Genomic DNA, 115343 nt, shown 5'->3' with positions numbered 1-115343 from the left:
GCGGGCGGCCCGGATGAACGCGAGCCGGCGGAGCACTCCCCGCTCGTAGCGCCGCTGACCGCCCGACGTCCGGGTGGCGCTCACGAGCCCCTCGCGCTCGTAGAACCGGAGCGCCGAGTGCGGGAAGCCGCTGCGGGCGACGACCTCCCCGATGGTCAGCAGGTCCTTCGCGTGCACGGCGCCTCCCGAGAGCTGAAGCTCGATTCACGTCCACCCTACGCGTCGGTAGCGTCCGGTCGCGCCCGGTGACCGTTCACCGCAGGAGACGCGGAACACCCTGCCGGTGGACGGCGCGACGAACGGCCGCGGAGCAGCGGCGACAGGCAGTCCCGGGGCTTGTGTCCGGGGGTTCACCATCCGTAGTGTCCCCGGCAGTCATCACGGTCCGATCACGAGCGGACGGTGGAGCCGGAGTCCCCGACCGGCTCCCCGGGACCCCCGACCCGGGTCCGCCCGAGACCGTCCGTGGACGTGAAGAGAACGCGAAAGGCTCAACACCTTGGCTGGCCACCGCTCCCCAGGCGGCCGGCGTGTCACCGGAGACCCGGCTCCCCACCGGGTCCCCACGAGGCACGCCGCCAGGCACGCGACCGCCCCCGGTCGCGTCGCCCCCCGACGCACCGTCGCGTCCACGACGGCTGCTGTCGGCGCCGCGTTCGGCGTCCTCTCGACGGGCACGTTCGCGGCCGTCACCTCCACCGGGGTCCCGGCGATCGCCGACGCCGCGGAGACCTCCACGGCCGCCACGCAGCTGGCCGCGAACTCCGAGGCCCTTCAGGTCGACCCGGCGGACGTCCCGCTCACCGGCGCGCACCTGAGCCCGGTCGCCTACTCGGTCGCCGGCATCGACGACCCCGGCCCCGCCGAGGCGGACCCCGAGGCGATCACGGACGTGGAGCTGGCCTCGCTGGACAAGGCCGGCCGGATCGCCGACCAGATCGCGGAGCAGCAGGCCAAGGAGGCCGCCGAGGCCGCGGCCCGGGCCGAGCTCGACGCGCTGATCTCCCGCGGCGGCGTCGACGGCTGGATCGCCCAGGCCCTCGAGATCTGCGACCTGCCGCAGGACCTCGCGCCGAGCGTCAAGAAGATCATCATGGCGGAGTCCGGCGGCAACCCGCGGGCGATCAACCTGTGGGACTCCAACGCCCGCGCCGGCCGCCCCTCGCAGGGCCTGATGCAGGTCATCCCCTCGACCTTCCGGGCCTACGTGCACCCCAGCCTGTCCGGCCGCGCGATCACCGACCCGGTCGCCAACATCACCGCGGGCGTGCGCTACATGATCGCCAACTACGGCCTCGACACCCTCGAGGCCGGCGGCCGCAGCAACGGCTCGGGCGGGTACGTGGGCTACTGAGCCCACCGACCGCGATCACCACCGATGCCGCCGGAACCGGGTCCCGTCGCGCGGGGCCCGATCTTCCGGCTTACAGTCAGAGCGAACCGGATCGTCACGAGGGGTGACGAGCCGGCCCTGCCTCCCCTCGCCCCGCCCCCGCCGCGGGGCCCGCCCGGAGCGCCCCCGGGACCGGACGGGCGTACGAGCTGGGCCGGAGGAGGCGACAGCGGAGGGACCGGATGACAGCGATGCGGCCCGACCCCGTCGATCCCGCCTCCGATCCCGTTCCGCACCTCACGCCCGCCCCGGCCGCCGCGGCCACGGAGCGTGCCCGGCGCTTCCGCCCCGAACTGCAGGGACTGCGCGCGCTCGCGGTGCTCCTCGTCGTCGCCTACCACGTCTGGTTCGGCCGGGTCTCCGGCGGCGTCGACGTCTTCTTCGTGATCTCCGGCTTCCTCATCACCGGACAGCTCTTCCGGGCCGCCGCCCGCGGCCGGCTCCGCTTCCGGCCGACGTGGGCGCGCCAGGCCGCGCGCCTGCTGCCGGCCGCGTTCACCGTGCTGGTCGTGAGCGCGGTCGCGGGAGCGCTGCTGCTCCCCGAGGCCCGCTGGCAGCAGACGCTGCACGAGCTGTTCGCGTCGGCAGTGTTCCTGGAGAACTGGCAGCTCGCGGCCGACTCCGTGGACTACGCGGCCCAGCACAACACCCAGAGCGTGGTCCAGCACTTCTGGTCGCTGTCGATCCAGGTGCAGTTCTACGTCGTGTGGCCGCTGCTGATCGCGGTGGTGGCCCTGGTCGCCGGCCAGGCCGGGGAGCGGCTGCGCGGGCACCTGCTGCTCACCCTGAGCGGCCTGTTCGCCGCCTCGCTGACCTTCTCGGTCGCGCTCACGATCACCAACCAGCCGCTCGCCTACTTCCACTCGCTCACCCGCGTGTGGGAGTTCGCGCTCGGCGGCCTGCTGGCGCTGACGATCGACGCGATCGCCCTGCCCCGCCGCTGGCGGGTCGTGCTCGGGTGGGTCGGCGTCGTCGGGCTCGTCGCCTGCGGCGCGCTGCTGCGGGTCGACGCCGTGTTCCCCGGCATCGCGGCGCTGTGGCCCACCGGCGCGGCGTGCCTGGTGCTGATCGCCGGCATGACCGGCAGCCGGATCGGGGCCGACCGGATCCTCGCCTCCCGGCCCGTCGGCTACCTCGGTGACCTGAGCTACTCGCTCTACCTCTGGCACTGGCCGGTGCTGATCTTCTTCCTGGTCGTCCGCGACCAGGAGACCGTCGGGCTGCGCGGCGGGCTGGCCATCGTCGGGCTGTCGATCGTGCTCGCGGTGCTCACGCACCACCTGATCGAGGAGCCGATCCGGCGGGCGCCGCTCACCGACCGGACGCGCTGGCGGGGCGCGGCCGCCGGGCTCGCGGTCGTCCTGCTCGCCGGCGGCGTCTGGCAGTTCGAGGCCGCCCAGCGGGCGAACGACACCGCCGCGGTGGGCGACACCGACCACCCCGGGGCGATGGCCATCCACTCCGGCTCGATCGACGACGTCGACCCGGCCGTCGAGCTGATCCCCCCGATGGTCACGGCGCCGGACGACTTCTACCAGTTCACGGGCTGGGCCTGCGCTCCGATGATCCGCTACCCGACCGCCGAGGCCTGCACGTCGCCCCGGCCGGATCCCGCGGTCCCGCCGGCCAAGCGGATCGTCGTGGTCGGGGACTCGCACTCCCAGCAGTACACCGCCGCGCTGGCCCCGGTCGCGCAGCGGAACAACTGGGAGCTGATCGACATGCTGAAGGGGGCCTGCCCCTTCTCCACCGCGTCCGAGGTGGACCCGGCCGACCTGGACTGCCTGAACTGGAACGCCGCGGTGGTCGACGAGATCGCCGACCTGCATCCCGACGCCGTGTTCACACTGGCCAGCCGGGACGTCCGGGCCGGGCTCACCGAGGTCACCCCGCCCGGCTTCGTCGCCGCCTGGCAGCGGATGAACGAGCTCGGAATCCCGGTGATCGCCGCGCGGGACAACCCGCGCTTCGACACGTCGTTCAGCCCGCCGGACTGCCTGCAGCAGCGCGGCCGCGGTGCCGCCGAGTGCGGCGTGCCCCGCGCGGACGTCTACGGCCCGATCCCGCCGTACCAGCTGGTCCCGGACGTCCCGCCGAACGTGACCTTCCTGGACTTCTCCGACCACCTGTGCGACGCCGCGCTCTGCCCGGCCGAGATCGGCAACGTGCTCGTCTACATGGACTTCAACCACGTCTCGGCCACGTACATGACCTCGCTCGCGCCGGTCATGGAGGAGCGGCTGCACCAGGCCCTGGGCTGGTAGCCCCGCTATCCGACGGGCCGCGCCCGCCGGCCGTGCACGGCCACGACCTGCCCGCGGCGCAGCTGGGCGCCGCGCCGGGTCTCCGCGCGGCCGTCGACCATGACCTCGCCCGCCTCGACCAGCTCCCGGGCGTGCACGCCGTCCTCGGCGAGGCCGGAGAGCTTGAGGAACTGTCCGAGCCGGATCGGCTCGGTCGCGATCGGGACGTCCTGGATCGGCGTGGCTGCCATGGCCCGATCCTCGCACCGGGGACGTTTCCCGTGGACCCTGGCCACTGAGTGAACGTTCGTTTAGCCTGCGGTGGTGACCTTCGCCAACCGCGTGACCCAACTGCTGGGCGTCGACGTCCCGATCCTGCAGGCCCCGATGGGCTACATCGCCAAACCCCGGCTCGTCGCCGCGGTGTCCGAGGCCGGCGCGATGGGCCTGGTCCCCGGCTCGCTCGGGGTCGACGAGGTGCGCGAGGACATCCGCCGCACCCGCGACCTCACCGACAAGCCGTTCGGCGTGAACCTGCCGCTCGCCTTCGTCAAGGACCCGGCGATCGTCGACATGATCGTCGAGGAGGGCGTCCGCTTCGTGACGACGTCTGCGGGCTCCCCCACCGCCCACACGCCGCGGCTGAAGGAGGCGGGCCTGACCGTCTTCCACGTCGTCCCGTCCCTGCGCGGCGCGCAGAAGGCGATCGAGGCCGGCGTCGACGGACTGGTGGTCGAGGGCAGCGAGGGCGCAGGGTTCAAGGCGCCGCGCGAGGTGTCGTCGATGGTGCTGCTGCCCCTGGTCGCGGCGCAGGTCGGCGTGCCGATCGTGGCCGCGGGCGGGATCGCCGACGGCCGGTCCATGGCCGCCGCGTTCGCCCTCGGCGCCGAGGGCGTCCAGATGGGCACGCGGATGGTTGCCACCGAGGAGTCCCCGGTGCACCGCACCATGAAGGACGCCGTGGTGGCGGCCGCCGAGACCGACACCATGCTGATCAACAAGCACAACGGCAAGCAGGTCCGGGTGCTGCGCACCGAGGCCACCGCGCCGTTCGAGATCGCGACCGAGGGCGACCCGATGGCCCTGCTCGGCAACATCCACGGGCTCTACCGGGACGGCGACCTCAACGCCAGCCTCGCCCAGCTGGGTCAGGTGGCCGGCCGGATCGGCGCGGTCGAGCCCGTCGCGGAGATCGTCCGGCGCACGGTGGCGGAGTTCGAGGAGACGCTCGGCGGCCTGGCCAAGCGGTACCTCGAGGGCGCCTGAGTCAGGTCGCTCCCCCGCGGACCAGTTCGTCGGCGTCGGCGGGCGGCTCCGGCTCGCGCCACCGCCCGTACTTCCCCACGAACACGGCCACCAGCAGCAGCCCGGTCAGCGGGATCACGATCTGCCGCCAGGGCCAGCCGTCCCCGGCGAGCTCGGCCCGCGCCGGGTCGCGGGGATCGACGACGACGTCGACCGTGTCGCCGACGTCGAGGTCCTTGCGCGGCGTGGTGACCCAGGCCGTGCCGCCGAACCGGGCCGTGTCGACCTCCACGCGGTCGGCCCGGCCCGGGGACGTGTGCCGGACGGCGACGACGGTTCCCCGGTCGGGCTCGCCGCGCATGCCGAGCACGTGGTCGTCCCAGGCGGCGGACCCGGCCGTCTGCAGCACCACGCCCGTCATCACCAGGGCGGCGACGCGCACGAGCAGCACGCCGTACCACCGCAGGCTCTCGACCCGCCGCGCCTCCACGGCCGGTCCTCGTCGGAACCGGGGGTCGGCGTTAACCGGACGCCGGAGAGCCCTCCGGGATCCGGCGCTCCACGAACCGCGGCAGCCGGTCGACGAAGAGCAGGTAGCCGCCGGTCGTGGTGGCCGCGAAGCACGTCAGCTCCACGACCGCGATCAGGCTGTCGCTGATCCAGCCGATCATGCACAGGTGCAGCAGGAGCCCGAGCGCGATCGCGACGGGCCGCGTCCGCCGGAACCACAGCGCCACCGAGACGAACAGCTCCGTGGCCACCGCGCCGACGGCCATCGCCACCAGCACGGGCAGGACCAGCAGCAACCGCGGCGCGAGGGCCGAGTCGATTCCCCACGACGCCAGTCCGTTGCCGGAGAGGAAGTCGAGGCTGAGCTTCCCGAGGGCGGCGTAGACGTAGACGATCGTGATCTGGGCGCGCATGAGGTGGACCGGCGGCGCCCACACGCCGTCGGCGTACCGGCGCGGGCGCAGCGCGAGGTCGGTGTCGCAGCGCGTGCAGGAGATCAGGAGCGACATCGTGGCCAGCAGGTAGGCGCCGTTGCCGTAGTAGCCCGCGCCCCACATCAGCAGCAGGACGCACACGCCGACGGTGGCGGCGGCCGGGCGGGCCCGCACACCCAGCACGACGAGCACCGCGGCGGCCAGCATCACCAGCCCGACGACCGTCCACACCGGCGTGGGCAACGCCGGCAGGAAGGAGTAGAGCGGGTGCGGGCGGTTGCCGAGGTACGGGTTGGCGGTGAGGGCCAGCGCGCGCACCACGGCGACCAGCCCCAGCACGATCCGGTACGCGGCGAGCGGCCGGCCCGGCACGGTCTCGGGGATCATCCGCACGGCTGCACGCTCTCGAGGTCGGTGTCGTAGAACCGGGTCACCGAGGTCAGCTCGGGGTGCCGCGCGCACAGCCGCTCCGGCGTCTGCGGCCCGTAGTGGATGCCGGACCACGGCCGCCCGACCTCGCCCGGGTCGAGGTCGACGTGCGTGCCGTCCATGGTCGCGCCGACGTAGCGGTAGTCGGTCGAGGACTCGACGAACATGCTCCAGGCGTAGTGCCGCGGGGTCGAGGTGGTCGCCAGCGAGGCGGCCGGGATCACGATCTCGAGGGCCAGCACCCCCACCAGCAGCCGGGAGGCCAGCGCTCGGTTCATCGGGCCGACCGTAGTGCGGTGAAACGCCGGCCGAGCGCGGTCGCGGGCCGGCTGCGGTCGGCGGTGGCCGAGCCGCGCTGATCCGTCCCGCTCGTCCGGTCGGCGTCGTGGTGCCCGGATCGGCGGGCGCGCCGGCGGCGATCGGCGGACGTCAGCGACGCAGGTGCCGCAGGGCCCGTGCGGCCGCGTGCGCCCCGCACATCCCGTGCGCGCCGGCGCCGGGCGGGGTGGCGGCGGAGCAGAGGTACACGCCGGGGACGCCGGTGTCGTACGGGGTGAGCGTGACGCGGGGCCCGACCAGCAGGCGCACCGCCCGCGTCGATCCGGTGACGATGTCGCCGCCCACGAAGTTCGGGTTGTACCGGGCCAGCTCCGTGGTGGTCCGCACCGCGGTCCCGACGACGCGGTCGCGGAAGCCGGGCGCGAACCGCTCGAGCTGCGCGGTGATCGCCTCGGTGGCGTCGCCCGCGTACCCGTGCGGGACGTGCGCGTAGGCCCAGACCGGGTGCACGTCCCCGACCGAGCGGCGCGGGTCGGCGAGGTACTGCTGCCCGACCAGCACGAACGGCCGCTCCGGCAGCCGGCCCGCGACGATCTCGTGCTCCCCGGCCGCGACCTCCTCCAGCGGGCCGCCCAGGTGCACGGTGCCGGCGCGGGCGGCGGCCGGGTTCCGCCAGGGCACCCCGCCCTCGACCGCGAAGTCGACCTTGAACGCCCCCGGCCCGTGCCGGAAGCGTCGGTAGGCCCGGGCCACCCGGCGGGGCAGCCGGTCGCCGAGGATTCCGGCGACCGCGCCCGGAGCCAGGTCGAACAGCACGACGTCGGCAGGGGCCAGCTGCGCCGCGGAGGTCACCCGGACGCCCGTCTCGATCCGCCCGCCGTGCTCGACCAGCACCGCCGCGAGCGCGTCGGAGATCGCGCGCGAGCCGCCGGCCGCGACCGCCCAGCCGTGCCGGTGCCCGGCGGTGAGGATGCCGAGGCCGATCGCCGAGGTCAGCGGCCGCTCCAGCGGGTGGAACGCGTGCGCCGCGACGCCGGCGAAGAGCGCCCGGGCCTGCGGGGTGGCGAACGCGCGGGCCAGGACGGTTGCCGGCAGCAGCGTCGGCAGGCCGAACCGGGCGAGGTCGAGCGGGTGCGACGGGATCCGCAGCAGCGGGCCCAGGACGTCCTCGGCCAGGGCGTCGTAGCGCGCGGCGGGCCCGCCGAACAGCGCGGACCAGCGCCGGCCGTCCCGGCCCAGTCCCCGGGCCGTCTCCCCGACGGAGCGGTGCAGCACGCCGGCCGTGCCGTCGTCGAGCGGGTGGACGCAGTCGATCTCCGGCCAGCGCCACTCGAGGCCGTACTTCTCCAGCTGCAGGTCCTGCAGCGCCGGCGAGCCGACGGCCATCGGGTGCACCGCCGAGCAGTGGTCGTGCAGCAGCCCGGGCACGATCGCCTCGCCCGTGCGGGTGCCGCCGCCGATCTCCGCCGCCGCCTCCAGGACGGTGACCTCGACGCCCGCACGCGCCAACAGCGCCGCCGCCGTGAGCCCGTTGGGGCCGCTGCCGACCACGACCGCAGTGCTCACGGCCGCGACCCTAACGCCAGGGCCGCCGGCACCCGCGCAGCAGGAGCCCGCGCACCCGTTGACGGGCCGGGGCGGCGAGGCGCACCGTCGGAGGATGGCTGCACCGACGACGTCCGCACCCACCTCCGCTCCCGACAACGGGGGTATGCCCTCCTTCGAGCCCACCCAGGAGGGCATCGCCCTGCCGCGCCCGCCCGAGTTCGCGACCGTCGAGGAGGAGCGGCTCCACCGCAAGCAGCAGCTCGCTGGCGCGTTCCGGATCTTCGGCAGGTTCGGCTTCGGGGAGGGCATCGCCGGGCACATCACCGTGCGCGACCCGGAGCACGAGGACATGTTCTGGGTGAACCCGTTCGGCATGTCCTTCCGGCACATCCGCGTCTCGGACCTGATCCTCGTCGACCACACCGGGCGGGTCCGGTACGGCAACAGGCCGGTGAACCGGGCCGGGTTCGTGATCCACTCGGCCGTCCACAAGGCCCGGCCGGACGTCGTCGCGGCGTGCCACGCGCACTCGGTGTACGGCAAGGCCTGGTCCTCGCTCGGCCGGCCGCTCGACCCGATCACGCAGGACGCGTGCGCGCTCTACGAGAACCACACGGTGGTCACCGAGGGGGCGGGCGCGGTCGTGGTCGACGAGGAGGCGGGCCGGTTGCTCGCCGAGGGCCTCGGCGACAACGCCATGTGCTTCCACCGCAACCACGGGATCTTCACCGTCGGCCACACGGTGGCCGAGGCGGCGTGGTGGTTCGTCAGCACCGAGCGCAACTGCCAGGCCCAGCTGCTCGCCGAGGCCGCCGGCACGCCGACGCTCGTCGACCCGGAGAACGCGCGCTTCACCCGCGAGCAGACCGGCGGGCACTACGCCGGCTGGTTCGCCTTCCAGCCGCTGTGGGACGAGGTCGTGCGGACCGACCCGGACCTGTTCGACTGACGACCGCCGGCGACGGGAACCTCGGCATGCGCGCCGGGGTTCCCGTTCCGGACGTGACCTTCCACGGGGTGACTCAAATCAAGCGGTTGATTTAGAGTGGGACCAGCCCGACCGCCCACCACCGGAAGGACCGCTGTGACCCTCTCGGAATCCGGCACCGACGAGCTGCACTACCCGCTGCCCGCGCCGGACCCGCTCGACCCGCCGAAGGAGTGGGCCGAGCTGCGCGACCGCTGCCCGGTCGCCACGGTGACCCTGCCCAGCGGCGACCACGCGCAGCTGCTCACCCGCTACGACGACGTCAAGCAGGTCCTCTCCGACCCCCGCTTCCCCCGCGTCGGCGGTGGGCAGGGCGCGCGGATCTCCGACTCCGGCGGCGTGTTCGACAGCGACATGGCGAGCGTGCTCCCGCAGAGCGGCCCGGCGCACCAGCAGTGGCGCCGCCTGGTCATGCGCTGGTTCACCGCGAAGCGGATGGCCGCGCTCCGGCCGCGGATCGGGGCGATGGCCGACTCGCTGATCGACGAGATGCTGGCGCACGGTCAGCCGGCGGACCTCAAGGCCGCGCTCGGCTTCCCGCTCCCGGTCTGGGTCATCTGCACGATGCTCGGCGTGCCGGACTCCGACCGCGACAAGTTCTCGTACTGGTCGGACACGCTGCTCAACCTCACCCGGTACCGCCGGGACGAGATCGTGGCGGCGCAGACCGAGTTCCTCGGCTACATGCAGGCCCACGTGCAGGCCAAGCGCGCGCAGCCCGGCGACGACCTGCTCAGCGAGCTGACCACCGAGCCCACCGCGGACGGCACCCTCCTCACCGACGCCCAGCTCGTCGGCACCGGCCAGGGCCTGCTCGTCGCCGGGCACGAGACCACCGCGAACATGATCAGCAAGATGGTCGCGATGCTGCTCGCCGACCGCCGCCGCTGGGAGCAGCTGCTGGCCGACCCGTCGCTGGTGCGCACCGCCGTCGAGGAGTCGCTGCGCTTCGACGCCAACCCGGGCATCGGCATGCCCCGCTACATCGCCGAGGACGTCGAGCTCGGGAGCGCGGCCCTGCCCGCCGGCACGACCGTCATGTGCAGCATGGGGGCCGCGAACCGCGACGCGCGGGCGTTCGACGGCGCCGAGGAGATGGACCTGACCCGCTCGCCCAACCCGCACCTGAGCTTCGGCTCCGGCCCGCACTCCTGCCTCGGCCAGGCGCTCGCCCGCACCGAGCTGCAGGTCACGCTCGAGGTACTGCTGCGTCGGCTGCCCGGGCTCGACCTCGCCGTCCCGGTCGAGGAGCTGCAGCGGGTCGAGGGCCTGGCCGTCGGCGGGCTCCGCGAGCTGCCGGTGCGCTGGTGAGACGGTGAACGGGGATGTCGTGGTGACGGGGCCGCGGGCGAGCCGCGCCGAGGCCACCCGGGCGCTGATCCTCGCCGCCGCCGAGCGGCTCTTCGCCGAGCGCGGCGTGGCGGCGGTGTCGAACCGGCAGATCGGCGAGGCGGCCGGGCAGGGCAACACCGCCGTGGTCGGCTACCACTTCGGGGCCAAGGAGGACCTGGTCCGGGCCGTGGTGCGGCGGCACACCACACGGATCGAGGGCCTGCGGGCCGAGGCGCTCGCGGCGACCGAGGGATCGTCGGACGTCCGGGACTGGGTCGACTGCCTGGTCCGGCCGATGACCGACTACCTCGACGGCCTCGGCACGCCCACCTGGTTCGCCCGCTTCCACGCCCAGCTCACCACCGAACCCGCCTACCGCGAGATCGTCACGCAGGAGTCGCTCGGCTCGCCGGCACTGCTCGCGACGGCCGAGGGGCTCGACCGCTGCCTGCCCGACCTGCCCGCCGAGGTCCGCCTCGAGCGCGGCGACATGACCCGCCTGCTGATGGTGCACGGGTGCGCCGCCCGCGAACGCGCCCTCGCCGAGGGCGCCCCCACCCCCAGGACCACCTGGGACGCGACCGCCACGGGCCTGGTCGACGCGCTCGTCGGCCTCTGGCTCGCCCCGGCCACCGCGCCCGCCGCCACCGAAGGAGACCGAGCATGAAGGTGACCGTCGACGAGGACCGCTGCTGCGGCGCCGGGCAGTGCGTGATGCTCGCGCCGGACGTGTTCGACCAGCGCGAGGACGACGGGATCGTGGTGCTGCTCGAGGCCGAGCCCGACGCCGGTCAGCACCCGGCGGTCCGCGAGGCCGCGGACGTCTGCCCCGCGGGGGCGATCACGGTCCACGAGGACTCCTGACCGCGGCCGGTTGACCGGCACCGACGCGCCGGACGAGCATTCGGCGTGGGCGGCGATCCCCGCCGCCCACGCGGGCGCGAGGAGGTCGGCGGATGGCCGTCTGGGACGTCGCCGCCCGGCCCGAGCGTGAACAGTTCGGGTACTGGCACGAGGTCATCTGCCGCGCCTTCGTACCCCTGACCCCGCGCCGGGCCGACCGCGCCGCACCCGGCTTCGCCGCCCGCGTCGAGACGCGGCCGCTGCAGCAGGTCGTGCGTGCCCACATCGCCTCGCAGCCGCAGGCGACCCTGCACGGGCCGGCCGAGGTCGCCCGCACGGTGGGGGCCTTCTACTTCCTGAACCTGCAGGTCGCGGGCCGGTGCCGGGTCCGGCAGGGCGACGCCGACGCGGTCGTGGGGCCGGGCGAGTTCACCGTCGTCGACACCACCGAGCCGTACCGGTTCGACTTCGACGCGCCCTGGCGGATGGTCTCCTACCGGCTCCCCCACGAGCTGCTCGACGGCCGCCGGCTGCGGCCCCGGCTCGGCGGGCGGTGGGACGGGCGCGGCGCCGGCGGGGTCGTCAGCGCGATGATCGGCGCGCTCTGGGAGGTCGACGACGCCGGCCCGGCCGGCGCCGAACTGGAGCACGCCCTCGCCGCGGCCGTCACGGCCGCGGCGGCATCGGAGCCGCAGGCCCCGCCCGCCGAGCTGCTGCGGGTCGCGGTCCTGCGGTACGTCCACGGCCGGCTGGGCGACCCGGCCCTGTCCGTGGCCGCGGTCTGCCGCCGGTTCGCGGTCTCCCCGCGGACCCTGCACGCCGCCTTCGCCGGCTCCGGCGACACGTTCGCCGCGACCGTCCGGCGGCTGCGCCTCGAGCGGGCCGCCGCGCTGCTCGCCGATCCCGCCGACACCCGGACCGTCACCGAGATCGGCGCCTCGGTCGGCTTCGTCGACCCGGCCTCGTTCAGCCGGGCCTTCCGCCGCACCCACGGCTGCGCGCCGACGGACGTGCGCGAAGCTGCACGAACTGCACAGGTCCCGCGCACGGACTGACGAGACCGCCGCCCTGCGCGCCGGGAGCCTGGGGGCTCCCGCCGGACGCCGTCCGGCACCGACGTCGGAGGCACCCGGTGTCCGTCTCCTTCTCCCTCTCCCCCGAGCAGATCGGGCTCAAGCACGCCGCGCGGGAGTTCGCCGAGGCGAACCTGCGCGATCTGGCCGACGCCGTCCGCGCCGAGCCCGACCCGGTCCGCCGCGCCGCCCTGGCCCGCCCGGCCTTCGAGAAGGCGGTCGCGGCCGGCTTCCTCAAGGGCCTGATCCCGGCGCCCTTCGGCGGCGCGGCGGGCGGCGGCGTCGACGCGGCGATCCTGATCGAGGAGTGGGCGGTGCACAGCCCGGACTTCGTGATCTCGATGGCCGGGCCGCTGATCGCGCTCGCGCCGGTCTACGAGGTCGGCAGCCCCGAGCAGATCGCGCGCTTCGTGGCGCCGTTCCTCGCCGACTCCGGTGCGCCGGTGGCCGCGATGGCCTACTCCGAGCCCGGCGGCAGCGCGAACTTCGACGCGCCGCCGCCCGCCGAGGGCACCCGCACCACCGCCGTGCCCGACGGCGACCGCTACGTGATCAACGGACGCAAGGCGTGGGCGTCGCACCTGCCGGGCTGGGACGGCGACGGCCCCGACCTCATGACGATCGTCTGCCGCGCGCCCGGCGGGGTCTCGCTGGTCGTCGCCGAGCGGGAGCACCTGGCCGGGCACGTCGAGGTGGAGGAGTACCACGACCTGCCGGCGCTGCGCGGCTGCCTCACCGCGACCGTCCGGCTCGACGACGTCCGGGTTCCCCGGGCGAACCTGCTCGGCCGCGAGGGCCAGGGGGTGGAGCTGTGCCGCAACGCGTTCGTCGGCAGCGGGGCCTCCATCGGCACCTTCGCCGTCGCGGCGATGCGCCGGGCCTTCGAGGTGGCCCTGCGGTTCGCCACCACCGAGAAGCGCGGCGGCGCGGTGCCGATCGTCGAGCACCAGTCCGTGGCCGACGTGCTGGCGGACGCCAAGGGCCGCATCGAGGCCGTCCGGCTGCTGTCCTGGCGGGCCCTCGACGCCGCGCTGGCCGGGGACCCGCATGGTCCGGAGTGGGCGCTGCACGCCAAGGTGTTCGGCTCGGAGACCGCCGTCGACGTGATCACCGACCTGGTCAAGATCGTGGGCGTGTCGGCCTACGACACCGCGTTCCCGCTGCTCCGGTACCTGAACGAGGCCCTCGCCTATCCGGTGATCGAGGGGTCCAACGTCGGGGTGCGCCGCCGCCAGCTGCAGGCCCTCCTCCGCACGCCCGGCTACGACCCGCTGGCCGCGTCGGGCATGGAGTGACGGCGGGCGGGGTCAGGCCGGGTCGACCCGCTTCCAGAAGTCGGTGAACTCGATCGTGTCGAAGAAGGCGATCGCCTCGACGATCCGCCTGTTCCCGCCCTCCCCCGCCAGCCGCATGTACCAGCTGTAGGTGTTGTCGTAGGGCGTGCCGTCGCGCGCGGTGGCGTGCGCGTCGAACAGGGCGATCACCCAGTCCCCGTCGGCGAACAGGCCGCGCACGCTCGGCACCAGCCGCTCGGACATCCGGGCGTTGAACGGGTCGATGACCACGTCCAGGAACTCCTGCCGGCTGCGGAACGTGCGCGACACCGGGCTGTTGCCGGTGATCGTCCAGGTCGCGTCCTCGGCGAGCAGGGCGAACGGGCCGCCGACGCCCGCCGCCCACTCGTCGAACGCCGCACCGATCAGCTCCTTGTCGGTCTGCCGCTCATCGCCCATGGCGAACACCACCTTCCTTCCAGGTCGGGGACGTCGGCAGCATGCCGGACGCGCGCCGCCGGAACCAGGGGCACGTCGGTGGTCTCAGACTGCGACATGTTCTTGAGGCATTCCAGAACGTGGGCCAGACTCCGCGCGTGTCCACGGGTCGGCGGACCACCACCACGCGGTCCGCCGATCACCCGCCCACCACCGAGCCGAACGCAGGAGGATCGCAGTGTCGTCGTCCGAGGACCACACCACGGTCGAGAAGCAGATGCAGACGGAAGGGGCGGGCGGCTGCCCCGTGCACGCCGGCCGTCTCGGGCACCCGACCGAGGGTGCGAGCAACACCGACTGGTGGCCCGACCAGCTGAACCTGAAGATCCTCCGCAAGCACCCGGCCGTCGCGAACCCGATGGACCCGGACTTCGACTACGCCGCGGAGTTCCTGACCGTCGACCTGGACGAGCTCGCCCGCGACGTCGACGCGGTCCTCACCGACTCCAAGGACTGGTGGCCGGCGGACTTCGGGAACTACGGCCCGTTCATGATCCGTATGGCGTGGCACAGCGCGGGCACCTACCGCGTGGACGACGGCCGCGGCGGGGCGGGCGCGGGCATGCAGCGCTTCGCGCCGCTCAACAGCTGGCCGGACAACGGCAACCTGGACAAGGCCCGGCGCCTGCTGTGGCCGGTCAAGAAGAAGTGGGGCAGGAAGGTCTCCTGGGCCGACCTCATGATCTTCACCGGCAACCGCGCCCTGGAGACCATGGGCCTGAGGACCTTCGGCTTCGCCGGCGGCCGCGCGGACGTCTGGGAGCCGGACGAGGACGTCTACTGGGGCCCGGAACGCACCTGGCTCGGCGACGAGCGCTACACCGGTGACCGCGAGCTGGAGAAGCCGCTCGGCGCGGTCCAGATGGGTCTGATCTACGTCAACCCGGAGGGCCCCAACGCCAACCCGGACCCGGTCGCCGCGGCCCGCGACATCCGCGAGACCTTCGGCCGGATGGCGATGAACGACGAGGAGACCGTCGCCCTCATCGCCGGCGGGCACACCTTCGGCAAGACCCACGGCGCGGCGAACCCGGACGTCGACGACAACGTCGGCCCCGAGCCCGAGGGCGCCCCGATCGAGCAGCAGGGCCTCGGCTGGAAGCAGGGCTTCGGCACGGGCAAGGGCCGCGACACCATCACCTCGGGCCTCGAGGTCACCTGGACCTCCACGCCCACGCAGTGGAGCAACGGCTTCTTCGACAACCTCTTCGGCTACGAGTACGAGCTGACCAAGAGCCCCGCCGGCGCCTGGCAGTGGGTGGCGAAGGACGGCTCCGGGGACGACAAGATCCCCGACCCGGAGACCGGTGAGCTCAACCGGCCGGTCACGATGCTGACCACGGACCTGGCCCTGCGGTTCGACCCGATCTACGAGCCGATCTCGCGGCGCTTCCACGAGAACCCGGACGAGTTCGCCGACGCGTTCGCCCGCGCCTGGTACAAGCTCACCCACCGCGACATGGGCCCGATCCAGCGCTACCTCGGCCCCCTGGTGCCGCAGGAGGAGCTGCTCTGGCAGGACCCGGTCCCGGCCCGAGGCGACTACACCCTCTCCGACGAGGACGTCACCGCCCTCAAGGAGAAGATCCTCGGGACGGGGCTCTCCGTCTCCCAGCTGGTCTCGGCCTCCTGGGCCGCGGCCTCGTCGTTCCGCAGCAGCGACAAGCGCGGCGGAGCGAACGGCGGGCGCATCCGCCTCGAGCCGCAGCGCGGCTGGGAGGTCAACGACCCGGACGAGCTCGCCCAGGTCATCCGGGCGCTGGAGGGCGTCCGGGCGTCGTCCGGCACGGAGGTCTCCTTCGCCGACCTGGTCGTGCTGGCCGGTGCGGCCGCGATCGAGAAGGCCGCGAAGGACGCCGGCACCCCGGTCGCGGTGCCGTTCACCCCGGGCCGGACCGACGCGACCCAGGAGCAGACGGACGTCGGCTCCTTCGCGTACCTCGAGCCCACCGCGGACGGCTTCCGCAACTACCGCGGCAAGGGCCACCGCCTGCCCGGCGAGTACCTGCTCGTCGACCGGGCGAACCTGCTCGGGCTGAGCGCGCCGGAGCTGACCGTGCTGGTCGGCGGCCTGCGGGTGCTGGGCGCGAACACCGGCGGCTCGAAGGCCGGCGTGTTCACCGACCGGCCGGGCACGCTGACCAACGACTTCTTCACGAACCTGCTCGACATGGACATCGAGTGGAAGTCGGTCGCCGGCGACGACGACCTGTTCGAGGCCCACGACCGCGCCACCGGCGAGGTCAGGTGGACCGGCACCCGCGTCGACCTGGTCTTCGGCTCGAACTCCGAGCTGCGGGCCCTCGCCGAGGTGTACGCGAGCGACGACGCGACGGAGAAGTTCGTGAAGGACTTCGTCGCGGCGTGGGTGAAGGTCGCGAACGCGGACCGGTACGACCTGGTCTGATCCCCGACCCGTCGGGGCGCCCGCCCCGGCCGTTGACCCGAAAGGGCCCCCTGGACTTCGTCCCGGGGGCCCTTTCGTCGGCTGACGCACGGGCGCGCCGATGCCTACAGTGGGACCTCCCTGGCTGCGCTCAACGACGAGTGGTCTCCACATGAACGACGTACACCGGCTCGGCCCCACGGCGGCGACCCCCTACCGGGACACCGTGCTCGCGGCGTGGGAGCGGTTCGTCGACGGCGAGGACAGCGTCCCCGGGGTCCGCCCCGAGGTCGTCGTCTCCTGGCACCGTTGCCGGGAGCAGTACCGCGTCGACCCGCTCCTGCGCGCCGCACCGGTCGCCGTCGAGCAGATCGACCACACCCTCGAGCACGACGTCGTGTTCACCGAGCTGGGCGGCCTGGCGGCCTCCGTGGCCCAGGACGTCGACAACCTCAGCGGCATCGTCACCGTCGCCGACGCCACCGGGCGCATCCTCGCCGCGTGGGGTAACAAACCGACGTTGGGCCGGGCGTCGGACTCCAACCTGGCGCCCTGGTACTGCTGGTCGGAGTGTGCGGCGGGCACGAACGGCATGGGCACGGCGCTGGAGGGCCACGGCCCGGTCCTGGTCCGCGGCGCCGAGCACTGGTGCCAGGCCTTCCACAACTGGGTGTGCGCCGGCATCGCGGTGCGCGACGTCGTGACCCGGGCCCCGATCGCGGTCCTCAACATCTCCTGCTGGCGCACCGCCCTCCCCGACGCGACGGGCGCGTGGCTCTCCCACGCGGTCGCCACGACCCGGCGCACGCTGCGCAGCCGGGCCCGGGACAGCGGGACGGCGCTGGTCGCGGCCTTCACGCAGGCCCGGGCCCGTCCCGGGATCGCACTCGCCGCGATGGACACGGCCGGCAAGGTGGTGATCGCCGACGAATCGGCGAGCGTGCTCATGGGCGTGCCGGCCGCCACCCCCGCGATCGACCCCACCGTGCGCTGGAACCCGGGGCTGCCGGACCTGATCGGCATCGCGCGCTACGCCGACCGGCAGGCGGCGCACAACCCGGACTGGGTGGGGGCGACCCAGGTCTTCACCCATCTCGCGGACGAGCCGACGCCGGTCGGCGTCCGCCCGGTCTTCGTCTCCGGGCGGATGGTGGGGAGCCTGCTCTCCTTCGGGGTGGTCGACGGGGACCTGGTCGGCGAGCTCGAGCCGCCGACCCGGCCGCGGGGGCCCCAGGGGGCGCGGCGGCGGATCGTCGCCCTCCGGGAGAACCGCCTGGTGCTGTTGCGGCCGTCGGAGGTCCACCTCGCCGAGGCCGACGGCAACGACGTGTGGCTCTCGACCGACGAGGGGCGCCTGCGCGCCGCCTCCGCCGGCCTCGACCGGCTCGACGACGACCTGACCGACGCCGGGTTCCTGCGGGTGCACCGCCGGTACGTGGTGAACCTCGACCGTGTCCGGGAGGTCGAGCGCGGGGACAAGGGAGAGCTGTCGCTCGTCCTCGACAGCCGGGCGGGCGACCGGGTGCCCGTGTCGCGACGCAACGCCCCCGGGGTGCGGCGCGCGCTCGGGATCTGAGGCCGACCGGCGATCTTCCGGCGGCACCGGATCGCGGGGGAACGGTAGCTCGGACCGAACGAACGGCTCCCGGCACCGCGAACCAGTACGTGACCTTGCCGCTGCTCCTGTGACGCGCGTAACGTTTTGCCCCTCCGGCGAACGAATTCGGGGCGGGGTCCGGCCGCGTACGGCGAACGCCGTTCCCGTCGATCGTCGTACACATTTCCGGACGGCATTCGAGACGACCGACAGCGACCGATGCCCGTGATCCCGGTTCGTCGTCGCGCACCGCACGACCGGGGCGCGACACCCGGACCGGGACCGGCGGGCGGCCGGACGCGCGAGGCGGACGACACGCGACAGGCGCGGACCAGGAGGCGGAGCCGATGACGACCAGTAGCGCCCAGGATCGGGCGGAACTGATGCACAAGCTGGGACTGGACCACCAGAACAAGGGCCCCATCGGTCGCGTCATCACGACCGGCAACGTCGAACAGGCCAAGGAGCGGGAAGACGGCACCATGTACATCCGGCTCCGGATCAACCCGGACGAGATCGCATGGGACCCCGCCGTGATCGTCATGCCGCACGGCGGCGATCTGGAGATCGAGATCTTCAACGACGACCTGAACACGCACTGTGCGCTGTTCCCCAGCAACGGCGACCGGAAGTTCATCTGGTTGGTGAACCATTCCCGCGGTCGGGCCAAGCTCAATCTCGACGGCCCCGGCTACTACTGGTTCAGCTCGCCCACCGGTAACGACGAGGGCCGTGGGCTGACCGGCGCCATCGTCGTCCTCGGCGACGTCCCGCCCGAGGCCCGCCTCGACCGACCCGAACAGCCGCGGCCGTAGGAAGGAGCAGACCATGACCGTCGAGTACGTCGACGCCGGCGAGGCCATCGACCAGGGCGATCTGAGCGGCAAGCACGGCGACGCACCGCCGGTCGTCGAGAACGTGACCTACGAGCGCATCCTCGACGCCCGTTCGGAGCCCCAGAACTGGCTCACCTACTACGGCGCCTACAACGGCCAGCGCTTCAGCCCGCTGGACCAGATCAACACCGAGAACGTCAAGGGCATCGGTCCCGCCTGGATCTTCCAGTCCGGGACGAGCGGCATGATCGCTGGTGCGTCGACATACGCCTTCGAGGCCAGCCCGATCATCGTCGACGGGATCATGTTCGTCTCCGGCTGGGACGGCTGGGTGTGGGCCCTCGACGCGAAGACGGGGACGGAGATCTGGCGGTACAAGCACGCCACCCCGTTCGACATCTCGCTGTGCTGCGGGAACGTCAACCGCGGGGTCGCCGTGGCCAAGGGGAAGGTCTTCTCGGTCACCCCGAACGCGCACCTGATCGCGCTCGACGCGGTCACCGGCAAGAAGGTCTGGGACAAGACCTACGGCGACGTCCGGGCCGGCGAGAGCGCGACGGTCGCTCCGCTGATCGTGAAGAACATGGTCGTCGTCGGCAGCTCGGGCGGCGAGTTCGGCGTGCGCGGCCACCTGGACGCCTTCGACCTCGACAGCGGCGAGCACCTGTGGCGCTGCTACATGGTCCCGAAGCCGGGTGAGCCCGGTTCCGAGACCTGGCCGGCCGACGGCCAGGCCTGGGCCCGGGGCGGGGCGAACTGCTGGCTGACCGGCACCTTCGACCCCGAGACGAACCTGCTGTACATCGGCACGGGCAACCCGGCACCGGACTTCGACGGCGAGGTCCGGGAGGGCGACAACCTCTTCACCGACAGCATCGTCGCCGTCGACGCGGACAGCGGGCAGATCCGCTGGCACTACCAGTGCACCCCGCACGACGTCTGGGACTACGACAGCATCTCCGAGTGCATCCTGTTCGAGTCGGAGGGGCGCAAGCTGCTCGGACACTTCGACAAGAACGGCTACTTCTTCGTCGTCGACCGGACGAACGGCCAGCTGGTCCAGATCACGCCGTTCGTCGACCGGATCGACTGGGGCAACATCACCCGCGACGGCAAGGTGACCCCCGCGCGGTACCCCGACAAGGAGGGTGACCCGGTCCACTTCTACCCCGGTCCGGCGGGCGCGAAGGAGTGGACGCACGCGGCCTACAGCCCGGAGACCGAGCTGTTCTACGTCCCGATCCAGGACGTCGGCGCCACGGCGACCCGACGGCGCCGCGAGTTCAAGGAGAGCATCCCCTACTGGGGCGCGGGCGTTCAGGTCGACATCGAGGACATGACGGGCTACGTCAGCGCGTTCGACGTCAACGGCGAGGAGAAGTGGCGCTGGCGCAACAACCTGCCGATGTGCGCGTCGGTGCTGGTCACCGCCGGTGGTCTGGTGTTCGCCGGCACGCCCTCGGGCGAGTTCAACGCGCTCGACGCCCGCACCGGTGAGCTGCTCTGGCAGTTCCAGTGCGGCAGCGGCCACCACAGCAGCCCGACCACCTACTCGGTCGACGGCCGGCAGTACGTCGTCGTGCCGGTCGGCTGGGGCGGCTGGGCCGAGGGGTTCCTGCCCGGCATGCTCGGCGCCGGTCACGGCAGCGCGCTGATCGCCTTCGCCCTGCCGGAGGGGGCCCCGAGCCGGTAGGTCACGTGCCGTTCCTGTGCCGCACATCGGGCGCAGAGGGGAGGTGAATCCATGGAGTCCCAGCTCACCGAGTGGGAGCCACCGGAGTTCGACGAGATCGGCGTCGCCCCCGAGGTGACGATGTACGTCGCCCGGAGGGAGGACTGACGGGATCGAGAGGTGCGCCGGGTCGGCCCGGCGCACCTCTCCGGTTCGTGGAGGTGCCGGATGTGGCTGCAGGTGCTCGGGTCCGCCGCCGGCGGGGGTTTCCCGCAGTGGAACTGCGGCTGCCCGGGGTGCCGGGCGGTGCGCGACGGCTCGCGGCCGTGTGTGCCCCGCTCGCAGTCGTCGGTCGCCGTGAGCGCGGACCGGCGATCCTGGTACCTGCTGAACGCCTCGCCCGACGTCCGGGCGCAGATCGAGGCGTTCCCCGCCCTGCACCCGGACGCGGGCCGGGCGACGCCGCTGCGGGCCGTGCTGCTCACGGACGCCGAGCTCGACCACACGCTCGGTCTCCTGCTCCTGCGCGAGGCGCGCGCGCTGGAGCTGCACGCCACGGCTGCGGTGCGCCAGACGTTGTGCGAGGGGTCCGCGCTGCTCAGGACCCTCGAACGCTACTGCGCGGTCGACTGGCACCCGGTCGTCCCGGGCGCCGACGTCGCCCTCGGCGAGGGGCTCTCCTACCGCGCCTTCGACGTCCCCACGAGGAAGGCGGCGCGTTTCGGTCCCGGGCGGGCCGAGGGACGCGTCGTCGGGTACCGGCTGACCGACACCCGCACCGGCCGGGCCGCGGTGTACCTGCCCGGGGTGCAGGAGCTCGGCGCCGGCGTGCTCGCGCAGCTGCAGGACTGTGCCTGCCTGCTGCTCGACGGCACGTGCTGGAGCGACGACGAGATGGTCCGGCTGGGCCTCGCGTCGAAGACCGCGCGCGACATGGGGCACGTCCCGATGGACGGTCCCGGCGGCAGCCTCGCGCAGGTCGCGGAACTGCCCGTCGCACGGACGATCTACGTCCACCTGAACAACACCAACCCCGTTCTGCTGGACGACTCCCCGGAACGCCGGGCCGTCGAGCGGCACGGGGCGGAGATCGCCACGGACGGCCTCGAGGTGGAGGTCTAGGGGGTGCCATGACGGCCACGACCGACAGGACCGGGACGACCGCAGGCTTCGTGGACGCGCTGCGGGCGCGGTCGCGGCGCTACCACGACCAGCACCCCTTCCACGTGCGGATGAACGCCGGCCTGCTGAGCCCCGCGCAGATCCGGGGCTGGGTGGCGAACCGCTTCTACTACCAGGAGAACATCCCCCGCAAGGACGCCGCGATCCTCGCCAACTGCCCGGATCTCGAGGTCCGCCGGCGGTGGATCCGGCGCATCGTCGACCACGACGGCACGGCCGGCACCGAGGGCGGCATCGAGGCCTGGCTGCGCCTGGCCGAGGCCGCGGGACTGACCCGCGAGGAGGTCCTCGACCACCGGCACCTGGCCCCCGGGGTCCGGTTCGCCGTCGACGCCTACGTGACCTTCGCCCGCACCCGGCCGTGGGTGGAGGCGGTGGCGTCGTCCCTCACCGAGCTCTTCGCGCCGGACCTGATGGCCGAGCGGCTCGCGGCGTTCGAGCGGTACTACCCGTGGATCGAGCGGGACGGCCTGACCTACTTCCGGAACCGGCTGCACCAGGCGCCCCGGGACTCCGAGCACGCCCTGCAGGTGGTGACCACGCACTGCCGCACCCCCGAGGAGCAGGAGCGCGCGGTCGACGCGCTGTCGTTCAAGTGCGACGTGCTCTGGAGCCTGATGGACGCCGTCGACCGGGCCTACCCGGAGTGAGTGCGCCGATGAGCTCGCCCGACGCCATGGTGACCGGCGCGGTGTCCCCGTCCGGGCGGCCGCGGCTCGCCCGGCACGTCCGGCTGACCTTCGACCGGGCACGGGAGCGGCACGTCCTGCTGCGCCCGGAGGCCGTGGTCGTCCTCAACGACACGGGGGCCGCGATCCTCGGCCTGTGCGACGGCGAGCGGACGGTCTCCGGGATCGTCGAGGAGCTGCGGGGCCGCTACGCCCATGTCGCCGCGGCCGACGTGGAGCGCTTCCTCGCCGGCCTCGTCGAGCGGCGCTGCGTGGTGATCGAGGTGGAGGGGACCGATGGGGCCGCCCGGCGTGGTGTGGCGATCGACCCGGAGGACGACGATGGATAGGCCCTTCGGGCTGCTGGCCGAGCTGACCTACCGCTGCCCGCTGGCCTGCCCGTACTGCTCCAACCCGCTCGACCTCGCCGGGTACCGGGACGAGCTGGGCACCGCGGAGTGGCTCCGGGTGTTCGACGAGGCCCGGGACCTGGGTGTGCTGCAGTGCCACCTCTCCGGCGGCGAGCCGTTGCTGCGCCGGGACCTCGTGGACCTCGTCCGGCACGCCACCGGGCTCGGGATGTACACGAACCTGGTGACCAGCGCCGTCGGGTTCTCCCGACGCCGCGCGGAGGAGCTGCGCGAGGCGGGCCTCGACCACGTGCAGATCAGCATCCAGGCCGACGAGCCCGGCGCGTCGGACCGGATCGCCGGGACGCCGTCGTTCGCGCGCAAGATCGCCGCGGCGCGGATCGTGAAGGAGCTGGGCTGGCCGCTCACGGTCAACGTCGTGCTGCACCGGCAGAACATCGACGGTCTCGCCGACATCGTCGGGCTGGCCGAGGAGCTGCACGCCGACCGCGTGGAGCTGGCCAACACCCAGTACTACGGCTGGGCACTGCGCAACCGCGCCGCGCTGCTGCCCACCGCCGAGCAGCTCGACCGGGCGGAGGAGGTCGTGCGCGACGCGGCCACCCGGCTGGCGGGCCGGATGGACGTCGTCTACGTGCTCCCGGACTACTACGAGCGCTATCCCAAGCCCTGCATGGGCGGCTGGGGCGCGCGGCAGCTCACGGTCGCCCCGAACGGCGACGCCCTGCCCTGCCCCGCGGCGCAGACGCTGCCGCTCCCCCGCGCGAACGTCCGCGAGGACTCCCTGGAGCGGATCTGGACGGACTCACCCGTGTTCCGGCGGTTCCGCGGGACCGACTGGATGCCGGAGCCCTGCCGGAGCTGCGACCGCCGCGAGATCGACTTCGGCGGGTGCCGCTGCCAGGCGTTCCAGCTCACCGGCGACGCCGCCCGCACCGACCCGGTCTGCCACCTCTCGCCGGACCACGAGATCGTCGAGGACCTCGTGCGGGCCGCCAACTCCGGCGCCCGGCCACGGGTGGAGGCGCTGGTCCCGCGCCCGCACCGGGCGGGTCCGTCATGAGGACCGCCGCCGAGCGGCCCCGGCACCCCGAGGCCGACCAGGCCGAGCTGGCGTACCGCATCGCGTGCGACGCCTCCGTGCTCCAGCTCGAGTGCACCTACGCCGAGGTGCCGGAGCCGCTCTGCCACGAGCTGGTGCGCTGGTTCTCCGCCACCGTTCGCCGGCTCCGGGAACCCGGCCTCCCGCTCGACGACCTGCGCGAGCTCGCCGACGAGTGGCGGCGGCGCCGCGCCGCCTACTTCTCCGACCACGACTGGGCCGAGGTCCGCCTCGTTCCGCCCCTCGACCGCCCGCGGCCCTCGCTCTGGTGGCGCCTGCGCCGGGGGCGGGAGCCGGTACCGCCGCGCCCGGCCGTTCGCTGACCCCGATGCGCACAAGCGGAAGGCCCCCGGGACGATGTCCCGAGGGCCTTCCGTGGTGGTAGCGGGGGCAGGATTCGAACCTGCGACCTCTGGGTTATGAGCCCAGCGAGCTACCGAGCTGCTCCACCCCGCGTCGCTGTGGTCTGCCCTTCCGGGCTTCGCACTGCTGTGTTGCTGTTGTGCCCAGAACATTACACGCTCGCGTACGGCATGTGCACGGGGGGTCGGTTTCGACCTCCGGCCCCCTGACCTGCGACGATGTCGCGTTCTCTTAGGCGCTGGGGCGTTCTCGCCGGTCAGCGGGCCGCGGACCGGATCCGGTAAGCCTGCTCACATCCTTCGGCCGGCTCCGAGAACGCCGACGGGCGGCCCCGGTGACCGGGACCGCCCGTCTGCGGCGCTGTGCCGGCCTCAGCCGCCCGGCGACGGGGCCGGGGTGGCCGAGGGCGCCGGGGCGGCGCTCTGGGCGGCCTGGAACTTCTTCACGGCCGCGTCGAGGGCCGAGAGCGCCTCACCCTGGGCCGTGAAGTCACCCGACTGCTGTGCGGCCTTGAGCTGGGCCAGGGCCGCGGAGATCTCGCCCGCCGCGGAGGCCAGCTCGGGACTCGCCCCGGTGTTCGGTGTCGGCGACCCCGCCGACGGTGCCTGTGGCGTGGAGCCCTGGGTCGGTGTCGTGGCCGCGGCCCCGGCACCGGCGCCCGCCCCGAACACCTGGTCCAGCGCCGTCGCCAGGTTCGCGTCGTAGCCGACGCGCCCGCCGAAGCTCACCAGCACGCGGGCGAGCTGCGGATAGGACGAGTCCTGCCCCGCCCGCTCGATGTACACGGGTTCGACGTACAGCAGCCCACCCGCCACCGGCAGCGTCAGCAGGTTCCCGTAGTCGATCGTGGTCTGGTTCTGTCTCAGCAGGTTCAGCTCCGACGACACGTTCGGCGAGCCGAGGAACTGCGCCTGGACCTGCTGCGGGCCGAGTGTCTGCGTGTCCGCCGGCAACTGCAGCACGGTGATCTTGCCGTAGGTGTCCGGTTCCGAGCTCGCCGACATGTACGAGGCCATGAACTGGCGCCGCAGGCTCACGAGGGCGCTGGTGAGCTGGAAGCTCGAGCCGCTCTGCCCCGGCAGGCCCGTGAGCATGTAGTACGGCGGCTGCGCGTCCTGCGACGCGCCGGTGTTGCCCTGGACCGTCGGGTCCGACGGGACGTCCCAGAACGAGACCGTGGAGAAGAACTCGCCCGGGTTGTCGACGTGGTAGCGGGTCAGCAGCTCGCGCTGGACCTTGAACTGGTCCTCCGGGTACCGGAAGTGCTCGCGCAGCTGGTCGCTGATGTCCGACGCGGGCTTGACCGTGCCCGGGAACGTCTTCATCCAGGTCTGCAGGACCGGGTCCTTGTCGTCGAAGGCGTAGAGGGTCACGGTGCCGTCGTAGGCGTCGACGGTCGCCTTCACGGAGTTGCGCAGGTAACTGATGGTGTCGTTCGGCAGCCGCTGCCCCTGGAGGCCGAGCTGGCTGTCCTGCGTGGTGTCGCCCAGCGGCACCTGCTCCGCGTACGGGTAGTTCCGCAGCGTGGTGTAGCCGTCGACGATCCACTGGATGCGCCCGCCGACGACCGCCGGGTACGGGTCGTTGTCGACGGTCAGCCACGGGGCGACCTTCTCGACGCGGTCCCGCGGGTCCCGGTCGTACATGATCCTCGAGTTGTCGTTGATCGAGCTGTTGAACAGGATGTTCCGCTCGCCGTAGTAGAGCGAGAAGACCAGCCGGTTGAACAGGTTGCCGAGCGAGACGCCACCCTTGCCCGTGTACGTGTACTGGGCGCTGTCGGTGTCGTACTCGCGCGGCGCGGCACCCTCCTCGGCGCCGACGATCGAGTAGTCCGTGATCAGCTCGCCGTAGTAGATCCGCGGCTCGGCGACCGGGATCTGCCCCTCGGTCGTGGTGTCGCTGACGGTGAACTTCGGCAGGCCGCCCTGGCCGCCGGTGTCCTCCAGCGCGGCGTTGACCTGGTTCGCCGGCGCGGCGACGAAGCCGTTGCCGTGCGTGTAGACGAGGTGCCGGTTGATCCAGTCCTGCTGGTTGCCGACGAGCGCGCTCGAGTCGAGCTCACGGGCGGCGACCACGTAGTCCTGCTTCTGCCCGTTGACCGTGTAGCGGTCGATGTCCAGCTTCTCGGGGAAGCCGTAGAAGTTCCGCCGCTGCTGGAGCTGGGTGAAGGTCTTGGTGAGCTTGCCCGGGTCGAGCAGGCGGATGTTCGGGATCGTGTCCGTGTCCGCCCGGACCTGCGCCGACGTGGCGGACGACGTGCCCGAGTAGGGCTCAATCGTGACCTTGTCGTCCGTGAGCCCGAAGGCCTGCCGGGTGGCGGCGATGTTGCGCTCGATCGACGGCGCCTCGCGCTCGTTCGCGTTGGGCGCGACGACGAACTGCTGCAGCACGGCGGGCCATGCGGCGCCGACCAGCACGCTCGACAGCACCAGGAGCACCACCGCGATTGCCGGGAGCTGCAGGTTCCGCCGGAACACCGCCGCGAAGAACGCCGCGGCGCAGATGATCGAGATGACCAGCAGGATGATCTTGGCCGGCATCACGGCGTTGAGGTCCGTGTACGTGGCGCCGAAGAAGTTCTGGTTGCGGTCGGAGTAGAGCAGCTCGTACCGGTCGAGGTAGTACGCCACCGCCTTGAGCAGCACGAACACCCCGGCGAGGATCGCCAGCTGCGCCCGCGCGGCCGCCGAGACCTGGCCCGAGCGGCCGGCCAGCCGGATCCCGCCGAAGACGTAGTGCGCGATCAGTGCGACCACGAAGCAGATCGCGACCGTGACGAACAGCCAGTTCAGCAGCATCCGGATGAACGGCAGCGTGAAGGCGTAGAAGCCGATGTCGTTGCCGAACTCGGGATCGGTCTGCCCGAACGGCGTGCCGTTCAGGAACATCTGCGTGGTCTGCCAGTCGCCCTGCGCGGCCAGGCCGGCGATGATGCCGACGATCACCGGGATGCCGATCCCGAACAGCCGCAGCCGGCCGATGATCACGGTGCGGTACCGGGCGATCGGGTCCTCCGGCCCGTTGACCGGCACGAAGACCGGGCGGAACCGGTAGGCGAGCCAGAGCGTGAGCCAGACCGCGCCGCCGAGCAGCAGCCCGCCGATCACGAACTGGACGATCCGGGTGCCGATCACGGTGCCGAGCACACCGCGGTAGCCGGTCTCGCCGTACCAGAGCCAGTCGACGTAGAAGTCGACCAGCCGGGATCCACCCAGCAGCACCACCACCAGGACCGCGGCCGCGATCAGCAGTATCCGCGTACGGCGGGACAACGACGGTGCTCCCGCCGGGGGCCGCATGGCCACGGCAACTCCTCGAGGGTCGGTTCTGGTGCGTCAACTCTACGGACGGGGTGTGGAGTTCCCGTGTGTCCCGTGTGCCCGCACCGTTCGTACGGTTCGTCCGTTCCGTGTCCGCTCGCGGGCGACCGTACCGCGTCCGCCCGACAGTGCGGATCCGCCCAGCTCAGCCACTCTCAAGGAGTGCACAGCGGGGCCTGCCCGCCGACGTCGAGCGTCTCCAGCGCGTCGACCGCGGAGGCGAGCGTGGTCACCCGGACCAGGCGCAGCCCGTCGGGCGCGTTCTGCACGGCCTCGGCGCAGTTGTCGCTCGGCACGAGGAAGGTGACCGCGCCCGCGTCCCGCGCCGCCCGCATCTTGAACGGGATGCCGCCGATCGGCCCGACCGTCCCGTCCGCGGTGATGGTGCCGGTGCCCGCGACGAACTGCCCGCCGTTGAGCTCCCCCGGCGTCAGCTTGTCGACGACCGCGAGCGCGAACATCAGCCCGGCCGACGGGCCGCCGATGTCGCCGAGGCTGATGGTGATGGCCCCGGAGACGGGCTGGACGCCCGGCCGCACGCCGAGCATCCCCTGGTCGCGGTCCGGGCTGGAGCCGAGCGTGATCGTGGCGTCCTGCTGGGCGTCGCCGCGCCGGTAGGTGACGACGACGGGCTCGCCCGGCCGGGTGCCGTTCAGCGCGTCGGCCACGGCCTGCGGGGTCGCGACCGGGGTCCCGCGCACAGCGACGATCGTGTCGCCCTGCTGCAGCACGCCCTCGGCAGGCGAGCCGGGCACGACGTCGGCCACCGTGGCCCGGGTCGGCAGCTTCAGCTCGGACAGCGCGGCGAGCTCGGCGTTCGTCTCCGACGCCGTGAACTGCTCCGCGTTCTCCCGGTCGACCTCCTGGGTCGACCGCCCGGGCGGGAACACCGTGTCCCGCGGCACCAGCCGCCGGTCCGGTGCCAGCCAGAACCCGAGGGCCTGCAGGCCGGTCACGCCGTCGTTGACCGAGACCGTGGTCATGTTGAGGTGCCCCGAGGTGGGGAAGGTCGGCGCCCCGTCGACGGCGACGACCTGCGTCCCGTCCACGGCGCCCAGCGTGTCGTAGGTCGGCCCGGGCCCCAGGGCGACGAAGGGCACGCGGACGACGGTCCCGACGCCCACCACCACCATCACCAGGAGCACCGCGGCGACCAGCGTCGACGTCCGGCGTCTCACGGAGAGCGAACCTACGCCGCAGCCCCCGGGGGCCGCGTACCGTGGTCGGTATGAGTGACGTCCCGTTCGGCTTCGGCCCTTCCGACCGCGACCCGGACCGCGACCGCAAGCGGGACGAGGGTGGCGAGGGCGGCAACGAGGGCCCCCAGGACCCCTTCGGCTTCGGCAGCCTCCCCGGCGGCGGTCAGTTCCCCGGCATCCCGGGGATGCCCGGTATGCCCGGCGTCGGTCCGGGCGGCTTCGACGTCGGCCAGCTCGGCCAGATGCTGAGCCAGCTCGGGCAGATGCTGTCCAGCGCGAGCCAGGCGGGCGGCGGCGGTGGCGGCCCGGTCAACTACGACCTGGCCGCGCAGATGGCCACCCAGCAGCTCGCGCAGAAGACCTCGTCGCTCACGGACGCGCAGCGCACCGCCGTGGCCGACGCGCTCAAGCTGGCGGAGCTCTGGCTCGACCCGGCGACGGAGTTCCCGGCCGGCGCGAGCGAGACCGTGGCCTGGACGCCGACGGACTGGGTGAAGGCGAGCATGCCCACCTGGAAGCGGCTGTGCGACCCCGTCGCCCAGCGCGTCTCCGGCGCGTGGGTGGAGGGCCTGCCCGAGGAGATCCGCAGCGCCGCCGGCCCGATGCTCGCGATGATCGGCCAGATGGGCGGGCTCGCCTTCGGCAGCCAGCTCGGCAGCGGCCTCGGCCAGCTTGCGGCCGAGGTGCTGACCGGCACCGAGGTCGGCTTCCCGGTCGGGCCCGAGCGCACGGCGGCCCTGCTGCCCGAGGCGATCGAGAAGTTCACCGAGGGCCTCGACCGCCCGGCCAGCGAGGTCATGATCTACCTGGCCGCCCGCGAGGCGGCGCACCACCGGCTGTTCGCGCACGTGCCGTGGCTGCGGGAGCGGCTGCTCGGCGCGGTCGAGGACTACGCCCGCGGCATCACCGTCGACACCTCGCGCATCGAGGACATGGCCCGCCAGATCGACCCGTCGAACCCGGCGTCGATCCAGGAGGCCATGCAGTCCGGCATGTTCGAGCCGCAGACCACGCCGGAGCAGAAGGCGGCCCTGGCTCGGCTCGAGACGCTGCTCGCCCTGATCGAGGGCTGGGTGGACACCGTCGTGGCCGAGGGCGTCGGCGAGCGGCTGCCCGGCGCGGGCGCGCTGCGCGAGACGCTGCGCCGCCGCCGCGCCTCCGGCGGCCCGGCGGAGCAGGCCTTCGCCAGCATCGTCGGGCTCGAGCTGCGGCCGCGGAAGCTCCGGGCCGCCGCCGAGCTGTGGAAGCTGCTCGGCGAGGAGCGCGGGATCGAGGGGCGCGACGCGGTGTGGGCCCACCCGGACCTGCTGCCGGACTCGGACGGCCTCGACGACCCCGCCGGCTTCGTGCAGCACCGAGACGACACGGCCGACCCGATCGCCGAGCTGGAGAAGCAGTTCGCCGCGGAGGCCGCCGAGGCCGCGGAGCAGGAGAAGCCGGAGGAGCCGGAGACCCCCGACGCGTCCGACCGCCCGGACGAGTCCGGCAAGGGGGACGACGAGGGCGGGTCGGGCCCGAAGGCCTGATCCTTCGCTCGGGTGGGTGTGCGGGCCGGGACGGGTGGCCGATGAGCCACGCTGTCGCGCCCCGCTCATGGGCCGAGGTCCGGCCGCAGCACCCCGAGCTGAACTGCGGCCGTCTCGGGCTGCTCGCTGGTGTGCTGCCGCGCGCGTGAACGGCCGCGCGGAAAAGCATGATCACCGCTTGCGGTAGCTGGCGGCCGCTGATGGCCGGGATGTACCCCGTTCGGTGATCATGGTCGCCGGCGGGCGGTGTGGCCGGGGCTGATCTCTGCGGCGCCCCGGGCAGCTCGCTGCCGACCGGCTGGACTCGCGTCGCCGCCCATGCCTGAGCTGGGGAGAACGATGATCGCCGGTTGCGGTACCGAACGGCCGCTGATGGCAACGACGTACCGCGTTCGGTGATCATGCTCGCCCCGGCGCTACTCTGCCCGTCAGCGGTGGCGGAGCCGACTCGGGGTTGCCGATGTCGTCCGTCAGTCCGGCGACCGGCCCGGCCACCGACCGGCCGCGTCCCCCTCTGTCACACACCCCAACGGTCGTCGCACACCTGGTCGACGGTGTGTGCGGCGCGCCTCGCGGGTGTGGCGCGAGGCCCCGGGGTGTGCCGGGTGTCGGCGGGTGTCCGGGAACGCGAACCGTCGACGTGGCGAGCAGGCCCGGTGCCCGGTGAGAGATCGCCGGCCGCGATCAGCCGATGCTGGCGGCCGCCTCGTCCGGGTCCGTGGCGCCCTCGTCCTCGGCGTCCGGCAGGTCCTCGCCGTCCGTGCCGACCAGGCCCAGGCCCGCGGCCGCGGACAGCCCCTCCAGGTAGCCGATGGCGCGCTCGGTGCGCGGGTAGTGGTGCACGAGCGACCAGAAGTAGTCGTCGTGCCCGGGGGCGAGCAGGTGCGCCAGCTCGTGCACCAGCACGTAGTCGACCACCCAGCCCGGCGCCTCGCGCAGCCGCTCGCTGATCCGGATCGTGCGGTCCTGCGGGGTGCACGAGGCCCAGCGGGTGCGCATCGGCGGCACCCACCGCACCGACGCCGGCGTGGCCCGGCCGCCCAGGTACCGCTTCGACAGCTCGAGGCAGCGGTCGAGCAGCGCCTCGTCGCCGTGCCGGCCGGGTGAGCGGCGCTTCGCCTCGCTCTTCTCGAGCCGGTTGACCATCTCGTCCACCCAGCGCCGTTCCTCGGCCTCGCTCATCCAGCCCGGGATGAACACGATCACCGTGTCACCCTCGCGCCGCGCGCTGACCATCCGACGCCGCCGTTGACTCCGTCTCACCTCGACGACCGCGGGGCTCGCCATTCCCCCACCCTAGGCCCCGCGACGGGCGGGCGGGAGCGGAGGACCTCGGGCGCCCGGGTTGTCCACAGATCGGCGCACCTGTGGACAACCGTTCGCGGGACCGCGGCCCGCCGACCATGCTCGGTCCCGTGATCCGCGCACTCGCCTCCGTCCCCCGCCGGCTGGTCCTGGCCCCGCACCGGCCCCTGCTCGCCCGCGGTGCCCGCGCACGCCAGGTCGGACTGGCCCCGCGGGGCAACGTCGTGGTGGACGGGCTGCCGGCCGCGCTGCTGCCCCTGCTCGAGCGGCTGCGTGCCCCGGCGGTCGCGCTGGACTGGGTCGCCGAGGCGGCGGCCCGCGGGGTCGGGGTCGAGTTCGCGGAGGCCGTGCTGCGCGGGCTCGTGGCGCGCGGCGCGCTCGTCGACCCGGCCGTGGGCGAGCGGCGGGCCGAGCGTCGGGCGGCGAGCGCGGTGCAGGTGCGGGGCGACGGGCCGCTGGCCGTCGGGGTGGCGGTGGCGCTCGCGCGGGCCGGCGTCGGCGCGGTGCAGGTGCTGGCTCGGGGGCACGTCGAGAGCACCGACGTCGGCTGCGGGTACGGGGAGGAGTCGGTGGGCAGGCCCCGTGCCGACGCGGCCGCCGAGGCGGTGGAACGGGTCCGGCCCGGCACCGCGACCGGTGCCCTGCCGCCCGGACGCACCCCCGATCTGGTGGTGCTCACCGACGCGGTGGTCCCCGAGCCGGAGGTCGTCACCGAGCTCGCGGCGACCGGGACCGACCACCTGCCGGTGCTGGTCCGCGAGGGGCTCGGGGTGGTGGGGCCGCTGGTCCTGGTCGGGCGCTCGCCGTGCCTGCGGTGCGTCGAGCTGGGCCGGGGCGACCTCGATCCGGCGTGGCCGGTGGTCGCTGCCCAGCTGACCGGGCGCAGCGGTGGGGCGGAGCCGGAGGCCGTCGCCGCCACCGCGGCCCTCGGGGCGGCGCAGGCGCTCCTCGCGCTCGACGGCGAGTGCCCGCCGCCGACCCTCGGCGCGGCCCTCGAGCTCGACGTGCACGGCGGCGGCCTGCACCGGCGACCCTGGCGGGCGCACCCCGACTGCCACTGCGGCGCGAGCCCGCGGGCGGCACCGGTCCCGGCCCCGCGCATCGCGCCGGGTCGGGCGGGTGTGGGGGCGACTGCAGCGGCCGTCGGGAGGGCAGATGTGACGGATGCCTCCCCCACGTGCGCCGCGGAGGTCGGCGCGACGTGCGTGCCGGCGGCGCGGCGGGAGACAATCATGAGGTGAGCGACATCCCCCGCCGCACCGCCTCCCGCACGGCCAAGCTGGCCAGCCTGCCGCTCGGGGTCGCCGGACGCGCCGCCGCCGGATGGGGCCGCCGGCTCGCCGGTGGCGACCGTGACCAGATCTCCGCGCAGATGATGGCCAAGAGCGCCGAGCAGCTCTTCGCGGTCCTGGGTGAGCTCAAGGGCGGCGCCATGAAGTTCGGCCAGGCGCTGAGCATCTTCGAGGCCGCGGTGCCCGAGGAGCTCGCCGGTCCGTACCGCGAGGCGTTGACCAAGCTGCAGAGCGCGGCCCCGCCGATGCCGCCGGCCGACGTGCACCGGATGCTGGCCGAGCAGTTCGGGCGCAACTGGCGGTCGCGGTTCCAGGACTTCGACGAGGAACCCGCCGCGGCGGCGAGCATCGGGCAGGTGCACCGCGGCGTGTGGCGCGACGGCCGTGAGGTCGCCGTCAAGGTCCAGTACCCGGGTGCGGAGGAGGCGCTGCGGTCCGACCTGCGGCAGCTGTCCCGGATGAGCCGGCTGCTGCAGCCGCTGGCGCCGGGCATGGAGATCAAGCCGCTGATCACCGAGCTGCAGGAGCGGATGGTCGAGGAGCTCGACTACCGGGACGAGGCCGACAACCAGCGGGCCTTCGCCGCCGAGTACGACGGCGACCCCGAGATCCGGGTGCCGAAGGTGGTCGCTTCGGCGCCGCGGGCGATGGTGAGCGAGTGGGTCACCGGGCGCCGGCTGTCGGACGTGATCCGCGCGGGCACTCAGGAGGAGCGCGACCACGCGGGCGCGCGGCTCGCGGGGTTCCACTACTCGGCGCCGTACCGGCTGCACCTCCTGCACTCCGATCCACACCCCGGCAACTTCCAGGTCCTCGACGACGGCCGTCTGCTCGTCGTCGACTTCGGGGCGGTCGCGCGACTCCCCGAGGGACTGCCCCCGCCGCTGACCGTCATGACGAAGTTCGCCCTGGAGAACCGGCCCGCCGACCTGCTGCAGCTGCTGCGGGACGAGGGCTTCGTGCGCCCCGGCACCGAGCTCACGGCGGAGGAGGCACTGGCCTACCTGGCGCCGTTCACCGAGCCCCTGCACACCGAGAGCTTCCACTTCACCCGGGCCTGGCTGCAGAGGCAGGCCGAGCGTGTCGGCGACCTGCGGCGGCCCGAGTTCGACACCGGGCGTGCGCTGAACCTGCCGCCGCAGTACCTGCTGGTGCACCGGGTCACCCTCGGCACGCTCGGGGTGCTGTGCCAGCTCGAGGCGGACGTGCCGCTGCGGGGGATCGTCGGCCGCTGGCAGCCCGAGCTGTTCGCGGCCACCTGACCCGCCGCGCCGCCGGGGCGGAGGCGGATCCGGACGCACGACGCCCGCCCCGGAGGTAGCTCCCGGGGGCGGGCGTCCGGAACCGCGGTGGGACGCGCGGCGGCCGTCGTGGCGAGCGAGGGCGGCGGGGCGTCACCCGTCGCCGGGCCCGGTCCGGTGCGACGGACGGGGTCCCGGCGGACGTGCACCGCGGTGCCCTCCCGCGACTCAGCCGGAGGCGGCGCGGGCGCGCGCGGCCCGGCCGGCGGCGTAGGCCGCCAACCGGTCCCAGCGCCGGCCCGCGGAGAGCCGACGCGCGAGCCGGTGGTCGCGCGCGGCCTCCTCCGCTTCTTGCTGTCGCGATCGGGCCAGGGCTTCGTTCATCACCAACATCGCGGTGCCCCGGGTGTCGACGCGCGGTCGCACGTCGTGGGCCGGTCGGTCGGTGCGGATCACGAGATCGGTCATCGGACTGTCTCCTCTGAAGGGACGCCGTCCCGGGGGGAAGGGATCGGGCGTCGGTCTGTCGGTCGGGTGGTTCTCGATCGGTCAGGCGCAGGGCCGGGCGGCCGTGGCGGCCATCTGCCGGGCCCGCTCCTGGGCCTTCTGGTGGGCCTCGGCCCAGGCCCGGTCACGGGCGAGGTCCGCCTTGCTGGGTCGGCCCCTCGGGCGCTTGCGCGGGATGACGACTCCTCGTTCGAAGATCTCGCCGCCCCACACGCCCCACGGCTCCTCCCGGGACAGCGCGCCCGCGAGGCACTCGATCCGGATCGGGCAGCTCTCGCAGAGCGCCTTCGCCTTCTCCAGCTCGGCCGGGGCCTCGGCGAACCACAGGTCCGCGTCGCCCTGCCGGCAGGGCAGGTCGAGGCCGGACTCGGGGGTGTCGCTGAGCAGACCGCCGAGGTCGGGAGCGGTGTCGCCGCCGCCGATCTCGTGCCTGATCGCCCCGCCGTCGCACGGGGTGGATCTGACTAGCACCGCACTACCTCCTGGTGTGGTGGGTGTTCTCTTCCTTCGGTGGTGGATGGGTGGACGGACGTGTCCCGGGTGGGGACACGAAAAAGGGCCGCGGATCCCTGGTGTGGGTTCCGCGGCCCCGAAACTCGACGGCCGGCTGGGCTGCTACGACCTTCGTCGGCACAGCCCGTTCGGAACGGACACACCTGTCCAGTTGTGATCGGCGATGACCGCGACCTGCGGCACCTGCTTCTCGGTGACGACGCGGAACGCGGCGAACGGCCAACCGCCGCGCGGGCGGCGGAGGGACGGCGCGACACCGAGGCGGGTGGAGACACCGGCGGGCGCGATCGCACGCGGGGTCCCGGTCGTCCCGGTCGTCATCGCGTAGATCTCCATGGCGGCGCCTCCTCTCCGGCAGCTCGGTGCGGTTCCGTGCGGAAGGACGGGGCGTTGCTCCGTCCGTGCGTGTGAGACTAGAAGGAGCGCCCCGACGCGCACAACAGAATTAATCCGTTGATTCGAGAAGCAGTTTCCGATCCACCCGGGCGTCGTCGATCGTTCGCCGCGGGGTCCCGGGCCGCGACCCGTGCCGCCACCTCGCTGCGGCGGGCGGTCAGGCGCCCGAGTCGCTGACCAGTGCGAGGACGTCGGGCCCGTACCGGTCGAGCTTGCGGGCCCCGATCCCGGGGATCCCGACGAGCGCGGCGGCGTCGGTTGGCCGCTGCTCGGCGATCGCGGTGAGGGTCGCGTCCGTGAAGATCACGTAGGACGGCACGCCCTGCCGCTTGGCCACCTCGCTGCGCCAGTCGCGCAGCCGCTCGAGGAGCTCGGTGTCCACATCGGACGGACACGCTCCGCACCGCTGCAGCTTGAGCGCGGTGGTGCCGATCAGCGGCTCCCCGCACACCCGGCAGCGCGGTTTCGGCCCGCCCGACCGGCGGCGGTCGCCCTGGGCGACGCGCGACGCCGGGTGCTCCTCGGGGATCAGCCCGTACAGGAAGCGGCTGCGGCGGCGCTGCCGGCCGCGGCCCGAGGCGCGCGCCAGCGCCCACGACATCCGCAGCACCCGCCGGGCCCGGGTGACGCCGACGTAGAGCAGCCGGCGCTCCTCCTCGATCGCGGACTCGTCCCCCTCGGCGTGCTGGATCGGCAAGGTCCCGTCGACCAGCCCGACGAGGAACACGACGTCCCACTCCAGGCCCTTGGCGGCGTGCAGGGACGCCAGCGTGACGCCCTGGACCACCGGAGGGTACGACGCGTCCGCCCGGGTCTCGAGCTCGGCGGAGAAGCGGCGCAGGTCCGCCTGCGGCTCGACCGCCGCGAGCTCCTCGGCCAGTCCCACGAGCGCCAGCAGCGACTCCCACTGGGCGCGCATGGCCGTGCCGGCGGGCGGCTCGTCCGTGAGCCCGACCGTCCCGAGCACCCGGCGCACCACGGTGACCAGGTCCATCCCCTCGGGCAACGGCGGGGCGGTGCGCAGCGCGATCATCGCCCGGCGCACCTCGGCGCGGGTGAAGAAGCGCTCGCCGCCGCGCACCTGGTACGGCACGCCGGCCTCGGTGAGCGCCTGCTCGTAGCTCTCCGACTGCGCGTTGATCCGGAACAGCACCGCGATCTCGGCGGGCGGGGTGCCGTCGGCGATCAGCCTGCGGATCTTGGCCGCGACGGCGGCGGCCTCGGCGGGCTCGTCCTCGTACTCGGCGAAGTCCGGGTCCGGCCCGGGCGGCAGCTGCCCGACGAGCCGCAGCCTGCTCCCGGCGACGCGGCCGCGCGCGGCGCCGATCACGGAGTTCGCGCAGGAGACGATCTGCGGGGTGGAGCGGTAGTCCCGGGTCAGCCGGACGACGGTGGCCTCCGGGAAGCGGCGCGGGAAGTCCAGCAGGTAGCGGGGCGAGGCCCCGGCGAAGGTGTAGATCGTCTGGTTGGCGTCGCCGACGACGGTGAGGTCGTCCCGCTCGCCGAGCCAGGCGTCGAGCACCCGCTGCTGCAGCGGGGTGACGTCCTGGTACTCGTCGACCACGAAGCACCGGTAGCGGTCGCGGAACTCCTCGGCGACCGCGCGGTGCTCCTCGAGCGCGGCGGCGACGTGCAGCAGCAGGTCGTCGAAGTCGAGGGCCTCGGCCTGGTTCTTCAGCGCCTCGTAGCCCGCGTAGACCTGCGCGACCTGCTCGACCGGGCCCGGGACGTCCCGCCGCAGCCGGGCGACCTCGGCCGGGTAGCTCTCCGGGGTGACCAGGCTGGACTTGGCCCACTCGATCTCGGTGGCGAGGTCGCGCAGCGCGTCCGAGTCGGTGCCCGCCCGGGCGCGCGCCGCGGCCTGGCCGATCAGCCGGAGCTTGCCCTCGAGCAGCTGCCACTGCCGCTCCCCGACGACCCGCGGCCAGAAGTAGCGCAGCTGCCGCAGGGCGGCCGCGTGGAACGTGCGGGCCTGGACGCCGCCGGCGTCGAGCGCCCGGAGGCGGGTGCGCAGCTCCCCCGCCGCCCGCGCCGTGAACGTGACGGCCAGGACCTGGCCGGGCGCCACGTGCCCGTGCCCGACGAGATGGGCGATCCGGTGCGTGATCGTGCGGGTCTTCCCGGTGCCCGCACCGGCGAGCACGCAGACCGGGCCGCGCGGCGCGGTGACGGCGGCCCGCTGTTCCTCGTCGAGCCGGTCGAAGTCGGCCGGAGCCGTCACGGAAGCCGTCACCACCCCATCCTGACAAACCCCACCGACGGTTCCCGCGCACCCTCGTGACGTGACCGACCGCACAATCGGGTGTGGAACGGCGTGCCCGGCGCCGCTGTTGAAACCTGCATGGCGCAGCTGACGATGTACTCGACCACGTGGTGCGGCTTCTGCCGCCGCCTCAAGCTCCAGCTCGACGAGGCGGGCATCGAGTACCGCGAGATCGACATCGAGCGGAACCCCGACGCGGCACGCTTCGTCGAGGGCGTCAACGGCGGCAACCAGACGGTGCCCACGGTCCTCTTCCCGGACGAGACCACCGCCACGAACCCGAGCTTCGCCGAGGTGAAGAAGCGGCTCACCGCGGCCTGACCCGCGCCACGCGACCCCGACCGGACCCGTCCGGCCGGGGTCGCGACGTTCTCGGCGCCGTGCGGCCCGCTCAGGCCTGCGCCGCCCACGAGTCGAGCATCGACCGCGCGATCGACACCCGGCCCGGGAGCAGGACGAGCTTGCCGTCCGACTCGTCCCGGGCGCCCCAGTCGCCCTTGTCCATCGCGGCGCGCAGCTCCTCGCGGGTGACCCAGATGGCCTCCTCGATCTCGCCGTCGGCCGGCCGCAGCGGCTGGTCCGGATCGGCGACGGCCTGGAACCCGACCATCAGCGACCGCGGGAAGGGCCAGGCCTGGCTGCCGAGGTAGGCGACCTTCGAGACCTCGACGCCCACCTCCTCGTGGATCTCGCGCATCACGCACGCCTCCAGCGACTCCCCGGCCTCGACGAAGCCGGCGAGCACCGAGTACCGCCCGGGCGGCCAGACCGGCTGACGGGCGAGCAGGACGCGGTCGGCGCCGTCGTGCACCAGACAGATGACCGCCGGGTCGGTGCGCGGGTACTCCTCGTGCTGGTGGGCCTCGCAGCGCCGGGCCCAGCCGGCATTGTGCGGGTGGGTCGGCGAGCCGTCCCGGGCGCAGAAGCGCGCGGTGTCGTGCCAGTTCAGGGCCGCGACGGCGCCGGTGAACAGGCCCGCGCCGAGGGCGTCGAGCTCCGCGCCGACGGCCCGCAGGTCCGCCCAGTCCGCCGGGTCGTCCCCCGCCGCGAGGTCCGGCCGGCCGCGGGCCGCCCAGTAGGCGACCCCCTCGGCCTCGCCGAGCAGCACGGCGTCCCCCGGCGGGGCCGGCGCGATCTCCTCGGCGGGCCGGGTGCGCAGGACGGCACCCGAGCCGGCGGCCGCGTCCCAGCCCGCGGCGTCGCCCTCGCGGAAGCGGGACTGCGGCGCGGCGTCCCAGGAGACCGGCGTGCGCCCCTTCTCGTCGACGACGACCACGCGCGCGGTCGGCCACGTGGCCTTCTGCCGGTCCGCGTCGAGCCGCAGCGGCTCGTCGCGCACCACCGTGCCGCGGGAGAGGACGGGCGGGGTGACCAGCTCGAACGTCATTCCACGCCTCCCAGCGCGCGCAGCCGCGAGCCGATCACCTCGGCGTCGCCCACGACGACGCCGGTGAACCGCTCCGGCGCGAAGTACTCGAGGGCCGCCTCGGCCACCTGCTCGGGCGTGACCGCCTCCAACCGCACCGGCCGCTCGCGCAGCCAGTCGATCGACAGGCCGGCGGCGTCGAGCGCGGCGAGGGTGGACGCGAGCCCGCCCTGGCTGTCCAGCGAGATGAGCAGGGAGCCGATGGCGTACCGCCGGGCCGCCTCGATCTCGTCCACCGTGGGCGGCACCGCGACCATGCGCCCCAGCTCGTAGCGGGTCTCCAGCAGGGCGGCCGCGGTGACGTCGCTCGCGACGTCCGTCTCCACGCCGAGCACCGCCCCGCCCGGCACGAACTCGGTGCCGGAGTGGGCGCCATAGGTGTAGCCCTTGTCCTCGCGGACGTTCTCCATCCAGCGGGAGGAGAAGTAGCCGCCGAAGACGAGGTTGGCGAGCTGGTAGGCCGCGTAGCCCTCCTCGTCCCGGCGCAGCGCCGGCGCGGTGAGCCGCAGCTGCGACTGCACGGAGCCCGGACGGTGCACCAGCTCCAGCGGGCCGGCCGCGGTGACCGGCGGTGGCCCCAGCTCGCGGGCCTGCGCCGCGCCCGTCCAGCCGCCCAGGACCTTCCCGACGGCGGCGATCGCCTCGGCGGGGTCGAGCTCGCCGACCAGCACGAGCGTGGAGCCGCGCGGCACCACGCCCTCCGCGTGCAGCGCCCGCACCTCGCCGGGGTCGACCCCCGCGACCGCCTCGCCCGAGGGCATCTCCAGCGCGATCGGGTGGTCGCCGAACCGCTTGCGCTGCAACGCCTCACGGGCCACCGTGCGGGGCTGCGCGCGGGCCACGGAGATGCGCTCGACGAGCCGCTCGCGCTCGCGCAGCAGCTCGGGCTCGGGGTAGGTCGCGCCGGTGAGCACGTCGGCGAGGACGTCGAGCACCGTCGGCAGCCCCTCCGCCAGCCCCGAGCCGTGCACCAGCAGCCGCTCCGGGTCGACGGCCACGCCGAGCTCGGCGCCGACGCCGGCCAGCTCGTCGTCGATTCCCACCCGGTCGTGGGTGGCGGTGCCGGTGAGCATGGCCGACGACAGGAGCTCGGCCCGCGCGGTGAACGCCGGGTCCGCGACGGAGCCGGGCGCGGCGAACGGCACGCGCAGCCGCATCTCGACCATCGGCACGCCCGGCCGGTGCACGGCCAGCACGCGCAGCCCGGACGGGAGCGTCTCGGTGACCACCTCGGGCAGCGGGACCTCGCGTGTGGCACCCAGCGGGGGCAGCGGGCGCGGGCCCGTCGGGGTGCGGCCGATCTCCTCGGCGCTGCGGTGCGTGGTGGGCGCGCTCATGCGCCGGCCTCCTCGGGGTTCACCAGCTCGGCGGGGTCCTCGCTGCCCGGCGCGGCGCCCGCGGTCGGCTCGACCAGCAGCACGGCACGACCGGCCGAGCGCAGGGACTCCGCGGCGGCCCGGACCTGCTCCGGCGCGACGGCGGCGATGCGCGCGGGCAGCTCCTGCGCGATCTCGGCGCGCCCGTAGAGCAGCTCGCGGGCGCCGAGGCCGAGCATCCGGTACATCACCCGGTCGTCCTCGTGGTGCAGGGAGGCGGCCCAGCGCGCGGACTGGCGGGCCAGCTCCTCCGCGCTCGGGCCCTCGGCCGCCAGCTTGTCCAGCTCCTCGTCGATCGCGCCGAGCACCCGCTCCGGGTCGACGGCGCCGGGGTGCACGGCGGTGATCGTGAACGTGTCCGGGTCCCGCGCGTCGAGCGGACCGCCCATCAGCCCGTTGCTCGCGCCGACATCCGTGACCAGGCCGTCCGCGTGCACGAGCCGGCGCTGCAGCCGAGCGGCCTCGCCGTCGCCGAGGACGGAGGCGAGCAGGGCGTGACCCAGGTACGCGTCGAGCTCCGTCGACGGATCCGGCACGCGGTAGCCGACGGCCAGGGCGGGCATGGGGGCGTGCGCATCGGCGACCGTGCCGCGTCGCTCGGAGCCCGGGACCGGCTCGCCGAACGACGGCCGCTCGGGCGTCGGTCGGGCCGGGATGTCGCCGAAGTGCTTCTCGACCAGCGCCAGCACCTCGTCCACCCCGCCGGCGGCCGCGAAGTCGCCGTGCACGGTGACCTGCGCGTTGCCCGGGGCGTAGTAGGTGTCGAAGAAGGACGCCGCGTCGTCCAGCGTGGCTTGTTCGAGCTCGGTGAAGTCTCCGTAGCCGTTGTGCGCGTTGGGGAAGGTGTCGTAGAGGACGGGCGGCAGCAGGATCCAGGGGAACCCGCCGTAGGGCCGGTTCAGGACGTTGAGCCGGATCTCCTCCTTGACCACGTCCACCTGGTTGCGGAGGTTCTCCTCCGTGAGCTTCGGGGCCCGCAGCCGGTCCGCCTCGAGGAACAGCGCGCGTTCGAGCGCGGCGCCGGGCAGGACCTCGAAGTAGTCGGTGTAGTCCTGGTGGGTCGAGCCGTTGAACACCCCACCCGCGCCCTGGACCTGCCGGAAGTGCTCCAGCTTCGCCAGGCTCTCGCTGCCCTGGAACATCAGGTGCTCGAAGAGGTGGGCGAAGCCGGTGCGCCCCTCGGGCTCGGACCGGAAGCCGACGTCGACGTGCACCGCGACGCCGACGACCGGGGTGGCCGGGTCGGGCGCGAGGAGCACGCGCAGGCCGTTGGGGAGCGTGGCCCGGCGGAGTTCGGGAGCTGGCACGTCCCGACCCTATCCCCGCACCCCGACAGTCCGCCGGACGATCGGTTCCCCGCGCCGTCCGCCCGGGTGGGGCTGTCCCCCGGCGGGAAGTGGGGTGGTGATCATCGCGAGCGGGGGCGCACACGATCGTTCCGCGGGCCGCTGACCGGCAGAGTTCCCCGCATCGGAGGAACCGCCCGGATCCTCCGCCCGACGCCCCCGAGGAGCTCCCGATGTCCGGCTGGAACAGCAAGTACGACGAGAAGCACCACAACGACCACGACGACCGCGACCACGACGGCAAGTGGGACCACGACGGTCACAAGGACCGGGACCACGACCGGGACCACGACCACGACCGGGACCACGACAAGGGCCACGACAAGGGCCACGGCCACGACGACCACGGCGGCCGCCACGACTGGGACAAGGACTGGGACCACGACGGCCACGGCGGTGACTGGGACCACGACAAGGACCACGACAAGGACCACGGCAGCGACTGGGACGACCACTCGTCCCACGGGCACGAGCACGCCTGGGCGCACTGACCGCGCACTGACCCGCCCCGCAACTCGTCTCGCGCGGCACTCCCTCAGGGGGTGTCGCGCGATCGACATTCCCCGTGAGCGGCAACTGCCCCTCTAGCGGCAGTTGCCACTCACGACCCTGTCGGCCCGGGCAGATGCAGGAACCCGCGACTCGCCGGGTGATCGAGAGCCCGCACCCGCTACGCCGGGGGGAGCACCACGAACTGGCGGAGGGCCAGGTCGGGGTAGGTGACCGGGCCGCGGGGGCCGGGGGTGTGGTCGACGTTGATGCCGGTCTCGGGGAGACCGAGCAGCTTGTAGCCGTCGAGCAGCCGGGTCGGGCTGTTCCAGAACACCCCGGTGCCGGTGTAGGCGTCGATGAAGCGGTGGGCGACGGCCTCGTCGGCGGCGCACACGCAGGCGGCCAGCCCCGACGTCTCGCGCGCGGCGGTGAGCGCGGCATCGACCGCGCCGTCGACGGGCGCGACCGTCACGTGCGCCTCGTTGCCGGAGTCGAGCGCCCACTCGTGGCCGAGGGCGTGCGCGTGCGGCGGCAGGCTCAGCGCGATCCCCCGGTCCCGCAGCACCTTCTCCGCGACGGGCAGCAGCTTCTCGTACACCGGCCGGTCGATGAGCAGCAGGTTCAGCCGGTTGCAGACCCCGAGCCGGTCGGTCGAGTCGTGCACCAGCCGCTCGACGACGGTCTCCTCGGCCGACGAGTCGAGGTAGAGCACCCCGCCGCCGTCGGCGTGCGCGAGCACGCGGGTGCCCGCGGCCGCGCCCAGCATCGACAGCTTGCGCGTGACCTCGCCGCTCCCCCGCACCACGACGAGCGGCACCAGGTCCGGCAGCCCGACCAGCGCCTCGGCGCCGGCGTGCCCCGGCAGCGGCACCAGCTGCACCGCGTCGGCCGGGATGCCGTGCGCGGCGAGGGCGGGCGCCACGACCTTCTCGAGCAGGGCGGTCGCGCTGCCCAGCGCCGCGGAGCCGGTGCGCAGGACGGCGGCGCTGCGGGCCTTGAGGACCTGGGAGGCGACGTCGATCGTCACGTTCGGGCGGGCCTCGAACACCGCGCCGATCACGCCGACCGGGATGCTGCGCTCGAACACGCGCTCGCCCGACGGCAGGTTCCGCACGAACCGCTCCACCGGCGGCTCCGGGGTCCCGGCCAGCACCTCGAGCTGCGTCGCCATGTCCGCGAGCCGCTCCGGGGTGAGCCGGAGCCGGTCGAGGAGCCCGCCGGCCATGCCGTTGGCGGTGGCCGCCTCGACGTCCTCCGCGTTCGCCGCCAGCAGCTCGGGGGCCTTCTCGCGGAGCAGCCCGGCGGCGGTGCGCAGCGCGGCGTCGACCGCGGCGCCACCCGCCGCCCGCACTCCCGGGGCGGCCGCGGCCGCGCGCTGGGCGGCGGTCCGGACGGCGGCGAACTCGGGTGCTTCGGCGGCTGCGCTCACGCGACAACCGTACGACACGGCCACCCAGGATATTCCCGGCTCCACCGGCGGGAACGGACTGCCTCCCAGGGCCCGTCACCACACCGCTCGTGCCCCGGGGGTCCGGCGATCAGACGGGTTCGGCGTACACGACGATGTTGTCCTCGTACGACCTCGTGGCCGGGTCGAAGCGGCCGCCGCAGGTCACGAGCACCAGGCGCGGCGGACCGGTGCGGGCGAAGGTGTCGGCGGGCAGGGCGGTCTTCCCGAACTCCCGCCGCGCGACGACCCGGTAGCGGACCGCGCGCCCGTCGTCGCCGGTCAGGACCACCGGTTCGCCGCCGGCCAGTTCGGGGAGGACGGCGAGGATCCCGATCCCGGCGACCCGCGAGTCCACGTGCCCCGCGATCACGACGGTGCCGGTCCCGGAGCCGGCGAGCGCGCCGGGCGCCCACCACCCGACGGTCTGCGGCGGGTCGGGAACGACGAGGGCTCCGTCGGGTCCGGTGCCGACCGGCACGACCGGCGCAGTGGCCGTGCGGGCCGGTAGGTCGAGACGGACCGGGACGGTGCCGCCCGTGCGGAGTTTCAGCGGGGCGCCCGGCCGCAGATCGCCGGACTCCGCCGACCCCCACGGCGCGGTACGGGCGGGAACGACGCCGACGGGCTGCGCGGTCACGGCGGGTTTCCGATCGAGGACGAGCACCGTGGCCGCGACGAGCAGCGCCACACCCGCCAGCGCGAGCAGGACGGGCACCCTCCGCCGGCGCGGACCCGACGCGACCTCGACCCCACCACCGGAGGGCGCACGGCCATCGGGATCCGCCGGCGCGGCGTCTTCCCCGGCAGCGGCGTCCGACGGCGACGACACACCTCCGGCCGGTGCCCCGCTGGTCAGCGGGTCACCGGCCGTGGGATCGGGTGCGCGCAGGCGCACGGTCAGGCGCGCGACCGCCGCGCGCGGACGCCGGCGGCCCCGGCGGCACCGAGCAGCACCAGACCGGACCCGGCGAGGACGACCGGCAGGACGTCGTCGGAGCCGGCCGCCTGTCCGCCGCTGCCGGCGTTCACCGACCCCGGCGTGGAGGCGCCGGCGGACGACGAGGCGGCCGAGATCTTCGTGGCCAGCGCGTCGAACCGGGCGAGCGCCTGCCGCGCCGCGGCCTTCGCGTCGGGCGACGCGTTCGGGTCGTTGAGCACCGCGTTGGCCGCCTCGCGGGCCTGCTGCAGGGTGGACTGCGCCGCCTGCAGCCACGCGGCGTCGAAGGGCTGCCCGTTCCGCGCCTGGAGGTCGGCGATCAGGGCCTGCTGCTGGGCGTCGAGCTGATCGCCGAGGGCCACGCCCTGCGCGGACGCGGCCTGCTTGACCTGGTCCAGCAGCGCCTGGCCCTGCGACGTCAGCTCCGGCGCCAGACCCGTGACCTGGTCGCCGACACCCTTGTCCGTGCCGAGCCCGCCGAGTGCGACGAGCCCGAGCGCGCCCTGGTTGGCCTGGCCGAAGGCCTCCCGGGTCGCGTCGGACGCCTGCCCGCCCGGTGCGGGCGTCGCACCGCCCGGTGCCGGAGCCGCGCTCCCGGTCGGCGCGGGCGGTGCCTGGTCGGACCCCGACCCGCAGGCGGCGGCGCCCGTCAACGCGAGTGCCGCGAGCACGGTGCCGGCGGCAGCGCGGGTGAGCCGGGTGGTCATCACGTTTTCCCGAGATGTGCTGGTCACGCGGCCGAGTATCGGGGCGCGGCGGCCCGCCGCAACCGCACACAGCCCGTTCGGGTGGTTCCCCCGGCCGTCGCCGACTCCGCCGATTGCGGGGATCCGCCGAGGGGTACTCACCGCGGCGCCGGGGCCAGGTGGACCACGGTCGTCGTCGTCATCTCGTCGAGCAGCTCCGGCCCGTACCCGAAGCCCTGCCCGCTGGCGCCGCGCGGCTCGGCCGCCCCGCCGGGGGCTCCGCCGAACACCGCGTTCACCTTCACCGTGCCCACCGGGAGCTCCCGCCAGGCCCGCTGGGCGTGCTCCATGTCCGGGGTGAGCACGGTCGCAGCGAGGCCGTAGCGGTCCGCGGCCGCCTCGCGCAGCGCGGTGTCGAGGTCCGGCACCTCGCGCACGGGCGCGACCGGCCCGAACGTCTCCTCGGACAGCACGGCCATCCCCGGCGTGCACCCGCTCAGCACGGTCGGCGGGTAGAACGAGCCGGGTCCGGCCGGCAGCTCGCCGCCGGCGCGCAGCCGCGCGCCGTCGTCGACCGCCCCGCGGACGTGCGCGTGCACCTGCTCGCGCTGGCGCTCGTCGACCAGCGGGCCGATCCGGTCGGCCCACTTCCCGGCCTCGGCGACCAGCACCTCGAGGAAGGGTTCCGCGACCTCGGTGAGCACGTAGATCCGCTCCACCGACACGCAGATCTGGCCGGCGTTGGCGAAGGAGCCCAGCGCCGCCTGCTCGGCGGCCCACACGGGGTCGACGCCGGCGTCGACGATCAGCGGGTCGTTGCCGCCGTTCTCCAGCAGCGCCTTGGCGCCGGTGCTCGCACAGGCCGCGGCGATGGCCCGCCCGGTGGCCGTGCTCCCGACGTGGGCGACGACGTCGACCTCCGGCGAGCCCGCGAGCGCCTCCCCGACCGGCCCGTCGCCGTCGAGGATCTGCAGGACGCCGTCGGGCAGGTGCGCCGCGAGCAGCTCGGCGAACCGCCGCCCGGTGCGCGGGCAGCGCTCGCTCGGCTTGTGCACCACGGTGTTCCCGGCGACGAGCGCGGCGCCGAGCAGGCCGGCGGCCACCGCCACCGGGTCGTTCCACGGGGTCAGGACGGCGACGACTCCGCGCGGCGCGTGCACCATCAGGTCCGTCGCGCCCCACCCGCCCTGCAGGCTGCGGCCGCGATGCAGCGGCCCGAGCTGCGCGTACTGCTCCAGGGTGCCGATGCCGGCCTCGACGCCGCCGTGGGAGTCGTCCGGGGTCTTGCCCGTCTCCCGGGTGTTCAGCTCGGCGAGCTCGTCCGCGGCCGCACGGACGGCGTCGGCGGCGGCCCGGACGGCCGCGGCCCGTTCGGCGGGGGCGGTGCGCGCCCAGCCCGGCGCGGCCGCGCGGGCGGCGGCCAGTGCGGCCCGGACCTCCTGCTCGCCGGCGACGGGCACCGGCTCGTGGGCCTCGCCGGTGCGCGGGTCGGTGAGGGTGAGCGTGCGGGTCGGTTCCAGGACAGCCGTCATGCGGGGCGGCTACCCGCGAGGAGGAGAAGTACGCCGCCGTCCCGTCCTCAGTGCACGATGCGCGCACGCTCCGCTCGGCGCCGACGTCCGCGCCGCTCGGCTCCGCTCAGTGGTGCCTGAGCTTCGCGGGCGTGGACGGCGGCGGCACGACCGGCCCGATGTCCCCGTCCGGCGCCTCGTCGAGGTCGACCATCACGGGGGCGTGGTCGCTGGGGCCGGAGCCCTTGCGCGCCTTGCGGTCGATCCACGCCGCCTTCGTCCGGCCCGCCGGGTCGGCGCCGCACAGCACCAGGTCGATCCGCATCCCCATGTCCTTGTGGAAGCGGCCGGCGCGGTAGTCCCAGTAGGAGAACACCCGCTCGCCGGGCCACCGGTCCCGCACGACGTCGGCCAGCCCGGCCGCCTGCAGCGCGCCGAGCGCCTCCCGCTCCGGCGGTGTCACGTGGGTGGAGCCGACGAACAGGTCGGGGTCCCAGACGTCCGCGTCCGTGGGGGCGATGTTCATGTCGCCGGCCACCACGGTGTGCGTGGTGTCGCCTGCCGCCACCATGTGCCGCAGGGCCTCCAGCCAGCGGAGCTTGTAGCCGTAGTGCGGGTCGTCCGGGGTGCGGCCGTTGGGCACGTAGACCGAGGTCACGCGCAGGCCGCCGCAGGTGGCGGTGACCGCCCGGGCGTCGGGGGCGTCCGAGTCGAAGGTCGGTTCCTCGGGCAGCCCGCGCACCACGTCCGCGAGCCCGACGCGGGACAGCAGCGCCACCCCGTTCCACCGGCCCTGCCCGTGGTGGGCGACCTCGTAGCCCCGCTCGGCCAGCGGGCCGTCGAACTCGGCGGCCCAGTCGGCGTCGGAGAGCTTGGTCTCCTGCAGGCAGACGACGTCCGGGGCCCGCTCGTCCAGCCAGGGCAGCAGCCGCGGCAGCCGCGACTTCGCCGAGTTCACGTTCCAGGTCGCGAGGCGCACGGCGAGAGACCCTAGAGCGTGTCCCGCGGAACGCTCTAATCCTCGTCGGCGAGGGTGGCCTTGCGGACGTAGAGGAGCCGGTCGCCACGCTCGAGGGCGTCGACGGCGGAGGCGTCGACCCGGTACAGCTCCTCGTTGCGCACCACGCCCAGCACGATGTCGGCGAGGTGCCGCGGCGAGCCGCCCACCTCGTCCTGCTCGACCTCGCGCTCGCTGATCGCGAACCCCGCCTCCGGCGTCAACAGGTCCTCGACGACCTCGACGACGCTGGGCGTCCGGGTCGCGACGCCCAGCAGCCGGCCCGCCGTCTCGGCGGAGACGATCACCGAGTCGGCGCCGGACTGCCGGAGCAGGTGGACGTTCTCCGACTCCCGGACCGCGACCACGATGCGCGTCTTCGGCGCCATCTCGCGTGCGGTGAGGGTGACGAGGACGGCGGTGTCGTCCCGGTTCGTGGCCACCACGATGGCCGACGCCTGGTGGGCGCCCGCGATGCGCAGCACGGCAGACCGGGTGGCGTTTCCCGTCACCGTGACGAGACCGAGGGCCGAGGCGGCGTCGAGCTGCGTGCGGTCGGTGTCGACCACGACGATGTGCTCCGGTTCGACGCCGTCGCCGAGCAGGGTCTCGACGGCGGCCCGGCCCTTCGTCCCGTACCCGATGACGACGGTGTGGTCGCGCACGCGTGACCTCCAGCGCTGGATCCGGAACGACTGCCGGGAGCGTTCGGTGAGCAGCTCGACGGTCGTCCCGACGAGGACGATCAGGAACAGCAGCCGCAGCGGCGTGATCACCACGGTGGTGAGCAGCCGCGCGGTCGCGGTGTAGGGGACGATGTCGCCGTAGCCCGTCGTGGAGAGCGAGACCGTGGCGTAGTAGAGGGCGTCGTTGAACGAGATCTCGCCCTCGCCGTTGTTGTCGACGTACCCCGCGCGGCCGAAGTAGACGATCAAGGCGGCGGCGAGCAGCGCCCCGAAGGCGACGGCCACCCGCTTGAGCAGCGCGACCAGCGGACCCTCGGGGTTGTCGGGCATGCGGAGGGCGCCGATCACCTGCGGATCGACGGGCGGGCGGCGGGGCCGATCACGCATCGCGCGGAGACTAGCGCCCCCGGGCCGGCCGGTGGGCGCGGGCCACGGCTCAGCCGGTCCGCTTGCGATCATGCCGGGCATGAACCTCTCCCGGCCCCTGGCGGCGCTGCTCGGCACGGCCGCCGTGGCGCACGCCGTCGCCCCCGCGTTCGTCGACGCGATCGTCCCGCCGCAGCTGCCCGGCACCCGGCGGTTCTGGACCTACGCGTCGGGTGTCGCGGAGGGCGCGGTCGCGGCGGCGGTGGCGGTGCCACGCACCCGTCGGCTCGGCGGGTACGCCGCGGCGGCGCTGTTCACCGCGGTGTTCCCGGCCAACGTGCAGATGGCGCTGGACTGGTCGGACAAGCCCGTGCGGCAGCGCGCGATCGCCTACGGCCGGCTCCCGCTGCAGGTGCCGCTCGTGCTCTGGGCACTGCGGGTGGCCCGGGGCTGAGTTCGCGCAGGTCGGCGGGGGTCGTGAGTGCCGGGTGACGCTCCAGGGGCAGTAGGCACTCACGGGGAGGTGAGACCTGCGGACGCCGCGCCTTCCCGGAGCGCGCCGAGCCCGAAGGCACCCACCGGGTCGAGCGCCCCCGTGCCGGTGACGCCGTGCGAGAGCGCGCGGGCCGCACCCCAGGCGAGCAGGTCGGCGGTGAGGGCGTAGGGGTCGGGCGCGGTGAGGCGGGTGCGGGCGAGGAGGGTGCCGTAGTCGTCGAACACCTCGGCGACGACGTGCGAGCGGCAGCCCGCCAGCGCCTCCGCCGAGGGGTCACGGGGCAGCCGGCCTGCGAGCGCTCCGAGGGCGCCCAGCAGCGGTGCGGGCGGGGCGGGCAGCCGGCTCGTGGCGTGCACCACGCCGCTGATCCCGACCCGCCCGGCCGGGCTCCGCAGGCTCCGCCGGCTGCCATCCCCTTGCGCACCGAACCAGCCGAGGTGGACGTCGACCGTCCGTAGGCCCGGCTGCAGCCGCGGCAGCGCGAACTGCTCGACGCCGCCGATCGACACCCCGGCCCGCGGCCGGCCGTCGACCTCGTAGGTGCGCAGGCGGGCGCCGGCGTTCTCCGTCCGGACCGCGCCGTGCCGCAGCGTGTGCCCGGGCGAGCCCGCGATCCCGATCAACGACGTGATGGTGCCGCGCGAGAACCAGCGCCCGCGGCCGGACAGGAAGTAGCCGACGTCGACCCGCGCGGCACGCTCCCCCGCCTCGCGCAGCGCCAGTGCCCCGGCCAGCACGCCCGGCACGTAGTCGTGCCCGAACGCCGTGAGCAGCCGTGCGCCCGAGCGCTCGGCGGCCGGGCCCTGCAGCTCGAAGACCTCGCGGACGAACGGCGGCTCGCCGGTCGAGTCGAGGTAGGTCGCGCCCGTGGACACCGCCGCGGCGAGCGCGGCCCCGCCGAGGCGGGCGAACGGGCCGACGGTCGTGACCAGCACGTCGTCCGGGCCGACGAGTCCGCCGACGGAGGCGACGTCGGTGACGTCCGCGGTCGCCGTCGGGCAGCCGAGGCGCCCGCCGAGCGCCGCCAGCCGCGCGGCGTCCCGCCCGGCCAGCACCGGCTGCACGCCCCGCCCGACCAGCGCCTCCGCGGTGCGCCCGCCCGTGTAGCCGGTGGCGCCGAACAGCACGATGCGTCCACTCACGCCGGCACACGCTAGCGGGCGGTGATCGCGGAGGTCCCGCACCCGCGACGGCCGTGCCCTGCGCAGGGCCGCACCCTAGGCTGTGCGCGTGGTGACCGAGGACGCCCCCGTCGCGCGCCGGCGACGGCTGTTCCGCCGGTCCGGCGGCGGGACCACGGACGCCACGGAGGTCCTCGCGGCCGGCTCGGCGATCGCCGCGGACCTGCGCGGCGGCCTCGCCGGGCGGCCCGGCGACCTCGGTCCCGATCCGGTCGCCCGGGCGGCCCGCCGGCTGCGTGCCCTGCTCCGCGCCGACGCCGTCGGGCTGGCCGGCCTGCACGGGGAGCCGGCCTGGGCCGGGCGCCCCGACCCGCAGGCCGACGAGCTCGTCGAGCAGGCGCGCCGGGACGGGCACCGGGCCGCGCGCGGGACCACCGTGGTGCTGCCGCTGCAGGTCCGCGGCGAGCCGGCCGGGGTACTGGCGGTGTGCGGCGACGTCCCGCGCCCGGCCGCGCGGCGGGCCGCGGACTGGGTCGCGGAGGCGCTGGAACGCGGCCGGCTCGAGGCCTCGGCGACCGCCGCCGAGGAGGCCGAGCTGCGGGCGTTGCGCGCGGAGATCTCCCCGCACTTCGTCTACAACGCGCTGACCACGATCGGCTCGTTCGTCGACAGCGACCCGGACCGGGCCCGCGACCTGATCCTCGACTTCGCCGAGTACATCCGGCACTCGGTGGCCCGCCGCGGCGACTACACCACGCTCGCCGGCGAGTTCCGGGCCGTCGAGGCCTACCTGGCGCTGGCCCGCGCGGTGCTCGGCGACCGGCTGCGGGTGCAGGTGCGGATCGCGCCGGAGGTGCTGCCCGTCGCGCTGCCCTTCCTCGCCCTGCAGCCGCTGGTGGAGAACGCGGTGCAGCACGGCGTCGAGCGCCGCAACGAGGGCGGGTCCGTGCAGGTCAGCGGCGAGGCCCAGGGATCGGAGTGTGTGATCGCGATCGAGGACGACGGGCCCGGCATGGACCCCGAGGTGGCCCGCGCGGTGCTCGCCGGGGCCGGCCCGGGCGACGGGCTGGCGCTGACCAACGTGGACCGCCGGCTGCGCGCGGTGTACGGGCCGCAGTACGGGCTGGTCATCGAGACCGCCCTCGGCGCGGGCACCCGCGTGGTCATGCGGGTGCCGCGCTTCCAGCCGGGTGTGGTCGCGTCATGAACGGCGGAGTGAACACCAGGGCGAACGGGGCACGTCTGCGGGTCCTGGCGGTCGACGACGTCGCCCCGGCCCTCGCCGAGCTGACCCGGCTCCTCGCGGCGTCCCGATGCGTCGAGGAGGTCGTACCGGCCGGCGACGCGCTCACGGCGCTGAAGCTGCTGCAGGCCCGCCGGTTCGACGCCGCCTTCCTCGACATCTCCATGCCGGGGATGGACGGGCTGGAGCTCGCGTCGCTGCTGTCCCGGATGACCGACCCGCCGGAGATCGTGTTCGTCACTGCGTTCGAGGAGCACGCCGTCTCGGCCTACGGCGTCGGCGCCCTGGACTATCTGCTCAAACCGGTCGCGGCCGAGCGGCTCGACGCCACCCTCGCCCGGGTGCTGCGGGTCGCGCGGGCGACGGACCCCGCCCCGCCCGTCCCGGCCGTCGACGAACTGGCGGCGGTGTCGGTCGAGCTCGGCGGGCGGACCCGGTACGTCCGGCGGGACGACGTCCGGTTCGCCGAGGCCCAGGGCGACTACGTCCGGCTGCACACGCGCGGCGGCTCGCACCTCGTACGCATGCCGATCTCGCGGCTGGAGGAGCACTGGTCGGGCGTCGGGTACGTGCGGGTGCACCGCAGCTTCCTGCTCGCGGTCCACGCGGTGCAGGAGCTGCGCAGTGACGCCGGCGGTGGGCTGCTCGCCCACACGGACGCCGGCGACGTCCCGGTGAGCCGCCGGCACGCCCGTGAGCTGCGGGAACGCCTGCTCGAGGCCGCCACGCGCGGCGACTTCGCGCCGGGCCGGCCGCGGTGAGCGCGGCTGCGGGGACCGGGGCTGCGCTGGTGGCGGGGCTCGAGGTGGCGGAGCCCGGGGTGCCCGGGCTCGGGGTGGCGGGCCTCGAGGTGCCGGGGTGAGCCGGCAGCGGCGGGTGGCGGTGACCAGCCCGCAGACCCGGGTGGCGCTCGCCGCGCGCCGGGGCGTCTCGGGGGTGCCCCGCTCGCTGACCGGCGAGGAGCTGCGCGCGGCCGCCCGGATCCGGCGCCGCCAGCTGCGGATCGCCGCGAGCACGCTCGCCGCCGCCGCGCTGCTGCTGGTCGGCCTGCCCGTGCTGCTCGGCGTGGTGCCGGTGGGGCTGCGGCTCGGGCCCGTCCCGGTCGTCTGGATCGCCGTCGCGCTGCTGCCCTACCCGGTGCTCGCGGGACTGGCGCACTGGCAGCTGCGCCGCGCGGAGCGCACCGAGGACGGGACCGAGCGGGTCGACGCGGGGTCGCGGGCCCGGTGACCGCGTTCGCCGTCGTCCCGGTCGTGCTGGCGACACTGCTGATCGGGGCGCGCGGCGTCGCGGCCCTGCGCTCCACCTCGGACTTCCTCGTCGCGTCCCGGCGGGTCTCCCCCACGCTGAACGCCGCCGCCGTCTCCGGGGAGTACCTGTCTGCGGCGTCGTTCCTCGGCATCGCCGGGCTCGTCGTCAAGAACGGGGTGGGGGCGCTCTGGTACCCGGTCGGGTTCACCGCGGGCTACCTGCTGATGCTGGTCCTGGTCGCGGCGCCGATGCGCCGCACCGGCGCGCTGACCGTGCCGGACTTCGCCGAGGCGCGGCTCGGCTCGCCGGGCCTGCGCCGGTTCAGCGCCGTCGTGGTGCTGGTGATCGCCGGGCTCTACCTGGTGCCGCAGTTCACCGCCGCCGGCCAGGTCCTCACGCTGGTCAGCGGCGTGCCGCACTGGGTCGGGATCGTGGTCGCGGGCGCGGCGGTCAGCATCACGCTCGCCCTCGGCGGCATGCGCGCGGCGACCTACGTGCAGGCCTTCCAGTTCGTGCTCAAGCTGCTGCTGTTCATCGTCCCGGCGATCTGGCTGGTGGTGGCGGTCGGTGCCGGGACCCGCGCGGAGGCGCTACGGCCCGCCGAGTACGCCGCCTTCCCGCGGCCCACCGAGGTCACCTTCCGGCTGGACACCCGGCTGCAGGTCCGCGAACCGGTCACGGTCCTCGCCGGCGGCGTCCCGGTGCGGCTGGAGCCGGGCGAGCACGTCGCCCCGGGGGACGAGACGTGGGTCTTCCCGGAGGGCGCGGCGGTGCCGGAGATCGCCGGGGCGGCGCTGCCCGGCAGCGACACCTGGCAGCACCCCCTGCTCGACGGCGGCAACGGCCACCCGCTGCTCGCCACCTGGTCGATCCTGGTCGCCACGGCCCTGGGCACGATGGGGCTCCCGCACGTCATCGTGCGGTTCCACACCAGCCCGGACGGCCGCGCCGCCCGCCGGACCGCGGCGATCACCGTCGGGCTGCTCGGCTCCTTCTACGTCTTCACCGTGGTCTACGGGCTGCTCGGCGGGGTGCTGCTGCCGGAGCTGTACCTGTCCGGGGCGACCGACACCGCCGTCGTCGCGCTGCCCTCGCGCGTGGACGGCGGCACCACCGGCGCGGTGTTCACGGCGCTGCTCACCGCGGGCGCCTTCGCCGCGTTCCTCGCCACCTCGCTCGGCCTGCTGCTCGCGCTGGCCGGGGCGCTCGCGCACGACCTGCTGCCCGGCTCGTTGCGCCGGCTGCGGCTGACCGCGCTGCTCGCCGCCGGGGTGATCGTGCTGCTGGCCCTGCCCGCCGTGCGGATCGACGTCGGCGCCGTCGTGACCTCGGCGTTCGCGGTGGCCGCGTCGACCTTCTGCCCGATGCTGGTGCTCGGCATCTGGTGGCGGGGCCTGACGGCACGGGGCGCGTTCGTGGGGATGGCCGTGGGGCTGGCGTCGTCGGCCGGGGTGATGGCGCTGGGGCTGCTCGCGCGGCCGGACCCCGGGCTCGTGGCGCTCCTGCTCGGGCAGCCGGCGCTCTTCTCCGTGCCCCTCGCGTTCCTCACCATGGTCGCGGTGTCCCGCCGCGACCGTCCGCTGCCGGGGGCCGAGGCCGCGATGCTGCGGCTGCACCTGGACGAACGAACCTGAACACCCGACCGTTCGTCGCGGAATCCGACCGTTCGTCGGCCGTTGGTCGTCCGGGCCCGCGGTGTGTCGTGCGTTACTTCCGCCCCCGTTGGGTACTCGGTTGTGCTGTGCCCGGTACGACCCGGTCCGTCCGGGTCCGACGCAGCACGACACCCCACAGTGCGAGGAGGCACCGTGAGCACCACCGAGTCCCCGCCCCCTGCCGGCGAGAGCCCGGCGGGAGGCACCACGGCCCACCCCGACTGGACAACGGTCCAGCAGAGCACCGAGTTCCAGGCCCTGCGCCACCGGCTGCGCAGCTTCGTCTTCCCCCTCACCGCGGCCTTCCTCGCCTGGTACCTGCTGTACGTGGTGCTGGCCAGCTATGCGGCCGGGTTCATGGCGATCAAGCTCGTCGGCAACATCAACGTCGGCCTGGTCTTCGGCCTGCTGCAGTTCGTCTCCACCTTCGCGATCACCACCTGGTACGTGAAGTGGGCGGACAAGAAGTTCGACCCGCACTCGCAGGCGATCCGCGAGGAGATCGAGGGGGCCGGCCGATGAGGTTCCTCGCGCAGGGCGGCGTGGAGGGCTCCAGCCCGCTGCTCAACATCAGCATCTTCGCGGTCTTCGTGATCATCACGCTCGCGATCGTCATCCGCGTGAGCAAGAAGGCGTCGAGCGGCGCCAGTGACTTCTACACCGCGGGCGGCGGCTTCTCCGGCCCGCAGAACGGCATCGCGATCTCCGGCGACTACCTGTCGGCCGCGTCGTTCCTCGGCATCGCGGGCGCCATCGCCCTCTACGGCTACGACGGCTTCCTCTACTCGATCGGCTTCCTCGTCGCCTGGCTCGTCGCGCTGCTGCTCGTCGCGGAGCTGCTGCGCAACACCGGCCGGTACACGATGGGCGACGTCCTGGCCTTCCGGATGCGCCAGCGTCCGGTCCGCGCCGCGGCCGCGACCTCCACGCTCGCCGTCTCGTTCTTCTACCTGCTGGCCCAGATGGCCGGCGCCGGCGGCCTCGTCGCGCTGCTGCTGGACGTCAAGTCGAAGACCGGCCAGTCGATCGTCATCGCGATCGTCGGCGCCCTGATGATCGCCTACGTGCTGATCGGCGGCATGCGCGGCACGACCTGGGTGCAGATCATCAAGGCGGTGCTGCTGATCGTCGGCGCCGGCGTGATGACGCTGTGGGTGCTCGCGCTCTCCGGCTTCAACCTGTCCGCGCTGATGGGCGACGCCGTCGCGCACGTGGGCTCGGCCGGCGAGAAGCTGCTCGCCCCGGGCGCCCAGTACGGCAAGAGCGGCACGACGCGGCTCGACTTCATCTCGCTCGGCCTGGCGCTCGTGCTCGGCACCGCGGGCCTGCCGCACATCCTGATGCGCTTCTACACCGTGCCCACGGCCAAGGAGGCCCGCCGCTCGGTGACCTGGGCGATCTGGCTGATCGGCATCTTCTACCTGTTCACCCTGGTCCTCGGGTACGGCGCGGGCGCCATCGTCGGGCCGGACGCGATCAAGAAGGCGCCCGGTGCGGCCAACTCCGCGGCCCCGCTGCTGGCCTACGAGCTCGGCGGCACGGTCCTGCTGGGCCTGATCGCGGCCGTCGCCTTCGCGACGATCCTCGCGGTGGTCGCCGGACTCACGATCACGGCGTCGGCGTCGTTCGCGCACGACATCTACATCAACGTGATCAAGCACGGCCAGGTGCAGGACGAGCAGCACACCGAGGTCAAGATCGCCCGCCGGACGGCGGTCGTGATCGGCATCGTCGCGATCCTCGGCGGCATCCTGGCCAACGGTCAGAACATCGCGTTCCTCGTGGCGCTCGCCTTCGCCGTCGCGGCCTCGGCGAACCTGCCGACGATCCTCTACTCGCTGTTCTGGAAGAAGTTCAACACCAACGGCGCGCTGTGGAGCATCTACGGCGGTCTCACCATCACGCTGGTGCTGATCGTCTTCTCGCCGGTCGTGTCCGGGAAGCCGGTCGACCCGGCCACCGGCCGGAGCAACTCGATGCTGCAGGGCGTGGACTTCCACTGGTTCCCGCTCGACAACCCGGGCCTGATCTCGATCCCGGCGTCCTTCCTGCTCGGCTACCTCGGCACGGTGCTGTCGAAGGACAAGGCCAACACGGACAAGTACGCCGAGATGGAGGTCCGCTCGCTCACCGGTGTGGGTGTGGAGAAGGCCGTCCAGCACTAGTCACGCACTATGGAACCATAATGCGATTCCGGGGCCGCCTGGATCGCATTATGGTTCCATACTGCTTTGTGGAGCCGTGTTTTCGGGCGTTATGGTTCCATGATGCTCAGGGGCTTTCGGGGATGCCGCGGATCATGGCGTGCAGCTCCTCGGCGGTCTCGAGGTCGGCGGGGCGGAGGGTGACGCCCTCGCGCACGTAGTGGAACGCCGCCCGCACCTTCTCCGGCGGCACCTCCGCCAGCGCCGCCCAGGCCAGCCGGTACACCGCCAGCTGCACCCCGACCGCGTGCCGGCGCGACTCGTCCGGCACCGCCCCCGTCTTCCAGTCGACGACGGTGAACCCGCCGTCCGGGTCGGCGAACACGGCATCCATCCGGCCGCGGACCGCGACCCCCGCCAGCACCGTCTCGAACGACACCTCGGCCTCCACCGGCACCCGGTCCGCCCACTCCGAGGCGAGGAAGGCCTCCTGCAGCTCGGTCAGCTCGGCGTCGGACGACTCGCTCGCCCCCTCGTCCGCGGCACCGGGCAGCTCGTCGATGTCGAGCAGGCGCTCCGCTCCGAACCGCTGCTCCAGCCAGGCGTGGAACGCGGTGCCGCGGCGGGCGTGCGGGTTCGGCGGCAGCGGCAGCGGGCGGCGCAGCCCCGCGGCGAACGCGTCCGCATCGGCCGCGAGCTCGACGAGCTGGCTCACCGAGACGTGCCCCGGGAGCGCGACCGACGGACGGGCGATCCCGGCGGCGCGCTCGGCCAGCAGCACGTCGACGTCCGCCGCCCAGCCCTCCGGGTCCGGCTCCTCGACCGGCTCGGGCTCGATGTCGAAGCTCAGCTGGTCGGTCTCGCGGGCCCGGCGCCGCTCGGCCCGCCGCGCCCGCTCCCGCGTGCGGATCGCCTCGCGGACCAGGTCCGCGCCCTCGTGCACCGCGCCGGCGCGGGGACCGAGCGGGTTCGCGGGCCACTCGGCGGTGACCTGCTCGGCGAGCACCGGGTTCTCGGCCCCCTCCTCCGGCGGCTCCGCCCACACCTCGGGCTCGGCGATCGCGCGCAGCTCCTGCAGGAACGGCGACGGCCCGCGCGGCTTCGAACCCGTGGCGCCCCAGTGGTGGCCCGAGCAGAGCAGGACGTGCTCGGAGCGGGTGAGCGCCACGTAGAACAGCCGCCGCTCCTCCGTCTTCCGACGCTCCTCGAGGGCGGCGTCGTGCTCGTCGAGCGCCAGCTCCACCTGCTTGCGGTCCGGGCCCGGCGGCAGGTACAGCCCGGGCAGGTCGTCCGCATCCCCTCGTAGCGGGACGGGCAGCTCGGCCACACCGGTGAGCCAGGTGCCGGACATCCGCCGCCCCGGGAACACCTGGGTGACCACGTGCGGCACCGCCACGACCTCCCACTCCAGGCCCTTCGCGGCGTGCACGGTGAGGATCTGCACGCGGTCCTCGGCCACCTCGACCTCGCCCGGCGACAGCCCGTCCTCGGCCTTCTCGGCGGTCTCGAGGTAGTCGAGCAGAGCGGGCAGGCTCGCCACCTCGGCGCCGGTCGCGAAATCGGCGACGACGTCCGCGAACGCGTCGAGGTGCGCGCGGCCGGCGGGACCGGGCCGGGCGGCGGTCTCGACGTCGAGCAGCAGGACCCGCTCGACGTCGGCCACCAGGTCGGTGAGCGGCGCCGACGCCCGCGACCGCAGCCAGGACAGCTCGCGCGCGAGCCGGGTGATCCGCGCGTACCCGGCCGGCGAGTAGCGCTCGGGCTCGCCCGGGTCGTCCAGCGCGTCGACCAGGCCCGCCTGCTCGGCCTGCTCCCCCGGCAGCGCGCCCAGCGCGAGCTCCGCCGGCGGCAGCGGCCCGGGGCGCGACGGCAGCGGCGGCACCAGCTCCCGGGCCCGCACCCACAGTGCGGCCAGGTCGCTCACGCCGAGCCGCCAGCGGGCGCCGGTCAGCAGCCGGACCGCAGCCGGCCCGGCCAACGGGTCCGCGACGATCCGCAGCGCGCTGACCAGGTCGCGGACCTCCGGGGTGTCGAGCAGCCCGCCGAGCCCGACGACCTCCACCGGCAGCCCGCGGGCCCGCAGCGCGGCGGCCAGGGCGTCCATGTCGCCGCGGCGGCGGACCAGCACCGCCGAGGTCGGCGGGCCCTCCCCGGCCGCGTCGCGGGCCCGCCAGTGCGCGGCGATGCCGTCGGCCACCCACTCGACCTCGGTGACGACGTCCGGGTGCAGGGCCACCCGCACCTCGCCGGGCACGGCCCTGGGGCCGGGCCGCAGCGCGCCGACGGCCACCGAGTCCGGCGCGGTGCGCAGCGGCTCGGACACGGCGTTGGCCAGGTCCAGCACCTCGGCGGGGTTGCGGAAGCTCGTGAGCAGCCCGTACTCGCGGGCGGGCTCGCCGCCGGGCCGCGGGAAGTCGGTGCGGAACCGGGTGAGGTTCCCCGCGCTCGCCCCACGCCAGCCGTAGATCGACTGGCAGGGGTCGCCGACCGCGGTCACCGCCAGCGGCTCCTCGCGCGCGGGCTCGCCCGGGATCCGGCCGAAGAGCGCGCGGAGCAGGACGCGCTGGGCGTGCCCGGTGTCCTGGTACTCGTCGAGCAGCACGGCCCGGTACTGCGCCCGCTCGATCGCACCGACCTCGGGCCGGGCCTCCGCGACCCGCGCGGCGATCGCGAGCTGGTCGGAGAAGTCCATGGCGCGCTCGGCGGACTTGCGCCGCGCGTACTCCTCGACCAGCGGGAGCAGCTCGGCCCGCAGCCGCTGCGCCCCCATCCGGTCCCGGTACTTCTGCGACGGCTCGGCCCGCTGGCGCTTGCCCGGCGGCGCGTTCTCCATCACCGCGAGCAGGCCGGAGGTGAAGGAGCGCAACCGCTCCGGCTCGACGAGGTGCTCCCCCAGCTCCCCGGCCAGCGCCAGCAGGTAGCCCGTGACCGTGGCCGGCACCCGGTCGACCTCGAGGTCCGCCGCCCACGACGAGACGACGCGGTGCGCGAGCTGCCACGCCGCCGTCTCGCCCAGCAGTCGCGACGCCGGCTCGGCGGGCAGCCGCAGCGCGTGCTCGGCGACGAGCCTGCCGGCGTAGGCGTGGTAGGTCGCGACGGTCGGCTCGCCCGCCAGCAGGGCCGCGCGCCGGCCCCCGCCCGGGTCCAGCTCGTCGAGCAGCGGGGAGCCGGCGAGGCGGCGCAGCCGCGCGCGGACACGCGTGCCGAGCTGCTGGGCGGCCTTACGGGTGAACGTGAGCCCGAGGACCTGCTCGGGCAGCACCTGCCCGGTGGCCACCAGCCAGACGACACGGGCCGCCATCGTCTCCGTCTTGCCCGCGCCGGCCCCGGCCACGACCAGCGCGGACTCGGGCGGCGCGGCGATCACCGCGGCCTGCTCCTCGGTGGGCGGCGGCAGCCCGAGGGCGCGCGCCAGCACCGCGGGCGCGAGGCCCGTGTCGGCAGCGGCGATCGTCACGGCACCTGTCTACCCGACGGCACCGACAGGACCGGTCAGGCGGCCTGCCCGGGCAGCGACGAGACGCGCATGTAGTCGACCTGCAGCCGGGTCTCGGCCGGGGTCGTCTCGTCCGGCGCCGCGAGCCAGTCCTTGGCCGGACCCTGGTCGAGCTGGATGGTGGCGTGCATCGGCGTGGTCGGGATCATCGCCTTGTCGGTGGTCTCGAACGTCTTCCTGCCGTCGATGTACGCGGTCAGCCGGTCCGGGAGCCATTCGAACGCGAAGGTGTGCCACTGCGAGAAGTCGCCCCTGGTGGCGTCGCCGAACGTCTTGTTGGCCGACCCCCCGTAATGGATGATCGTGTGCGCCAGGTCCCGGTTCTCGCCGGGGACCTCCATCATGTCCAGCTCGCCGTCGTCCGGCCACTTCTCGGAGTCCGGCCAGAGCAGGATCGCCGAGCCCCAGCCGCGCCCCTTGTCCGTCCGCGCGCGGAACTCCCAGCGCCCGTACAGCTGCCCCTTCGAGTGGCCGACGCCTCCGGATACCCCGCCGTCGCCGGGGCGGGCGGTGATCGTCAGCGCGCCGTCCACCACGGACACCGCGTCGGGGCTGCGCGTGCCGTTGCCGAACGCGCCCTTGGAGTCGTAGGCGCCCCACGTGCCCTTGTCGAGGGAACCGCCGTTGAACTCGTCGCCGCCCGCGGGCACCCAGGCGACGCCGGACGAGGCCGCCGCGGCCTGGCGGGCGGCGTTCGGAGCCGCCTTCTTCGTGGTCGGCTTCGGCGTCGCCGTGCTGGTCGGCGCGGGTGTCGGCACGGCCGAGGAGGTCGGCGGGGGCGGCGTGGTCGTGGGCGCGAGCACCGCGCCCTGCGACGTGTCGGGGGCGGCGGTCAGCTCGGGCTCGGCCGCGGAGCCGCACGCGCTGAGCACGACGGCCAGCAGGCCGGCGATGCCGACCGCACGGACGCGTTGGCGGGACACGGAGCCTCCAGGGACGGACCGCCGGGCGACGACGCGGGGAGCAGTGACGCGGCGGGAGGGAACGCAAGGGGGACGCGCCCGAACCTAGCGCGAACACCCGGCCGGGTGACCCGCGACCCTCCGAGCGGGCACGGGGGCGCGGTGCACGGTCGCCGCAGGTGGGAGCGGGTGAGCGGGCAGCCCGCCCGGCTCACTCCTCGACCACCGACCGACCGGACTCGACCGCGGGGCAACTCCCCCGAACGGGGCAACGGTCGCAGTCCGGTCCGACGCGCGCGACGTACGCCGGACCGGAGGTCTGCCGCGCGGCCTCCCAGACGACGTCCCGCCACTGTCCGGCCGCGTCGGCGTCGAGCGGCGGCTGGACGGGCTCCTTCGGCGAGCCCGTGGCCTTGCGGTCGGCCACGAACACCAGGCGCGCCCCACCCGGTCGGGTGCCCTCGCCGACCAGGTCCGAGAAGGCACCCAGGGTCGCGGCGAGCTGGTAGACCGCGAGCTGCGGGTGCTCGGCGGCCGACGCGGCGCTGACCGCGGTCCGCCCCGTCTTGACGTCGACGACGACCGGGCGGCCCTCCGCGTCGACCTCCAGCCGGTCGACCCGGCCGCGCAACCGCACGGTGGGGCGGGGCGTGCCGACCTCGACCGCGTCCGGGTCGTCGCCCTCGATGTCGAGCTGGACGGGGTGCTCGACGGCGACCAGCCGCAGGCCCTGCTCGCGGCTCTCCCGCAGCCACTGCGCGTAGCCGGCGAGCATGCCGCGGACCCGGGCCAGCTCGCGGCGGCCGAACCAGGGCGCGCCCGCGTCGAGCCGGGCCCAGGCGGTGCGCAGGGCGGCGTCGAGCTCCGCGGGCTCGGCGCCCGCGGCCTGCGCCTGCACGAGTGCGTGGACGAGCGAGCCGGTGACGGCCGACAGCGCGCCGGTCTCGTTGCCGCCGTGCCGCTCCAGCACCCAGCGCAGCGGGCAGGACAGGATCCGCTCGATGTCCGACGGCGACACGGGCACGATCTCGCCCTCGGGGCGCAGCGGCGCCTCGGCCGACGGCTCGGGCAGGCCGTACCAGTCGTCCGGGTGGGCGCCCGGCACCTTCTCCGCGGCGAGCCGGGCCAGCTGGGCCGCCGCGCGCCTGCGCCGGGCCGCGCGGGCGGGGTCGCCGTGGTCCGGCTCGGTGACGGCGCGGCGCAGCTCGCCGACCAGCTCGGCCAGGACGAGCGCGCGGCCGGGCCGGAAGGTGGGCCGGCCCTCGGTGGCGTCGGCCGGGAGCGGGTCGAGCTCGTCGAGGAACCGGGAGGGCTGCTCGTCCTCCGCGTGCACCGCGCTGACCAGCAACGTGCGCCGGGCGCGGGTGCAGGCGACGTAGAACAGCCGCCGCTCCTCGGCGAGCAGCGGGGCGACGCGGGACACGACCGCCTCGGCGCCGGTCGGTTCGGCGACACCGGCGACGACGTCGACCAGCCGCTCGCTGCCCAGCAGGCTGCCGCGCAGCCGCAGGTCCGGCCAGCTGCCCTCCTGCACGCCCGGGACGGCGACGACCTCCCACTCGCGGCCGCGGGCGGCGTGCGCGGTGAGCAGCGCGACGGCGTCCTCCCGCGGGGCCCCGGTGGTCTGGGTGTCGCCGGGGAGGTGCTGGTCGCCGAGGTACTCCGCGAAGCCGGCGACGTCCGCCCCGGGAAGCCGGTCGGTGTAGCGGGCCGCGGCGTCGAACAGCGCGAGGACGGCGTCGAGGTCCCGGTCCGCGGCCGCACCCACGGGGCCGCCGCGGGCGCTGGCGGCGGCCCAGCGGCGGGCGAGCCCACTGCGCTGCCAGACCCGCCACAGGACCTCCTCGACCGTGCGGCCCTCGCCGGCAGCCTCCGCGGCTGTGGCGAGCAGGGTCGACACCGCGCGCAGCGGGGCGCTGTCGCCGGGCGGGAGCGCGGTCAGCGGGTCGGGACGGCCTGCCGCGGCGGCGCGCAGGGCCTCGACCAGCAGCGGATCACTGCCGACGCGCTCGACCTCCTCCGCGGAAAGGTCGTGGGGGTCGGGGGACGGTGCGGACTCGGAGGCCGGGACGAGGGTGGGGCCGGCGGGCGGGGCGGGATCGGCGAACGGGGCGGAATCGGCGAACGGGGCGGGGCTGGCGGGCAGGGCGAGGCTGGCGGGAAGGGCGGCAGGGGCGGCGAGGTCGGCGGCATGACGGCGCCGGCCCTCCTCCCCCGCGGCGTGCAGGCGCAGGAGCCCGCGGCGCAGCCGGCGCATCCGCATGGGGTCGCCGGAGCCGAGGGCCGAGGTGAGCAGGGCGGTGGCGGCGTCGGCGTCGATCTCCTCGGGCCGGGTGGCGGCCCGGAGGATCAGCAGGAACGGCAGCACCGCGGGCTGCCGCGCGAGCGGCAGTTCCTCGGGCGGCGCCGCAATCGGGACGCCCGCCGCCACGAGCGCGCGCCGCAGGGCCGGGAGGGTCCGCCGCGCCGACCGCGACAGCACAGCCATCTCCGACCACGGCACGCCCTCGACCAGGTGGGCGCGCCGCAGCCGGTCGGCGATCCAGGCCGCCTCCGTCGCCGCCGACGAGAACGTGCGGACCAGCACGGAACCGGGATCCGGGACCTCGTGCGACAGCGACGCGGGGGCGACCCGCAGCCGGCCCTCCCCCGAGCCGGACAGCCGCGACGCCAGCCGGGCCCCCGCGGCGCGCACCGCGTCCCGCTGCCGGTGGTCGACGGTGAGCACCGCGGTGGGTGCGTCGACCGCGCGCAGCCCGTCCGGGTCGGCGCCGCGGAACCCGAGGACGGCCTGGTCCGGGTCGCCGGCGATCAACGTGCTGGTGGCGGTGCGGGCCAGCACCCGGACCAGCTCGAGCTGCTGGGGGTCGAGGTCCTGCGCGTCGTCGACCAGGAGGTGCCGGACGCGCTCGCGCTCCGTGTGGAGCAGCTCGGGGTCGAAGGCCAGCGCGTCGAGCGCCGCGGCGACCAGCTCCGCGGAGTCGAGGGCGGGTGCGGTGGCCTGCGGCGCCGCCCCGCCCGCGGCTCCCCGCAGCAGGATGACCTGCTCGTACGTGCGGAAGAACCGACCGGCGGCCGCCCACTCCGGGACTCCGTGGCGCTCCCCGAGCCCGAGGAGCTCCTCGGGCCCGAGCCCGCGCTCCTCCGCACGCAGCAGGAGCTCGCGCAGCTCGGCGGCGAACGCGGGGATGCCGAGCGCGGGCCGCAGCCGCTCGGGCCAGCCCGAGCCGGGGACGCTGCCGTTCCAGTTCGCGATCTCGCCGGCCAGGAGGTCGCGGACCACCGCGTCCTGCTCCGCGCCCGCGAGCAGCCGGGGCGGCGGGTCACCGGCGCGCGCCGCGTGCAGCCGCATGATCCCGAACGCGTACGAGTGCACGGTCCGCACGAGCATCTCGCGCGAGGTGCGGGCCTGGATCGCGGTGGCGGCCGCGTCGTCGGGGTGGATCCTACGGACCAGCCGTTCGCGCAGGTCCGCGGCCGCGCGCCGGCTGCCGACGAGGAACAGGATGCGGCCCGGGTCGACGCCCGCCCGCACCCGCCGCGCCACGCCCTCCAGCAGCACGGTGGTCTTTCCCGTGCCCGGCCCGCCGATCACCCGCAGCGGCCCTGCCCTGTGTTCGACGACCCGTCGCGCCGCCGCCTCCCACTCCGGCTCCGGCTCCGCCGGCCGGGGCGGGCGCACCAGCAGCGGCCCCTCGGCCGCGCTCGCACGACCGCCACCGACGGGCAGGCCGTCGACCGCGGCGCGCCGGGCGGGATCGGGGGTCACGGTCCGAGATTCGACCACGCCCCACCGACAGTGTCGAAAGGGGTCGCGGGGCGCGGATGGCACTCCTGTGGCGCTCGCGGCGGAAGGCGCGGATCACGGGCGATCCCGTCGGGGTGGGGTGGCACGATCACCGCATGCCCGACTCCCCCCTCCACGTCCACCTCGCCGGCGACCCCGCCGGCGCGCCGGTGCTCGCCCTGCACGGCGTCACCGGGCACGGGCTGCGCTTCCGCCCGGTGACAGAGGCACTGCCGGCGCTGCGCTGGCTCGGCGTCGACCTGCGTGGGCACGGGCGGTCGCCGTGGGCGCCGCCGTGGAACCTGGAGCAGCACGTCGCCGACGCGCTCGGGGTGCTCGACGCGCACGGGGTCGAGCGGGCGGCCGTCGTCGGGCACTCGTTCGGCGGGGCGATCGCCACGCACCTCGTCCGTACCGCGCCCGAGTGCGTCACGAAGCTGGTGCTGCTCGACCCGGCGATCGGGCTGGACCCGCAGGACATGCTCGAGACGGCCGAGGAATCCCGGGGCGACGAGTCCTACCCCGACCGGGAGGCGGCGCGCGCGGCCAAGGCGGAGAGCTGGGCCGGGGTGCCGGCGGCACTGGTCGACGCCGAGGTCGAGGCCCACCTCGAGGAGCGGGACGGGGCCTGGCGGTGGCGCTACTCGCGCGCGGCGCTGGTCGCGGCGTGGGGCGAGATGGCGCGCGAGGCCGTGGTGCCGCCGGCGGGCCGTCCTACGCTGATCATGCCCGCCACCGGGGCGGACTTCGTCTCGGAGAAGTGGCTCGAGGCGTGCCGCACCGAGCTGGGCGAGCAGCTCACGGTCATTCCGGTGGACACCGGGCACATGCTGTACCTCGAGCGGAGTGCCGAGGTCGCGGGGCATCTGCGGGGCTTCCTGGAGGGCTGATGGACGAGGAGATGCTCGAGCGGGTGCGAGCCGTCGTGGCCGCGATCCCGCCGGGCGCGACCAGCACGTACGGCCGGGTCGCCGCCGACGCCGGCCTCCCCGGTCGCGCCCGGCTGGTGGGCCGGATCCTCGCGGAGGACGGGCACGACCTGCCCTGGCACCGCGTCCTGCGCGCCGACGGCACCTGCGCCCCGCACATCGCGCAGGAGCAGTCCGCGCGGCTGCGGGCCGAGGGCGTGCTCCTCGTCGACGGCCGCCTCCCCCGCGACCGCCGCTGATCAGCGTTCCCGTGCGGTCAGGGTCGACGGCCTGCAGCCGACGCACCCGGCCGACGATCACGGACGGGAACTTCTTCCCGCGCAGCTGCACGCTGGTCAACCTCGGTCATGATCAGCAGTTCGATGCAGCGACGGCTTTCGAGAAAGCCGTGCGTGCACGCACCCGACGATCAAGGGCCGGCGCGTCCCCATCGATCGCTGTTCAAGTGCGTATAGGGCATTCACAACAGCCCTAGGCGCACGCAACCGACGATCATGAACGACACTGCTCCTCGACGACCTTGACCACGATCAGCAGCTGGGTGCAGGGACGGTTTCCCGACGAGCCGCGGGCGCACGCGCCCGACGATCAACATCGGCGCTGTCCCAGATGATCGCGGGTCCGATGCACACAAAGCCTTAAGACCAGCCTCTCAGCACGCGCTCGGGCGATCAGGGAACATCCAGCTCCGGGACGACCTCGACCACGACCGCACTCGGGTGTAGCGACGGTTCTCCGACGAGCCGTCAGGTGCACGCACTTCGCGATCACAGCCAGCGCGCTTCCTGATGATCGCGGCTCGAGTGCGTATAGGGCATTCGAACCAGCCCTCGACGCACGTATACGGCGATCACGAACAGCACGTCGCTCGACGACCTCGGTCGTGATCACCAGTCGGGTGCGACGACGGCATCCCAGCGAGCCGCGAATGCACGCGCACAACGATCAAAGGCGATGACTCCCTGATGATCGCGGTTTGACTGCGCGGACGGCCTTTCCGCCACCCTCATCGCACGCGCTTGATGATCATGGACGCGTCGCGGCCTGCCGACTGAACCGTGATCAGCAGCTGAATGCAGCGACGGCTTCCCGGCGAGCCGTCAAAGCACGCACTTCGCGATCACTCGTGACGCATTCCCTGTTGATCGCGGTTCGAGTGCGCAGAGGGCCTTTACGCCAGCCCTCGACGCACGCAGCCAGCGATCATGAACGGGGTGCGATTCCTCGACGACCACAACCATGATCACCAGCTGGGCGCAATCACGGTCCCTCGGCAAGCCGTGGGTGCACGAATCCGACGATCACCTGCGGCGCTCGATCAACGCGCCCCACCCCCTTGGTCGTGAGTGGCGATAGTCGCCAGAGCGACTACCCCCACTCACAGGGGTCGTCAGGCCGCGACCGTGCCGGTCTCGACGCCGGCGTGGTAGCGCGACACCACCGCGGCGACGACGTCCGGGTGGGCGCCCAGCGGGTCGCCCACCACGTCCGCACCGGAGTTGCGGATGCGGGTGTGGAAGACCCCCGGCGCGAGCAGCCAGGACACCACGGAGATCCGCTCGGACCCGGCGCGGCGCAGGCCGTCGACCAGCGCGTCGATCCGGGGGGCGGCGGTGGCGGCGAACCCGACCCGCACGCCGCGGCCGAGGGCGTCGGCGAGCATCTTGCCCGCGGCACGGACCTCGGCGAGCGCCGCGGCGTCGGAGGACCCGGCCGCCGCCAGGACGACCGTGTCGCCGACCCGGTGCCCGGCGTCGGCCACGCGCGCCAGCGCGGCGCGGACGAGCAGCGGGTCGGGGCCGAGCGCGGCCGTGACCACGAAGCGGGCCGGGTCCGCGCCGGCCTCGGCGAGCTGGGCGGGGAGGTCGGTGCGCACGTGGTAGCCGGAGGCGAGGAAGGCGGGCAGGACCACGGCGCCGTCGAGACCCCGGATCGCGTCGGCGACGGCCGGCCGCCGGACGTCGACGTACCCGACCCGCACCTCGGTCCCGGGCAGCGCAGCGCGCGCACCGGCCGCGATCTCCTGGACGACGGCATCGGCGGCGTCGGAGCGGCTCCCGTGCGCGACGAGGACCAGCGGCGGCCGTGCCCCGGACCACTCCTCCGACGGCGACGACGCCTGCATCGCGACGGACAGGTCGCCCGGCGGAACGGCCCTCACCGCTCGTCCCCGGAGACGCAGTGCCCGCCGACGGGCGAGGGACCGGCGTTGGGGTCGAGCGCGAGCCGGTACCCCCGCTTCACCACGGTCTGGATCAGCTTCGGCACTCCCAGCGCCGACCGCAGCCGGGCCATCGCCGTCTCGACGGCGTGCTCGTCGTCGCCCCCGCCGGGCAGCGCGCGCAGCAGCTCGGCGCGCGAGACCACCCGGCCCGGGCGCCGGGCGAGCACCCGCAGCAGGGCCATCCCGGTGGGCGGCACCGCCTTCAGCTCGCCGTCGACCAGGGCGGCGTGCCCGCGCAGCTCCAGCCGGTGCCCGGCGACGGGCAGCCGCCGGGCGCGGGCCGGGGCCTCGGCCTCCAGCGCACGGACCATCGCGCCGAGGCGCGAGCGCTGCGGCTGCAGGGTCGGGACGTCGACGGCCGCCAGCGGCGCCGCCGTGACCGGCCCGACGCACACGACCAGCACCGGGCCGCGCAGCGCCGCGATCAGCTCGTCCCGCAGCCTGCGCTCGGCCGCCCGGGCCAGCAGGCTCGCGGCCGCGGGTGCGCTGGTGAAGGTCAGCATGTCGACGCCGCCGGCCAGCACGAGATCGGTGAGCCGGTCCATCGGAGCGAGGTCGGCGGGCGGCACCCACCGGTAGACCGGCACCTCGACGACCTCGGCGCCGGCCATCTCCAGCGCCTCGACGACGTCGGGCAGGGGTTCGCCGTGCAGCTGGACCGCGATGCGCCGGCCGTCGACCCCCTCCTCGAGGAGGTGGTCGAGCACCTCGGCGGACGACTCCGACGGCGGCGACCACACCTCCGTCAGCCCGGATGCCCGGATCTGCCCGCGCGCCTTCGGGCCGCGGGCCAGCAGCTCGCCGCGGGCCAGCGCGGCCAGCAGGTCCTCACCCATCCCCCAGCCGTCCGCGGCCTCGATCCAGCCGCGGAAGCCGATGCCGGTGGTGGCGACGGTGACGTCCGGCGGCCGCTCGATCAGGTCGCGCGTGCGGGCCTCGAGCTCGGCGTCGTCGGCCAGCGGGACGATGCGCAGCGCCGGGCCGTGCTGCACGCACGCCCCCCGGCGCTCGAGCATCGTGCCCAGCTCCTCGGCCCGGCGGGCCGCCGTGACACCGACGGTGAAGCCCGCCAGCGGAGGGACCTGCGCCTCGGTGGTGGTGGGGGCGCTCATCGGAGCATTCTCCGCTACGTCGGGGTCGATGCTGAACGCCGGAGTGGTCACCGTAACCCGATCTGCACGAGACCGTCGTGCAGCCGGACCGGGTAGACCGGCACGGAGACCCCGGGGGCGTCGAGGCACCGGCCGTCGACCAGGCTGAACGACTCCTTGTAGACGGGCGAGGCGACGGTCGGCTCGCCGCCCCGGTCGCCGACGATGCCGCGGGACAGCACCGCCGCCCCGGACCTCGGGTCGACGTTGCCCAGGGCGTACAGCTCGCCGCCGTGGGTGCGGAAGATCGCGACCTGCTCCTCGCCGAAGAGGGCGGCGACGCCGCGCTCGGGCTGCAGCCGCTCCAGCGGGCAGGCCGTCTCCCAGCGCCGGGCCGTGGACATGGTGTCCGTGGTCGGACGGTCGTCGGTCGTGGTCATCACTCAACCTCCTGGCGGCCGAACGCGGGCACCCCGATGAGGACGGGCTCGGGATCACCCGCCCGCGGCGTCGGGACGGGCTGGCCCCGCTCGGTCACGAACGAGATGGTCGGGTCGGGCCTCCCCGGCTCGTTGACGAAGGAGACATAGCGCTCCAGCTTCTTCGGGTCCTCGAGGACCCCGCGCCACTCGTCGGCGTAGTTCTCGACGTGGAGGGCCATCGCCGCGTCGAGCTCGGCGCAGATGCCCAGCTTGTCGTCGACGATCACCTCGCGCAGGTGGTCGAGGCCGCCCTCCAGCTCCTCCAGCCACGGCGCGGTGCGCTGCAACCGGTCCGCGGTGCGGATGTAGAACATGAGGAACCGGTCGATGGTGCGGATCAGGGTCTCCTGGTCCACGTCCTGCACGATGAGCTGCGCGTGCCGGGGGGTCGCGCCCCCGTTGCCGCCCACGTAGAGGTTCCAGCCCTTCTCCGTGGCGATCACGCCGAAGTCCTTGGACCGGGCCTCGGCGCACTCGCGCGCACAGCCCGAGACGCCGGACTTGAGCTTGTGCGGGCTGCGCAGCCCGCGGTAGCGCAGCTCCAGCAGCACGGCCATGCCGACCGAGTCCTGCACGCCGTAGCGGCACCAGCTCGACCCGACGCAGGACTTCACCGTGCGCAGCGACTTGCCGTACGCATGCCCGGACTCGAACCCGGCGTCGACCAGGCGCTTCCAGATCGCGGGCAGCTGCTCGACGCGCGCGCCGAACATGTCGATCCGCTGGCCGCCGGTGATCTTCGTGTAGAGCCCGAAGTCCCGCGCCACCTCGCCGATCACGATCAGGCCCTCGGGCGTGATCTCGCCGCCCGCGATGCGCGGCACGACCGAGTAGGTACCGTTGCGCTGCATGTTCGCGAGGAAGTGGTCGTTGGTGTCCTGCAGGGCGGCCTGCTCGCCCTCGTGGATGTGGCCGTTGCCGAGCGAGGCGAGGATCGAGGCGACGGCGGGCTTGCAGACGTCGCACCCGCGTCCGCGGCCGTGCTTCTCGACGACCTCGGTGAACGTCCGCAGCCCGGTGCTCGCGATGACCTGGAACAGCTCGGCGCGCGAGAGGTCGAAGTGCTCGCAGAGCGCCTTCGAGACCTCGACACCCTCGTCGACCAGCAGCTTCTTGAGCAGCGGGACGCAGGAGCCGCAGCTCGTGCCGGCCTTGGTGCAGACCTTGAGGTCCGGGACCGTCGCGCACCCGCCGGAGTGGATCGCCTCCTTCAGCGCGCCCTTGGTCACCGCGTTGCAGGAGCAGATCTGCGCCGAGTCCGGCAGCGCGTCCGCCCCCAGCTCGACGCCGCCGGGCGCGATCATCGCGACCGGGTCGGCCGGGAGCTTCATGCCGACCATCGGGCGGAGCGTGGAGTACTTCGACGCGTCGCCGACCAGCACCCCGCCGAGCAGGGTCCGGGCGTCGTCGGACACCACGAGCTTCGAGTAGGTCCCCGCCACCGGGTCGTTGACGACGACCTCGAGCGCGCCCTCGGTGGACGCGTGCGCGTCGCCGAAGCTCGCCACCTCGACGCCCAGCAGCTTGAGCTTGGTGGACATGTCGAGCTCTTCGGGGGTCATCCGCGCCTGGCCGCCGAGCAACCGGTCCGCGACGACCTCGGCCATCGCGTACCCCGGCGCGACCAGGCCGTAGGTGCGGCCCTCGAGGGCCGCGACCTCGCCGATCGCCCAGACGTTCTCGTCGTCGGTGCGGCAGGTCGCGTCCACCCAGACGCCGCCCCGCTCGCCGAGGCGCAGCCCGGACTCGCGGGCCAGCGAATCCGCCGCCCGGATGCCCGCCGAGAAGACGACGACGTCTGCGTCGAGCTCGACCTCGTCGGACAGCGTGGCGACCAGCCGGTCCCGCTCCTCGCGGATGCCGCTCACCGCGACCCCGGTCCGCACGGCGATGTCCTGGCTGGTCACCAGGTGCTTCAGCAGGGCGCCGCCGCCGTCGTCGACCTGCACCGGCATGAGCCGCGGCGCGATCTCCACGACCTGCGGCGAGAGCCCGAGCAGGCGCATGGCCCGGGCCGCCTCCAGCCCGAGCAGGCCGCCGCCGACGACGACGGCGGAGCGCCGCCCCGGGCCGGGCCGGGCGACGGCGACCGCGGCGGCCGCCTTGATCGCGTCGAGGTCGTCGAGCGTGCGGTAGACGAAGCAGTTCGGCAGGTCGCGGCCGGGGACCGGCGGCACGAACGGCACGGACCCGGTGGCGAGGACCAGGGCGTCGTAGGTGAGCTCGGCGCCGGAGGCGGTGCGGACGGTGCAGCGCTCCCGGTCGACCGTGACGGCCGGGTCGCCGAGCCGCAGGTCCACCAGCGGATCGGCGAGCTCGGCGAGCCGCAGCTCCTCCTCGCTCTTCCCGTCGACGTACGACGACAGGGCGACCCGGTCGTACGCCTGCCGGGTCTCCTCGCCGAGGACGGTGATCCGCCAGGCGCCGCGCCGGTCGCGGTCGCGCAGCGCCGAGACGAGCCGGTGCCCGACCATCCCGTTGCCGATTACGACGAGATGCCGTGTGTCCGTCACGTCGTACCTCCTGTGCCGCATCGGGTGCGGCGTCCGTGCTGCTCGTCCGGGTGGATCGGGGGTGCGGTCAGACGCGGGCGAGGGCGAGCTGGCCGTCGCCGGTGCGGACCGAGGACATCTGCCGCTGGTAGACGGCCCAGGTGATGCCGGCGCAGACGACGTAGAAGGCCAGGAAGGCCCAGAACGCGGGGACACCGGACTTCGTCGCCGCGAAGGACTGCCGGAAAGCGAGGTTGATCAGCAGGCCGCCGAGCGCGCCGACCGCCGAGATCAGGCCGATCGCGGCGCCGGAGACGCGGCGGGCGTGCAGCATCGCCGCGGCGCGGTCCGCACCCTCACCGATCCGCTCCAGCGCCTGCCGGCGGAAGATCGCCGGGATCATCTTGTAGGTCGAGCCGTTGCCGATGCCGGAGAAGACGAACAGCAGGATGAACCCGAGCGTGAACAGGGCCAGCGAGCCGGTGCCCGACGCCAGGATGCAGACCAGTGCCGACACCGCCATCAGCCCGAAGTTGACCGCGCTGACCTTGGCGCCACCCAGCTTGTCGGCCATCCAGCCACCGATGGGCCGGATGAACGAACCGAGCAGCGGGCCGATGAAGGTGACGGCCGCGGCCTGCAGCGGGGTGCGGCCGAACTGGGTCTGCAGGACCAGGCCGAAGGCGAAGCTGTACCCGATGAAGGACCCGAAGGTGCCGATGTAGAGCACCGACATGATCCCGGTGTCGCGCTCCTTCAGGGCCAGCGAGAAGGCGCCCTTGTCGTTGCTGACCGACGCGAGGTTGTCCATCGAGAAGGCCGCGACGACCGAGCAGACCACGATCAGCGGAATGTAGACGGCGAGCAGCAGCTTCGGCTGGGAGGCGCCGGTGGTGGCGATGATCAGCAGCGCGATGAGCTGGATCAGCGCGACGCCGAGGTTCCCGCCGCCCGCGTTGAGGCCCAGGGCAGTGCCCTTACGACCCTCCGGGAAGAAGGCGTTGATGTTCGTCATCGACGAGGCGAAGTTGCCGCCGCCGAAGCCGGCCAGGGCCGCCATCAGCACGAACACCGAGTACGGGGTGCCGGGCTGGAGCACGAAGGCCGCGGCGATCGTGGGGATCAGCAGCATCGCACCGCTGATCACCGTCCAGTTGCGGCCGCCGAAGCGGGCGACCGCGAAGGTGTAGGGCACCCGCAGGATCGCGCCGACGAGCGTGGCGGTCGCGCCGAGGAAGAACTTCCCGGCCGCGTCGACGCCGTACTCCGGGCCCATGAACAGGACGAAGACCGACCACAGGGTCCAGACGGAGAACCCGACGTGCTCGACGAAGATCGACGCCCAGAGGTTCCGGTTCGCGACCGCCTTGCCCGTGCGCTCCCAGAAACCGGCGTCCTCCGGCTCCCAGTGCTGGATCCACCGCCCCCCGACGATGCCCCGGGACACGGTCCCGGTCTCGGTGTCGGTCGGTCCTTCTGCGGTGGCTGTCACGCCGGCCCTCCTGGTCGCATCCGTGGTCGTGTCTCTCGGATGCGCAGGACGGTAGGCAGCCGGGATTACCCCGGGGTGGCCCCGTGTGACACGGGCGCAAAGCCCCGCTCACGTGCGTTCAGCTGCGGTGTGAGGTCACAACGCGCTGGTCAGGGATGTGAGGGTGGGTCAGAGGCGGGCGCTGACGAGCCCGGCGACCCGCTCCAGCCCGGCCACGCTGCGTGCCGACGCGTCGGGGTGCTGGGCGTGCAGGGCCAGCCGGTACAGCGCGGCGCGCAGCAGCGCCTGGGGCCATTCGTCGAGGTGCGCCCACCGGTCCATGAGGCCCTCGTCGGCCCCGCCCCAGGCGATCGCGTCGACGACGACGACCGCCGCCGCCCACTCCGGCGGCCGCCAGAACGGGACCAGGTCGAGGACCACGGGGACGCCGTCGCCGTCGAACAGCACGGCGCCGAACAGCTCGCCGTGCACGACCTGCGGCGGCGACTTCATCGGCCGCCGGTGGGCCGCCAGCTCGGCGAACAGCCGGCCGCCCGAGGCCTCGTCGAGGGCGAAGCGGCGCTCGCCGAACGCCGCGGCGGCGGAGCGGGCCAGCAGGTCGTCGCGGTTGTCGAGCAGCCGGGGGCGCTGGACGGTGGCGGTCGCGGCGTGCAGGCGCAGGCTGGCCGAGACGACGTCGTCGTGCCGGGGCTCGGAGGCGCCGGCGAGGAAGCGGGACGCGGCCCAGCCCGCGACGACCCAGCGGCCGTCGGACGAGCGGACGGGGCGGGCCAGCCGGACCGCCTCCACGTCCAGGGTCTCGAGGACGCCCGCGGACCAGGCGGCCATCGCGTTGTCGGCGACCGGGCGCAGCAGGACCTCGCCGCAGTGCCAGGCGCGCTGCCCGGCCCAGACCACGGGGCGGGGCGTCGCGTCCTTCACGCCGAAGGCGACGCGGACGTGCTCGGGGAGCGCGCTCGCCTGCGGGACCGTTGCTGCCGTCACGGGGCGCCACGCTACCTGCGCCGACCCGTGGATCAGGTGTGCCACGCGGAAAATCGTGCGCAGGGCGGATCGTGCGCCGGGGCCGCGGCCGCGGTGCGGGGCTCGTACCAGGGCAAGGAGCCTTGTCCGAGCTAGTGGTGGTCGTGGGAGCTCCGGTCGTGGTGGTGTGAGTGGTCCTCGTGTGAGCGGGACGAGCGGTACGGCCTGTCCTCGTGGTCGCCGCCGAAGCTCCGGGCAGCGCGGTCCGAGCGGTCCGAGCGGTCCGAGCGGTCCGAGCGCTCGCGGTCGGAGCGGGCGGCGGGAGCCGCGTCGGTCCGGCTGGTGGCGGGGGCTCGGTTGGGGGCGCTGTCGCGGTCCGATCGGGTCGCGCTGCTCCGACCCGGGTCGGTCCGCTGGTGTGTGCGGGACGCGCGAGAGGCCCAGCCGTCCCGTGCTCGGGCGGCCGGGTCGGAGCTGCGGGTCCGTGGGGAGGTCGAGACGGAGCGCTCGGAGTCGTCGTGCGCCGAGCCTCCGGCGGCCGGACGCCGGGCCGCGTCGCGAGCGCGCGTCTCGGCCGAGGACGAGTGAGCCGACTCCGGCTGCCGCTCGGCCCCGGCGAACTCGCGCGCGACGGCCTCGCGCGCAGCCGCCTCTGACGAGCCGCCGGTGGACCGCGAGGCACGAGCCTGCTGCTCCTCGGCCGCGGACGTGGCACTGCGCCGCTCCTGGGTGCTGCGGTCGGCGGCCGACGCGACCGGAGTCCGACCACCGGACGCGGCCGATCGCTCGACCGCCTCGCGCATCGCCGCGGTGGACGGGGCGGCCGTGTCGGGCGCGCCGGAGGACACGGCCCGCCCGCGCGGCGCCGGGGCCGACTCGGCCGCGGCGCGGCGATCGACCTCGTGCAGCGCCTCCTCCACGTACGGAGCGCCGATTCCGCCGGTCGTCGACCGGGCCGCAGGTCCTGCCGTCGCGGACGTGATGCTCGACCCCTCATCCGACATCGCCGGCGCCGCGGGTGCCGCTCCCGCAGCGAGCCGCGCTGCGGCCAGTCCGCCCATTTGCATGGGTACGACCGGAGCGGAGCCGCCCTCCTCACCCGCGAATCCGCCGACGCCGGCGACCGGAGCACCACTCACCCCTGCGAGCCCTGCGGCCGCGGAAGCCGAGCCGAAGGCCGAGCCGCCCTCGCCACCGGCAGGTTCGCCCACGCCCTCGACCGGCACGCCGGCCGCCGCGAGGTCTGCCGGGACCGAGCCGTCCGCACCGACGATCCCCGTCGGTACAGCGGCGACGGCCGCCCCGACCCCAGGACCCTCGGGCAAGGCCGGCACCTGGGCGGGCGAGCCGGCCAGCGAGACCGCTCCGGGCCCGGCAGGAACAGCCGCCGCGGCCGCATCGACCGCCGCCGCCAGCACCTGAGCGGGCGAGCCGGCCAGCGAGACCGCCCCGGGCCCGGCCGGCGCAGCAGCAGCCGCCGCGTCGAGCGCCGCCGCGAGCACCTGAGCGGGCGAGTTCGCTGGGGAGACTGCTCCGGACTGCGTCGGCGCAGCAGCTGCAGCCGCGTCAACCGCCGCCGCCCGCACCTGCGCAGGAGAGTCCGCCGGCGAGACCGCTTCGGCCGGGGCAGCCGCGGCGGCTGCGTCGACCGCCGCCGCGAGCACCTGAGCGGGTGCGTCGGCCACGTCGGACGACGCAGGTTCCGCGGGCCCGTCCCCGGCAAGGCGAGGCGAGAGGGCGGGTCCTTCAGAGCCCCCGGCAGGCGCGGGTGACACGAGGGGTGCACCGGCCGCAGCCAGGAGAGGAGACGCAGCCGGTGGCTCGGCGGAGGCGGCGGCACGGTACAGGGAGGCGGGCGCCTCGGCGGCCGGAGCAGGACCCGCCCTCGTCCCCGCCCCCGCGACCCCACCCAGCTCGCGGACCACGTCACTCCCGCCGCTGCCGAGCTCCCCGACGCCCCGGCCGGCCGCCGATCCCAGTGCCTCCACCCCGTCCGAGGCGCCCGACCCCACCGACCCGACGCCCTCCTCGGCGCCCTCGGACAGCGCGCCGGCCGCTCCGCCGACCCGACCCCGTTCGGCCTGGTCGAGGGCGTTGCCGGCGCCGGACGCCGTCGCGCCGGCCCCGTCGCCGACGCCCTCGGCGGTCGACCCGACCGCCTCGCCGCCGCCCGCACCGACCGCGCCGACGGTCTTCCCGGTCCCGCGTGCCCCGGATCCGACGGACCGCCCGGCGTCCTCGCCCGCCGGCCCGGCCCCGGCGGCCCGGCCGACCGACCCGACCGCCCGGCCCGCGTCCTCCCCGGTCCGGCCCACACCGTCACCGGCGGCCCGCCCGGCCCGGCCGACCCCCTCGCCGGCCCCGCGTCCCGCGGAGCCGACAGCCCGTCCGGCCCCGCGCCCACCGGATCCGACCGCGTCGCCCGCCTCCCGGCCGGCCGCTCGCACGGACCCACCGGACCGGGCCCCGCGCCCGCGGTCCCGCTCGGCGGTCTCGTCGACCGGGCCGCGCGGATCCGGTGGCCCGCTCGTCCCGACGACCGCGGCCGGCCGGTCCTCCTCCTCGTCCCGGGCCTGCGCGACCGGGGGCTGGGTGCGCAGCCCGGGCGTGGGGCCCGGTGCGGGCCGTCCTTCGGCGGCGTCGAGCACCTCCGCGGAGACGCGGTCGGTGCGGGCCTCCTCCACCGCGGGATCGGGCAGCGGCGTGCGGGAGGCGGTGTCGACGCCGGTGCGCAGCGCGTCGACCTGCTGCCGGAGGCCGTCGCGCTGCCGGATCCGCAGGTCGCGCTGCGCCGCGAGGGCGGTCGACCACGCCTGGTCCCCGGCCGGGTCCGCGGCCAGCAGCTTCTCGATCGCCGCGAGCTGGGCCTCGGCGCGCTCCAGCTCGTCCGCGCTGCGCTCCAGCTCCCGGTAGCTCTCGAGCTGGGCCTGCAGCGTGGCCCGTTGCCGTTCGAGGAGCTGGCGGCGCTGCTGCAGCCGGCGCACCGCGGAGGGCGGGGTGCCGGTTCGGGCCGCCTCGCTGGCGTTCCACGTCCGCTCGGTCCGCGCGAGCACGTCGAGCTGCCGGTTCACCCCGACCAGCAGCAGCTCCGCCCGGCTCGCCCACTGCTCGGCCGACGTCGGCCCCGCGACGACACCCTGCGGCGCCTGCCCGGCCGACGACGCCACGGTCAGCGCGTACCCGCCGACCAGCACCGCCGTGGCCGCGAGCACCGCGACCGCACGACGGCGCCGGGCGAGCACCCGCGTCCACCGCGACCGGGCGGCCGGGGCCGGTGGCCGGGGCCGCGGGGCGACGACCGCCGCCGACGGGCCCGGGGGCGCCGGCTGCGGAGCAGTAGGCTCGCGCAACCACGGCAGTGTCTCCACCACACGCGGGTCCTGCGCGGCGTGGGCGGCCGCCCGGCGCAGCCGTCGCATCGCCGCCCGGTGCGCCGTCGAGCAGTACTTCCGCTCGGGCCGGTCGACGACGGGTTCGATCGCCGCACCGCAGCCGGGCAGCGCGCAGACCACATCGGACGGCTGTCGACCTGCATCCCCGTCCGCCCGCGGACCCACCACCCGGCACCCCCTCGTCCCGGCGGATGATCACCCGCCGCCGGGGAACGAGATGCTACGGCGCAGGATCTCGCGACCGTCCTCATCGGAGCGGAGCCGCTCACGGCCGGTCAGCGACGCGGCCGCGGCGCTGCTCCGTTCCGCTCGCCCCCGGCACCCGCTCGCCACGAGTTGATCACGGTCCGCGACGCCCGCGGCAGCGCCGACAAGCCCCGGAAAGACGGCACCGCCCGGTCCGGTGAAAACCGGGCCGGGCGGTGTGAGCCGAATGCGGCGGGTGGGATCAGTAGGTCGGCTTGTCCGGCTCGACCTGCTTCACCCAGGCCAGGACGCCGCCGCCGACGTGCACGGCGTCGGCGAAGCCGGCCTTGTGCAGCACCGCGAGGGCCTCGGCGGAACGGGCGCCGGACTTGCAGTGCAGCACGATCGGCTTGTCCTGCGGCAGCTCGGACAGCACCTCACCCGACAGGATCCTGTCCTTCGGGATCAGGGTCGCGCCCGGGATGTTGACGATGTCCCACTCGTTCTGCTCGCGGACGTCGATCAGCGCGAAGTCCTTGCCCGCGTCGATCATCTCCTTGAGCTCGAGCGCGGTGATCGTGTTGCCGGCCGCGGCCTGCTGCGCGTCGTCGGACACCGTCCCGCAGAACGCCTCGTAGTCGATCAGCTCGGTGATCTTCGGGGTGTCCGGGTCCTTGCGCACCTTGACCTGGCGGTAGGTCATCTCGAGGGCGTCGTAGATGACCAGCCGGCCGAGGATCGGCTCGCCGATGCCGGTGATCAGCTTGATGGCCTCGTTGACCATGATCGAGCCGATCGACGCGCACAGCACGCCCAGCACGCCACCCTCGGCGCACGACGGCACCATGCCGGGGGGCGGCGGCTCGGGGTAGAGGTCGCGGTAGTTGAGGCCCTGCCCGTTGGGGGCGTCCTCCCAGAACACCGACGCCTGGCCCTCGAACCGGAAGATCGAGCCCCACACGTACGGCTTGCCGGACAGCACCGCGGCGTCGTTCACCAGGTACCGGGTGGCGAAGTTGTCCGTGCCGTCCAGGATCAGGTCGTAGTCGGCGAAGATCTCGAGCACGTTGGACGAGTCCAGCCGCGTCTGGTGCAGGCGCACCTCGACGTACGGGTTGACCTCCTTGACGGAGTCCCGCGCCGACTCGGCCTTCGAACGCCCGACGTCCGACTGGCCGTGGATGATCTGGCGCTGCAGGTTCGACGCGTCGACCTCGTCGAACTCCACGATCCCGAGCGTGCCCACGCCCGCGGCCGCCAGGTACAGCAGCGCGGGCGAGCCCAGCCCGCCGGCGCCCACGACCAGCACCTTCGCGTTCTTCAGTCGCTTCTGACCGGCCATCCCGACGTCCGGGATGATCAGGTGGCGGCTGTACCGCTCCACCTCGTCCTTGGTCAGTTCGGCGGCCGGCTCCACGAGCGGCGGTAGCGCCATGTCCACAACTCCCTGCGCATCTTCAGCGGTCCCTTGCCGCAACACGTCCGTCGCCGGACATGTTCCCATCCCCGAGCGAGTCCCAGAACGCCCCGACGGAGGCGGCGACCCGGTCCGGGGTCTCGATCTGCGCGATGTGCCCCACGCCGTCGAGCATCACGAGGCGCCCGTCGGGGAACGTGCGGGCGGTCCGGACCGCGAGCCGGGGCGCGACGAGCCGGTCCCGGTCGCCCCACAGCACCAGCGTGGGGACCGGGACGCGCGCGGCGGCGCGCCACAGCCCGGGCCCCATCCAGCTGCGGAACATGCCGAACGCGGACCGGTCGATCGCCCGTCCCGCCCACGGCTGGCGACCCCGGGCGCGGATCTCCTCGGCCGTCTCCTCCAGCCGCAGTTCCGTGGCGCGGGTGGGATCACCGAAGCAGAGCCGCATCGTCGCCTCGGCACGGGCCCGCGGGGTCATGGCGGCGAGCTGGGCGCGGGCCCTGCTGCCCAGGCCGGGGATCCAGGCCAGGGCCATCCGCGGGTCGGACATCCGCCGGGGGTCCGGGCGCCGGTCCGGCATCGCGGGCGAGACGAGCGTGAGCGTGCGCACCAGCTCCGGCCGCCGGGCGGCGACGAGCATCGCGACGACGCCGCCGAGCGAGTTCCCCAGCAGGTGCACCGGACGGCCGCGGCCGGCGAGCCAGCACAGCAGCGCGTCCGCGTGCCCGGCGGGACTGTAGTCGCAGGACGGCACCGGCTCCGTGTAGCCGAACCCCGGCAGGTCGACGGCGGTGCCCGCGACCCGCGGCGCGAGCAGGCCCGCGATGTCCGTCCAGTTCGTGGCCGAGCCGGAGAGCCCGTGCACGTAGACGGCGTCCGCCCCGACGGTCGCAGGCTCCCCCTCCGACCCGCCCCTCGGCGTCTCCCGCACGTGCAGCGTCACGCCGCCCGCCGTGACGTGCCGTCCCGGCCAGGCCGGCAGGTGCGCCGGCAGCGGGGGCAGCGTGCCGGGGTCACCGGGGTCGCCCATCGGCGCCCGCGACGACGCCGGGGCGAACCGCGGGTGAACGAGCGGCAGCGAGAGAGAGACCACGTGTCGAGGATGGCAAGAACGGCGGGCCTCCGGCCACTCCCGACCGTCGCACCGCCGTCGAGGCTGGTCAGCGGGCCCGTGACGCGCCCCACCCCGGCCCCCGGGTCCGGCGAAGCATACCCCCCGTTGGTATGTTCGCCCTGCCGGGCGGAAGGTCGGCGGGAGGAAGAGGGCATGCTCACGGCGGTACGTCTCGGGGCCTACGTCGGGGTTCTCGGCGTGGTCTTCGGTGCGGCGTGGGGCGCGGGCTCGCTCGCCCGGCCCTCCGTCGCCCCCGCCACGCCGGCCGCCGTCACGGCCGAGGGTCCCGCGAGCGCCCATACCGGCATGGACATGAGCCCCGGCACCACGGAGGCCCGCGCGGGTACGGACGGCCTCGCCGCCACCGCGGGCGGGTACACGCTCGTCCCCGCCACCACGGCGCTCGCCGCCGAGCGCTCGTCCGACCTCACCTTCGCCGTCGCCGGGCCGGACGGGCGGCCGGTCACCGCCTTCGCCCCGCGTGCCGACGGCTCGACGCTGCGGCTGCTCGTCGTGCGGCGGGACGGCGCGGGCCTGCAGGTCGCCCACCCCGAGATGGCGGCGGACGGCACGTGGCGCGCACCCCTCCGGCTGCCCACCGCCGGAACCTGGCGGATCCTCGCCGAGTTCACCCCGGAGGGCGGCACGCCGACCGTGCTGGGCACGGACGTCTTCGCACCGGGGGACTTCACGCCGCTGGAGTTCCCGGTCGCGCGGGCCGCCCAGGTCGCCGGCTACCAGGTGCGCATCGACGGCGATCTGCGCGCCGGTGCGGAGTCCGCCGTCTTCGCGACGGTGAGCCTCGACGGGCGGGCCGTCACCGACCTCGAGCCGGAGCGCGGGACCTTCGGCGACCTCGTCGCGCTGCGCGCCGGCGACCTGGCCTACACCCCGGTCACCGCGCAGACCCGCGCGGAACCGGGCGACCGGTCCGGCCCGGGCATCGCGTTCACGACCACCGTGCCGACGGAGGGGATCTACCGCCTCTTCCTCCGGTTCCGGCACGCGGGTGAGATCCACACGGTGGACTTCACCGTCCCGACGACCGGTGCCGCCACGACCACGACGGGAGGTGCCCGATGAGCGCGCCGACCACCCCCGGGGCCGGCACCGGCAACGCGCCCGACCTGCGGATCGAGCTCGCGATCGGCGGCATGACGTGCGCGTCCTGCGCCAACCGGGTCGAGCGCAAGCTCAACAGGATGGACGGCGTCACGGCGTCGGTGAACTACGCGACCGAGAAGGCCACGGTCAGCTACGCCGAGGGCGTCACGCCGGAGGAGCTGGTCGCCACCGTCGAGGCCGCGGGGTACACCGCCGAGCTGCCCGCGCCGCCCGCCGCGGCGGAGGAGCGCGAGGACCCGGCCGCGCGGCACGCCCGCGACCTGCGGAACCGGCTGGTCGTCAGCGCTGTGCTGGCGATCCCGGTGATCGTGCTCGCGATGGTCCCGGCCCTGCAGTTCACCTACTGGCAGTGGATCTCGCTGACGCTGGCGGCGCCCGTCGTCGTGTGGGGGGCGCTGCCCTTCCACCGCGCGACCTGGACGAACCTGCGGCACGGCGCTGCGACCATGGACACGCTCGTCTCGCTGGGCACGCTCGCCGCGCTGGCCTGGTCGTTGTACGCGCTGCTGTGGGGCCGGGCGGGCGTGCCGGGCATGCGGCACCCGTTCGAGCTCACCGTCGCCTCCGGCGGCGGCGCCGACGCCATCTACCTCGAGGTCGCGGCCGGCGTCACGATGTTCATCCTGGCGGGCCGGTACTTCGAGGCCCGCTCCAAGCGCACCGCCGGAGCCGCGCTGCGCGCCCTGCTCGAGCTCGGCGCCCGCGAGGTGTCCGTGCTCCGCGGCGACACGGAGATCCGGGTCCCGGTCGAGCAGCTCGAGGTCGGGGACCGGTTCGTGGTCCGGCCCGGCGAGAAGGTGGCCACGGACGGCGAGGTCGAGGAGGGGACGTCGGCCGTCGACGTCTCGATGATCACCGGCGAGTCCGTGCCGGCCGAGGTCTCCCCCGGTTCCGGCGTGGTCGGCGGGTGCGTGAACTCCGGCGGCCGGCTGGTCGTGCGGGCCACCCGGGTCGGCGCCGACACCCAGCTCGCCCGGATGGCCGCGCTCGTCGAGGAGGCCCAGAACGGCAAGGCGGCCGTCCAGCGGCTGGCCGACCGGATCTCCGGCGTCTTCGTGCCGATCGTGATCGCGTTGGCCGTCGGCACCCTGGGGTTCTGGCTGGGCACCGGGGCCGGCGCCACGGCCGCGTTCACCGCCGCCGTCGCGGTCCTGATCATCGCCTGCCCCTGCGCGCTCGGTCTGGCCACGCCCACGGCGCTGCTGGTCGGGACCGGGCGCGGCGCCCAGCTCGGCGTGCTCATCAAGGGCCCGGAGGTGCTCGAGTCCACCCGCCGCGTCGACACCGTGGTCCTGGACAAGACCGGCACGGTGACGAGCGGGCGGATGCGCCTGCTGGAGGTGCACCCCGCCGGGCGGGAGACCGTGGAGCAGGTGCTGCGGCTGGCCGCGGCGGTCGAGGACGGCTCCGAGCACCCCGTCGCACGTGCGGTCGCCGCGGCCGGGCGCGAACGGTTCGGCGGGCTGCCCGGCGTCTCGGACTTCGAGAACCGGCCCGGGCTCGGTGTGCAGGGCGTGGTGGCGGAGCTCGCGCAGCTCCCCGGCCTGCCCGCGCCCATCCGGGCCGCCACCGGCATCTCCCCGATCACGCCGGCGGGCGGCACCGGCCGGGTCGTGGCGCACGCGGTCCTGGTCGGGCGCCCCGCGCTGCTCGCCGAGTACGGCATCGAGCTGCCGCCCGAGCTGGCCGAGGCCCGCGAGCGGGCCGAGGCGGCCGGACGGACCGCGGTGTGCGTGAGCTGGGACGGCCGGGCGCGCGGCGTGCTCGTCGTGGCGGACTCGCTCAGGCCGACCAGCGCCGAGGCCGTCCGGCGGCTGCGCGACCTCGGGCTCACCCCGATCCTGCTGACCGGCGACAACGAGGCCGCGGCCCGCTCCGTGGCCGCGGAGGCCGGCATCGACCCGGCGGACGTGATCGCCGACGTGCTGCCCGAGGAGAAGGTCGCCGCCGTGCGCCGGCTGCAGGCCGAGGGCCGCTCGGTCGCGATGGTCGGCGACGGCGTGAACGACGCCGCCGCCCTCGCCACCGCCGACCTCGGGCTCGCGATGGGCACCGGGACGGACGTGGCGATCGAGGCGAGCGACCTGACCCTCGTGCGCGGCGACCTGCTCGCGGCGGTCGACGCGATCCGGCTGGCCCGCCGCACCCTCGGCACCATCCGCGGCAACCTGTTCTGGGCGTTCGCCTACAACGTCGCGGCCCTCCCCCTGGCGGCGCTCGGGCTGCTCAACCCGATGATCGCGGGTGCCGCAATGGCGTTCAGCTCCGTGTTCGTCGTCGCCAACAGCTTGCGGTTGCGCGGTTTCCGCAGCGTCGTCGCGGGGCACGGCCAGGGGTGAGGTCGGCGCCCGCCGGTGACGCGCCGCACGTTGCGCGGCACGCGTCGTCCCACGTACGTGGCTACCGGCGGGTAAGGTGACCCGGCACGACAGCGGTACCGAAGGGGAGCACGATGAGCGAGGCGGCAGCGGCGGCGTCCGGACCGACCCACATGCCTGCGCGCGGGACCCGGCTCTCGCGGAGCGCCCGCCGCGCCCAGCTCCTGGTGGCGGCGCGGGACGTGTTCGCGGCCCAGGGCTACCACGCGGCGGCGATGGACGACATCGCCGAGAAGGCCGGGGTCAGCAAGCCGGTCCTCTACCAGCACTTCCCCGGCAAGCTGGAGCTCTACCGGGCGCTGCTCACGACGTACGCGGACGAGCTGGTCAACCGGGTGCGGGAGGCCATCAACCACACCCAGGACAACCGCGAGCGCGTGCACGCCGCGGTGGCCGCCTACTTCGACTTCGTGGCCGGCGAGGGCCACGCCTACCGGCTCGTCTTCGAATCGGACCTGCGTGGCGAGCCCGAGGCCGCGGCGCTCGTCGACGGCGCCCTCACCAAGTGCATCGACGCCGTCGCGGCGGTGGTCACCGAGGACGCGGGGATCGACGGCGAGCGGGCCCGGCTGCTGGCCGTCGGCCTCGTCGGGCTGAGCCAGGTCACCGCGCAGTACTGGCTCGACTCCGAGCAGACGATCCCGCGGGACGAGGCGGTCGCGCTGATGTCCGCCCTCGCATGGAAGGGGCTGGCCGGGTTCCCGCTGGTCCACGACCAGGTCGTCCAGTAGTCCCGGTCCCGGTACCGGCCGCCCCGAGAGCCCTGGGGCGGCCGGTCGGGCCGGCCGATCGGCACGGCGCCGCGACGGGGGCACGCCGGGCACCGCGCGGACCGGCCGACGTTCAGGCGGCCCGGGTCCCGGCCGCGGTCCGCGCCAGCGCGGCGATCCGGCCCGCCACGCCCGGGGTGCGCTCGACGGGCAGCATGTGTCCGGCGTCGGGGAACACCGTCAGCTGGGCCGAGGGCAGGCCCTCCCGGATCCGACGGGAGTAGCGCGGCGGGGTGAGCCGGTCCCGCGTCCCGACCATGACGTGCGCCGGGACCCGCGAGTACAGGGCCAGGGCGGCGTCGCGCTCGTGCGCCTCCAGTGTGGGCCGGAAGCCGGAGACGGTCAGCGGCCGGCACTCGGAGACCGAGGCCGTGGTGATCCGCAGCGCCTGCCTGCCGGCGTCGGGCCCGAGGAGCAGCCAGCGCATGGCCGGCGAGAGCAGCTTCGGGTGCCGGCTCAGCGCCCGGCGCGTGGACCAGCCCTTCGATGCGTACAGCTTCTTCTCCGCCGCCCGCACCAGCTCGAACGCCGCCGACGGCATGCCGAAGGTCTGCCCGCCGAGCCCGCCGCTCGCCGTCGCGACCAGGGCCAGGCCCGCCACCCGGTCCTCGACCAGGTCGGGATGGCGGTCGGCGAGGGCCATCGTGGTCATGCCGCCCATCGAGTGCCCGGCCAGCACCAGCGGGCCGCGGGGCGCGACCTGCCCGATCAGCGCGGCCAGGTCGTCGGCCAGCTGGTCGAGCGTCATCGTCGCGGGGTCGACGGCGCCGGAGCGGCCGTGCCCGCGGTGGTCGTAGCGGACGACGCGGACGTCGCCGGCCGCCAGCGACTCGGCGACGGGTGCCCAGCACCGCTCGTCGAGCGTCCAGCCGTGCGCGAGCACCACCGTGACCGGGGCGTCGGCCCGGCCGGACTCGACGACGTGCAGCGGCGTGCCGTCGGCGCCCCGAACGGATGTCATACGAGGTACGCCTTCTTCCACAGCAGCTCGGTCGGGCCGCCGATCAGGCCCTGGTCGCGCAGGAACTCGACGCACTTGGCCGCCGACCAGCGCAGCGACTCCTGCCAGTGCGGGTTCGCCAGCGCGGCCTTCCGGCCGATCCCGGGGTCGATCCCGACGGACGCGTAGACGTCCGGGTGGATCAGGTTCCGCGCCACGACGAACGCGATGCGGGCCAGCAGGTAGCGGCCGATCTCGCGCTGGGCCCGGGTGGTCCTCGGCATGATCCGCTGCAGCTCCTCGCGGGCGTAGCGGACGTGCCGGGCCTCCTCGGTCACGTGGATCCGGTTGACCATCCGGGTCAGCGGCTGCACCGTCTCGTCGCGCATCGACTCGCGCTGGAAGCGGTCCAGGATCTCCTCGACGAACAGGGTGCCGCCGAACATCGCCGGGCCGTAGCCGACCGTCTTGAACAGGCGACCCAGGTTGTGGGTCAGTCCCGACGGCGCGTAGTCGGGCACGCCGTACCGCTCGGTCATCTTCGCGAACATGATCGAGTGCCGGCACTCGTCGGCGATCTCGGTGAGCGCGTACTGGATGTGCGCACGGCGCGGGTCGCGGTCGTAGGCGTAGCGCAGCAGCATCTGCATCAGGATGATCTCGAACCACAGCCCGATCCGGGCCACGCTGCAGACCTCGTGGATCGTCAGCGTGCGGCGCTGCTCCTCGGTCAGCCCGTCCCACAGCGCGGTGCCGTAGAGCGACGACCGGTGCGGCGGGATGCCCCACAGCCCGTCGACCAGCGGAGCGTCCCAGGCGATGTCCAGGTGCGGCTCGTACGACTTCTCCACCGAGGACCTCAGCAGCCGCTCGGCCGTGGCCTCGCGGTCCTGGACGGGCTTGCGCACGGCGGGGGCGGTCATGACGCGCTCCTTTCGGGGGTGCGGTCGGCGGCGCTCACGGCGGGAACGGTCCGCCCGGTGAACCGGCGGATCAGGCCCTCGGCGACCGGCGAGGAGTCGAAGCGGCCCGCGGCGGCCTGCTGCCGGATCCGGCGGACGACGCCGCGGCCCAGCAGGCCGGGCGCGTGCCGGCCGACCCACAGCTCGGCCTGGCCGGCGAGGGTGCCGGCGGTGTCGCGCGGCGGCCGCGGCGCGGCGAGCGCCCCGACGACCGTGCGCACGATGTCCTCGACCTCCTCGCGGCGGACCTGTCCCTCGAGCGACAGCCCGACCTCCCGGCCGGCCTCGTGGATCGGGGTGCGCACGTAGCCGGGGTACACCGTCGTGACGTGCAGGCCGGTGCCGTCCTGCGCGTAGCCGTACTCGAGGCGCAGTGCGTCCGCGTAGGCGGACATCCCGCGCTTGGCCACGCCGTAGGCCGACAGGAAGGGCAGGGTGACGTAGGCGAGCTCGCTGGCCACGAAGACGACACGGCCCGTGCCCGGCCCGTCGAGCAGTGCGGGCAGCGCCGCGCTGGTGACCCGCCAGGCGCCGAGCAGGTTCGTGTCGATGACCTTCAGCGCGTCGGGCTCGAGGGGGCCGCCGGCGTCGTTCGGGATGCCGATGCCGGCGTAGTGGACGACGGCGTCGAGGCCGCCGAGGGTGCGGACCGCCTCCGCCACGGTCCGCTCCACCGCCTGCGGGTCGGTGATGTCGCAGGCGAGGACGCCGTCACCCGCACACCGGTCGAGGCCGACCACCCGCGCGCCCTGCTCGCGCAGCCGCGCGACCGTGGGGGCGCCGAACCCGCCCGCGGCACCGGTGACCAGCACCCGTGTTCCCGCCGGGACCGTGCCCCGGGTCCTCCTGAGCGACACCCGCCCGCTCCTCTCCGTCGAGACGCTTGCTGTTACCGCCGGTAACTGTTACCACTGGTAACGTGCCGCAGAACGACGGACCTGTCAAGAGGAACGCCCGTGACCGCCGCGCCGCCCGCCGCGCGGAGATGGTCGAGGCGGCCATGGCGGCCGTCCGCGAGCACGGCGCGGCCGTGTCGGTGGCCGAGATGGCGGCGAGCGCGGGGATCACCAAGCCGGTGCTCTACCGGTACTTCGACGACCGTGCCGACCTGCAGCGCGCCGTGGGCCTGCGCGCGGCGGAGTGGCTCATGGAGCGGATGGCCCCCGCGCTCGCGGCGGACACCGAGCCGCAGCACCAGATCGCCGCGGTGATCGACGCGTTCCTCGCCGGGATCGAGGAGGAGCCCGAGCTCTGGCGGTTCGTGGTGCACAACCCGGCCGAACGCCAGCCGGGCACGGAGATCGTCGAGGACGTCCGTGAGCAGATCGCGCGGCTGCTCGCCCAGCTGATCGGCGCGAAGCTGCGCTCCGCCGGGCGGGACTCGGGCGCGGCGGAGGCCTGGGCGCACGGCCTGGTCGGGATGGTGCAGAGCGCCGGCGACTGGTGGCTCGAGCGCCGCACGATGAGCCGTGAGGACCTGACCCGCTACCTCACCGCGCTGATCTGGGACGGGGCCGCCGGGATCCTCGGCGACGCGCCGGCGGAGGGCGCGGAGGAGAGCCACGACGAGACGGGCGAGGAGACCGCGCCCGTGCTGCACATCTTCCCGAAGGAGGCCGGCGATGGCGCCTGAGCAGGTGCTCACCATCGAGACCCGCTCCCCCGAGCACGAGCACGACGACGAGGGCTACTCCGGCCCCGCCACGCTCACCGTCGCCGGCAGACCCGTCGAGGTCCGGGTCCGGATCGAGGCCCGCACCGAGCCGCACGACGGGCAGCTCCACTGGTTCGGGCGTGTCGACCGGAACGAGGAACTCTCGGCCCTGCTGGGCGGCAAGGCCGCGGACGTCCTGGTCGGCACCCCGCGGGGGCGGGCGGAGGGGCGGATCGGCGACGTCGACCTGTGGGACCGCTACCGGCTCACCGGCGTCGGCACCCCGCCGTTCCCGCTCGACGAGCCGCCCGCGCCCGACACGGACTGAAATCCCCCCGGACACACGAGCGGCACTGACACACGAACGGCACTCCTGCGCCGGGGCGCGGGAGTGCCGTCCGGGAGCTGCGGGTGCCCGTCAGGCGCCGAAGCCGACCCGGGTCGCCGAGGACGGCGCGATCTCGACGTAGGAGATCCGGGCGGAGGGGACCACGTACTTGCGCCCCTTGTCGTCGACGAGCGTCAGCGTGCCGTCGCCGGCCTTGAGCGCCTCGCCGACGAGCTTCTCGACCTCGTCCGACGTCTGGTCGCTGGACACCACGAGCTCCCGCGGGCTCTCCGCGATGCCGATCTTGACCTCCACCGGGGACCTCCAGGTGACGTGCGGGTGGATGACTCTCTTCGATTCCCGGCGGGCGTGCGGGCCAACCGGCGCGGCCCAGGCTAGTCGAGCGCGGCGCCGCGGCCCGGCCGAGTCCGCCAGGGGCGAACGGCGATCACGACAGGCCGAGGGCGGACATGCGCTTGCCGTGGTTGCTCTGCAGGCGCTTGATCAGGGCGCCGATGCCCGCGATGTCGCCGGAGCCGCGCACGATGAAGTCCGCCAGCTCGTCCCGCTCGGCCACGATGTGCTGCGCCTGGGTGACCGCCTCGCCGAGCAGCCGGCGGCCCCACAGCGCCAGCCGGTCCCGGACCTGCCGGTTCGCCGCGCAGGCCGCGTGCACCTCGCGCTCGGCGAAGGCACTGTGCCCGGTGTCGGCCAGCACCGTGCGGACCAGGTCCGCGGTCGCCGGGTCGACCCAGCCGGCGACCTCGCGGTAGAAGTCCGCGGCCAGCCCGTCGCCCACGTAGGCCTTGACCAGCGACTCCAGCCAGGTCCGCGGGCGTGTGGTGGCGTGGTAGGCGTCCACCCCCGCGACGAACGGCGCCATGGCCTCCTCGACGGCCACGTCGAGCCCGCGCAGGTGGTCCTCGAGCAGCCGGAAGTGTCCCATCTCGGCGGCGGCCATCGCGGACAGCGCGGCGCGCCCGGTCAGCGTGGGGGCGGTGCGGGCGTCCTCCGCGAGGCGGTCGAAAGCCGAGAGTTCGCCGTAGGCCAGCGCCCCCAGCAGGTCGACGACGGCCGCGCGCGAGGTGGCGTCGAGAGGGGTGCGACCAGCGTTCTCACCGGTCCCGACCGTGCTGCCGGCGCCGTCCACGGCCTCGCCCGTCATGGTCGTCGAGCCTAGTCGTCCGGTCGGGCCGCCCGCCCGTCGGCGGTGCACATCACCCCGGCGTGACGGCGGCGACGCTGACCCGGATGGCACCCCCGGGGTATGATGCACGTGCGCGCAGCAGATCGGTCCGTGACCACAGGGGTCGTCGGGAACCGATGCGCAGCGCGGACCGACTGCGACACCCGCCGGGTAACGGGTCGGCGCCACCGGGCGCCCGACTCACCGGCGCGCAACACGACCTGGTGCGTACAGCGCCTCGACGGCTCTCCCACGCGGCTCCCCGAGCGCGTGGTCGACGAGCCGGTGCAGGGCTCCTGTACGCGGAGAGAGGCGATTTCACTGTCCGTCCAGAACGAGACCCCCGAGACCATCGAACCGAACACCGCGCCGGCGCCGGCCGAGACGGTCGACGCCGACGCCACCGAGGAGGCGCACCCGCTGCAGGCCGGCGCCCCGGTCAAGCCCGAGGCGCCCACCTTCGCCGAGCTGGGCGTCCGCCCCGAGATCGTGCGGGCCCTGGCCGAGGCCGGCATCGAGCGCACCTTCGCGATCCAGGAGCTCACCCTCCCGCTGGCACTGGCCGGCGAGGACGTGATCGGCCAGGCCCGCACCGGCATGGGCAAGACGCTGGGCTTCGGCGTCCCGCTTCTGCAACGCGTCACGCCGCCGTCCGAGCAGCCCGCCGCGACCGCCGAGGGCGAGGCCGCGGACCGGGAGAAGGACGTCCCGCAGGCCCTCGTCGTCGTCCCGACGCGTGAGCTGTGCGTGCAGGTCGCGCAGGACCTGGCCGACGCCGGCAAGCACCTCGGCATCCGGGTCACCGCCATCTACGGCGGCCGGGCCTACGAGCCGCAGCTCGCCGCGCTGCGCAAGGGCGTCGACGTGGTCGTCGGCACGCCCGGCCGGCTGCTCGACCTCGCCGAGCAGCGGCACCTCGTCCTCGGCCGGGTCAAGGCCCTGGTCCTCGACGAGGCCGACGAGATGCTCGACCTGGGCTTCCTGCCCGACGTCGAGCGGATCATGCGGATGCTGCCGGACGAGCGGCACACGATGCTCTTCTCGGCGACCATGCCGGGCCCGATCATCCAGCTGTCCCGCACCTTCCTCACCCGTCCCACGCACATCCGGGCGGAGGAGGCGGACCAGGGCTCGGTCCACGAGCGCACCAAGCAGTTCGTCTACCGCGCGCACGCGATGGACAAGGTCGAGCTGGTCACCCGGGTGCTGCAGGCCCGCGAGCGCGGTCTCACGATGATCTTCGCCCGGACCAAGCGCACCGTGCAGCGCGTCGCGGACGACCTGGCCGAGCGCGGGTTCGCCGCCGCGGCCGTGCACGGCGACCTGGGCCAGGGCGCCCGCGAACAGGCGCTGCGCGCGTTCCGCTCGGGCAAGGTGGACGTGCTGGTCGCCACGGACGTCGCGGCCCGCGGCATCGACGTCACGGACGTCACGCACGTCATCAACTACCAGTGCCCCGAGGACACCAAGACCTACGTCCACCGGATCGGCCGCACCGGCCGCGCCGGCAAGGAGGGCGTGGCGGTCACCCTCGTCGACTGGGACGAGATCCCGCGCTGGAAGCTCGTCTCCGAGGAGCTGAGCCTGGGGATCGACGAGCCGGTCGAGACCTACTCCACCTCGGACCACCTGTACTCCGACCTGGACGTCCCCACGGACGTGACCGGCCGGCTGCCGCTGAGCAAGCGCACCCGCGCGGGCCTCGACGCGGAGTACGTCGACACCGAGGGCGACCACGGCGGCCGCAAGCGCAAGGGCCGCGAGGAGCGGACCGCCAAGCCGCGCCGCGAGCGTCAGCGCACCCGGCGCCGCAACGGCCTCCCGGTCGCGGGTCCCGCCGGGGCCCGCCCGGCGGCCGAGGAGGGCACCGAGCCCGCCGACGGGCCCGCCGAGGTCGCCGAGGCGGCGACCGGCATGGACGGCGACGACCCGGCCAAGTCGCGCCGCCGCCGTCGTCGCGGTGGTCGCCGCCGCTCCGGTGGCGAGGGCGGCACCGCCACCACCACCGAGGCCGGCGCCGAGCGCGCCGAGCCGGACGCCGCGGCCAGCTGAGCCGCCGGTAGGTTCGTCCGGGTGCTGCGCGCCCGACGAGACGTTCCGGTACGCCGCCGCCGCGGGGATCTCGCGGCGGCGGCGTTCCTCGTTCTCGCGCTGGTCGTGGTCGCCGTCGTCTACGGCACGCGCAGCCCGGCGGCCGAGACCGATTCCGTCCCGGCGATCGCGCCCGGCACGGCCCCCGCGGCGGCCACCGCCGTGCCCGCTGGGTTCGCGGAGGCCTGGCGCGCGGCGAGCGGCGCTGCGCCCGTCCCCGTCGTCGCCGGTCCGGGGGTCGTGACGGCGGACGGCGCGACCGTCGTCGGGCGGGATGCGGCCACGGGTGCCGAACGCTGGCGGTACGCCCGGGACCGCCCGCTGTGCACGGTCGCCGAGGGCTTCGGCCGGGCGCTCGCGCTCTACCAGGACGACTCCGGCAAGTGGTGCAGCGAGCTGACCGCGCTCGACGCGGACCTCGGCACCCGCGGACCCGCCGCGAACCTCGACGTCCGGCCCGGTGCGCGGCTGCTCGCCGCCGGCAGTGTCGTGTCGGCCAACAGCCGGGACTACATCGAGACGATGCGGTCGGACCTGGTCACGACCGCCCAGTACGGCGCCGTCGTCGCGCCCGCCCAGCCGGGCCGACAGCCGCGGCCGGGGTGCAGCTACACCTCGCTCGCCCTGGGCAGCGGGCGGCTCGGCGTGATCGAGAACTGCGCCGCCGACAGCGGAGACCGGCTCACCGTGCTGCGTCCCGACGGCTCCGGCGACGCCGACACCCCGAACGTCGAGTTCTCCACGCAGCTCTCCGCCCGCGGTGCGCAGCTGCTCGCGGTGTCGGTGGACCGTGAGGCCGTGCTGCTGCCCGGGCCGCCGGAGCTGCAGATCCTCGACCGCAGCGGCAACCAGGTGGGCCTGATCGGGCTGGACGTCCACGAGTCCGAGATCGCCCCGCCCGCGGACGGGATCGGCGCCACCGCGAGCGACACCGCCCGCACCTACTGGTGGAGCGGCTCGCGGACGATCGCGCTCGACCGGACCGGCCTCGCGCCCGTCTGGACGCTGCGCGGCACGCTCGGCCCCGGCACGGCCTACGCGGGAGGCTGGCTGGTCCCCGTGCCGGCGGGGATCGCCGTCGTCGACCCGCTGCGCGGCACGGTCGAGCGGACGATCCCGGTGGACCGCGGCGGGTACACCGGGAAGGTCCTGCTCGCCGCGCAGGGCGGGATGCTCTACGAGCAGCGCGGCAGCGAGCTCGTGGCACTGCGCCCGCTTCAGAACTCCTCGTAGGTCTCCGGGTCCTGATCCCAGATCCGGCCGCGCTCGAGCGCGGACAGGGTCGCCATCTCGTCGTCGGAGAGCTCGACGCCGAACAGGTCGAGGTTGGTGCGCTGCCCCGCGTCGTCAAGACTGACGATGCCGATGTGTTGGGCGAAACGGAGCAGCAGAAACGTTCGATGAGGGCAGCGTGACCACCTCGTTCCCCCACTCCTCCGCCCGCACCGGTCGGCACGCCGCCAGCGGTGGCGCCGCCTCCCGCCGGACCCCTTCGAGCAGTGCCTGGGTCACCGGCCGGCACGCCGCCCGGCCCACCACGTCGGCTCGTCTCCCAGAGACGCCGCCCGCGCCTTCCGCGCAGCCCGGTGTGCCGATGCGCTCGCGGACGCCGTACCCGCCCCGCCCCGCCGTCCCGACGCAGCGCACCAGCGGGCAGTACCCACTGCCGCTGCAGGCGGGTGGTGGGCGGATGGCGCTTCCGGTCGAGGCGTCCATGGCGCAGTACGGCCCCCACACCGCCTCCGCGGCAACGGCCGCGGCAGTGCCCGCCGCGCCCGCGAGTGGGTCGGCGATGCCTGTGTCGGCCGTGCCCGTGCTTGGCCCGGCAGTGCCGGTGCCCGCTTCGTTCGCAACCGGATCGGCGACGCCCGCGTCCGCGCCGGCGATGGTCGCCCCGAACCCAGCATGGATGCCCGCTCCGGTGCCCGCTCCGATGCTCGCGGCGCCCGCCCGCGAGGCCCGCAACGGCCTCGGCCTGGCGGCCGTGATCCTCGGTCCGATCGCGATCCTGTTCGGCCTGATCCCGCTGACCGGGTTCGTCGCGATCATCCTCGGGATCGTGGGCCTGGCCCTCGGGCTCGCCGGGATCGGCCGGCTCCGCACGGCCCGGGCCACCAACAAGATCGGCACGACGATCGGCGTCGCCCTGTCCGCGACCGGCCTGGCGATGGGGATCTACGGCATGGTCGTGCTCTTCCAGGCGACGAATCAGCTGGTCGAGGACCTGAACAGCATCCCCGCGCCGCCCTCGGTCTCCGTCCCGGCCACCTGATCCACCCTCCCCCTGCGCCACACCGGGCCGCAGGTGGTCACGCACGAACGGCCCGGTGTCCCGATGCGCCCCGCGCGGCCCCCCCGCGCGGGGGCGCTCGCGTCACCCGCCCCCGGCGAAGCACGACAGATCACCGCCGCCCAACCTCCAGCGCGTCGGCACCGATCGCCAGCTCCTGCTCGGCCGTCGCACACCCGCCGGGCCCAGCCGCACACCCGTCGAGTCGCCCCACATCCGCTCGGTCGGGGTCCCACACCCTGGACGTTCATCACACACCCCGTCGACGGCCCGTGGGAGGTCCCGTCGGGCGTGCCGACGAACCAGTGCCGCAGGACCGCGGCCCGGTCCCGCAGCCGAGCGCCCATCAACGACAGCCCGAGCGCACCCCCGGACCCCGCCATCGCTGAGCCGACACACTCGAAAGCGCCTCCCACATCCCGTCGACAAGGTGTGCCGCGAACCTCCCGGGTGCGCCCCACGACCTCAGCGGGTGGGCGAGACCCGCAAGGGATGTGCGCACGACCTTCGGTGTGGGACGCCCGCGCGGCCCCTCCCCGCGCGCTGCGACCGACCCGTCGACGGCATCTCGATCGGCCTCGCCCGGCCGGTACTCCCCGAGCCGGCACACCCAAGAGCGCTCCCCACACCCTGTCGACAGGATGTACCGCGAACCTCCCGGGTGTGACCTCCGGCCGCAAGGCATGTGCGAGGCCCGCGACCGTGTGCGAGGTCCGCCCCGGTGTGCCAAGTACCGACGCGGGCGGCGCGGCGGACCAGCGAGCGGCACGAGCCGCTCAGAACAACCAGTACCCCCCGAGCACCGCGGCGGCGATCGCGATCGCCAGCCAGGCGGCGAGGGCGCCGCTGCGCCCGTCCCGCCGGTCCGCCACCACCTGCGCGACGACGGCGGCGGCCGCGGCCAGGCCGTGCCCGACGAGCATTCCCGTCCCCGGCCCCGCGGAGCCGGTCCGGGTGGTGAAGGCCCAGCCCGCCAGCAGGACCGCGAACAGCCCGACCAGCCCGGCGGCCAGGACCCCGGAGGTGCCGCGCAGCACGCGTCCGGGCAGGCCCCGCCCCCGGCGCGCCCGGGTCCGCGCGGCCGTCACGGGACCAGGTCGTCCCACGGCGCCGCCGCCGGCCCCGCGGCCTGCCCCTCGGGGCAGTGCCGGCGGACGTCGCAGGCGGCGCACCGGGAGCCCGGGCGCGGCGGGAAGAGGGTGTCGGGGTCGCCGCCCGCGGCGAGCGCGTCGACGGCGTCGGCGGCCTCGAGGGCGCCGCGTTCGGCTCGTGCCACGTGGCCGGCGAGGGAGGCCTCGTCGTGCTCCCAGGCGGCGACCCGGCCGGTCGGCAGGTGGTGCAGCTCGACGCGCCGGCAGTCACGGCGCAGGATGCGCGCCGCGCCGAGGGCGTAGAGGGCGAGGGCCGCCGAGTCCCGCGCGTCGCCGGGCTCGGGGACCCGCCGCCCGGTCTTGTAGTCGACGATCACGGCCGCGCCCGCGTCGCCGTCGATCCGGTCCACCCGGCCCTCGGCGACGATCGCCGAGGTCGGCGCGGACACCCAGCGCTCGACGCCCAGCGGCTCCGACCTGCTCTCGACGTGCTCGGCGACGTAGTCGGCCACCCAGCCGCGCGCTCGGACGCGGTACTCCGCCTCCTGTGCACTGTCGCGGAAGCCCTCGCCCGACCAGTTGCGGTCGACGAGCGCGGCGGCCTGGTCCGGGGTCCGCTCCCGCACCGGGCGCAGGTACAACGCGCGCAGCGCGAGGTGCACGACCGCGCCGAGCGTGCTCGCCGCCCGCGGCCCCCCGCGCGGCGGCGCGGGCTTCTCGACGTAGGTCAGCCGGTAGCGCCGCGGACACGACTCCCAGGTCCCGAGCCGGGCGGGCGTGACGCGGACCAGCGGCCGGGCCCACCGGGCGGCCTCCCGGGCGACCCCGGTGGGCAGCGACCCGTCGTCGAGCAGGTCGTCGAAGCCGAGCTGTCCGCCGCTCCCGGCGGCGCGGGAGGAGGAACCGGGCACCGCGTCACGGTACCGGCCGGGCGGCCCCGGCCCGCGCTCAGGCGCCCTCGACGACGTCGACGCCGGTGGCCTTCGCGAGCAGCTCCTCGAGGGCCTCGGGCGCGGTCGTCTCGGCGGCGATCGGGGTGGTCTTGTTGGTGCCGTGGAAGTCGCTGGACCCCGTCGGGACCAGGCCCAGCTCGGCCGCGACGCCGCGCAGCAGCTCCCGGTCCGCGGGGTCGTGGTCGGGGTGGTCGACCTCGACGCCGGTGAGCCCGATCCGGGCCAGGTCGGCCAGCACCGAGGTCTCGATGACCCGCCCGCGCCGGCGCGCCAGCGGGTGCGCGAACACCGCGACGCCACCCGCCTCGACGATCATCTCGACGGCCCGCTCGACGGGCGTGTCGGTCTTCGGCTCGTAGTACTTGCTGCCGGTGCGCAGGATGCTGGCGAAGGCCTCGTTGACCGACTCGACGACCCCGGCCGCGACCAGCGCCCGCCCCAGGTGCGGGCGGCCCGGCGTGGTGCCCTCGGGGACGAGGTCGAACACGCGGTCGGCGTCGAGCTGCGGGTAGTCGGCGGAGACGTTGCGGGCCATCTTCTTCAGCCGCTCGACGCGCTCGGCCACCAGCCGCCGCTGCTCGGCGACGATCGCGGGGTGTTCGGGGTCGAACAGGTACCCGAGCAGGTGGACGGACACGGTGGCCTTGTCCCCCGGCGTCTCCGGCCGCCCGGTGGGGCTCACGCAGGAGAACTCCGCCCCGCGCACCAGCCGCATCCCCCGCGGCAGCACGGCGGCGGCCCGGTCCCAGCCGCCGGTGGTGTCGTGGTCGGTGAGCGCGAGCGTCGTGACGCCCGCGGCGGCCGCCGTGGCGACCAGCTCCTCGGGGGTCTCGGTGCCGTCGGAGACGGTCGAGTGGGTGTGCAGGTCGATCAGGGCCACCCGCCGACCCTAACCGGGATCGGCGGACGTCACCGGCGGCGGCTCCGGCGCACGCGCCGGGCCGCGGAGCCGGGCGCGGAACACGTGGTAGGTCCACGCCTGGTAGGCCAGGACGACGGGCAGCAGCACCGCCAGGACCACCGTCATGACCGTCAGCGCGTACGAGGCGGAGGCGGTGCTCGTGGTGGTCAGGTCGTTCGCGGGGCCGAGGCTGGACACCATCACGCGCGGGTACAGCTCGGAGAAGATCGACGTCGTCAGGGCCGCCATGGTCGTGGCCGTGGCGGCGAACGCGAGCCCCTCCCGCCGGACGTGCACGAAGGCGGCCGCCGTGATCGCGGCGAGGATCGCCCCGAACTCGGCCACGGACAGCAGCACCCCGTCGCCGGCGGTGACGCGGGTCCAGGCCGCCCACCCGGTGACGACGACGGCGACCACCGGGGCGAGGGCCCGGGCGATCCCGAGGGCCCGCCGGCGCAGGGCCGCCGTGGTCTTCAGGGCGAGGAACACCGCCCCGTGGACCAGGCACACCAGCACGACCGTCGCTCCGGTCATCAGCGCGTACGCCGGGAACAGGTCCCCGGCCCCGCCCACGAACTCCTGCGCGGAGTCGATCGGGACCCCGGCCAGCAGCCCGCCGAGCAGGATGCCGAGGCCGAGCGGGACCACCAGGCTCCCGCCGGTGAGCGCGCCGCTCCACAGCGCCCGGGCGCGCGTCGACCCCGAGTGGGCGCGGAACTCGAAGGACACCCCCCGCAGGATCAGCGCGACCAGCACGACGACGAGCACCGGGTAGTAGGCCGAGAACATCGTCGCGTACCAGACCGGGAAGGCCGCGAAGGTTCCGGCGGCGGCCAGCACGAGCCACACCTCGTTGCCGTCCCACACCGGCCCGATGCTGCGGATCGCGAGGTCGCGCCCGGCCTCGTCGCGCCCGACGACGCCGTGCAGCATGCCCACCCCGAAGTCGAACCCCTCGAGCAGCAGGAACCCGGTCCACACCACCGCGAGGACGACGAACCAGAACGCGACGAGGGTCACCGGCCCACCTCCCGGGTCAGTAGGTCGGCGCCGGGGCGGGCGCCTCGACCTCGTCGGCGGCCTCCTCGGCCGGGAGCTCCCGGCGGGCGTAGCGCGCCATGAGGATCCAGTCCACGACGCCCAGCACCCCGTAGAGCACGAGGAAGATCAGCAGGCTGGTGAGGATCGCCGCCGCGGTCACCGACGGCGAGTTGGCGTCCGCCGTCTTCTGCAGTCCCTGCACGATCCAGGGCTGGCGGCCGTTCTCGGTCAGGATCCAGCCCGCGGTGTTGACCAGGAACGGCAGCGGCAGGCACCAGATCGCCACCGCGAGGAAGCGGCGCGACTCGACGAGCCGCTTCCGCCGCCACAGCCCCCAGAGCGCGACGACGAGCAGCAGGCTGCCGAGGTAGGCCATCACCCGCATCGCCCAGTACTGGACGAACACGTTGGGCACGTAGTCGCCGGGGCCGTACTGCTGCACGTACTGCGCCTGCAGGTCGTTGAGCCCCACCACCTGCCCGTTCCACGAGTTGGTGGCCAGCAGCGAGAGCAGGTGCGGGACCTGGATGATCTTCGACGGCGTCTGGTCGTTGTTGCCCCCGCCGATCTGGAACAGCGAGAACGAGCACGGTTGGCAGGTCTGCCACTGCGCCTCGGCCGCCGCGATCTTCATGGGCTGGTACTCGCCCTCGGTGACGCCCAGCTCGCTGCCGACGAGCAGGTTGAGCGCCAGGGCCGGGGCCAGCACGGCCAGCGCGACCCGCGCCGCGTGGCCGAACTCCGCGGCGTGCGACTTCCGGCGCAGGTGCCACGCCGCCACGGCCAGCATGACGACCGCCGCCGTGACCAGCGACGCGAGCAGAACGTGCAGCAGGCTGCGCAGGAACACCGGGTTGGTCAGCACGGCGCCGATGCTCGTGAGCTGCGCCCGCTGCGTCACCGGGTTGATCTCGTAGCCGACCGGGTTCTGCATCCACGAGTTCGCGGCCATGATGAACGCGGCCGAGAGCACGCCGCCGACGGCGACGGCCCAGATCGTGGCCAGGTGCACCCGCCGGGACAGCCGCTCCCACCCGAACACCCACAGCCCCAGGAACGTCGACTCCAGGAAGAAGGCCGCCAGCCCCTCCATCGCCAGCGGCGCCCCGAACACGTCGCCGACGAACCGCGAGTAGCCCGACCAGTTCATCCCGAACTGGAACTCCTGCACGAGCCCGGTGACCACGCCGACCGCGACGTTGATCACCAGCAGGACGCCGAAGAACCGCGTGAGCCGCAGGTACTCCGGCTTGTCCGTGCGGTACCAGCAGGTCTGCAGGACCGCGGTCAGCACCGCCAGCCCGATCGTCAGCGGGACGAACAGGAAGTGGTAGATCGTCGTTCCGGCGAACTGCAGGCGCGCGAGGTCGACCACGGACACGCGGCTCACCGTCGGGTCGGCACACCGGACGGGCATCACCCGGCGCGGGCGACCTGAACGCCGTGCTCGCACACGGCGCCGGCGCGCGTGTCCGATTCGTCCGCCGCGCCCGCGGACGTCGACCGGGCCGGCGGGTCCGGCTCATCCGGTGCGAGTGAGGTGGCCGCCGCCCCGCGACCGCACGGTGGCGGGCACCCGCAGGACCTCGCAGACCTCGGCGGACAGGAGCAGGCCATGCCGACGGACCGGGTGGACGCCCTCGTGATCTTCGGCGCGACCGGGGACCTGGCGAAGCTGGAGACCTTCCCGGCGCTCGTCGGGCTGGTGGAGCGGGGCGTCCTCGACGTGCCGGTGATCGGCGTCGCGAAGAGCGGGTGGGACCTGGCGCAGTTCCGGGACTACGCCGCGCAGTCGCTGCGCCGCAACGACCTGGACCCGGACTCGGGCCCCGGCCGGGACATGCTGGGCCTGCTGCGCTACGTCGACGGCGACCTCGGCGACCCGGCGACCTACGAGGCGATGAGCCGGGAGATCGGCGACGGCACGCGGATCCTCTACTACCTGGAGGTGCCGCCGATCCTGTTCGCCCGGATCGCCGAGGGCATCTCCGGGGCCGGGCGGGCCGAGGGCGCCCGGGTGATGGTCGAGAAGCCGTTCGGGACGGACCTGCAGAGCGCGCAGGCCCTGAACGAGACCATGCTGAAGTACTTCCCGGAGGACGCGATCTACCGGGTCGACCACTGGCTGGGCCTCGACCCCCTCAACGACGTGCTGGTCGCGCGCTTCGCCAACTCGATCTTCGAGCCGCTGCTGAACCGCGACCGCGTCGAGAGCATCCAGATCACCATGGCGGAGGCGTTCGACGTCGCCGACCGCGGCCGTTTCTACGACCGCACCGGCGCCACCCGCGACGTCGTCCAGAACCACATGCTGCAGGTCCTGGCCACCGTGGTCGCCGACCCGCCGGACGGCTCCGGCCTGCTGACCTGGGTCGACGCCAAGGCCCGCGTGCTGAAGGCGATCCGCCCGCTCACCCCGGAGAACACCGTCCGCGGCCAGTACGAGGGCTACCGGGAGGTGCCCGGCGTCGACCCGGTGTCGACGACCGAGTCGTACACGGCCATCCGGCTGGAGCTCGACTCGTGGCGCTGGGCGGGCGTCCCGATCCTGATCCGCGCGGGCAAGACGATGCCGGTGACCGCCACCGAGGTGAGCATCCGCTTCCGGCCGGCCCCGCTCGACGTCTTCGACGTGCCCGGCCCGCGCCCGGTCAACGCCCTGCGCTTCCGCATCTGGCCGAACGCCGCGGTCTCGCTGACCCTGGCGGGCAAGAAGCAGGGGATCGAGCGCGTGCCCCAGGAGCAGGAGCTGGTCTTCGCCGAGCACGCGGCGGACGACGCGCGCCCCTACGACCGCCTGATCGACGCGGCCCTGGACGGCAACCGGGTCCTGTTCGCCCGGCAGGACACCGTCGAGGCCGCCTGGCGGGTGGTCGACCCGATCCTCGGCGACGTGGTGCCCCTGCAGCGCTACCAACGCGGCACCTGGGGCCCCAAGGAGGCCGACGACCTGCTGCCCGAGGGGGACTCGTGGCACGACCCCACCGGCTGACCCTCGTCGGCCGCTCCCACGACGGCGCCGTGGGCCCGGTCCCGCACCGCGTCGTGATCGTCGGTGGCGGCTTCGCCGGACTCTTCGCCGCCCGGGCGCTGCGCGACCCCACGATCGCCGTGACGCTCGTCGACCGCGCGCAGCACCACCTGTTCCAGCCGCTGCTCTACCAGGTGGCGACGGGGATCCTGTCCGAGGGCCAGATCGCGGCGCCGCTGCGCGACGTCCTGAAGCGGCACCGCACGGTCGACTGCGTGCTGGCCGACGTCGTCGACGTCGATCCGCAGGCCCGCACCGTCCTCGCGGAGCGGCCCAACGGCGAGCGCCTGACCCTGGCCTACGACGACCTGATCGTCGCCGCGGGCGTCCGGCAGTCCTACTTCGGCCACGACGAGTTCGCCCGGTACGCGCTCGGCATGAAGACCATCGCCGACGCCCTCGCGATCCGGCGCCGGGTCTTCGGCGCGTTCGAGCTGGCCGAGACCGCGGCCGACCCGGACGAGCAACGGCGGTGGCTCACGTTCGCCGTCGTCGGGGCCGGGCCCACGGGCGTCGAGCTGGCCGGCCAGATCCGGGAGCTGGCCACGCGCACGCTGCGCCGGGAGTTCCACCGCATCCGCCCGGAGGACGCCCGGGTGCTGCTGTTCGACGCCGGGAAGGCGCCGCTGGCGTCGTTCGGGCCGGCGCTGTCGGCCAAGGCTGCGGCCGGGCTGCGCGCGCTCGGGGTGGAGCTGCACCTCGGCTCCGTGGTCACCGGCGTGGACGCGCGGGGCCTGGACGTGCGCGACGGCACCGGCGCGACGGAGCGGTACCCTGCGGGGACCGTGCTGTGGGCAGCCGGGGTGGAGGCACCCCCGATCGCGAAGGCGCTCGCCGAGGCGACGGGCGCCCCGCGCGACCGCGCCGGGCGGATCGAGGTCGAGCCGGACCTCACGGTGCCGGGGCACCCGGAGATCTCCGTGATCGGCGACCTGATGAGCCGGGACCACCTGCCGGGCGTCGCGGAGGTCGCGATGCAGGCCGGGATGTACGCGGGCCGCCGCATCCGGCACCGGTCGGCCGGGCGCCCGGTCCGTCCGTTCCGGTACCACGACCTGGGCTCGGCCGCCTACCTCTCGCGCGGCAACGCCGTCGTCTCGGCCGGGCCGCTGAAGTTCGGCGGGCTCGGCGGCTGGCTGGCCTGGCTGGTCCTCCACCTGGCCTTCCTCACCGGGTACCGCAACCGGGTCGGCGCGGTGCTGACCTGGGCGGCCGCCTTCGCCCGCGACGCGCGGCGGGAGCGGACCTTCACCACGCAGGAGATCGAGACGCTGCGGGACGTCTACGACGACGCGGCCGAGCCCGCGGAGCCCGCCAAGGAGGGACGGCCGTGAGCGCGGCCTGATCCCTCGACCGGAAGCCGTACTACACCCGGGGCCGAGCACCGTCACGAGGTCCACGGCCGGCACGGCGACGACCCCACCGAGGGCCCCGCATCGGCGCGGTGAACCCGTCGCTGAGGGCGATGGCCGACGCCCCGCGCGTGGCCGACCACGTCGCCCGAACGGTTGGGGCGACTCACACCGGGCTGCGGCTCCGGCCGAGGTCGAGCCGCGGCACGCCCGGGGTCTGCTCGGGCCGGTGCGTGACGAGCAGGGCGGTCCGGTCGGCCGTGGCCGCGAGGATCTCCGCCGCGAGCGCGGCGCCGGTCGCGGCGTCGAGGTGGGCGGTGGGCTCGTCGAGGACGAGGATCGGCCGGTCGGCGAGCAGCGCGCGGGCCACCCCGAGCCGCTGACGCTCGCCGCCCGACACCGCGCCGCCGTGTGCGCCGACCGCCGTGTCCAGGCCCGCGGGCAGGGCGTCGAACCACGACCCGAGCGCGGCGCGGCGCAGGGCCGCGACCAGGTCGTCGTCGCTCGCCCCGGGTGCGGCGAGGGCGAGGTTGGCGCGCAGCGTGCTGTCGAAGAGGTGCGCCCACGGCCCGCACCAGGCGATCCCGGCCCGCACGTCGTCGGCGTGGAGCGCGCGCACGTCGCGGCCGTCCGCGTGCAGGCTGCCCGAGCTGGGCGGGAGGGTCCGCAGCAGGGCCGCGACGACCGTCGACTTGCCGCTGCCCGACGGGCCGGTGAGCGCGACCCGGCGGCCGCCGCCGAGGTCGAGGTCCACGCCGTGCACGGCCTCGACGGCCGCGCCGGGCCAGCGGACACCGAGCTCACGGGCCTGCAGCGACCGCGGTGCGGGCACCCCCGCCGCGGCCGCGGGCTCGACGACGACCGGCTCCCGTTCCCCGAGGTCCCGCAGCCGGCGCAGGGCCGGGCGGATCGACAGCAGGCGGACGGCGGCCTCCGGGAGCGGGGCGACCACCTCGGCGAACGCGAGCGGGGTCAGGGCGAGCACGGCGATCACCGGGCCGGGCACGGTGCCGGCCGCGAACCCCGAGAGCCCCAGCCCCGCGCACACGACGGCCGTGAGCCCGACGGCCAGGACCGCCAGTGCGGCGCCGGCACCGGTCGCGCCGGCCGCCCGTCGGCGGAGGGCGGCGAGCCGGGCGTCGGCCTCGTCGAGGGCGGCGTGGGCGCGGTCCGCGGCGCCGAGGACGAGCAGGTCGGCGGCGGCGTCGAGCAGCTCGACGGTGCGGGCCGTGACCTCGGCCCGGGCCGCGGCGGTGCGGCGCTCGGTGCGGCGTGCGGCGGTCGCGGCGAGCGCGGGCGCGCCGACCCCGGCGACGAGCAGCCCGGCCGCCAGCACCGCCCCCGCGAGCGGGAGCAGCAGCGCGAAGCCGAGCACGGCGGCACCGCCCACGAGCGCGGCGGCGGTGGCCGGCAGCAGCACGCGGACCAGCAGGTCCTGCGGTGCGTCGGTGTCGGCGACGAGCCGGGTCAGCAGGTCGCCGCGGCGGTGCCGCGCGGTGGCGGCCGGGCCGAGCCGGACGAGGTCGGCCCAGACCCGGACGCGCAGCGCGCTGCCCACCCGGAGCGCGGCGTCGTGCGACACGAGCCGCTCGGCGTACCGGAACACGCCCTTGCCGAGGCCGAACGCGCGCACGCCCACGATCGCGACCATCAGCGTCAGCACCGGCGGCTGCAGGGCCGCGGCCGAGATGAGCCAGGCCGAGGTGGCGGTCAGCGCGACGCCCGAGCCGAGCGCCGCCGCACCGAGCAGCGCGGCCACGACCAGCCGGCCCCGCTGCCCCTTCGCCACGGGCCGCAGCGGCACGGGAGTTCCCGGCCGGGGCGCGTCGTCGGCCGGGGTCGGCTCCGGGCTTCGTGCACCGGGGGTCTGCGTGACCTCCTCCTCCGCGAAGGGCGTGGGCGCGAGCGTGACGACCCGGTCGCACCGGGCCAGCAGCTCGGGCCGGTGGCTGACCAGCACAACGGTCCGACCGGCGGCGATCTCCGCGAGGCCGGCGCCGATCGCCGCCTCCGTGGCCGCGTCGACACCCTCGGTCGGTTCGTCGAGGAGCAGCAGCGGGCGGTCGGCGAGCACGGCACGGGCCAGGGCGACCCGGCGCCGTTGTCCGGTGGACAGGCCGGCGCCGTCCTCCCCGACCCGGGTGTCCGGCGGGACGTCGAGCCGGGCGAGCCCGGCGGCCCGCGCGACCGCATCCGGCCCGGCGCCCGGATCGGCGAGCGCGATGTTCTCCGCGACGGTGCCCGCGAGCAGCACGGGCCGCTGCGGCACCCACGCGACCCGGCGGCGCCGGACGGCCGGGTCGACGTCGGCCAGGTCGGTCCCGCCGACCAGGACCCGGCCGGCGTCCGGCGTACGCAGCCCGGCGAGGAGCTCGACCAGGGTCGTCTTGCCGCAGCCGCTGGGCCCACGCACGCCGACGATCTCGCCGGGGTGCAGGGTCAGGTCGAGCCCGTCGAGGATCGGTGCGGCGCGACCGTCGACCCGTATCCCGTCGAGCACGACCGGACGCGTCGCGGGGTCCGGCGCCGCGGCCGGGCCGGCAGCCGGGACCGGGGTGTCGAGCAGGTCGAGCGCCGCGGAGGCGGCGGCGGTGCCCGCGGCGGCGTCGTGGAAGCGCGCCCCGACCGCCCGCAGCGGCAGGTAGACCTCGGGGGCGAGCAGGAGCACGAGGAGCCCGGTGGCGAGGTCGAGCGAGCCGTCGACCAGCCGGAGCCCGATGGAGACCGCGACCAGCGCCACCGACAGGGTCGCGACGAGCTCCAGGACCAGCGCCGACAGGAACGCCACGCGCAGGGTGCGCATCGTCGCCCGCCGGTAGGCCTCCGTCATCGTGCGCAGCCGACCGGCCTGGTGCCCCGCGCGGCCGAAGGCGACCAGCACGTCGAGCCCCGCGACGAGGTCGAGGAAGTGGTGCCCGAGCACGGCGAGCGTGCGCCAGCGCCGGGCCGTCGAGCGCTGCGTGTGCAGTCCGACGAGCACCGCGAAGAGCGGGATCAGCGGCACCGTCAACCCCACGAGCAGCCCGGACAGCCAGTCGGCGGTGAGGATGCGGACCGCCAGGACGACCGGGACCACGGCCGCGACCAGCAGGGCCGGCAGGTAGCGGCCGAAGTACGCCTCGAGGTCGTCGAGCCCGCGGGCGGTCAGCGTGGCCACCTCGCCGGCCGGGGGCAGGGCGCGGTGCCGCGGCCCGAGCCGGAGCACGTGCCCGACGACCCGGCTGCGCAGCTCCCGCACGACGTCGGCCGACGCCCGGTAGGCCGCCACCTCGCCCGCCCAGGCGAGCCCGGCCCGTCCGACGACGGCCAGGGCGGCGAACCCCAGCAGCGGCAGCAGCGCCGCGAGCCCGGCGCCGCCGAGGAACCCGTCGGCGACGACGGTCGCCAGGAGCTGGGCCTGCACCATCACCAGGAGCGCGGCCGCGACGGCGATGGCGAGGGCGGCCAGCACGAACCGGCGGGCCGCCGCGGCGTGGCGGAGCAGCCGCGGATCGAGGGGGCGCCGGGCGGGATCGGGTGTCATCCGGCCCTCCGATCCCGGCTGCGCTCACGTCCGGTGATCACCCTCCCGGGCGGCGGCGGGGCGTCGCGAGGGCACAGGGGCGGTCCGGGACGGGACCGATGCGGGCCGGGACAGGGACGAAGGTCCCGGCCCGGCGACGGGTCTCAGCGCCGCCAGCGGTTGCGGGCGAGCATGCCGGTGGCCCGGGTCTTGCCCTTCTCGCCGAACACCAGCTCGGAGAGCGCCTCGTAGATCTCCTCCGGCCGCGGCATGTAGTCGATCCGGTTCAGCGCCTGGATCTGACCGGCGGACTCCACGATCAGCGTGCCGTAGCCGAGCATGCGGCCGCCGATGCTGCGCTCGAAGGTCAGGTCCGTGACCTTGCCCAGCGGCATCATGCCCACGCTGTGCGTGATGATGCCCTGCGCGAGCATCACGCGCTTGTCCGTGATCACGATGCGTTCGATCCACCAGAGGATCGAGTTCACCGTGAAGCGCAGCACCGCGACCAGCGCCAGGTAGAAGGTCAGGTTGTCGACGAGCGCCTCGCCGAAGCCGCCGGCCTCGCCGACCCGCCCCTGCAGCAGCCGGTCGATCGCGATCATCGCGATGAGGAACAGCCCGGTCTGCGTGATGTGCGGGATCATGACGGCCCAGTGCTGCCGCACCCGGATGACCCGCCGCTCCGTGGGGAGCAGGTACTCGTCGATCTCCCGGGGCGCGAGCATCAGGGTGCCAGGCTGGAGAGGAAGCTCGTGATGTTCGTGCCGACGCCGTAGAGCCAGTTGCCGATGCCGTTGACGGCGCCCGAGGCGCCGCTGGGGTTCGTCACGATGAAGAACACAACCAGGGCGATGACGATCAGCCCGGTCAGCTTCTTGACGTTCACACGACCACCGTTCCGGCAGGAGGAGCTGGCAAGATCAGAAAATACCGACATCCCCGGCGTGAGGATACGGCCACGCGGGGAGCGTACCGTTTCGGCCGATGACCGAGGGTAGCCGACACGTCCCCTGCGTGGGGGCAATCCTGCACGACACGGCCGGCAGGTTACTGCTGATCAAACGGGGGACGGAGCCCGGGCGAGGGCTCTGGTCGCTCCCCGGCGGGCACGTCGAGCCGGGCGAGGACGACGCCGCCGCGCTCGTCCGCGAGATGGCCGAGGAGACGGGGCTGGCGGTGTCGGCGGGGCCGCACGTCGGCACCGTTCTCGTAGGGCCGTACCGGATCGCGGACTACCGCTGCACGCTCGTCGGGGGCACGCTCGTCGCCGGCGACGACGCCACCGACGCCCGCTGGGTCGACGCCGCCGAGTTCGCCGCGCTCCCCCTGGTCGACGGTCTCGCCGAGACCCTCGCGGGCTGGGCGGTCCTGCCGCGCTGAGCCTCCCCGAACGGACGAACGGCACTCTCGCTCAGATCTGCTGAGCGAGAGTGCCGTTCGTCTCAGATCGACTCGGCCGGCTCAGGAGGCCGGGACCGGGCGGCCCGGCTGCTCGCCGCCGCGGGAGTCGCCGTAGCTGCGCTTGGGGACCATCACCTTGCGCCGGAAGGTGCACACGACGGTGCCGTCCTGCTTGTAGCCGCGGGTCTCCACGTAGACCACGCCGCGGTCGTCCTTCGACTTCGACTCGGTCTTGTCCAGGACCTCGGTCTCGCCGTAGATCGTGTCCCCGTGGAAGGTCGGCCTGGTGTGCTTCAGCGACTCGACCTCGAGGTTCGCGATCGCCTTGCCCGACACGTCCGGCACGGACATGCCCAGCAGCAGCGAGTAGATGTAGTTCCCGACGACGACGTTGCGCTTGAAGTCCGTCGTCTCCTCCGCGTAGTTCGCGTCCATGTGGAGGGGGTGGTGGTTCATCGTCAGGAGGCAGAAGAGGTGGTCGTCGTACTCGGTGACCGTCTTCCCGGGCCAGTGCTTGTACACCGCCCCGACCTCGAACTCCTCGTAGTAACGGCCGAACTGCAACGTTCTCGCCTCCATCGCCGACAATCCGTACGGCCGGGTAATCTAGCCGGTGGCCCGCTTCCTGAGAGGCGCGGCGCGATCACGGTCACGCACGGGGACCGGCGAGTGGCGGAGGAGGTGACGCGCGATGGATCCGGCGCCAGGCAGCAGTACCGAGCGCGTCCCCGCCGCTCCCGTCGTGGGCTGAGTCACGCCCTGCGGCGTCCGGCGAGACGTGCCTTCCCCGCGTCCCCGCCCGTTCTCGCCGCAGGAGGTGCGCCGTGCCGCCCCTGTCCTCCCTCCGCCCCGCCATCAAGGCGGCCGGCTCGCGTGCCCGCCTGGGTCGCAACGCCCACACCAGCGTGCTGCCGCGGCTGCGCGTACCCGTCTCGGCCTACGTGGTCGACTGCGGCGTGTACGTCGACGGCGAGCGGCTGCCGGGCCGCTGGACGCACGACGCGGCGATCGACGAGGTCCGCGAGCGCGGCGAGGGCTTCGTCTGGATCGGGCTGCACGAGCCCACCGAGGACCAGATCACCGGCATCGCCGAGACCTACGGCCTGCACGAGCTCGCCGTCGAGGACGCGGTGCACGCGCACAACCGGCCCAAGCTCGAGCGCTACGACGACACGCTGTTCATGGTGCTCAAGACCGTGAGCTACGTGGGGCACGTCGAGCCGACCACCAGCAACGAGATCGTCGAGACGGGCGAGGTGCAGGCCTTCGTCGGCCGGGACTTCGTGGTCACGGTCCGGCACGGCAAGCACACCGGCCTCGCGGCGGTGCGGCGCAAGCTGGAGGAGGACGCCGAGCAGCTCGCCCTCGGCCCGGCGGCGGTGCTGCACGCCATCGCCGACCACGTCGTCGACACCTACCTCGAGGTCACCGAGGCGATCGAGGACGACATCGACGAGCTCGAGGCCGAGGTCTTCGCCCCGCGCACCACGATGGACCCCGAGCAGATCTACGTGATGAAGCGCGAGATCCTCGAGCTGCGCCGCGCCGTCACCCCGCTGCTCAAGCCGCTGCACAAGATCACCGAGGGGTACAGCTCGCTCATCCCGCACGACGTCCGCAGCTACTTCCGGGACGTCGAGGACCACCTGTCCGGGGTCGCCGAGCGCGTCGCGGGCTTCAACGAGCTGCTCACCACGCTGGTCGACGCCGTGCTGGCCAAGGTGTCCATGCGGCAGAACTCCGACATGCGCAAGATCACCGCGTACGCCGCGCTGATCACCGTGCCCACGATGGTCGCCGGCATCTACGGGATGAACTTCGACTACATGCCCGAGCTGCACTGGCAGTTCGGCTACCCCCTCGTGATCATGATCATCGTGCTGGCCTGCGGGCTGCTCTACCGCAACTTCCGCAAGAACAACTGGCTCTAGCCGCTGTGAGCGGTGATGGTCGCCCCAGCGGCTGTCGCCGCTCACGACGTGGAGGTTCGACTCGCGGATCGGCCGGACCTGGCTAGCCTTCGACCCGTGCCGAAGCGCCGCCCCGTCACCCCCCTCCGCCTGCTGCGCACTCCCCCGTGGGCGGAGCAGGAGCCGTCCTGGCGGGGGGCCAGCCCCGCGCTGATCCGCGCCGCGACCGAGCGGGCGGCCGCGCGGCCGTCGGGCGGCTGGGTGGTGCTCGCCGCCAGCCGGGAGGTGCGCCCCGGGAAGGCGTTCGGGCGGACCGTGGCCGGTCGTGAGCTCGTGGCCTGGCGCGACGACGCGGGTGCGCTGCACGTCGGGCCCGGTGCCTGTCCGCACCTCGGTGCCGCGCTCTGTGACGCCCCGGTCCACGACGGGCAGCTGATCTGCCGGTGGCACGGGCTCGCCCTGGGTGCCGGCGGGCGACCGGGCTGGTCGCCGCTGCCCGCGCACGACGACGGCGTGCTGGCCTGGGTCCGGCTCGACGACCTGCTGGCTCCCGGCGAGGGCCCCACCGAGGCGCCCGTGCTGGGACCGCGACCGCCGGCGGAGGGGTCGTTCGCCGCCGTCGCGACGGTGATCGGGCGGTGCGAGCCGCAGGACGTGGTCGCCAACCGGCTCGACCCGTGGCACGGCGCCTGGTTCCACCCGTACTCGTTCGCGTCGCTGCGGGTGCTCGACGCCCCCTCCCCCGGGGTCACCGAGGCCGAGGACCGGTTCCTCGTGGAGGTCAGCTTCCGGGTCGCCGGGCGGATCGGGGTGCCGGTGCACGCCGCGTTCAGCTGCCCCGAGCCGCGCACGGTCACGATGGAGATCGTCGACGGCGAGGGCACCGGCAGCGTGGTCGAGACGCACGCGACGCCGCTCGGCCCCGGCCCCGACGGTGCGCCCCGCACGGCGGTGATCGAGGCGGTCGTGGCGTACTCGGACCGGGGCGGGTTCGCGCAGGTCGCGAAGGTGGGCGGGGCGCTGCGGCCGCTGGTCCGCGCCACCGCCGCCCGGCTGTGGAAGGACGACATCGCCTACGCGGAGCGGCGGTACACGGTCCGGACGCGGTAGGCGCTACTCGCGCTGCTCGGCTCCGACCCCGGAGTCGGCCACGGCGGCGTCCTCCGGGTCGCCCTCGGCAGCGTCCTTCGGGTCGTCCCCGCGCGTGGCCTCCCGCTCGGCCCGGCGCAGCCAGGGCGAGCCGGGCGGCTCGGCCTGGGCGGCGCCGCGGCGCGACCCGCGGAAGAGGTTGCGGACACGGCGGGTCGCCGGAGCGCGCGGCGCCTCCTCCCTGGGCTCCGGCTCCTCCCTGGGCTCCGACTCCTCCCTGGGCTCCGACTCCTCCCTGGGCTCCGGCACCTCCCTGGGCTCCGACTCCTCCCTGGGCTCCGACTCCTCCCTGGGCTCCGGCACCTCCCTGGGCTCCGGGTCCTGCCTGGGCTCCGGGTCCTGCCCGGCGAGCTCGTCGGTGTCGACGCGCTCGGTGGGCTCCCCAGGAGCGGCGGCCTCGGCGAGCTCCGTGCGCTCGGTGGACTCGGTGGATTCGGCCGGCTCGACGGGCCGGCCCGCGTCGGCGTCCTCGGCGAGGGTGGGGGCGTCGACCTCCCCGGTCCGCGCGACCGCGTTCGCCTCGACGGGCGGCGCCGGAGCCTCCCGCTCCACCGCCTCCGTCGGCTCCTCGCGCGGCGACTGCCGGCGGTGCTGTTCGGTCCCCTCGCCCTCCGCGCGGCCGGGCCGCTGCCCCGCCCCCTCGACCACCGGCACCCCCACGGGCGGGGTCTCGGCGTCCGCGTCGGCGTGGGTGAACAGCACCGTCTCGTCCGGGTCGTCGAGGTACTGCGTGCCGTCGAGGTCGTGGTTGTCCTCGAACTCGTCCATGTCCGCGTACGAGGTGGGGCCGTCGTCGTCGGTGTCGATGGAGTCGAGGTCGGAGTCGGGGTCGGTGTCCCCGTCCCGCGCCGCGTAGCCGGCCTCGTCCTCCTCCTCGTCGAGGTCGAAGACGTCGCCCCGGTCGTCGGCGAGCTCCGCCCGCCCCGACACCGGCCCCCACTCGGGCCGTTCCGACGGGCTCGGCCGCGGCGCCGGGACCGGCGCCGACGCGGCGGGCGGGGTGTCGGTGCCGCGGTCCGCCCACGAGTCGGCACCGGTGTCCGCGGTGTCGAGGTCGTCGAGCGGTTCGTCGGGCTCGTCCTCCGGCTTGCGCCCGAGGAACGTGTAGAGGATGTGCTCCTGCCAGCCGCCGACCGTCTGGACCCGGACGTCCGTGAACCCGGCGACCTCGAGTCGCTCCTTGAACATCGACGGGGAGTCGAACCGGAGCACCGAATGCCACAGGTACGACGCCATCCCCGGCACCCGCCCGCGCATCCGGATCCGCGGCAGGTAGTCCAGCCAGCACGCCGCGGTCCAGCGCGTCCGGGCCGCGCGGTCGCCGCGCACCGAGTACTCGTGCACCGCCAGCGGCGCCCCCGGCTTGAGCAGCTCCAGCAGGTAGTCGAGGGTGTCGTCGAGGTTGCGCTGGTGGCGCATCTGGAACACGACGAGGATCCCGTCGAACCGCGGCTCGATGCCCTCGGCGCGCAGGGCGTCGTCGAGCGTGCCGAGGGTGCCGTGCAGGAACCGGTAGTCCGGTGCCCAGTCCAGCCGCCGCGCGGTGCCGACGAGCTCCGCGGACTCGTCGACGGCCACGACCTTCCATCCCGGCGCCTCGTCGACGACCCCCTGCACCGGCGCCCCGCTGCCGCAGCCCAGGACCAGCAGCGTGCGCTTGCGCCCGCTCAGGCCCATCCGGTGGATCGTGGTCCGCAGCTGCGCGCGGTGGGCGTCGCTGTTGCGGACGATCCGGTCGAAGGCCCGGGCGGGCTGGTCCAGGGCGGTGTCGGCCCCCGGCAGGACGGTCTCCGGCGCGCTGGTGTCCGTTCCGCTCACCCGCACGATCCTGGCCCATCCGGGGCCGCCACCCAAGGGGACGCGCGCCGGGACGGGAACGAATAGGCTGGTCGGGCGATGGTGCGAACCCTGGCGGTGGCCGACGAGGAGATCCCCGGACTGCGTTGCGGCGCGGCCCGGCGCGGCGCCGTCGACCTCGTGCTGGCCGCGGGCGACCTGCCCTTCGACTACCTGGCGGCGATCGCGGACGACGTGGACCGGCCCGCCGTGATGGTCCCCGGCAACCACGACCGCGACCTGAGCGGCTTCCGCCAGCGCCGCGGGCTGTGGACCAGCGCCGGGCACCCCTGCGAGTGGCCCGGCCCGGCCGGGTTCGAGAACGCCGACGGCCGCATCGTCGACGCCGGCGGGCTGCGGATCGCCGGGCTCGGCGGCTGCCTGCGCTACCGGCCCGGCCCCAACCAGTGGACCGAGGCCGAGCAGACGCGGCGGGCGAAGCGGCTCGTCCGGCTGGCGAAGCGGGCCCGGCGCAAGGACGGCAGGGGGGTCGACGTGCTGCTCACGCACGCCCCGCCCCGGCACTGCGGCGACCGCGAGGACGGCCCGCACCGCGGCTTCGTCTGCCTGCACGGGGTGGTCGCGCAGCTGCAGCCGCGGTTCCTGGTGCACGGTCACATCCACCCCTACGGTGAGCCCGTACCGGACCGGATGCTCGGCACCACCCGGGTCGTCAACGTCGTCGGCAGGAAGGTGCTGGACCTCTAGTGGAGACGGGTTTCCCGCAGGCCGACGCGGAGCACGACTTCCTCCGCCAGCGCCGCCGGCAGGTGCTCTCGCGTCTGGTGGCGTGGCTGCGCCACGAACCCGACGACGTCTCGGAGATCCTCCCGTTCGACGAGGTCGTGGCCGCCCTGGGCCGCACGGGCGAGCGTCGCCTGCCGGGCATCCACATCGTGGAGCTGGACACGATCGTCGGCAGCGTGGACCGCACCACGGACTTCGACCGCTGGTTCCGGCCGCGCAGCCGGCACAGCCGGGAACGCTGGGAGCGGCTGGCCCGGGCGCAGCGGCGCGGCGAGACGATCCCGCCCGTGGACCTGTACCGGGTGGGCGGGCTGCACTTCGTCCGGGACGGGCACCACCGGGTCTCGGTCGCCCACGCCCTGGGCCTGCGCACGATCGACGCCCTGATCACCGAGGTCACCACGAAGATCGACCCGAACGGCATCGTGCACCGCGGCGACCTCATCACGAAGGACCTGCGGCGGGTCTTCCTCGACCGGGTCCCGCTCGGCCGCACCCAGCTGGCCACGATCGAGGTCGCCGACGCCTGGAACTACGCGGAGCTGTCCGAGACCGTCGAGGCGTGGGGCTTCCGGCTGATGCAGAGCGAGGGCCGCTACCTCGACCGCGAGACCGTCGCCCGCCGCTGGTGGGCCGAGGAGTACCGCCCGGTGGTGCGGCTGCTCGCCCAGGCCGCGCTGATCGGCGACCGCACCGAGACGGACGCCTACCTGCACCTCGCCTGCCAGCGCTACCGCCTGCTGCGCACCCACCGCTGGGACGACGACGTGGTCGAGCGGCTGCGCGCGGACCCCGGCTGACCCGTGCGCGGCAACTGCCCCTAGCGGGGCAGTTGCCACTCACGACCCCTGCTGAGCTGCGAAACCTCAGTTGCCGCCGAAGGCCGAGTCGAACGCCGCCCCGGGTGGGTCGAACAGGTTGCGCCGCACGAACGCCAGCGCGTCCGGCGCCCCGATCAGCCGGTCCATGCCGGCGTCCTCCCACTCGATCGACACGGGCCCGTCGTAGCCGATCGTGTTGAGCATCCGGAAGCACGCCTCCCACGGGACGTCGCCGTGCCCGGTGGACACGAAGTCCCACCCGCGCCGCGGGTCCGCCCACGGCAGGTGCGAGCCCATCCGGCCGTTGCGCCCGTTGCCGACCTGGCGCTTCGCGTCCTTGCAATCGACGTGGTAGATCCGGTCCCGGAAGTCCCACAGGAACCCGGCCGGGTCGAGGTCCTGCCACACGAAGTGGCTCGGGTCCCAGTTGAGCCCGAACGCCTCCCGGTGCCCGACGGCCTCGAGCGCCGCGACCGTCGTCCAGTAGTCGTAGGCGATCTCCGACGGGTGCACCTCGTGCGCGAACCGCACGCCCACCTCGTCGAACACGTCGAGGATCGGGTTCCAGCGGTCGGCGAAGTCCCGGTAGCCCGCGTCCACCATCGACTGCGGCACGGGCGGGAACATCGCGACCGTCTTCCAGATGGCGGAGCCGGTGAACCCGACGACCGTGCGCACCCCGAGCTTCGCCGCCGCCCGGGCGGTCACCTGCATCGCCTCCGCCGCCCGCTGCCGCACCCCCTCGGGCTCGCCGTCGCCCCACACCCGCGCGGGCACGATCCCCTTGTGCCGCTCGTCGATCGGGTCGTCGCAGACCGCCTGGCCGGTGAGGTGGTTGGAGATCGCGTACACCCGCAGCCCGTGCTTCTCCAGGATGTCGAGCCGCTCCTGCACGTA

At 74.6% G+C, this 115343-nt stretch carries 100 protein-coding genes and 1 tRNA gene (2 of these 101 only partly in view); 48 read left to right on the top strand and 53 right to left on the bottom strand.

Going from position 1 to position 115343, the window contains the following annotated elements:
- Nucleotides 1-177, bottom strand: partial view of a redox-sensitive transcriptional activator SoxR gene (gene soxR / locus ACQP04_RS06895; protein ID WP_433506215.1) — the 5' portion only. Its footprint begins 288 nt before the window's first position; 177 of the gene's 465 nt are visible here — the first part of the coding sequence; its start codon is at nucleotides 175-177; its stop codon lies beyond the left edge, outside the window.
- A 322-nt stretch (nucleotides 178-499) separates the two neighbouring features.
- Here soxR and ACQP04_RS06890 point away from each other — a divergent pair, with 322 nt between their 5' ends.
- Together ACQP04_RS06890 and ACQP04_RS06885 are read left to right on the top strand one after the other, a co-directional pair.
- On the top strand, nucleotides 500-1354 hold the full coding sequence (locus ACQP04_RS06890) for a transglycosylase SLT domain-containing protein (RefSeq protein ID WP_433506214.1): 855 nt from the start codon (nucleotides 500-502) through the stop codon (nucleotides 1352-1354).
- 221 nt (nucleotides 1355-1575) lie between these two features.
- On the top strand, nucleotides 1576-3657 hold the full coding sequence (locus tag ACQP04_RS06885) for an acyltransferase family protein (RefSeq protein ID WP_433506213.1): 2082 nt from the start codon (nucleotides 1576-1578) through the stop codon (nucleotides 3655-3657).
- A 5-nt stretch (nucleotides 3658-3662) separates the two neighbouring features.
- Here the strand turns inward: ACQP04_RS06885 and ACQP04_RS06880 are convergent, their stop codons facing one another.
- On the bottom strand, nucleotides 3663-3887 hold the full coding sequence (locus ACQP04_RS06880; RefSeq protein ID WP_037042737.1) for an RNA-binding S4 domain-containing protein: 225 nt from the start codon (nucleotides 3885-3887) through the stop codon (nucleotides 3663-3665).
- A gap of 73 nt (nucleotides 3888-3960) precedes the next feature.
- Between ACQP04_RS06880 and ACQP04_RS06875 the strand changes: the two genes are divergently transcribed.
- Nucleotides 3961-4902, top strand: a complete 942-nt coding sequence (locus ACQP04_RS06875) for an NAD(P)H-dependent flavin oxidoreductase (RefSeq protein ID WP_433506212.1) — start codon at nucleotides 3961-3963, stop codon at nucleotides 4900-4902.
- Between the two features lies 1 nt (nucleotide 4903).
- Here the strand turns inward: ACQP04_RS06875 and ACQP04_RS06870 are convergent, their stop codons facing one another.
- From ACQP04_RS06870 to ACQP04_RS06855, 4 genes are all read right to left on the bottom strand, one after another.
- Entirely contained in the window at nucleotides 4904-5371 is a 468-nt protein-coding gene (locus tag ACQP04_RS06870; RefSeq protein WP_433506211.1) for a DUF3592 domain-containing protein, read from the bottom strand.
- A 31-nt stretch (nucleotides 5372-5402) separates the two neighbouring features.
- Nucleotides 5403-6212: an HTTM domain-containing protein gene (locus ACQP04_RS06865; RefSeq protein WP_433508324.1), complete on the bottom strand. Its 810-nt coding sequence runs from the start codon at nucleotides 6210-6212 to the stop codon at nucleotides 5403-5405.
- Nucleotides 6209-6532, bottom strand: coding sequence for a hypothetical protein (locus ACQP04_RS06860; protein WP_433506210.1), 324 nt, complete (start codon nucleotides 6530-6532; stop codon nucleotides 6209-6211). The genes ACQP04_RS06865 and ACQP04_RS06860 overlap by 4 nt, the downstream gene beginning before the upstream one ends.
- A gap of 151 nt (nucleotides 6533-6683) precedes the next feature.
- On the bottom strand, nucleotides 6684-8099 hold the full coding sequence (locus tag ACQP04_RS06855; RefSeq protein WP_433506209.1) for a phytoene desaturase family protein: 1416 nt from the start codon (nucleotides 8097-8099) through the stop codon (nucleotides 6684-6686).
- A gap of 94 nt (nucleotides 8100-8193) precedes the next feature.
- Here ACQP04_RS06855 and ACQP04_RS06850 point away from each other — a divergent pair, with 94 nt between their 5' ends.
- The 6 genes from ACQP04_RS06850 (at nucleotide 8194) to ACQP04_RS06825 (ending at nucleotide 13612) form a co-directional block, all read left to right on the top strand.
- Entirely contained in the window at nucleotides 8194-9030 is an 837-nt protein-coding gene (locus ACQP04_RS06850) for a class II aldolase/adducin family protein (protein WP_433506208.1), read from the top strand.
- A gap of 135 nt (nucleotides 9031-9165) precedes the next feature.
- On the top strand, nucleotides 9166-10380 hold the full coding sequence (locus tag ACQP04_RS06845) for a cytochrome P450 (RefSeq protein WP_433506207.1): 1215 nt from the start codon (nucleotides 9166-9168) through the stop codon (nucleotides 10378-10380).
- Nucleotides 10381-10402: 22 nt separating this feature from the next.
- Entirely contained in the window at nucleotides 10403-11068 is a 666-nt protein-coding gene (locus ACQP04_RS06840; RefSeq protein ID WP_433506206.1) for a TetR/AcrR family transcriptional regulator, read from the top strand.
- A complete protein-coding gene (locus tag ACQP04_RS06835) occupies nucleotides 11065-11265 on the top strand; it encodes a ferredoxin (RefSeq protein ID WP_433506205.1) in 201 nt (66 codons plus the stop codon). The genes ACQP04_RS06840 and ACQP04_RS06835 overlap by 4 nt, the downstream gene beginning before the upstream one ends.
- A 92-nt stretch (nucleotides 11266-11357) precedes the next feature.
- A complete protein-coding gene (locus ACQP04_RS06830) occupies nucleotides 11358-12299 on the top strand; it encodes a helix-turn-helix domain-containing protein (protein WP_433506204.1) in 942 nt (313 codons plus the stop codon).
- Nucleotides 12300-12376: 77 nt separating this feature from the next.
- Nucleotides 12377-13612 carry an acyl-CoA dehydrogenase family protein gene (locus tag ACQP04_RS06825; RefSeq protein ID WP_433506203.1) on the top strand — a complete coding sequence of 412 codons (1236 nt, stop codon included), beginning with the start codon at nucleotides 12377-12379 and terminating at the stop codon, nucleotides 13610-13612.
- Nucleotides 13613-13624: 12 nt separating this feature from the next.
- On the opposite strand, the gene ACQP04_RS06820 is transcribed toward ACQP04_RS06825, so the two are convergent.
- On the bottom strand, nucleotides 13625-14050 hold the full coding sequence (locus ACQP04_RS06820; protein WP_433506202.1) for a nuclear transport factor 2 family protein: 426 nt from the start codon (nucleotides 14048-14050) through the stop codon (nucleotides 13625-13627).
- Nucleotides 14051-14306: 256 nt separating this feature from the next.
- Here ACQP04_RS06820 and katG point away from each other — a divergent pair, with 256 nt between their 5' ends.
- From katG to ACQP04_RS06770, 10 genes are all read left to right on the top strand, one after another.
- Nucleotides 14307-16496, top strand: coding sequence for a catalase/peroxidase HPI (katG, locus tag ACQP04_RS06815; RefSeq protein WP_433508323.1), 2190 nt, complete (start codon nucleotides 14307-14309; stop codon nucleotides 16494-16496).
- A 151-nt stretch (nucleotides 16497-16647) separates the two neighbouring features.
- Nucleotides 16648-18051: a LytTR family transcriptional regulator DNA-binding domain-containing protein gene (locus ACQP04_RS06810; protein WP_433506201.1), complete on the top strand. Its 1404-nt coding sequence runs from the start codon at nucleotides 16648-16650 to the stop codon at nucleotides 18049-18051.
- A gap of 368 nt (nucleotides 18052-18419) precedes the next feature.
- Nucleotides 18420-18887 (top strand): MSMEG_3727 family PQQ-associated protein, encoded by a 468-nt coding sequence (locus ACQP04_RS06805; RefSeq protein ID WP_433506200.1) that lies wholly within the window; start codon nucleotides 18420-18422, stop codon nucleotides 18885-18887.
- 13 nt (nucleotides 18888-18900) lie between these two features.
- Nucleotides 18901-20601 carry a PQQ-dependent dehydrogenase, methanol/ethanol family gene (locus ACQP04_RS06800; protein WP_433506199.1) on the top strand — a complete coding sequence of 567 codons (1701 nt, stop codon included), beginning with the start codon at nucleotides 18901-18903 and terminating at the stop codon, nucleotides 20599-20601.
- 51 nt (nucleotides 20602-20652) lie between these two features.
- Nucleotides 20653-20748, top strand: coding sequence for a pyrroloquinoline quinone precursor peptide PqqA (pqqA, locus tag ACQP04_RS06795; RefSeq protein ID WP_433506198.1), 96 nt, complete (start codon nucleotides 20653-20655; stop codon nucleotides 20746-20748).
- Nucleotides 20749-20808: 60 nt separating this feature from the next.
- Nucleotides 20809-21702, top strand: a complete 894-nt coding sequence (pqqB, locus tag ACQP04_RS06790; protein ID WP_433506197.1) for a pyrroloquinoline quinone biosynthesis protein PqqB — start codon at nucleotides 20809-20811, stop codon at nucleotides 21700-21702.
- An 8-nt stretch (nucleotides 21703-21710) separates the two neighbouring features.
- Nucleotides 21711-22412: a pyrroloquinoline-quinone synthase PqqC gene (gene pqqC / locus ACQP04_RS06785; RefSeq protein ID WP_433506196.1), complete on the top strand. Its 702-nt coding sequence runs from the start codon at nucleotides 21711-21713 to the stop codon at nucleotides 22410-22412.
- 8 nt (nucleotides 22413-22420) lie between these two features.
- Nucleotides 22421-22780 carry a pyrroloquinoline quinone biosynthesis peptide chaperone PqqD gene (gene pqqD / locus ACQP04_RS06780; protein WP_433506195.1) on the top strand — a complete coding sequence of 120 codons (360 nt, stop codon included), beginning with the start codon at nucleotides 22421-22423 and terminating at the stop codon, nucleotides 22778-22780.
- On the top strand, nucleotides 22773-23864 hold the full coding sequence (gene pqqE, locus ACQP04_RS06775) for a pyrroloquinoline quinone biosynthesis protein PqqE (RefSeq protein ID WP_433506194.1): 1092 nt from the start codon (nucleotides 22773-22775) through the stop codon (nucleotides 23862-23864). The genes pqqD and pqqE overlap by 8 nt, the downstream gene beginning before the upstream one ends.
- Entirely contained in the window at nucleotides 23861-24226 is a 366-nt protein-coding gene (locus tag ACQP04_RS06770) for a hypothetical protein (RefSeq protein ID WP_433506193.1), read from the top strand. The genes pqqE and ACQP04_RS06770 overlap by 4 nt, the downstream gene beginning before the upstream one ends.
- A 56-nt stretch (nucleotides 24227-24282) precedes the next feature.
- On the opposite strand, the gene ACQP04_RS06765 is transcribed toward ACQP04_RS06770, so the two are convergent.
- The 3 genes from ACQP04_RS06765 to ACQP04_RS06755 form a co-directional block, all read right to left on the bottom strand.
- A tRNA-Met gene (locus ACQP04_RS06765) sits at nucleotides 24283-24359 on the bottom strand.
- 278 nt (nucleotides 24360-24637) lie between these two features.
- Entirely contained in the window at nucleotides 24638-27568 is a 2931-nt protein-coding gene (locus tag ACQP04_RS06760; protein ID WP_433508322.1) for a UPF0182 family protein, read from the bottom strand.
- A gap of 176 nt (nucleotides 27569-27744) precedes the next feature.
- Nucleotides 27745-28767 (bottom strand): YlbL family protein, encoded by a 1023-nt coding sequence (locus ACQP04_RS06755; protein ID WP_433506192.1) that lies wholly within the window; start codon nucleotides 28765-28767, stop codon nucleotides 27745-27747.
- A 50-nt stretch (nucleotides 28768-28817) separates the two neighbouring features.
- Between ACQP04_RS06755 and ACQP04_RS06750 the strand changes: the two genes are divergently transcribed.
- Nucleotides 28818-30314 (top strand): zinc-dependent metalloprotease, encoded by a 1497-nt coding sequence (locus tag ACQP04_RS06750; RefSeq protein ID WP_433506191.1) that lies wholly within the window; start codon nucleotides 28818-28820, stop codon nucleotides 30312-30314.
- Nucleotides 30315-30998: 684 nt separating this feature from the next.
- Here ACQP04_RS06750 and ACQP04_RS06745 read toward each other — a convergent pair.
- Nucleotides 30999-31601: a M48 metallopeptidase family protein gene (locus ACQP04_RS06745; RefSeq protein WP_433506190.1), complete on the bottom strand. Its 603-nt coding sequence runs from the start codon at nucleotides 31599-31601 to the stop codon at nucleotides 30999-31001.
- Nucleotides 31602-31729: 128 nt separating this feature from the next.
- Between ACQP04_RS06745 and ACQP04_RS06740 the strand changes: the two genes are divergently transcribed.
- Both ACQP04_RS06740 and ACQP04_RS06735 read left to right on the top strand, forming a co-directional pair.
- Nucleotides 31730-32860: a ThiF family adenylyltransferase gene (locus ACQP04_RS06740; RefSeq protein ID WP_433506189.1), complete on the top strand. Its 1131-nt coding sequence runs from the start codon at nucleotides 31730-31732 to the stop codon at nucleotides 32858-32860.
- Nucleotides 32857-34173 (top strand): ABC1 kinase family protein, encoded by a 1317-nt coding sequence (locus ACQP04_RS06735; RefSeq protein WP_433506188.1) that lies wholly within the window; start codon nucleotides 32857-32859, stop codon nucleotides 34171-34173. Before ACQP04_RS06740 ends, ACQP04_RS06735 begins: the two co-directional genes overlap by 4 nt.
- Nucleotides 34174-34380: 207 nt before the next feature.
- On the opposite strand, the gene ACQP04_RS06730 is transcribed toward ACQP04_RS06735, so the two are convergent.
- The 4 genes from ACQP04_RS06730 to ACQP04_RS06715 form a co-directional block, all read right to left on the bottom strand.
- Nucleotides 34381-34620 carry a hypothetical protein gene (locus ACQP04_RS06730; RefSeq protein WP_433506187.1) on the bottom strand — a complete coding sequence of 80 codons (240 nt, stop codon included), beginning with the start codon at nucleotides 34618-34620 and terminating at the stop codon, nucleotides 34381-34383.
- 81 nt (nucleotides 34621-34701) lie between these two features.
- Nucleotides 34702-35094 carry a WhiB family transcriptional regulator gene (locus tag ACQP04_RS06725; RefSeq protein WP_425566440.1) on the bottom strand — a complete coding sequence of 131 codons (393 nt, stop codon included), beginning with the start codon at nucleotides 35092-35094 and terminating at the stop codon, nucleotides 34702-34704.
- Between the two features lie 180 nt (nucleotides 35095-35274).
- The gene (locus ACQP04_RS06720; protein ID WP_037042778.1) at nucleotides 35275-35508 is read right to left on the bottom strand and encodes a hypothetical protein; all 234 of its coding nucleotides are present in this window, start codon (nucleotides 35506-35508) and stop codon (nucleotides 35275-35277) included.
- 217 nt (nucleotides 35509-35725) lie between these two features.
- Nucleotides 35726-37804, bottom strand: coding sequence for an ATP-dependent DNA helicase UvrD2 (locus ACQP04_RS06715; RefSeq protein ID WP_433506186.1), 2079 nt, complete (start codon nucleotides 37802-37804; stop codon nucleotides 35726-35728).
- Nucleotides 37805-37909: 105 nt separating this feature from the next.
- On the opposite strand from ACQP04_RS06715, the gene ACQP04_RS06710 reads away from it, so the two are divergent.
- Nucleotides 37910-38152: a mycoredoxin gene (locus ACQP04_RS06710; RefSeq protein ID WP_037042784.1), complete on the top strand. Its 243-nt coding sequence runs from the start codon at nucleotides 37910-37912 to the stop codon at nucleotides 38150-38152.
- A 70-nt stretch (nucleotides 38153-38222) separates the two neighbouring features.
- Here ACQP04_RS06710 and nudC read toward each other — a convergent pair whose 3' ends face one another.
- From nudC to ACQP04_RS06695, 3 genes are read right to left on the bottom strand one after another with little or no spacing between them, the layout of a single operon-like run.
- Nucleotides 38223-39218: an NAD(+) diphosphatase gene (gene nudC / locus ACQP04_RS06705; protein WP_433506185.1), complete on the bottom strand. Its 996-nt coding sequence runs from the start codon at nucleotides 39216-39218 to the stop codon at nucleotides 38223-38225.
- Nucleotides 39215-40594 carry a M16 family metallopeptidase gene (locus ACQP04_RS06700; RefSeq protein WP_433506184.1) on the bottom strand — a complete coding sequence of 460 codons (1380 nt, stop codon included), beginning with the start codon at nucleotides 40592-40594 and terminating at the stop codon, nucleotides 39215-39217. Before ACQP04_RS06700 ends, nudC begins: the two co-directional genes overlap by 4 nt.
- Nucleotides 40591-41940 (bottom strand): M16 family metallopeptidase, encoded by a 1350-nt coding sequence (locus ACQP04_RS06695; protein WP_433506183.1) that lies wholly within the window; start codon nucleotides 41938-41940, stop codon nucleotides 40591-40593. Before ACQP04_RS06695 ends, ACQP04_RS06700 begins: the two co-directional genes overlap by 4 nt.
- Nucleotides 41941-42152: 212 nt before the next feature.
- Here ACQP04_RS06695 and ACQP04_RS06690 point away from each other — a divergent pair, with 212 nt between their 5' ends.
- The gene (locus ACQP04_RS06690; RefSeq protein ID WP_433506182.1) at nucleotides 42153-42470 is read left to right on the top strand and encodes a hypothetical protein; all 318 of its coding nucleotides are present in this window, start codon (nucleotides 42153-42155) and stop codon (nucleotides 42468-42470) included.
- A gap of 179 nt (nucleotides 42471-42649) precedes the next feature.
- Here the strand turns inward: ACQP04_RS06690 and ACQP04_RS06685 are convergent, their stop codons facing one another.
- From ACQP04_RS06685 to ACQP04_RS06660, 6 genes are all read right to left on the bottom strand, one after another.
- On the bottom strand, nucleotides 42650-43900 hold the full coding sequence (locus ACQP04_RS06685; RefSeq protein WP_433506181.1) for an aldehyde dehydrogenase family protein: 1251 nt from the start codon (nucleotides 43898-43900) through the stop codon (nucleotides 42650-42652).
- A 109-nt stretch (nucleotides 43901-44009) separates the two neighbouring features.
- The gene (locus ACQP04_RS06680) at nucleotides 44010-44636 is read right to left on the bottom strand and encodes a class F sortase (protein WP_433506180.1); all 627 of its coding nucleotides are present in this window, start codon (nucleotides 44634-44636) and stop codon (nucleotides 44010-44012) included.
- A 182-nt stretch (nucleotides 44637-44818) separates the two neighbouring features.
- Nucleotides 44819-45565 (bottom strand): DUF4142 domain-containing protein, encoded by a 747-nt coding sequence (locus ACQP04_RS06675; protein WP_433506179.1) that lies wholly within the window; start codon nucleotides 45563-45565, stop codon nucleotides 44819-44821.
- Between the two features lie 137 nt (nucleotides 45566-45702).
- Nucleotides 45703-47076, bottom strand: coding sequence for an aldehyde dehydrogenase family protein (locus ACQP04_RS06670; RefSeq protein WP_433506178.1), 1374 nt, complete (start codon nucleotides 47074-47076; stop codon nucleotides 45703-45705).
- A gap of 106 nt (nucleotides 47077-47182) precedes the next feature.
- Nucleotides 47183-48034 carry an exodeoxyribonuclease III gene (locus ACQP04_RS06665; protein WP_433506177.1) on the bottom strand — a complete coding sequence of 284 codons (852 nt, stop codon included), beginning with the start codon at nucleotides 48032-48034 and terminating at the stop codon, nucleotides 47183-47185.
- A gap of 35 nt (nucleotides 48035-48069) precedes the next feature.
- Entirely contained in the window at nucleotides 48070-49125 is a 1056-nt protein-coding gene (locus ACQP04_RS06660; RefSeq protein ID WP_433506176.1) for a potassium channel family protein, read from the bottom strand.
- A gap of 79 nt (nucleotides 49126-49204) precedes the next feature.
- On the opposite strand from ACQP04_RS06660, the gene ACQP04_RS06655 reads away from it, so the two are divergent.
- Nucleotides 49205-49558 carry a DoxX family protein gene (locus tag ACQP04_RS06655; protein ID WP_433506175.1) on the top strand — a complete coding sequence of 118 codons (354 nt, stop codon included), beginning with the start codon at nucleotides 49205-49207 and terminating at the stop codon, nucleotides 49556-49558.
- 59 nt (nucleotides 49559-49617) lie between these two features.
- On the opposite strand, the gene ACQP04_RS06650 is transcribed toward ACQP04_RS06655, so the two are convergent.
- Nucleotides 49618-50742, bottom strand: a complete 1125-nt coding sequence (locus ACQP04_RS06650; RefSeq protein ID WP_433506174.1) for a saccharopine dehydrogenase NADP-binding domain-containing protein — start codon at nucleotides 50740-50742, stop codon at nucleotides 49618-49620.
- A gap of 91 nt (nucleotides 50743-50833) precedes the next feature.
- On the opposite strand from ACQP04_RS06650, the gene ACQP04_RS06645 reads away from it, so the two are divergent.
- The 6 genes from ACQP04_RS06645 (at nucleotide 50834) to ACQP04_RS06620 (ending at nucleotide 57035) form a co-directional block, all read left to right on the top strand.
- Nucleotides 50834-51928 (top strand): sensor histidine kinase, encoded by a 1095-nt coding sequence (locus ACQP04_RS06645; protein ID WP_433508321.1) that lies wholly within the window; start codon nucleotides 50834-50836, stop codon nucleotides 51926-51928.
- Nucleotides 51925-52725 carry a LytR/AlgR family response regulator transcription factor gene (locus ACQP04_RS06640; RefSeq protein WP_433506173.1) on the top strand — a complete coding sequence of 267 codons (801 nt, stop codon included), beginning with the start codon at nucleotides 51925-51927 and terminating at the stop codon, nucleotides 52723-52725. The genes ACQP04_RS06645 and ACQP04_RS06640 overlap by 4 nt, the downstream gene beginning before the upstream one ends.
- Nucleotides 52726-52822: 97 nt before the next feature.
- On the top strand, nucleotides 52823-53194 hold the full coding sequence (locus ACQP04_RS06635) for a hypothetical protein (RefSeq protein WP_433506172.1): 372 nt from the start codon (nucleotides 52823-52825) through the stop codon (nucleotides 53192-53194).
- Nucleotides 53191-54849 carry a cation acetate symporter gene (locus tag ACQP04_RS06630; RefSeq protein ID WP_433506171.1) on the top strand — a complete coding sequence of 553 codons (1659 nt, stop codon included), beginning with the start codon at nucleotides 53191-53193 and terminating at the stop codon, nucleotides 54847-54849. Before ACQP04_RS06635 ends, ACQP04_RS06630 begins: the two co-directional genes overlap by 4 nt.
- Nucleotides 54850-55023: 174 nt before the next feature.
- Nucleotides 55024-55392 carry a DUF485 domain-containing protein gene (locus ACQP04_RS06625; protein ID WP_433506170.1) on the top strand — a complete coding sequence of 123 codons (369 nt, stop codon included), beginning with the start codon at nucleotides 55024-55026 and terminating at the stop codon, nucleotides 55390-55392.
- Nucleotides 55389-57035, top strand: coding sequence for a solute symporter family protein (locus ACQP04_RS06620; RefSeq protein ID WP_433506169.1), 1647 nt, complete (start codon nucleotides 55389-55391; stop codon nucleotides 57033-57035). Before ACQP04_RS06625 ends, ACQP04_RS06620 begins: the two co-directional genes overlap by 4 nt.
- Nucleotides 57036-57141: 106 nt before the next feature.
- Here ACQP04_RS06620 and ACQP04_RS06615 read toward each other — a convergent pair whose 3' ends face one another.
- The 3 genes from ACQP04_RS06615 to ACQP04_RS06605 all read right to left on the bottom strand — a co-directional run bounded on the left by ACQP04_RS06615 (nucleotide 57142) and on the right by ACQP04_RS06605 (nucleotide 65181).
- On the bottom strand, nucleotides 57142-60471 hold the full coding sequence (locus ACQP04_RS06615) for an ATP-dependent helicase (protein ID WP_433506168.1): 3330 nt from the start codon (nucleotides 60469-60471) through the stop codon (nucleotides 57142-57144).
- Between the two features lie 35 nt (nucleotides 60472-60506).
- Entirely contained in the window at nucleotides 60507-61433 is a 927-nt protein-coding gene (locus tag ACQP04_RS06610; RefSeq protein ID WP_433506167.1) for a glycoside hydrolase family 16 protein, read from the bottom strand.
- A gap of 190 nt (nucleotides 61434-61623) precedes the next feature.
- Complete coding sequence (locus ACQP04_RS06605; protein ID WP_433506166.1) at nucleotides 61624-65181, bottom strand: ATP-dependent helicase; 3558 nt, start codon at nucleotides 65179-65181, stop codon at nucleotides 61624-61626.
- A gap of 134 nt (nucleotides 65182-65315) precedes the next feature.
- Between ACQP04_RS06605 and ACQP04_RS06600 the strand changes: the two genes are divergently transcribed.
- Nucleotides 65316-66089, top strand: coding sequence for an alpha/beta fold hydrolase (locus ACQP04_RS06600; RefSeq protein WP_433506165.1), 774 nt, complete (start codon nucleotides 65316-65318; stop codon nucleotides 66087-66089).
- Nucleotides 66089-66367 (top strand): MGMT family protein, encoded by a 279-nt coding sequence (locus ACQP04_RS06595; RefSeq protein ID WP_433506164.1) that lies wholly within the window; start codon nucleotides 66089-66091, stop codon nucleotides 66365-66367. The genes ACQP04_RS06600 and ACQP04_RS06595 overlap by 1 nt, the downstream gene beginning before the upstream one ends.
- Before the next feature lie 1151 nt (nucleotides 66368-67518).
- Here the strand turns inward: ACQP04_RS06595 and ACQP04_RS06590 are convergent.
- From ACQP04_RS06590 to ACQP04_RS06550, 9 genes are all read right to left on the bottom strand, one after another.
- Nucleotides 67519-68289: a sirohydrochlorin chelatase gene (locus ACQP04_RS06590; RefSeq protein WP_433506163.1), complete on the bottom strand. Its 771-nt coding sequence runs from the start codon at nucleotides 68287-68289 to the stop codon at nucleotides 67519-67521.
- Nucleotides 68286-69464: a uroporphyrinogen-III synthase gene (locus ACQP04_RS06585; RefSeq protein ID WP_433506162.1), complete on the bottom strand. Its 1179-nt coding sequence runs from the start codon at nucleotides 69462-69464 to the stop codon at nucleotides 68286-68288. Before ACQP04_RS06585 ends, ACQP04_RS06590 begins: the two co-directional genes overlap by 4 nt.
- Nucleotides 69465-69511: 47 nt before the next feature.
- Entirely contained in the window at nucleotides 69512-69883 is a 372-nt protein-coding gene (gene nirD, locus ACQP04_RS06580) for a nitrite reductase small subunit NirD (RefSeq protein WP_433506161.1), read from the bottom strand.
- Nucleotides 69883-72438 carry a nitrite reductase large subunit NirB gene (nirB, locus tag ACQP04_RS06575; protein ID WP_433506160.1) on the bottom strand — a complete coding sequence of 852 codons (2556 nt, stop codon included), beginning with the start codon at nucleotides 72436-72438 and terminating at the stop codon, nucleotides 69883-69885. Before nirB ends, nirD begins: the two co-directional genes overlap by 1 nt.
- Before the next feature lie 67 nt (nucleotides 72439-72505).
- Nucleotides 72506-73864, bottom strand: coding sequence for an MFS transporter (locus ACQP04_RS06570; RefSeq protein ID WP_433508320.1), 1359 nt, complete (start codon nucleotides 73862-73864; stop codon nucleotides 72506-72508).
- Between the two features lie 213 nt (nucleotides 73865-74077).
- Entirely contained in the window at nucleotides 74078-74893 is an 816-nt protein-coding gene (locus ACQP04_RS06565; protein ID WP_433506159.1) for a TIGR02569 family protein, read from the bottom strand.
- A gap of 131 nt (nucleotides 74894-75024) precedes the next feature.
- Nucleotides 75025-78384: a hypothetical protein gene (locus ACQP04_RS06560; RefSeq protein ID WP_433506158.1), complete on the bottom strand. Its 3360-nt coding sequence runs from the start codon at nucleotides 78382-78384 to the stop codon at nucleotides 75025-75027.
- Nucleotides 78385-78712: 328 nt separating this feature from the next.
- Nucleotides 78713-79885: an adenylyltransferase/sulfurtransferase MoeZ gene (gene moeZ, locus ACQP04_RS06555; protein ID WP_433506157.1), complete on the bottom strand. Its 1173-nt coding sequence runs from the start codon at nucleotides 79883-79885 to the stop codon at nucleotides 78713-78715.
- A 22-nt stretch (nucleotides 79886-79907) separates the two neighbouring features.
- A complete protein-coding gene (locus ACQP04_RS06550; RefSeq protein ID WP_433506156.1) occupies nucleotides 79908-80963 on the bottom strand; it encodes an alpha/beta fold hydrolase in 1056 nt (351 codons plus the stop codon).
- Between the two features lie 174 nt (nucleotides 80964-81137).
- Between ACQP04_RS06550 and ACQP04_RS06545 the strand changes: the two genes are divergently transcribed.
- The 3 genes from ACQP04_RS06545 (at nucleotide 81138) to ACQP04_RS06535 (ending at nucleotide 85218) form a co-directional block, all read left to right on the top strand.
- A complete protein-coding gene (locus tag ACQP04_RS06545) occupies nucleotides 81138-82067 on the top strand; it encodes a hypothetical protein (RefSeq protein ID WP_433506155.1) in 930 nt (309 codons plus the stop codon).
- Nucleotides 82064-84448 carry a heavy metal translocating P-type ATPase gene (locus tag ACQP04_RS06540; protein ID WP_433506154.1) on the top strand — a complete coding sequence of 795 codons (2385 nt, stop codon included), beginning with the start codon at nucleotides 82064-82066 and terminating at the stop codon, nucleotides 84446-84448. The genes ACQP04_RS06545 and ACQP04_RS06540 overlap by 4 nt, the downstream gene beginning before the upstream one ends.
- Nucleotides 84449-84561: 113 nt before the next feature.
- Complete coding sequence (locus ACQP04_RS06535; protein ID WP_433506153.1) at nucleotides 84562-85218, top strand: TetR/AcrR family transcriptional regulator; 657 nt, start codon at nucleotides 84562-84564, stop codon at nucleotides 85216-85218.
- A gap of 112 nt (nucleotides 85219-85330) precedes the next feature.
- Here ACQP04_RS06535 and ACQP04_RS06530 read toward each other — a convergent pair whose 3' ends face one another.
- From ACQP04_RS06530 to ACQP04_RS06520, 3 genes are read right to left on the bottom strand one after another with little or no spacing between them, the layout of a single operon-like run.
- A complete protein-coding gene (locus tag ACQP04_RS06530) occupies nucleotides 85331-86218 on the bottom strand; it encodes an alpha/beta fold hydrolase (RefSeq protein WP_433506152.1) in 888 nt (295 codons plus the stop codon).
- Nucleotides 86215-87120 (bottom strand): AurF N-oxygenase family protein, encoded by a 906-nt coding sequence (locus ACQP04_RS06525; protein ID WP_433506151.1) that lies wholly within the window; start codon nucleotides 87118-87120, stop codon nucleotides 86215-86217. The genes ACQP04_RS06530 and ACQP04_RS06525 overlap by 4 nt, the downstream gene beginning before the upstream one ends.
- A complete protein-coding gene (locus ACQP04_RS06520; protein WP_433506150.1) occupies nucleotides 87117-88016 on the bottom strand; it encodes an SDR family NAD(P)-dependent oxidoreductase in 900 nt (299 codons plus the stop codon). The genes ACQP04_RS06525 and ACQP04_RS06520 overlap by 4 nt, the downstream gene beginning before the upstream one ends.
- 62 nt (nucleotides 88017-88078) lie before the next feature.
- On the opposite strand from ACQP04_RS06520, the gene ACQP04_RS06515 reads away from it, so the two are divergent.
- Together ACQP04_RS06515 and ACQP04_RS06510 are read left to right on the top strand one after the other, a co-directional pair.
- The gene (locus ACQP04_RS06515; protein ID WP_433506149.1) at nucleotides 88079-88792 is read left to right on the top strand and encodes a TetR family transcriptional regulator; all 714 of its coding nucleotides are present in this window, start codon (nucleotides 88079-88081) and stop codon (nucleotides 88790-88792) included.
- Nucleotides 88782-89141, top strand: coding sequence for a DUF4873 domain-containing protein (locus tag ACQP04_RS06510; protein WP_433506148.1), 360 nt, complete (start codon nucleotides 88782-88784; stop codon nucleotides 89139-89141). Before ACQP04_RS06515 ends, ACQP04_RS06510 begins: the two co-directional genes overlap by 11 nt.
- Nucleotides 89142-89231: 90 nt before the next feature.
- On the opposite strand, the gene ACQP04_RS06505 is transcribed toward ACQP04_RS06510, so the two are convergent.
- Together ACQP04_RS06505 and ACQP04_RS06500 are read right to left on the bottom strand one after the other, a co-directional pair.
- On the bottom strand, nucleotides 89232-89456 hold the full coding sequence (locus tag ACQP04_RS06505) for a DUF3107 domain-containing protein (protein WP_037042828.1): 225 nt from the start codon (nucleotides 89454-89456) through the stop codon (nucleotides 89232-89234).
- Nucleotides 89457-89589: 133 nt separating this feature from the next.
- Nucleotides 89590-90306: a ferritin-like fold-containing protein gene (locus tag ACQP04_RS06500; protein ID WP_433506147.1), complete on the bottom strand. Its 717-nt coding sequence runs from the start codon at nucleotides 90304-90306 to the stop codon at nucleotides 89590-89592.
- Between the two features lie 291 nt (nucleotides 90307-90597).
- On the opposite strand from ACQP04_RS06500, the gene ACQP04_RS06495 reads away from it, so the two are divergent.
- The 3 genes from ACQP04_RS06495 (at nucleotide 90598) to ACQP04_RS06485 (ending at nucleotide 94690) form a co-directional block, all read left to right on the top strand.
- The gene (locus ACQP04_RS06495) at nucleotides 90598-92379 is read left to right on the top strand and encodes a DEAD/DEAH box helicase (protein WP_433506146.1); all 1782 of its coding nucleotides are present in this window, start codon (nucleotides 90598-90600) and stop codon (nucleotides 92377-92379) included.
- Between the two features lie 21 nt (nucleotides 92380-92400).
- Entirely contained in the window at nucleotides 92401-93651 is a 1251-nt protein-coding gene (locus ACQP04_RS06490; protein WP_433506145.1) for an Rv3212 family protein, read from the top strand.
- 676 nt (nucleotides 93652-94327) lie between these two features.
- Complete coding sequence (locus ACQP04_RS06485; protein WP_433506144.1) at nucleotides 94328-94690, top strand: DUF4190 domain-containing protein; 363 nt, start codon at nucleotides 94328-94330, stop codon at nucleotides 94688-94690.
- 794 nt (nucleotides 94691-95484) lie between these two features.
- On the opposite strand, the gene ACQP04_RS06480 is transcribed toward ACQP04_RS06485, so the two are convergent.
- From ACQP04_RS06480 to ACQP04_RS06460, 5 genes are read right to left on the bottom strand one after another with little or no spacing between them, the layout of a single operon-like run.
- Nucleotides 95485-95796, bottom strand: a complete 312-nt coding sequence (locus ACQP04_RS06480; protein WP_433506143.1) for a hypothetical protein — start codon at nucleotides 95794-95796, stop codon at nucleotides 95485-95487.
- A complete protein-coding gene (locus ACQP04_RS06475) occupies nucleotides 95793-96710 on the bottom strand; it encodes a RecB family exonuclease (protein ID WP_433506142.1) in 918 nt (305 codons plus the stop codon). Before ACQP04_RS06475 ends, ACQP04_RS06480 begins: the two co-directional genes overlap by 4 nt.
- A gap of 37 nt (nucleotides 96711-96747) precedes the next feature.
- Complete coding sequence (locus tag ACQP04_RS06470; protein WP_433506141.1) at nucleotides 96748-97632, bottom strand: PHP domain-containing protein; 885 nt, start codon at nucleotides 97630-97632, stop codon at nucleotides 96748-96750.
- Nucleotides 97633-97641: 9 nt separating this feature from the next.
- Complete coding sequence (gene cydB / locus ACQP04_RS06465; protein WP_433506140.1) at nucleotides 97642-98673, bottom strand: cytochrome d ubiquinol oxidase subunit II; 1032 nt, start codon at nucleotides 98671-98673, stop codon at nucleotides 97642-97644.
- Between the two features lie 16 nt (nucleotides 98674-98689).
- Nucleotides 98690-100075 carry a cytochrome ubiquinol oxidase subunit I gene (locus ACQP04_RS06460; RefSeq protein ID WP_433506139.1) on the bottom strand — a complete coding sequence of 462 codons (1386 nt, stop codon included), beginning with the start codon at nucleotides 100073-100075 and terminating at the stop codon, nucleotides 98690-98692.
- Between the two features lie 234 nt (nucleotides 100076-100309).
- Here ACQP04_RS06460 and zwf point away from each other — a divergent pair, with 234 nt between their 5' ends.
- On the top strand, nucleotides 100310-101686 hold the full coding sequence (gene zwf / locus ACQP04_RS06455; RefSeq protein WP_433506138.1) for a glucose-6-phosphate dehydrogenase: 1377 nt from the start codon (nucleotides 100310-100312) through the stop codon (nucleotides 101684-101686).
- On the top strand, nucleotides 101665-103059 hold the full coding sequence (locus tag ACQP04_RS06450; protein ID WP_433506137.1) for an NAD(P)/FAD-dependent oxidoreductase: 1395 nt from the start codon (nucleotides 101665-101667) through the stop codon (nucleotides 103057-103059). Before zwf ends, ACQP04_RS06450 begins: the two co-directional genes overlap by 22 nt.
- A 184-nt stretch (nucleotides 103060-103243) precedes the next feature.
- On the opposite strand, the gene cydD is transcribed toward ACQP04_RS06450, so the two are convergent.
- From cydD to ACQP04_RS06435, 3 genes are all read right to left on the bottom strand, one after another.
- A complete protein-coding gene (gene cydD, locus ACQP04_RS06445) occupies nucleotides 103244-106600 on the bottom strand; it encodes a thiol reductant ABC exporter subunit CydD (protein WP_433506136.1) in 3357 nt (1118 codons plus the stop codon).
- Between the two features lie 143 nt (nucleotides 106601-106743).
- Entirely contained in the window at nucleotides 106744-107307 is a 564-nt protein-coding gene (locus ACQP04_RS06440; protein WP_433506135.1) for a PH domain-containing protein, read from the bottom strand.
- Nucleotides 107307-107468: a hypothetical protein gene (locus tag ACQP04_RS06435; protein ID WP_197040525.1), complete on the bottom strand. Its 162-nt coding sequence runs from the start codon at nucleotides 107466-107468 to the stop codon at nucleotides 107307-107309. The genes ACQP04_RS06440 and ACQP04_RS06435 overlap by 1 nt, the downstream gene beginning before the upstream one ends.
- A gap of 98 nt (nucleotides 107469-107566) precedes the next feature.
- On the opposite strand from ACQP04_RS06435, the gene ACQP04_RS06430 reads away from it, so the two are divergent.
- The gene (locus tag ACQP04_RS06430; RefSeq protein WP_433506134.1) at nucleotides 107567-107962 is read left to right on the top strand and encodes an NUDIX hydrolase; all 396 of its coding nucleotides are present in this window, start codon (nucleotides 107567-107569) and stop codon (nucleotides 107960-107962) included.
- Between the two features lie 81 nt (nucleotides 107963-108043).
- Here the strand turns inward: ACQP04_RS06430 and ACQP04_RS06425 are convergent, their stop codons facing one another.
- A complete protein-coding gene (locus ACQP04_RS06425) occupies nucleotides 108044-108547 on the bottom strand; it encodes a MaoC family dehydratase (protein WP_433506133.1) in 504 nt (167 codons plus the stop codon).
- Nucleotides 108548-108807: 260 nt separating this feature from the next.
- Between ACQP04_RS06425 and corA the strand changes: the two genes are divergently transcribed.
- Complete coding sequence (gene corA / locus ACQP04_RS06420; protein ID WP_433506132.1) at nucleotides 108808-109914, top strand: magnesium/cobalt transporter CorA; 1107 nt, start codon at nucleotides 108808-108810, stop codon at nucleotides 109912-109914.
- Nucleotides 109915-110010: 96 nt separating this feature from the next.
- Nucleotides 110011-111003, top strand: a complete 993-nt coding sequence (locus ACQP04_RS06415; RefSeq protein WP_433506131.1) for a DUF5914 domain-containing protein — start codon at nucleotides 110011-110013, stop codon at nucleotides 111001-111003.
- Between the two features lie 3 nt (nucleotides 111004-111006).
- On the opposite strand, the gene ACQP04_RS06410 is transcribed toward ACQP04_RS06415, so the two are convergent.
- On the bottom strand, nucleotides 111007-112860 hold the full coding sequence (locus ACQP04_RS06410) for a methyltransferase (RefSeq protein ID WP_433506130.1): 1854 nt from the start codon (nucleotides 112858-112860) through the stop codon (nucleotides 111007-111009).
- A gap of 78 nt (nucleotides 112861-112938) precedes the next feature.
- Between ACQP04_RS06410 and ACQP04_RS06405 the strand changes: the two genes are divergently transcribed.
- Together ACQP04_RS06405 and ACQP04_RS06400 are read left to right on the top strand one after the other, a co-directional pair.
- On the top strand, nucleotides 112939-113586 hold the full coding sequence (locus ACQP04_RS06405) for a metallophosphoesterase family protein (protein WP_433506129.1): 648 nt from the start codon (nucleotides 112939-112941) through the stop codon (nucleotides 113584-113586).
- Entirely contained in the window at nucleotides 113586-114425 is an 840-nt protein-coding gene (locus ACQP04_RS06400; RefSeq protein WP_433506128.1) for a chromosome partitioning protein ParB, read from the top strand. Before ACQP04_RS06405 ends, ACQP04_RS06400 begins: the two co-directional genes overlap by 1 nt.
- A 66-nt stretch (nucleotides 114426-114491) precedes the next feature.
- Here ACQP04_RS06400 and ACQP04_RS06395 read toward each other — a convergent pair whose 3' ends face one another.
- Nucleotides 114492-115343, bottom strand: the 3' portion of a protein-coding gene (locus tag ACQP04_RS06395) for a sugar phosphate isomerase/epimerase family protein (protein ID WP_433506127.1). It continues 150 nt past the right edge of the window; the window shows 852 of its 1002 coding nt (coding positions 151-1002); its start codon lies off the right edge, out of view; its stop codon occupies nucleotides 114492-114494.

Source organism: Pseudonocardia halophobica, assembly GCF_050948485.1.
Classification (GTDB): domain Bacteria; phylum Actinomycetota; class Actinomycetes; order Mycobacteriales; family Pseudonocardiaceae; genus Pseudonocardia; species Pseudonocardia halophobica.
Note: the sequence above shows the minus strand (reverse complement) of the source record. Positions and strands in the feature narration are given on the sequence as shown.

Bases quoted from the DNA above. Each gene is read 5' to 3' on its own strand.
- ACQP04_RS06885 (WP_433506213.1), top strand. From the start codon at position 1,576: ATGACAGCGATGCGGCCCGACCCCGTCGATCCCGCCTCCGATCCCGTT.
- ACQP04_RS06880 (WP_037042737.1), bottom strand. From the start codon at position 3,887: ATGGCAGCCACGCCGATCCAGGACGTCCCGATCGCGACCGAGCCGATC.
- ACQP04_RS06865 (WP_433508324.1), bottom strand. From the start codon at position 6,212: ATGATCCCCGAGACCGTGCCGGGCCGGCCGCTCGCCGCGTACCGGATC.
- ACQP04_RS06860 (WP_433506210.1), bottom strand. From the start codon at position 6,532: ATGAACCGAGCGCTGGCCTCCCGGCTGCTGGTGGGGGTGCTGGCCCTC.
- ACQP04_RS06850 (WP_433506208.1), top strand. From the start codon at position 8,194: ATGGCTGCACCGACGACGTCCGCACCCACCTCCGCTCCCGACAACGGG.
- ACQP04_RS06835 (WP_433506205.1), top strand. From the start codon at position 11,065: ATGAAGGTGACCGTCGACGAGGACCGCTGCTGCGGCGCCGGGCAGTGC.
- ACQP04_RS06830 (WP_433506204.1), top strand. From the start codon at position 11,358: ATGGCCGTCTGGGACGTCGCCGCCCGGCCCGAGCGTGAACAGTTCGGG.
- ACQP04_RS06820 (WP_433506202.1), bottom strand. From the start codon at position 14,050: ATGGGCGATGAGCGGCAGACCGACAAGGAGCTGATCGGTGCGGCGTTC.
- katG (WP_433508323.1), top strand. From the start codon at position 14,307: ATGCAGACGGAAGGGGCGGGCGGCTGCCCCGTGCACGCCGGCCGTCTC.
- ACQP04_RS06810 (WP_433506201.1), top strand. From the start codon at position 16,648: ATGAACGACGTACACCGGCTCGGCCCCACGGCGGCGACCCCCTACCGG.
- ACQP04_RS06805 (WP_433506200.1), top strand. From the start codon at position 18,420: ATGACGACCAGTAGCGCCCAGGATCGGGCGGAACTGATGCACAAGCTG.
- ACQP04_RS06800 (WP_433506199.1), top strand. From the start codon at position 18,901: ATGACCGTCGAGTACGTCGACGCCGGCGAGGCCATCGACCAGGGCGAT.
- pqqA (WP_433506198.1), top strand. From the start codon at position 20,653: ATGGAGTCCCAGCTCACCGAGTGGGAGCCACCGGAGTTCGACGAGATC.
- pqqB (WP_433506197.1), top strand. From the start codon at position 20,809: ATGTGGCTGCAGGTGCTCGGGTCCGCCGCCGGCGGGGGTTTCCCGCAG.
- pqqC (WP_433506196.1), top strand. From the start codon at position 21,711: ATGACGGCCACGACCGACAGGACCGGGACGACCGCAGGCTTCGTGGAC.
- pqqD (WP_433506195.1), top strand. From the start codon at position 22,421: ATGAGCTCGCCCGACGCCATGGTGACCGGCGCGGTGTCCCCGTCCGGG.
- pqqE (WP_433506194.1), top strand. From the start codon at position 22,773: ATGGATAGGCCCTTCGGGCTGCTGGCCGAGCTGACCTACCGCTGCCCG.
- ACQP04_RS06770 (WP_433506193.1), top strand. From the start codon at position 23,861: ATGAGGACCGCCGCCGAGCGGCCCCGGCACCCCGAGGCCGACCAGGCC.
- ACQP04_RS06760 (WP_433508322.1), bottom strand. From the start codon at position 27,568: ATGCGGCCCCCGGCGGGAGCACCGTCGTTGTCCCGCCGTACGCGGATA.
- ACQP04_RS06750 (WP_433506191.1), top strand. From the start codon at position 28,818: ATGAGTGACGTCCCGTTCGGCTTCGGCCCTTCCGACCGCGACCCGGAC.
- ACQP04_RS06745 (WP_433506190.1), bottom strand. From the start codon at position 31,601: ATGGCGAGCCCCGCGGTCGTCGAGGTGAGACGGAGTCAACGGCGGCGT.
- ACQP04_RS06730 (WP_433506187.1), bottom strand. From the start codon at position 34,620: ATGACCGATCTCGTGATCCGCACCGACCGACCGGCCCACGACGTGCGA.
- ACQP04_RS06720 (WP_037042778.1), bottom strand. From the start codon at position 35,508: ATGGAGATCTACGCGATGACGACCGGGACGACCGGGACCCCGCGTGCG.
- ACQP04_RS06710 (WP_037042784.1), top strand. From the start codon at position 37,910: ATGGCGCAGCTGACGATGTACTCGACCACGTGGTGCGGCTTCTGCCGC.
- nudC (WP_433506185.1), bottom strand. From the start codon at position 39,218: ATGACGTTCGAGCTGGTCACCCCGCCCGTCCTCTCCCGCGGCACGGTG.
- ACQP04_RS06700 (WP_433506184.1), bottom strand. From the start codon at position 40,594: ATGAGCGCGCCCACCACGCACCGCAGCGCCGAGGAGATCGGCCGCACC.
- ACQP04_RS06690 (WP_433506182.1), top strand. From the start codon at position 42,153: ATGTCCGGCTGGAACAGCAAGTACGACGAGAAGCACCACAACGACCAC.
- ACQP04_RS06675 (WP_433506179.1), bottom strand. From the start codon at position 45,565: ATGACCACCCGGCTCACCCGCGCTGCCGCCGGCACCGTGCTCGCGGCA.
- ACQP04_RS06670 (WP_433506178.1), bottom strand. From the start codon at position 47,076: ATGACGGCTGTCCTGGAACCGACCCGCACGCTCACCCTCACCGACCCG.
- ACQP04_RS06660 (WP_433506176.1), bottom strand. From the start codon at position 49,125: ATGCGTGATCGGCCCCGCCGCCCGCCCGTCGATCCGCAGGTGATCGGC.
- ACQP04_RS06655 (WP_433506175.1), top strand. From the start codon at position 49,205: ATGAACCTCTCCCGGCCCCTGGCGGCGCTGCTCGGCACGGCCGCCGTG.
- ACQP04_RS06640 (WP_433506173.1), top strand. From the start codon at position 51,925: ATGAACGGCGGAGTGAACACCAGGGCGAACGGGGCACGTCTGCGGGTC.
- ACQP04_RS06620 (WP_433506169.1), top strand. From the start codon at position 55,389: ATGAGGTTCCTCGCGCAGGGCGGCGTGGAGGGCTCCAGCCCGCTGCTC.
- ACQP04_RS06600 (WP_433506165.1), top strand. From the start codon at position 65,316: ATGCCCGACTCCCCCCTCCACGTCCACCTCGCCGGCGACCCCGCCGGC.
- ACQP04_RS06595 (WP_433506164.1), top strand. From the start codon at position 66,089: ATGGACGAGGAGATGCTCGAGCGGGTGCGAGCCGTCGTGGCCGCGATC.
- ACQP04_RS06585 (WP_433506162.1), bottom strand. From the start codon at position 69,464: ATGAGCGCCCCCACCACCACCGAGGCGCAGGTCCCTCCGCTGGCGGGC.
- nirD (WP_433506161.1), bottom strand. From the start codon at position 69,883: ATGACCACGACCGACGACCGTCCGACCACGGACACCATGTCCACGGCC.
- moeZ (WP_433506157.1), bottom strand. From the start codon at position 79,885: ATGGCGCTACCGCCGCTCGTGGAGCCGGCCGCCGAACTGACCAAGGAC.
- ACQP04_RS06545 (WP_433506155.1), top strand. From the start codon at position 81,138: ATGCTCACGGCGGTACGTCTCGGGGCCTACGTCGGGGTTCTCGGCGTG.
- ACQP04_RS06540 (WP_433506154.1), top strand. From the start codon at position 82,064: ATGAGCGCGCCGACCACCCCCGGGGCCGGCACCGGCAACGCGCCCGAC.
- ACQP04_RS06535 (WP_433506153.1), top strand. From the start codon at position 84,562: ATGAGCGAGGCGGCAGCGGCGGCGTCCGGACCGACCCACATGCCTGCG.
- ACQP04_RS06530 (WP_433506152.1), bottom strand. From the start codon at position 86,218: ATGACATCCGTTCGGGGCGCCGACGGCACGCCGCTGCACGTCGTCGAG.
- ACQP04_RS06525 (WP_433506151.1), bottom strand. From the start codon at position 87,120: ATGACCGCCCCCGCCGTGCGCAAGCCCGTCCAGGACCGCGAGGCCACG.
- ACQP04_RS06510 (WP_433506148.1), top strand. From the start codon at position 88,782: ATGGCGCCTGAGCAGGTGCTCACCATCGAGACCCGCTCCCCCGAGCAC.
- ACQP04_RS06500 (WP_433506147.1), bottom strand. From the start codon at position 90,306: ATGACGGGCGAGGCCGTGGACGGCGCCGGCAGCACGGTCGGGACCGGT.
- ACQP04_RS06485 (WP_433506144.1), top strand. From the start codon at position 94,328: ATGCCCGCTCCGGTGCCCGCTCCGATGCTCGCGGCGCCCGCCCGCGAG.
- zwf (WP_433506138.1), top strand. From the start codon at position 100,310: ATGCCGACGGACCGGGTGGACGCCCTCGTGATCTTCGGCGCGACCGGG.
- cydD (WP_433506136.1), bottom strand. From the start codon at position 106,600: ATGACACCCGATCCCGCCCGGCGCCCCCTCGATCCGCGGCTGCTCCGC.
- ACQP04_RS06440 (WP_433506135.1), bottom strand. From the start codon at position 107,307: ATGCTCGCGCCCCGGGAGATCGACGAGTACCTGCTCCCCACGGAGCGG.
- ACQP04_RS06430 (WP_433506134.1), top strand. From the start codon at position 107,567: ATGACCGAGGGTAGCCGACACGTCCCCTGCGTGGGGGCAATCCTGCAC.
- ACQP04_RS06405 (WP_433506129.1), top strand. From the start codon at position 112,939: ATGGTGCGAACCCTGGCGGTGGCCGACGAGGAGATCCCCGGACTGCGT.